Below are 115,343 nucleotides of genomic sequence, written 5' to 3' on the forward strand. Positions count from 1 at the left end.
CACTTTTCCCTTTAATATGTTGCTGGCGAGTTTGCAGCTGCCTGATCAGCCTTTACACAATCGATGGCGACAACGATAGCTATGAGAATCGTTTCCATTTCTTCTTTTAAGATTTGAATTTTGTAACTATCGCCCCAAGTAAACCATTCCTTACTAACTTTACCGACCACTTCTCACCGTGCCGCAACACTTCAAAATCCATATCCAGCCAATTCCCACGCACTTCAATTCCTGCCGCATCAATCGTATAGCGTGCCTTAAAGAAGGATAGCTCTTTCTTTATTGTTAACACTTCTCGTCCATTTACCTCGACAATAAACTTTGGAAGAAAGCTAAACGCCTTTTTCGTAATAAGCGCGACTTCTTCTCGTTTTGTATTCATAATCGAGAACGTCTTAGGGATTTGCAAAAAGCTGCCCTCAACATAATAAACATCTCGTTCCTGTTGATCCTTGACCGTAAATTTGCCGCTTAAACTAAAAACCTTCTGCTTCATATATAGCTGCTTCATACCCGTCCTCCTTTATTTTAAAGGAATTTTTTATGATTCTATTCTCTCACATTATACCGAATCCACCAATGGGTTGACATGGCTGTTTGTACTATAATAGAAAAATAATCTTGAATATAGAAGTTAAATTAAATGCTCGTTTGTTTAATAGTCTTTGGACACTATATAAAATGCACTAAACCTTGTTATTCTGTTTCCTAGCCCTGAAGTTACAAAGGCTCAAGACATTCCTTTTGCACAAAAAATAATTCGATAAGATATTGTAGGAAAAGTAATCGAAAGAGACATCGTAATTTAATATGAAAAAGACCCAGAAATCGAAAATGAAATCCGGGTCTGAATGGGAAATGTTTTATATTATTCTACATCCCAAACAGCAATTTTGTGACGACTTCCACATGGCTTGAGTTGATGGCATTGATGTCTTGAGCTGATTTTTGAACCTTACGTATGCGGAAACATATCAATGGGTTTTAGGCTGTTTTTCTGAAAACCGAGGTATGAGGGAACATATCAATAGGTTTGGGGCTGTTTTTTCGCAAAAGCTTGAGTTGAAATTAAAATTATCATCTGTCACCCATTATGTAGGCTCAAATTGTAGGCATCTAACTCTTTTTTTACTTTAATACACAATCTGTGTGACGAACTACCTTTAGGTAAATACCCAATAAACTCATTTACTAAAATCGTAACAAATTGAGCAAAGTTTGTACCACTCAAACCCATGTCTCTAATTATATCTAGAGTATACTGCCAAAATGATTCCTGCCCCAATACCTGTAACAATTCAGCTGCTTCGTCGAATAAATTAGTATCAGTTTTATCCTCATAATGCATTATATAATGCTCAAGGATATCTTTGTACTTATCTCTGTTTTTCATTATCCTAAATACACCGAAATCCCCGTCTTCTTTTCGCATCATAAAAAAGCTATAAAGTTCAATAAATATTTTATCAATGTATTTATTAGTTAAAGAAGGTATTTGCTTATATATTTTTAGCTGCCAAATTAGACTCTTTAAATTATTAAAGGGTAGCCAGTCTTGCTGCATTAACTTGATAACCGTATACATATCAAGCAAGATATCAATGGCAATATGTTCAGCTTCCTGTGAAACGATGGTTCCATTATGGGCTACTTCATTTCTATAAATAGGTACATCATATGCAAAATATGGATAATATATCAAGGCTTGTGCTCGATTATTCTTAAAAACTTTATCAACTTTATTTACTAATGTGCCTTCTTCCTGTTTTCTTACCCCTCCATTAATCGCCGAGCAAAAGTCATAGAATAGCCCTTCAACCTGAATTGCGCCTAAGCTTACAAATGTCTGATATGCACCATGCTTAAATAAGTTATATAGAATATTAAACACTTCTTCCTTATCAGTTAGAAGGTAATGCTCCTTAACTTTTAAATAAATATAATCTAACACCTTGTTCTCATTAATGAATTTCTTTGCATATGCATAATAGGCTTCAGGGTCCGTGTTCTTTTTATCGCTTAATTTAAATACTTCTTCCTTATTAGACTTTATAACATCAAAGAATTTTGTGAACACCCCGAAATCCAAGGATATATCATATAAATAATTAAACATGGTATATTCATCAAGTTTACTTAAACTATCAACATCCTTATCGCCATTGTGAAATTGACCCATCCTATTTTTAACCTTTTCCCGCAATTCTCCAAACAGCAAAGCTTCCTTGCAATTTTTTGCTTCATAGTTGATTTTTAAGAAATACTGCTGTTTTTTATATAAATAGCTTTCCTTATCAGTTGCTATCATATTTTTAATTTTTGTAATGTTTTTATTGATAGTGGCCAAATCTGAGAGAATATCATTTATAACCGTCACATAATTGTTTATCAATCTATTGGTCTGAATATCTATATCTTTCCCACGAGCAAAATTATAGTTTGATATAAAATAGTCTTCGATTGCATCATCTTCCAAAATAATGCCATCAACTCGTTTGGCAAAGTTCTTTAGAACATCCTTGCTAGTTACATTATCATGATTGTTCTGTGCACCAGGGAACCTCATAGATTTTAATTCCGATAAATCAATGTTTGTTTTATAATCCATCTTGTCGCTCCTACCTATTGGTATCCAGTCTATTAAAATCAATAATATCCGGAAGATATCTTTTTAATAATATCAAGTGCGCTATCTGTAATAGTTGCTCCCTCATATGTCACAATGAGTTTTCCATTGTAATAATTGTCATATATCTCCTGCTTTTCAAGCCATCGCTTGTCGTAGCTTTCTACCCCCAGCATTCCTAAGTGCTCCCAATACAATTCTCTTCCTTCCGGCAGTATAATTGTAAAATCAGGTTCAATCCATTTACCGTTCTCGTACTCAAGCTTTTTTTCATACTCATAAGTAATGTCGTTTTCGGCAAGAAGGTTAGCAATAATAACCTCTGACTTACTCCTAACACGATCACCTTTCACAGTGGAATATATTCTGTTGAGCATGTGCTTTTCAACGCCAAGATATCTGCCTATTTCTTGATGAAGCTCGTTTGAAGATGTGTTGTCGGCTATTAAAAATACCAGATAATCAAGTAACCCATGTTTATATTCACGTTTTTCATCTATAGCACTTTGTATGTCATGCATTTTTGCTTCAGAAATCTCTTGTTCTATGACATCTACAATCAGCCGTCTATCTAATGGCTTAGTTGTAGTAGCCAGCCCCTTTACAACACTTTTATAAACTTTATTAACAATCGTCTTAACATCGACCTTTGATTTTTTGACAGTGGTAATCAGGTTTTTTGTTTTTGTAATATTTATAATATCTATAAGAGCTTTATCTTTTACATTTGTAATGCTCTTTAAATCAGAAAACCCTTTACACTCTATTTTTAATACCCCGCTGTTTAAATAATACGGTAAACACTGCTTTACCTCTTCATCTTCAAAATAAGGCAATGTGTGCAGCCCTTCACCCTGCTTCGCAATTTTCTTGTATGTATTTACGAGCTTTTCAGCTGATGGGAACGAACCATCAATAAAATACTTACGCTTTACATCTATATTTTTATTTGTAAACAGTAAATAGGCATTAGCAACATTTCCATCGCGTGCAGCTCTTCCGACTTCCTGATAATACTGTTCCACAGATTCTGGTATCATAAAGTGAATAACAACCCTAATATCCGGGATGTCTATCCCCATGCCAAATGCATTGGTAGCAAATATTACATTGATTTCATTGTTCTTATACCTATCAATAATTTCTTTTCTTTCCTTGGCTGTCATCTCGCCATGGAAGCAAACAGATTTGTATCCTTTTTCATTAGCTTTGTCCGCAAGCTTTTCTACACCACGTTCACTGCCAATTCTATAAACGTAAATCAATATCTTCTCATTCTTATGTATTTTGATAATATCCCAAAGCTTATCTTCTTTTTCGTTCTCATTATTAAATTGAAGCACTTTTAATGATATTTCCGAACGCATGAGAAGGTTGTCTCGAATAATATTGGACTTATCAATTTTAAACTCCCTGCAAATATCTACAACTTCCTTGGGATTTAAAGTCGCTGTTAATGCAAGGATTCTAGGTTGTTTATCTCCAGCCTCATTGTATATACAATCCAAGAAGTCTGGTATACGCTTATAAAAAGGTCTGAAGCTGGTACCCCACTGGCTAACACAGTGCACCTCATCAATCGCAAGCATAGTTATTTCATTTTTACGTTCTCTAATGCAAAATTCAAATAGTCCATCAGTTGCAATCTTTTCCGGACTTACAAAGATAAATTTAGGGTTAATCACCTTATTTGCAAAATCCTTTAAAACTTTTGCTTGCTTTGCTGAATCCATGCCGCCATGAATTGTAAGCACTTCAAAGCCTTGTTCCGCAATTTTTTCAGATTGCTCATCAATTAGTGCAATTAGTGGAGAAATTACAATTGTTATTCCACCGGAAAGTATACCCGACATCCAATATATTAAGGACTTTCCCCCACCTGTTGGCATAATGCAAAGTGTATTATCTTTTTCAACAACGTTAGATATAACGCTTTTTTGAAAATCTTTCAGAGAGAATTTACTTGCCAGGTTAGGAAAATTCCTGCTAAAAGCTTCATCTATATTAAGCATATCCAAGTCCTCCGTCTCTTATCTGCTGTTTTAAGAAGGATATTTCCTCATCATGTTGCTCTGCCACAAAAGTAAGAAAAGCATCTACGATTATGTAGCGGTATTCCGGATCAAGGTAAACATTATTTCCATCTGCTTTTTGTTTTAACATCTGGTAAATCTGATGAGCATAAAATGTGAATAATTCATATGGATAAAAATAATTCTGCTGCGTAATGCTTTTATCCACATCAATCATTAGAAATTCCGAGTCTTGCTTACAGTCAAAAGTCTTCTTATCAGATAAATACCAAAGTGCCCATATAGCATCCCTGCTCCTGTTTGGAAATAAAGCAGGATAAACCTTATAAAGCATATGACTTTTTATGCCCCCGCCTATAACTCCATAAACTGTATAGTCTTCCGTATCCAAATCGCTCACTTTTAAATCCTCATAGCAGTTAATTTGGTCATAGGTATCTTCGTCATAAAAGTTACTGTAATATTCCTCAGCAAAATAGCACAGATTACTTACAACTGTAAGCAGCTCGTTTGAATCTGAAATATTAAAATCTCTTTTATATTTTTCTAACTCTTTAGCAGAGCTAAAGAGGGTATGATGTATAATCGGGCATTCCTTTTTCAGTACTGTAGACTTGAAATATTGAGGATCATCCTCATATTCTTCAAGAGCTTCCTGGTCAAAGATTGCAATATATTTTTCTCTATCTTTTTCAAAGTTCTCTATAGCTTCTACTATGATGTTCTTAAACTTTTTAGCAACGTCAACATTCTTTTTTGATTTAACCTTTTGCACTCCTAACTTTTCAGCAACTTTTTGTATATCTTGCTCTGACACACCATAGCCAGCTTCAAGCATTATAAAGTCTTTAAAGTATTCAGGAAACCTAGCCTTAATTACCTCAAGCACTTTTTCAATATGTTTGTGTTCATAACAAACGGCTTCTACTGACCGTTCTTCTTGATGCCTATACATACATTTTCTCCCCCTTTAATTATTAATCTCGTTTCTATCCATTAACTCCCAAAATCCATTACTTGTGCAATGCTAACCATTTCATTAAGTATGGCCGATCATTATTTGTTGGCACTTCAAACCATTCAGAGCAGAGGAAATATTCTTCTCCGTATATTTTAATTGGTGCAGAATAATATCTTGCAGGGCTTTTTCCTTGAGTTAAAGCTGCTTTCTGCAGAAGCGGATATTGAATATCAAAGGTTTCTTTAGAATATTCCTTGGTTTGCATTTTCTCAACTTCTTCTTTAGAAACCTTGCCCTCTTCAAGCATTTTTCTAAGAACAGTCCTAACAATAACTCCAATTTTCATTTCCTCTAGGCCGTCTATTCCTTGTGATTCAATCACATCTAGATTAGGTGTAACTTTCCTTGTAGTAATTGACCTTTGTGATGCAGCCTGCTTTGGTCTTTTCCCTGCAAATAAATTGTACATCTGTAAACTACGCATAAATAATTCTGATGTATCAGCCACATCCCCAATTACATTTAATACTGGTTCAAATATTTTCTCAGCGAAATCATCATTTCCTATAATGCGTATTTTATAGTTTAATCCTGTATCTCTTAATACAAGATTGATGTCACCAATGCAATTCATTAAATCTTGCTCTACCGAAGGATTGATTTTCGGCGATGTAAAAATAATCGTTCCGGTGCTGAAGCCAAAGTATCCATAAATGCACATTGCTGTTCTTAAGCATTTCTTTATAACCCTTGTCACTGTTTCATCCTTTGAGCCATAATTCAAACCAGCTTCATGAAATGCAACATCAATGGCATATATATGGCTTTGATTTTCCTCATAACTGATACCTATCACATCAATTTCAGCTTGGCCAATAAGCTGATCAAGCGACTTATTTCCTTTAAAAATGTCATATCCATATTTTTGAGAAAACAACTCGCTGGAGGTTTTCATCAATTGCTCTAAATCATCTTTATTTTTTAATTCCCATTTATACGATGCTTTCCAGTTTGTTTGAACAAGCTGACATTCTTTAATGTGTTTTAGCCATGATAAAAGTAAAGATTCGCCTATTTCAATTTTCATCCCTTACCCTCATTTCCTACTTCAACAACCAACTTAATTTTTTATAACTTCTTATATAGCTGCTGCTTTGAAGCGGTTTTATCAATAGGAACAATATTTTGATGGGAGAAACCGTTATTAGTTGCCATTATAAATCCCTCTAATAATTTAATAGGAATGAATCAATAACTCTTGGTGTTACCGTCATCCCAAACGGACTTTTCACATGTTCTTGGAATGTAAAAAGTCTAATAACAAGTTCTATGTATTCTTTATCTCCAAATGGAGCAAGTGAAGCTCTAAGCTGTTTATCCGGCATTACGTAGCTTTTTGCCCCTTGAATTGCTCTACTATCAAAAATATAAAACATATTCGGCACATGAAAATGTAGATATTTTGATGCCAGCGAACGGTTATTATGACCAGAAATATCCGAAAAGACATTGGTAAGAAATAAATGCGTGTCTATAATTTCTTTTAAATTATCTATAGTGATGGTATCGTATTTCTTGAGTTCATTGATACGCATATCTAATTCTTCGCCAGCTTTCAACATCTTGGGTGCAACTACGTTAAAATAGAAATCATCTCCAGAATCTGTTTCATTAACATTTTTCCGTCTTTCTATAGCCGCCGCGTAAGATCTCCCAATAAGCCATATTTTGCCTACAATAACATCAGCTTTATTGTGATCAGGGTTTTTACGGCACATTTCGTATAGTATTTCATTACCAAAGCTCCACCCATTCCCGCAATACATTTTTGGATATCTTGAATTGTGATTTCTTTCTTTATTAACAATTTTCCACCCTCTAACCATTACTAAATCTATCTATCAAAGCAAAAATATAAGCGGTATTTCTTGATTTTCTACTGACCTCATGTCTAACTCCCGTTTCCCCATTAACCCAGCGATCATAATATGAATGAACAAATAAGAAATCTTTCTTTGATATTGCCCTTTGCATCGAAAATTCGCTGGAAGGTGTGTTGTCAATAGCCCTACCAACGTACAACCTTCCATCACGGGATGATGCTGTAAACCAAAGACCGGTTGTAGTCTGTACTTCTTCTCCCGAAGATGAAAGTCCTGAGATAACGGTATTCCATAGTGCTTCACCTTTCATTACTCTACACCTTCCTTTAATTTGATATAGTTACCGGGAAGAGCCTCGAATAATTCCGGGTAATGCCCACATCTTGCCCTAATCTGAGTATACTGTGCTTTCTTCCCATTTTTCTGTAAATACAGCCTGCGGTCATATATTTCATCAGCAAGTTTAGATGCATGCATAGTGTAATTTTCGGCCTCTGACAAAACAATCTTCATGGCTTCCTGGAGTGTATAGCTGGCAGTTTCAGTTGAGATTGTATTTGTAACGGTAGGCTGGGAGGCATCATATTTCAAAATTATATAAACAGGTTTATTATCCTTAAGCAGAACTATCTTCCCATTTTTTTCAACAACCGAAAATACATTCTCCAAATCTGTCTGTAATGTATCAAATGGAATTAAGGCATCAATTTTTATATCCATTATTATCCACCTCGCTAAAATCAGTATATTACTATTTTTTATATTTGTCCATACATTTGTATAAATATTTGTATAACTCATCTGTATAAAAATAAGCCACCAGTAGGGTATTAATCCTCAGCTGGTGGCCATAATGTATTTACATTTAAAAGATCTATCTTAACGCTGGATTTAAACTCTATGGTCATCTTGTCGTCAAATACAGTAATTCTTTCAATAAGCCGCCTTACCAACTGCTCATCATATTCCTCAACTTTGCAATCTTGCTCGCTTAAGAAGTCTGTCATTTCAGCTATTCGCTGTCTTCTTCCTTCACGCTCTGCATTCTCAACCAGTGCATTTTGCTTTAGTTCTCGCAGGCGGTAGATCTCATCAGCCACATTGTTATAATCAGCCTTTGAGTTTGCCAGCCTGAGAAGCTCGTTTTGCAGCTCATCCAATTTCCTATAATATTATCCGTGGCTTTATCATTTTCCTCATTGAGAACGGTGGCTATATTTTCTTGCAGCGTAGAAAGGAAAGTATCTTTGTTACCTAGAACTTCATTGATGGCTTTTACAACCGCTGTTTGTAGCGTTTCCTCATTTATAGTCGGGGAAGTGCAGTCCGAACCTTTCTCCTCAAGTCGACTAACACATCTCCAGACAATGGACTTATATCCTCGGTTGTTCCAATGAACCCGCCTGTAAATTTCGCCGCAACCGCCGCAATAAACGATACTGGATAGGGCGTACTTGCTGCTGTAGACACGCTTTTTGCCGCCTTTTCCGGTACGTAAATTTGCCCGTCGAATCATTTCTTCCTGAACCTGCATAAAAATTTCACGTGGGATAATGGGTTCATGGCTGTTTTCTACATAATACTGAGGAACAATACCGTTATAAACCACCCGTTTCTTTGAAAGGAAATCAACTGTGTACAGTTCTGAAGAGTAAATTCATCAATTTTTAGATGTTTTATGATAAAATGACTTATCCACATTTAGAAAATTTTTCCATCTATTTTTTCTGCTTTCAAAGTCAAAAAGAGCCGAATTTGCAAATTTCTTTTTTAAAATTGTGGATAACTTCCAGCTCTGAGGAGTAAAAATTTTTCGTGATAATTTAACTATTCCCCCCAAAAATGCGGCTAAATATGTAATAATTTAAATAATTAGAGCTTGCTGGACGAATATTTTGGCATGGCTTAGTGACAAGTCGAATACAAGCTAAAATTTGATTCGTTCAGCAAGCCCTAATTAAACTTGGCTGTTTTGAGGGGTTTTTATTTTGGTTACTAGAAAAGAAAAAAGAAATCGTGAAAAAGAAGCAAATTATTTTTTCGAGTTCCTTAAAATTCAGAAGCATTTTTTCAAAGACCTGATGAATAACCTAAAAAAGGTAGCAGACCACCGACATCAAAGCTATATCACTTATGGTCCAGAGGTCCTTTTATTTACGATGATGTTGAAAAATATGACCATTATAAAATCCATGAGAAACATGAGTGAGAGTTTTAATAAAGAAGAATGTATTAAAAATGTAGGGAAGGTGTTAGGCTTAGATTCTCTTGAAGAACTTCCACATTATGATACAATTAACGACTTTTTATCTGGCTTAGATGTAAATGAATTAGAAAAAATTAGAACGTATATGATTAAAGAATTATTGAAAAAAGGTCTCTCGAGTCTTATCGAATTGAAGGAAAGTACTGGGGTGTCATCATTGATGGAACTGGATTACACACCTTTCATGAGAAACATTGTAAACACTGCCTGAGACGGGCATATACAAATAAAGAAACAGGAGAAACGAACGTACTTTATATGCACCATGTACTTGAAGCCAAGCTTGTCGTGGGGGATATGGTCTTCAGTATTGCCTCCGAATTTATCGAAAATGAATCAGAAAATGTTTCTAAGCAAGATTGTGAATTAAAAGCCTTCGACGGGCTGGCAAAGAAAATAAAAAAAATATTTAAAAGACTACCGATTTGTATCTTGGGAGATAGTCTCTATGCATGTGAAACGGTATTTAATCTGTGCAGGGCGCACAAATGGAAATATATATGCAGATTTAAGGAAGGGAGAATTAAAAGTATCTCGACGGAGTTTAAGGCAATAAAAGAGCTGGAACAAAGTAAGGATCAGAATTCATTAGTTTGGGTGAATGATATTGCCTACAAAGACAGAACGGTCAATCTGATGGAAATTACAATGAAAACAGAGGATGGGAAATCGAAAGAGTATGTATTTATAACGGATATTAAAATCACGAAAAAGAACGTGGAACGACTCATCGCTGCAGGAAGAAGCCGCTGGAAGATTGAAAATCAAGGATTTAACGAACAAAAAAATAATCGTTACAATATAGAACATGCCAATAGCCAAAACTACACAGCCATGAAAAATCATTATTTATTAGTTCAAATAACAGATATTATTAGACAGCTGTTTGAAAAAGGTTCGTCAATCTTAAAAGCACTCAAAAAAACGGCAAAAGAAAAATCCTCAAATCTGTTGGAATCGTTTCGGACACGTATTTTAACAGACGAGGATTTCACCCATTTAAGTAAGCCAATACAAGTAAGGTTTACTTAATGGTTATATTATAGCAAAGGATGTGATGTAAAAAAAGGTTTTTTTGAAGTTATCCACAATTTTAAAAAAGAAATTTGCAAATTCGGCTCTTTTTGACTTTGAAAGCAGAAAAAATAGATGGAAAAATTTTCTAAATGTGGATAAGTCATTTTATCATAAAACATCTAAAAATTGATGAATTTACTCTTCAGAACTGGTGAAAAAACTCAATATATTGACTTCCACCCTGTTGATGGTATATAGCAGAGACTGGAACTAACATCTTAATATTAATATAACAGATTAAACGCCTTTCTCGTTTATAAGATGGCTGTTCATAAATTTCTACATATTCATATTGAGATTCATCATCTGTTCGAAATACTGCTCGACCTTTTTCACGCATTGCAACATTAAATAAGTCACTTTCATATTTCAACTCAGGGAGATCAGTAAAATATGCGAAATGAATGTTCTTTAATTTTCTTGTACTCCCTTGAAGGTTATATGGCGAAAGTATATTTCTTTACTACTAGTAATCCCTCGCTCCCCATCTTTAGAAGTATGATGAAATAACCTTAAATAGTGATCTTTTGTAATTCTAATGTTTGGAACCTCTATTTTATAAATTGGTTCAGAAATTGAAATATTGCATTCAGCTATTTGTAATTCATCCTTTGTCAAATTAGAAGAACTTTTAAAACTTAAAAATGCTCCCGTAGAATAATCTAGATTACACTTAATATTCCAAAAGGTATAAGTATCCGATTTTATTTCAACGACATTATCCAGAGTTTTAGGTCTAAAAAAACGACCATTTATTTCCAAACCATAGAGATAAAAATTTCTAAAAATATTCCATTCTGGTTTTAAAGTTGACAAAATAGCAAAATAAACTTTTCCTGCGTATTTTTCACTATAACTATTATTCTTTATCCCACATTTCGCACGTCTTAAATATAGTTCATTCTAATTTTTGAATGAACTATATTTAAATGGCTTGGTGGGATGATATCTTCTTATTTTTGAGGAATTTTCGATAAAATTCTTTTCAATTCGACATTCTTTTCATGAATTCCTCCTATTGTGTGTTATTCTCCTTTGTTTTCGACATTTTTTGACACGTATATTGATACATCATACCCGCATAATTCAATGATTTTTTTGGCTTGTGAATCAATATTATCGGGTAAGAGCCTTATTTTTTGTTGATTTTGATTTATAAGGATCACGGTAATATCTTCTAATTGCTCTAACAATGCTTGTACCTGTGGGTTGATAGAGTTTCCTTTTTCCTTTCAAGATTAGAGATAGGTTCTTTTCTTTCAGTTCTTTTCTAACTCGATATTCTAAAATTCCATAGATTAATAAAGCCATCACATACACAATACCTAAAGTATCAACCCTTTCCGGGGTTTTTAAGTAAATGGCATCAATCATTTGTGAATCTTTGATTAATCGGAAACGGGTCTCAGCAGTAGGACTGTCCTTTATAAACCCTCAAAACTTCTTGATTGGATAGTGTCTCCTCATCTAATTTATTTGTGATTAAAACAAAAGTGCTGAGCATTTTTTTCTTATTTTCGATAAAATCATGATCTTTTTCAAACGATTCCAGTTGTATTTGATAGATTTGTTCTTGTTTTGTCTGTTCGTCCTTTTTAGGTCTTCCTCTCTTTTTTCGTTTGATAGGTTGATCACTCATCTGGACGTTTAGTTTATAACAGAAATATGAAGCCTTTTGTTTTTTCTTAAAAGATTGAATTGCTTCTAGTGCGTCCTCTTTACAATGAAAGATAACTTTACTCAGTTTTTCTATCTCTTTTTTTAATTGTATTTCTTCCTTTTCGATCGCCCGATTTAGGGTTTTCTCTTTTCGTTGATCTAAATTGTTTGAGTGGACAACAAGAAACCGGTAAGGAAGGTTTTGAATTTGTCTTTCAAAAGCTTGAATTTGGTAAATAGCTGCGTCTTTTTTATTGCTAAGTGAGCCTACCCTTTCCCAGTTGTTGAGCAACCATGCCTCTTTCTTTAGTTCTGTGCTTAAACCGAATGTATCAGGTAAACGGGAAATAAACGATAAATTTTGTTGTTGAATTTCCGCTAGATTTTCCGTTGTGATTAATGCAGAATCGGCTTGATAAATGAGATTTTTCCAATCTTCATGGGAAAGGATTTTTCTCATCTTTTGAATAAATTCCACATTCCAAGATTTATCCGAAGTATTCCCATTTTCTACTTTTGCAAGGATAGGAATTCGTTCAGGTGTGACCCCCATCCCCAGAACGATTTGTTTTAAGTCAGTATATAGGTACTTACTATACCCGTACGTAATTTGCAGTCCATCTTCCTTCGGTTGCTTATATTCGCCGTAAACAGAAATTGAGGTTGTATCGTTATGCAGTATACCAATAGGAAGATTCAATTTTTTTAGTGCTTTTAATGCAAGGGTGGAATAGACTTTCCATGCTTCGGCTTCATACAAGTAATCTAATGCTCTTCCTAATGCATCATCATTTAATTGATCGGGTGAAACCGATGTATCGAAAAGCATCTCAGAATCTAGGTTTTGATAGAATTCATGAACCTTATAAAGGGGCTTGCCACTGCATAAAATGTTTAAGACAAGGGCTTATCCTTGTTCCGGGTGAGATATGACAACGGACAGAATCCCATTTGACTAAATCATTAATGGTTTTTTCGAGTTCTATTTCATCACACAGTTTAGATAAAAGTTGAGACACCCCACATGTAAGGTTAAAATTTGATCTGACATAAAAATTTCCTCGTCTTCCCCTAGTTTAGATAATCATTCAATTCTACAAAGAAGGAGAAAATTCCTTTAAAAAAATCTTAAAATGGAAAAATTTACGTGCGGAATATGCGTTTTATGATATACTGGCTTTCGTTTATAGAAGGTTTAATTCTTTGAATAGAAGCAAGGTATGCCCCACAACAATCATAAGGATGTAAGCCACTTCCACAAATACATTCGACATGTGGATCTTTAAATAGTTCACTTATCGGCTTTATACTTCCATGACACTTTTTATACTTTTTTCCACTCCCACATGGGCATAAATCATTTCTATTAATTCTTGACACAAACTATTACTCCCTTTTATGTAGAATATATCTGTAATGTATCTTGTTAACTATTAATCCTTCCTTCATCAAGGTTATCTAACAAGAATTTAAAACATATTGATTTAGTGGTGTGTTAACCTAATTAAAATTTACAGATCACAATTTCAAATCCTATTAGTAACATTCTATGTGGTTAATAGGTTAATAGGTTTATAAAACACGAATGTTGTGTATTCTTGTTTAAAAAACAGTTAAAGAAAGAGCAAATCTCCAAATTTCTTACCATTCTATTAAGCAAAAATCCTTCAAAGAATCCAGTCTTGTAACCGTGGTGTAAATCGAAATCGTTTTCACATATGTATAGTTTCAATCCGTCTCCTCCTTATTCTTTCAATGTGGATTTCAATAATAACACTTTAATGATTGAGCCACAGTTTCCTGATAGATCCTGTTTAATGGTAAGCATTCGATTTAAAAGTTAAAGAATAATACCTGTAATTGGTTTTTAAACTAACTGCATATCAAATTCATCCGAATTCCATATGTATCAAGCAAATAAGATTGAGTAGAAACTAAAATTCTATCCATATCCCCAGTTATCTTTTTACTATCCACTCCCGGTTGAACAATATTTATTTCTAATTTAGAACCATACACTCTTAGTTTGTTCTCTATTTCTTTTAGTTTATCAAGATCCCCTAATTCAAATCGTGATACAGTACTTTTTTCCATCCTTTGAATTTCTCTTTTACGCATTCTTTTCACAATTTCTTTAGTATTTTGTTTCCAAATAACTGACTTTTCTGCTTGACCACAGACTTCATATAAATCACTAACTCTCGAACCGGGTGAATCTCCGTGAGAATACTTGCAATGATAAAATTCAAAAATAATATCGTTTTCACTTTCCTTTATAGCAATTATATCGGCAATCTCCCCCGCATCATCATCATCAAAAACAATACAGGAGTCACCAGTATCTAGTAATTTTTTTATGACATTATATTGTATGGAATCAGAAAATTTTTCGATTGTCTGTGATTCTTTTTTAATGTTTACCCCCATTGATTTCCAATCCCAAGAAAAAACTTGATTTGACGGAAAACTCTTGTCCTCATGGCTATCTTTTAATGTTACATATAAATTTCCTTCAAGAGTTGACTGGTCTACAAATTTAATTATTGGCGGATATTCTTGAAAGAAATCAGCAAGAAGAGTTTTTTCTTGCTCTTAACAATTCTTGTCTTATTTTTGGAAACTGATTTAATTCGGAAAGAATTATCCGATATTGATAATTCAAAGTTCTCTTTAAAACCTTCATTTCCAACATAGAATTGTAATACATCCTTTTTTGATTGTATTTCTGGCAATTTAATATCAACTTCGTATATAGGTATTTTAATTCCATCTCGTTCTAAAAATAAATTATCATCAGTAAAAAAATCTAACTCCAATGGCCAATCAATTCTATAGGGAATTTCATTTGGAAGTTCCTTGATGACTTTAGGAACTAATACTCCCTCTAGTATTTTTTGAGGATCAATAGTAGGATCTAAAACTTTGTCTATTATCTCATTGCACCAATTCATCCAATAATCTATACTTTCAACCCATTTCGCCCAAATAGTCCCTTTATGGGAACAACCAATGCTAACCTTTCCTTTGCCATTGTATCCGACTCCAAAAAGATTAGACTTATAACTATTACTTTTTGAGGCCTCAGATAAACCTTGTGCTATATCTACGCCAGCAAACATTTTGTATCTTATTGGGCCATTAATGGCAGAGTTTAAACCAACCGTCGCAAGCATAAGACGATTAATACCATATAGACATCTAAATATATTTTCTCCAGTTATTCTGTTACTCTCCCCGAAAATAGCTTCAACAAGCTTATTCGCTAAAGATTTATCTGTGGCATTAACAAAAGCAACATTTTTGTCTTGATTCCAGTAAATTACATATAATTCCCAACTAAGGTTTGAAATATTATGTTGAGTAGTCCATCCAACATTACTTTCTTTCGGTTCAATAATGACTAAAACTTTCTCTTCATCGTTAATATAGTACTTGCATATATTTTCATCGAGAACTGTAGTCCACTTTTCCCATGCCCATGATTTTGTTTTTACTATATATGCATACATACTAACTTTTGGAATAATTTGTTTTATACCAATTTTGTCGATACCGTTCCCTTTAAACCTTTCCTCTAAATCTTGTAAAGCTATTTCACGATTGATAAGCCCTTCTGATTTGATTGATAGTAATTGATTCCAATCTGAATCTCTATTATATAAATCTCTTATAGCTTCTTGCACTTCTTCATTTGCAATATTTGCTACAATTTTTGCATCTCCTAAACCTTTTTTTGTTCTGGCAAATCTCCCAATAAATTGAAGAGTTATAGGAAGGGATTTGTATTTATCATGGATTGCCGCTATTTTTAAGTTTGGTATATCAATGCCTTCTCCAAACATATTTACACAAACTACAATTCTAGATTCTAAGTTTTTCAAAGCTTGAATCCCTTTTCTCTTTTCACTATCACTAAGACCACTAATTAACAAAACTGGTTTAAACTTTTTATATTTCTTATTATATATAGAATCGTATAATTCCTTTGCACGATTTTTTGTACTAGCCCTAACCAATAATATATGATCGTATCCAGCATCAATGTCCTCTTCCAATAGCTTAACTGCTTCCCTCGCTATCATTTCATCACTTTTCTTATCATTAAATTCTTCTAATGGATAAAACATTATTGGTTGAAAATATCCTTGTTCTTGAGCCTTTGATAGAGGAAAATTATATATAATTTTTCCATCCATCTTTTTTTCGTCATTTCTGAAAGGAGTTGCCGTAAATTGAAGAATTCTATTATTAACAAAAAAACTTTTGAATTTACTCCATGTTTTTGCACTAATATGATGTGCTTCATCAACTATTAAAGTATCAAATTCTTGTGCAAGGTATTTCTTATATTCATCTGGGAATAAATTCGCTAATTGCATAGTTGTAACAATAATATTAGCTGGATCAACAAATTCCCTAAATTCCTCAAAATTATCAAATTGACTTGCTAACAGCGCAACATTGGGCGGCAGAACATATTTGTCATCAAGAATACCAATTTGGTAAAGAACCCCAAATGTTTTTGCTTTATCAAAAATTTGTTGCCTAAGTAGATTAGAAGGAACCACAATTAAAGTCTTTAAACACTTTTCGGCAACAATTGTAGCTAACATTGTTTCTGTTTTTCCAGTTCCAGTAGGCATAACAATAGTAGCTGCTTCTCTACTAACTGTCCAAAATGAGCGAATTGCACAAATTGCTCCAAATTGAGGTGGTCTCAGTCCTATTTGATTATTACCGTCAGCAAGAACTTCTTTAAAACTATTATTCCAAGTAGTGACCACATCTTGGGGTTTAAGAACTTTATTTTCATTATTAATATTACAGAAAAGAATATTATTTCCTTTTTTAATTGGTTTTGTTTTCATCTTATCCCTCCCACCTTATAGAACTACTCATAATATAGGGCTTGCTGAACGAATCAAATTTGGTCAGATACAAGCCAAATTCCGATTATCAAAATATAAAATAGTGTTGTGTAAAAATCTCAAAAAAAGAACCCTGAGCTTGCGCTCCAGATTCAGTATGAGGAATTGAAGGGCTACTACTGTTTCGCTGGTCTCCTGAAGGCGTGCTCGAATAAGGCCCAGCCCATACTTGCGCTTGCCTTCGCCAAATTTGCCTTCAACGGCATTACGTTCAGAGGCATCCTGCCTTGCGACGCGTTCCAAGGTTTTGTCTTCCGTTCTGGATGGGCGTCCTAACCTTGGCCCACTCAGACGAATGCCAAGAGATTTGCAGTATGCCAGATTATTACGGTTTCGGTAAATTTTATCTGCCAAGATCGCTTCCGGATAAAATCCGAACCGGTTGTAGTAGTTTTCAACAGATTCCTTGAGAGTGGTCCCTTCATTGTAATTTTCCCAGTCGAGGTGCTCAATCAAGGCATAACCATCTACGACACTGATGGCGACTTTTGAACCGAACTCCACGTTCGCTTTTGCCTTGCCGCGCACAATTGGACGGACATGTGGCTGGGAAATGCTTACAATCCGGTGGTCAACCCGGTGTGTTTTCTTTTTGTACATTTCTGCCTGTTGGCGGTAAAGTTCATGAATCACGAGAAGTTGCCTGTATTCATCTTTGCTTAAAAGAGACAGAGAGCTTTGGGAAACAAGATTTTTAATGATCTCCAGATCTCGTTTCACATATCCGAGCTGTTTGCCTACAGCTTTCCGGATTTTCCGGGCGCCAGCTTTACGTTGCTTAGCGACAGAAAGATAGTCCTTGCGGGCTCTTTTTCTGTAGGTCCGTGGCTTACGTAATTTCCCTTTGTGTGGTTCATGCAGGACATCAATGATATGTTCCAATTTCTCACGGGCTTCGTTCAACAACCCGAGGTCTGTAGGGTAAGCAATATCAGCCGGTGCACAGGTTGCGTCCAAAATGAGCTTTCCTCTGTTCTTCGTTTTGGGAGAAGCCGATTCAGTTGAATGCTTTTCTGAATCGGAACCGGAAGGCTGAAGATCGCCACGATCATGATCATGATCATTACGATCTTCATCATCATGATCGTCATCGTCGTGATCCTGATCATCATTGTTGTCGTTTTCCTTAGATGCTTCTTCCAATTGGCGTTTTTGTTCTTCCAGAACGATCCATTCATTCAGTTCGTTGATGATATTTGCGCCCAAACGTTTTCTAAAACGAGTCATCAGAGAATGGTCGAATGGGGCTTTTTCCTGGAATTCAGGCAAGCCGATAAAATACTGAAGATACGGGTTTTCTGTGATCTGTTCGACTGTTTCCCGGTCAGACAGCCCAAGCCGTTCTTTGATATAAAGAGCCCCAAGAGCGATTCTGACAGAATAAGCCTTTTCGCCTTTGAATTTCTTCTTGAAGGACTTGGCATACTTTTCTTCGGCCATCCACCAAGGAATCATTTCAGCAAGACGGACCCAGCGATTTTCTTTATTTCATTTCCCACCGAATGGTAGAAAAAAATCATCTACAAAAGTTAATTGATGTTCGGTCTTTTTGTACATCGTAACAGCCTCCAAGTGCAAGGTTTTTTACGTGTTTCCTTTGAAATCCTTACACTTTATATTCGACAAAAGTAGCCAAAATCCTTGTCAAATCTGGAATTTTTGCTTATTCAGCAAGCCCTATAATAATTCTGGTAAGTAATCTCTCCATCCTTTTCATAAAAATGTCTTTTACCAAAGTTGTTATTTTGTTGAGAATATAAGGCTTGTAGATTTTGAACTAACTGATTAAATCGTAAATCCGGTTGTTGTTCCCATATTTTGAACAACAGAGTTAATATCCTTGGAATCCTCTTCGGATCTCTCACTTTCATATCCCTCCAATACAAAAAAATATCTGCTTACTTTACCGAATAATTTATCTTATCACTGCTTACTTTACCGAGTAATTCACCGGTTAGCTTATTGAGTAAAATTCAAGAACTGGTTAAACCCTTTGATATCAAGGGATTCTTGATAATAACATTCGGTAAAGCAAGCATCGAAGGATACTTCGATGAGTACTTTACCGAAACACTAATTAACGAACTGCTTATTTTACCGAATTAGAGAGTGCTTTCATTTTCTTGAATATCTTGCTTCTAATCCGGCAATTGTCATATTTTCATTCACATCATTATGTGGTATTAATAAATAAACCCATTCTTTACCACCATTTTGCATTTCATGTTTGGTTGCATACTTACACCATTCAATCGCTGCATGTTTTTTTGCCTCTACTTCTTTATCGCTATCAATTTTATTAGCTGCTTTCAATTCTACCAGATATTTTTTATCTTCCGTTTCTACTATAAAATCTGGATTGTATGATTGTTTTTGATTATAATAAATTTTTAATTGATTTAAAGCTGGTTTAAACCAAACCTTCACCTTTGGATCCTGCTCACAAATAACGGCAAATCGGCGCTCATTTTCTGCATCAAATTTTTGAATTGAATATAGACAGCGACTAAACCCACCAAAGCTCATTCCCTTTATTGCTGAAGGATTTTTCACAGGTATTCGGAAATCTCTAACCTCTTCATCAATATCCACAGAGAAGGTATTTGTTTTAAGTACTTCGAAATCACTTCTCACATGAACATCATACTCGACTTTTGATTCCACATAATGCTCTAACATTTGTGAATGTATGCTATTTGCTAATAGTTGTTGATTATATAACAAAACATTTCTCACATCATTGTCATCTTTTAAGTACGATCTTAGATGATCAATTAACTGACCTACTAATTTATAAAGCAAATCAGCATGCTCTTCGTATGATATATCATCAAAATCAATTAATCTAGAAATAATATAGTTCTCTAATGGTTCATGTTCATTAATCTCCACTTTGAAATGCAGCGTATCTCTTTGCCTAGTTCTAAGTTCTTGCAATAGAATATCTTGCGTAACTGGTTGTAAATTAATATTTGCGACATCTAAATCAAAATCTTTAAAACCCCAAGTAATTTGGTTTTTCGGTTGAAGAATGATTTTTGGAATGTCTATTGTTTTCTCAACAATGTATTCAGTAACAGTGCCAACAATTTCTTCAACTATATTTGATTGATCTTCAAAAACAAATTCTATCTGACCTACAGGGTATGTAGATTTTACCTCTTTAATAATTTTTTGTTTTATTTCCGGTTTTGTTAAATGTGTATTAGATGGAATTTCAGTTAACTTTTGAATTGTCCTAAGTGTTGTTTCTGCAATATTTCTTTTTATTTCTACTCTTTTCTTAGCACTATCATCTTCTTTATTTAAGTCATCTCCGGCGATCTTTTGAATAATACTTTGTTTTACATTAGATTCAACAGAAACAACCTTCTTTTGTGATTTTGCAACATCTTTGCCAATGTAAACACCTTTGCGAATGATAGAATTCGGATTGTTGGCTTCATCAATAATTTCTTGGAATCGATCGTGAGCGATAATTGTCAATCTATCAACCGCTTTAACACCCGTTCGTTTTCCATATGGCAAACGAAGTCCACGGCCAATAGATTGTTCAACCAAAGTTTTTGAATTAGCAGCTCTTAATGGGATTATTGTATATAAGTTTGTAACATCCCAGCCCTCTTTTAATTTGTTAACATGGATTACAATTTCAGTATTTGAGTTCGGATCCTCTAATGCAAGCAGTTCTTGAATCGTTTCGTCTTTTTCTTCACCTGATTGTTTTGAGTGAACAGTAATTACTTTATCTTTATATTTTCCATCAAAGAAATCATCACTTTTAATGATATTCAATAATTTTTCAGCATGTTCTGTATCTTGAGCAACGATTAGAATGAATGGTTTTACAATGGGCTGATTATTCTCCCTTGCATATACTTCAAGTTCAACTTTTGTTTCTTCATGTACCAATATACCGTCATTAAGTTTAATGAGTTCTAATGAATCCTCATCAGAATAATTAGATGGATCAAAGTTTTCACGAGTAGCAACAGTTGGCTCTTTAACATAACCCTTTTCCATTGCCATATATAATGGAAAACTATAAATCACATTTTTAAATGGAATGGATCTCTGCCCTTTTTCAACTTGTGGTGTTGCCGTTAGTTCTAACCCTAAAACTGGATTCAATTCATTTAATACTCTAACTCCTGCTGAAGCCCGATAACGATGTGATTCATCCATTAATAAGACTAAATCAGGTAATGAAGATAAATATTCAAAATAACTTTCTCCAATATACTCACTTAGTCTTTTAATTCGAGGAGAATTTCCACCTCTTACCTCTGTATTAATTTTTGAGATGTTAAAAATATTAATCTTTACACTATCTGGGTCAAGCAGCCACATTGCACTTTCTTCATAGTTTTCACCTGTAATGATTAATGGTTCTTTTGTAGCAAATTGCGAAATCCCTTTGAAAACATATTTTTTAGTATTCGGTGTGAAATCCTGAATTAATTTTTCATATATTGTCAAGTTTGGTGCTAAAATAAAATAGTTTTTTATTCCTTTTGCCATATATAGATACGATAAAAACGCTCCCATAAGTCTAGTCTTTCCAACACCAGTAGCAAGGGCAAAACAAATCGATGGAAACTCCCTTTCAAAGTCCTCAACACTTGGAAAAAGATTTTTAATAATGTTAAGCTTCCGCTGAACTTGTTCAGTGGATGTATTTTTTTCTAGGGAGATGTTATCTACTACTTCCGCTAATATTTCCAAAGATTCCCTTTGTGGGTCTCGCAGGCTAAGACGACTTGAGATTTGCTTAACAAAACGATTCATTCTACATCCCCCTCATCAAATAATTCTATCTGCTCAGGCTCTTTTTCCATCATAGGTAGGTTTTCAACATTTAAGCTATAATCGTCTCTTCCAAACTCGCATTTTTCCAACACAGATTGAGGTATTTTTTTAAATGTGATATTCGGAAAATCATCTTGGTTTACATTAAATGCTTTACAGCAGACCAATAATGTTTCATCTTCCTTCATTTGGTCAGCAATATCATCCGCTAACTGTTGATTAACAAATTGTGTAGTAACAAAGATAAAATCATTTTCAGTTGATTGGCCATGTTTCCAATATAAATTTTTATCAGGATTATATTTAAATCCTTCAAGCTTACACATAGCTTCTGCTAACATTTCGGCATTATATTGTTTACTAATAACCCAATTACCATATTTATCTTTTTCCAGAAGACTTGGAGCCAATTTATAGAATCTAAATCCTCCGCCACCATGCCAATCAACTATTTTACTAATACCACTTTCATCAACACCATCAATAACTTTTTTCATTCTTGGTATTATATGTGTAAAGCAATGGTTTTTTAATTCAATCATTATCCATCTGCGCCCCATTTTATGTGCAACAGCACCTGTAGTTCCTGAACCAGCAAATGAATCTAATACCCAATCTCCTTTTTCTGTAACTAAACCAATTAAGGTCATAATTAATTTTTCTGGTTTTGGGTAATCAAAAGCCCTTTTACTACCAAAAATAGATTCCATTTCTTTTTTTGCATCATTATTAGTTCCATGTTCGTCTAAAATAGAACGTAATACCTTTCCTTCTTTAGGCATATAAACCTTGTGATGCGCAGTCCAACCATTCCTTCCCTTAACTACCCTTATATTACCTTCACGTAATTCTTTATAAAATGTTTCTTCGGATTTTTGAGAATAAATCTTTAATTCAGTTCCATCTTCACATTTATATTTAATAATTATTGGATTTTGTAACCCCGGTCTTGACAATGTGTCCCAATAATATCTTCCATTAGCATCAACTTCTTTATATCTTTTTAAATATTTTTCATCATAACTAATTCTCCATTTATTCACCTGTTTTTCTTTATCCTTTGCATAAACCAGTATATACTCATGATCTAAAGCAATATATCTGGAATCGTTCCCTCCTCCTTTCCTTTTTTTCCAAATTAAATCTCCTATAAAATTGCTTCTTCCGAAAATACTATCCATTAATATTTTCAAATAAGCATGCTCGTTTTCATCAATATTGACAAAAATAACACCATCATCTGATAGTAAACGGTAAAGGATTTCTAACCTTGCTTGCATTAACGAAAGCCAAATACTATGCTCTATTCCATCATCGTAATGTTCAAATGCATTACCCGTATTATATGGGGGGTCAATATAAATACATTTAATTTTATTTGTAAACTCCTCCTCTAGTGCCTTCAGTGCAAGGAGATTATCCCCATAAATTAATCTATTATCAAACAAATCTTCTTCAGTATATTTTTTATCTGCATGATAGGAATACTCGGAATCCTCAAGTAAAATTCTGGGTTCCAAGTTTATTTTTTTTTCTTTACCAATCCATGTTAATTCAAGTCGAGTTTTATTCAAACCCCACACCTCTTTCTAATAAATTCTCCATTTCAGCCCAAACAAATGTTTATTCGTAACTTTTTGCTGGAGTTTAGCTTCAATTCCTTCAAATAATAAATCTTTTTGTTCATCTATTTTATCCTGCTGATCATATAAATTTCTTCTCATATCATTTCGTTTCTTTTCAAGTTCTTTAATTTTTTTATTCATTCCTAGTTTTTCTTGTAAATTTCGAATTGATTTTGATTCCTTTTTTAGATAATCAATTTCTACAGAAAGTTCATCAATTTCCGCTTCAAGTTTTAATTTTAAATCTTTAGCCCATCTATCTAATTTTTCTAATTCTGAATCCATATATTCTGCAGTTCGTTCCATTATACTGTTTAATACCGCTTCTACCTGACATTCTTTAATATATTGAAGTGTATTATTTATAGAATTAGGTATTTCAATTTCTTCATGTTCAATCGCTGGTAATAAAAATAATTTCTCACAAATATCTTGGTCAATCTGGTTACCACTATTATCTACAGCTGAAAATATTAGATACTGTTCAGTTTCGACAGACTCTACATTAAGCAAATCTAAATAAAGCCAGCCGTCAGTGCCAACTAACGATTCAATAACACTAATCTTACCTTGATAATCACAGTATCTAAAGGTAACCTCTTTTGGTATTAACACCCTACCCTTGGCTTGTTTAACCCATTTTTCAGCTAAAGGGTGGGATAACCGATAGTGAACAACATTATTAGTACTTTCTTCCTTTTTTATTTGGGACATCAATTGATACTTTTTCTTATCTATAATAAAGGTTAATGAATTATCATCAAATACCGCTTCTCTTTGACCCTCAATTTTTGAAAGATTCCATAAAAATATCTCTAACTTATTCAACTGTATAGTTGTCTGTTCAAAATTATCTCTTAACTTTTCCCTTACTTCGTCATCAAAGTTTTCCATTAAACTTATACGTGTGTCTTGCATTTTAATTCGTATTTGTTCGTCCAATTCTTCTTGTAACCTGTTAAATGCATCATCAATCTCTTCTGCAGTTCTACAGTTCTGATAAATTTCTTGTATCCGTTTTTCAAAGTCAACTCCGGACTCCAACGAACCCAAAATTTCATCAGATGAACCAAATAATCCTTCGAACAGCTTGAACTTTTCTGAAAGTAAATCATAAACTCTTTGGTCTGCAGCATTCTTTTGATTCAAAAAATTTATCACAACTACATCATATTTTTGTCCATAACGATGACATCTTCCAATTCTTTGTTCTATCCTTTGAGGATTCCATGGTAAATCATAATTTACTACTAAACTACAAAATTGAAGGTTTATTCCTTCCGAAGCAGATTCAGTTGCAACCATGATATCAGCATGCTCACGAAAATATTCAACTAACGCTGCCCTCATATCAGCAGTTTTTGATCCCGTAATTTTACCATCATATTGGTGTTTCTCTATCCACCATTCATAGATTCTTTTTGCATCTGAATCTGAATTTTGACCGTTAAACATAACAACGTTATACCCTTTTTCTGTTAGCATCTCTTTTAAATATCTTTGTGTTCTTCGTGACTCTGTAAATATAACTGCTTTTTCATTAGCTCCTAATTCTCTCATTTTATTAAAGCCTTCATCTAATGCAAGGAGTAATGCGCCTCCTTTGGAATTTTTTGTAATAGACCTTGCTAATTCATAATAGGATTCTAACTCTCTTTTCTCTGATAATATTAAATTAATTATCTCTTCTTCCGTTAGTTCATCTATTTCAATTTCTTCTTCGTTCCATTCTTCAATGGTATCATCAAGTTCGTCAATATCTTGATAAATTATTTCTTCGTTATTTAATCGATTATCTTGTATTTTCCCAATTAAAAGTTCATCCAAACTTTTTATTAACGATTGAAGTGTATCAGTTAGTGCAAAAGTTGAAGAAGCCAAAATTTTCCGAATAACTAATGTCATTAAAGAACGCTGACTTTTTGGTAAAGCAAATAACAAATCTCTTTGTAAATATGATGATACTTTTTCATATAATTCCCATTCTTCATTTGTCGGCATAAACTTTTGTGTGATTGGAATACGTTGAGTGTATTTTACATATTCTGTAACCTGACGTCTTAAAGTTCGATGTGTAACGGGACTTATACGTTGCTTTAAATCAATAAAATCAGCTTGTGACAACTCTTTCGTTCCTCTGGAAAACTGTTTTCTAAAAGAGATCTCATCCCCAAAAATATGTGGATCAATAAAACTGATTAATCCGTAAAGTTCCATTAAGGAGTTTTGTAATGGAGTAGCTGTTAATAATAATTTTGGAAAACCTCCTGTTGCAGAACGTAATGCACGAGCAATTTTATTAGATTTTTTATAAACATTTCTTAAACGGTGTGCCTCATCAAAAATTATTAAATCCCAATTAACTCTTCTTAATTCAATTGCTTTATTTTTCGCAAAATATAAAGACGTTATAACTACCATATCTTGTTGATAAAAAGGATTCATTATTCCAGCAGCTTGCATCTCTTTAAAATTTTTATTTTCTAAAATAATAGATGGTATGTAAAATTTTTCCAATAATTCTTGACTCCATTGTTTACGTAAAGGAGGCGGTACTATAATTAAAATATTTCTTTTCCTTTCAGCCCACAATTGACTAACAATTAGTCCTGCCTCAATAGTTTTTCCTAATCCAACCTCATCTGCCAATAATGCGCCTCTTTCAAGTGGTGCGCGAAAAGCAAATAATGCTGCTTCAACTTGATGGGGATTTAAATCCACCGTTGCATTTATTAACGATTGGTTGAGTCGTCCAATTGAAGAAGAAGAGTTTTGTTTAGTTAATTCATATGCATAGTATTGGCTATGATAATATGTACTCATTTAACCTCCCCCATTTCAAATATCCTGTACAAATATACTTTCCGTTGATATCATTAGTTCTATTTTACCATATTACAAAGATGTCTATCTATTTCACCTAATAATTACGTATGTGTCAAGTTTTTCTCGATAAGAGCTTTTTGCGATGTTAACAATTTTTCTTTCAATGCAAATAGAACACCACCAGAAATATAATATTGTCAGATAAATATATGCCCATTTTCACTATAAAGTCAATTTTACACGCTTAAAAAATGTACTGTTATCAGATAATTGTTGAAAAAATATAGAAATGTATCTAAAAAAAGGCGCACGAATCCAATGATCCACAAGCGCTTTTTTTGAAATTGATTTCCTTTATGTGGATAAGTTAAGAAACGAGGCTTCTCATTTTTTCAGCCTGGTTCTCTTTGATCCGGCCTAAGGCCATGGCTAACATGACACAGAGTGCCAGTCCACAACGCAGCTTCATTTTAGCCATTCCCCGAATTGTATGAAGTTCAAAGCCGAAAGAAGTATCAAGCCGGCTGTTCACGCGCTCTACAGCTGTACGTCTGTTGTATTCTTTTTTCCACTTATAGCTCGATCGATCAATGGGTGTAAAAATACGCCTGTCTTCAGATAATGAGATACGGAGCCCTTGTGCCACGGGGCATTGAGCCTTGCCTTCACATGTCACTCCCATTTGTTTCGCCGGGCAAAGTTTTTTTAGTTTCTGGCGGTCTTTCTCAAATCCCCCGTTGCACATTTCCCGTTGTTTACCTGTTTCAGGGCATACGCAGGATACGGTTCCTTTGTAGTTATAAACGACGTTTTCCTTTCCCGGGAGTAATCGTGTTTTGTCGGGGTCTTTCCACATATTGCGAATATCAATGATGGGCTTAATCTTATACGTATCCCAGAGTTTCGTAATCAGCTTCGTGTCATCATAACCCCGGTCTCCCGCCATCGTTTCCGCTGTTTTCAGAAGCTTTGGCTGCTTTTCTTCCATTTGCTCTAAGAGTTTATGCCCTTCCGTAATGTCTGACTCAGACGCTTTTGTAACCTTGAATGTTACCGGTAACTCGTAGGTTGCATCCACCACCAGATGCAGTTTGTAGCCAAACCATTTCACAACTTTTTGCCATGGGTTGCCTTCTTTTGTCACACCACTGTAAACCTTCTGGCTATGATTTGCATCCAGATCCCGGCGACCATCCTCGGTTTCATGCTTGTTCGGATGTTTAGAAAACGATGAGATCGCCTTGCTGTCGATTGCCAAGCGTTTACCAAAATCCGGCAACCGTTCCAGGAGCTGTTCTACCAAAGTCTCAAACATTTTATCCATCATTTCTTCGTCACGGATTAGGGATTTTAGAAAGCGCGTATAGGCATATGAAGTTGGAACCTGCCCTTCAAAGCCACACATCTCCCTTAATTGGCCATTACGGGAGAGTTCACGGCGTAATTTCTCAATGCTTTCATGTTGAAATACAATGCCTGCCAAGATAGAATTCCACATGGCACGAACGGGGTAGTCATTACGGCCCTTCCCCCTTTTCTTTTCAAGGCTTTGCATGAACGCTTCATCAGGCATGTAGTCCAGTACAAGGCGAAGACGGTCTAAATCTCCAAGAATCTCAATTTCTTTCCATGTAAACAGACTCATTTGTGGTATAATAGCCATACAGGTGAACCTCCCAGTGTTAACTCCCAGTGTTAAGATGTTAGTCCTAAAACTATTTTAACCTACTGGGGAAACGGGTTCACCTGTTTTTGTTTCAGTGGGGTGGAATTTTTGTCCACTCCTTATTTTTTTATCATTTTTGCTTGTTTCCCCCTCTTTTTAGGGGGAAAATTTTTTTATCCTTTTTTCAAACCCTTGGGCTACAAGGAGTCTGTAACATCGCAATTACCTCGATAAGGTTTAAATATCGGGATTCCAAGACACTCTTTTTGTACACTTTCGTATAGATTGATAACGGGGGTGTTGATGCGCGCGAAATTCACTCGCTTTCCGCGGGCGGCCGGCGATCCTCCTCGCTCGTACCTCGCTGCGGGGTCTCTCCTGGCCCGCTTTTCCCGCAGGAGTCTCGTAAATTTCGCGTGCATCAACGATCAGTCCCCCACATACCAGGCTTAAAACGAAAGCTCTAATATTTTGCTTAAATGCCCCATTGCCGATGAACGGCTTGAATGCAGGGAAACTGATCCGTGCTTTACGCCGATTGACGGGCGTACAGGCTGCTTGAATCGTTGAGACATCCTGATGGATTGTTGCAAGCTCCGTTGCTTTCTCGCGCTTCTTGAACGGTGTTTCAGATAGGTTTCCTGCAATGTCCCGTTAAGCATGCCCTGTTTCACCTTTACCATGGCTTCGGCGCCAGCTTTACTCCAATGCATCCCCCTTTTCTTCATTCTGAATGAGATATGCCTTTGATTTGATTCCATTGCCCCCAGGCCTCTCGCACCTTCCGGTACGTTCTCTACCTTGTCCCTCCAGTCAAAAATGCGGTCCCAGTTTTTTAGGATGTACGAACGAAACTCCTTGACTTTCTTAAGGCTCTTTTCATCCGTCAATGTGCTTTCATGCGTATCCAAATACAATGTGAATTGGTCTAGGTCATGCGTTCTAATCGCTTTTCTAATTTGCTCTTTGATCTCGCTCTTTCCGCCCCCGAATGTCCTTACGATGGCTTGTGCAACATGGTAGGTATCCAGCTGGTTGAGCACCGGAAATTCCGACTGTGAGAATGCTGTTTGAAACCGTTCAGCTGTATACCCTGCACCTCCATCGCTGTTTGTAATGACATGCGCTTTTTCAAGAGAGTAGGTGTTGGCAGCTTTGGCTTGCACTTCATCCCAAAATGTCTGGATTGCTTCCGTCGTCATGATAACTGTTGGCTGACGCAGGGAGACCCTTTTGCCATTGGCTTCCCATCCCTCATAGAGAATGGCGTGGTGGACTTCCGTACTCTGTTTCTTTTTCAGTCCCCGGACAAATACACCATCTGCCTCGGAAAACAGATAGTCTACCTTCTTCCCACCAGGCAGTGAGGCAGCTACTTCCAGCTCTTCTACAAGTGCCCTGTCAGCTTCTGCCTGTGTTTTTCCTACGCGTTTCACCATTTTCCCTACAGTTGTGTGACTAAGGCTCACTGCTGTCCATTCTTTTAAAACATCAGCTACCTTCCGATAGGTGTTCTCGCTTGCCAGCTCTGCCACCTTCAATTCCACTAACGGGCTGTATCTCTGATGTGGTACCAGCCCCAAGCATTCATCCAGAGGGTAATGCGAACCCCCTCTCTTGTCATGCATGAATGAGCGTTTAAAATTCACACTTCCAAATAGAAACTGAACGCTCCTGTAATCACTCCGGCAGTACTGCCAGCCTTCCGCCTGTTTCTTCAGTCTAATCGTTTGATCTAACTTCTCAAATACGTCCCCAACCCATTGTGTAAAAACTTTTTGCATCAGAATTTTAACCTGTTCTTCAAATTCAATAAGACTCTTTGTATCCTTTAATAATCCAGCAATTATTGATATAATATCCATGGGAAGACCTCTCTCTAGATGTTCATTTCATGGTGTACATTTAGATGATAGAGTGTCTTCCTATTTTTTCCACTCATCTGCCCCTGCGAGTAAAATTTTACACATACTCATCTCCCACCTACTCATTGGTGCGATTCGCACCTTCACATTCCTTGAGGATGGGAGACTTCTTTCGGAAAGCCGTTAAATTGACCTTTTTCTTTTAAATATCGATAGGTATATTGCAGCTCGTCCCTTGGCATTATGCCTTCTTTTACTGCCGTTTCGTATTCTCGCAGCCAATAATCTTTCTGATCGTAATTTTCAAGCATATTGAGCAAGATAAATAATGAGACTTCTTTAAACCGTTGCTGGATATTACTTTTAAAATAACTGATGGCTGCCTCATATTCGCATAATGCTATCTTCAGCCTAAAAACAGTTTCAACAAGATCATTTATTTTTCGCTCGCGGCTATTTTCGTGATTATCCCATGTTTCCTTTGCAGGCGCTATCGTTCGCTGTTTCAGTCCTATTAGTAACTGATGACATTGTTCAATAGCTATTTCTTTCGCATCTGCGGTTCTCAGATTCGCAATGAATACATTGATTAGATCTGACCGCAGCGTGTCCATGTCCAGATAACAATTAATCACTTGTTTCATAGCAAAACTTATTGACTCTCTATTAATTCCGGTACTAAATTTTCTTTTTAGGAGAATATCGAATAATTCAACTTGCGCAATACCAACAGATCTAAAGGGATTTTCTGTGTTAAAGATCAAATAGCCACATCCATAACACAACATTTCATACAGTTCTTCCAGTAGATCTGTAGCTCGTTTTCCCTCCTTTCCTGCAACGGGTACCTGTTGCAAATGCTTTATGTATGATCTTACCTTGAATCGCCACTTGGAACGATACTTTTTGCTGACATAGTGATTAGGGATGACATAATTTTGCTTATAAGCATTTTGGAGCAACTGCTCAATTTCACGTTCCAAATCATTGACGTTAACATCCTTAACTTTTTTTCTTTTCATCTTTTCGGCTTCTTTGTACCGCTGAAAATCTTCCAACATCATGTCAACTGTTTTTTCATCACGCACTTTTTTCGGAATTGACTTATACAATTCGACAATAATCTTACTTAAATCGTCCTTACTGTATTTTTCAATAAGCTTTCTTAGTTCAGTGACACGCATTAACATCACTCCTTTGTTTAAGGCTTAGTTACCTTAATTTAGAATGAGTTGGGACACGCATTCGATATGGCTTGATTGGTAATCGCAGATATATTGATGTAGCAGTGTTTGCCTTATCGTACTAAATTTATATTATTAACTCTTCCATGTTTCTAATAACTTTTCGAAACTTAAATTTTTCCATTCCTCTTTCCATAATTCAAAATATTTTATGTCGTTAGATGAAGGCTCTAATTCACATGAATCAATTTTAACAATTGATGGCATTATAACAGAATCACCGATTAATATTGCTTCTCCAGATTTTAATGAAGGCAGTGAATCAGTAATACCTGACAAAGAATCTGGTAAAAGCCTTTTAACAAAGTTTTGATCATCAGGATTTGTTAAACGCATTGCTACAAAATTATTACATTGCGAAAAGATAGTTTCAGATATTTCTGATGGTCTTTGACTGATAACTGCCAGTGTTACACCGTATTTTCTTCCTTCTTTTGCTATTCTTTCTATCGATAAAGTTGAACTCCTATATTTAACTAAATTACTTCTAGGTGCATACTTATGAGCCTCTTCATAAACTAAGATTAAAGGAGTATCATTAGTACCCTTAACTTTTTTTATATAATATCCAAACTCAAAAAGTAATCTTGATATTAATGAAACAGTTATACTTAGAACCTCGAATGGTACACCACTCAAGTCTATAATTGTTACGTTGGAATTATTTTCCTTTTCATACCCAAGAAAAGCTCTAATTGTATCTTCAAAAGAAATCTCTTTAGACTTAATTCCGAATAAAAAGTCTAACCTTTTATCATTAATCTTGGCTTCAAATCTAGAAATAAATTTGTCTAATGATCCATCAGCATAATCACCGTTTTTAATGTTTTGAGCTTTGGAAGAATAAAACTCAAATTCCTTTTCGAAATATTTAACTAACTTTTCTTCATCGCTTAATTTTATACCAGAAGTCTCATTGGTTTTACCGTCTTTTAGTTCATATGTACCATCTCTAATCATATATCTATCAGAAACTTTAGCGTTTTTTGTTTCTTTACTCAAATTTTTCAAACAATATAAAACTTCATTTATATCAAATTTTAACGGACTATCGAAAAAGACCTTTTCTACTTCTGGATTATTTTTCTTTTTATTTGCCGTAATGATTCGTCTAAGAACTGAAGCTTGATTATAATTATTAAAGTCTCCTGATTCTAAAAATATTTCTTCTAGTTCATCACCATTTAATAGCCAATAAGGAATAACCAAATTATTAATATCAATAAAGTTCGCATCTGGAAAAGCTGCATGATATTCAGAATGTATATCAAATATTATAATATGCGAATTGTTTAGACCCGGAAATTCATTATTCTTTTCTTTGATTACATTTTGGAAAATTTTAGCGGTAGTATGAGATTTACCCGATCCACTTGAACCTACTATAGCTAAATGTTTATTAAAAAATTTGTTTCCATCTACTGGCACAGATATCTTATTATTATTGGCCAATTTTGCAAAAGTGAACTTTGATTGTTTATCTATACTGTTTTCAAAAATCATCGTTATATATTTCTCTTCAGCGGGCATTACAGATTTAGGAGGAATTGATAAAGTATCCCCTCCTCTAACAAATTTATTATCAATAAGTGTACCTAATGGGCTAGCTTCAATAATATATTTTCTGTCTAAATCATAATATAACATTCCATTGTCATCTGTCTTTTTCGTTTCTATTAAATCTATTGAAAAACTTTCTATAATTGCAATTAAAACCACATCATTATCATCGGAAATTTGCAAATACGAACCAACTTTCAACTCTTCTTCGGCAATTTTAAAGTCTTCAAGTTTTTCTACAGAAATCTTAACTTTATCAGGTTTTACAGAGATAACTTCTGCATTGATTTTCTCCATTAAAGTCACTCCTAGAATAAAAATTCGTATATATCAGAAAAGTCCTCTTGTTGAATATAGATAATATCTTCCCGAATATCAATTTCTTGTTTATTTTTCAAATAAAAATAATAAACCTTCTTTGTGACATTGTTTATTGAAGTTAATACTGGTGTCAGATATTTAAAATCATTAATAAATTTAATTTCAACATTATTTCGTAATGAAGATTTAGCAATTAAGCTTTGAAGAAAGAAAGCAGCATTTTCAAAATTAAAACCATCGCTAAATTTATAACCCTCCTTTTGTAATTTTAATTTTAACTCTCTTAAATCCTCTTTCTTAACGCCATCAAATAAAATATATGGAGCCGGTGATTTAACATACAAATAATTTTTATGTTCACTTGTTAGATAGAATTTTTTTCGCAATTTCAATACTATCTTTTTAAGTTGACTAACATTATATGTATCTGGTACTTGAATTATAAAAATCCTCTCATGGTAATTCCTGTTTATTTCTCTAAAATACTTTTTATTAATTAATCTGTAATACTTTTCTTTCCCCATAAATTCAATATAACTCGACTGAAAAATTATTTTTCTATTCTGCTTTATTAAACGAATAAGCTCATCTTTGGAACAAACTCTTTTAGCTTTTTGACTAGGTGGATTTTCTACAACTTTCTTTTCTATATACTTATACATCTGTGCATAATATATAAGTGCTTCATCTTCCTCGCATGAAAACTCAGTTTTTATCTTATCGATAACTTTTTCAAATTGATCTTGGTATTTTTGAGTAAAAATCAGTAAAAACTTGGATATAAACTCTAATTTTAATTCTTCTGAAAAATAATATTGCTTATTATTTATTCTGCAATCTCCTAGAATCTTGTTTAATTCCTCAAATGTTAATCTTTTTTCCTCTTCACCCTTATTTTTAAAGTATGAATATAGTACTGGTGTTCTTTTATCAGTTTTAAACATTTCCAAAAGTTGGCATACCGGCTTTTTTATCCTTGAATAACTGAAGTCTGTTTTTTCTTTATACTTTACCTGTACAATATAATTTTCATCGCTGTAATCTTCAAATTGTTCAATCTCAACTAGGTGACTAATGTTAGACTGTTCTAAAATTCTTAGTAAAGTATAATCATACTGAAAATTAAAACCCTTTATTGCATAATATCCTCCATCAAGTATTACCCCCATAGAATCCCCCTAATTTTTTGATGTTTTTAAATACGACAAATTTCCCATAATTAAATTATACCAAAAAAAAAGACAAATAGGGACATTTTTCGGTAAAAAATGGCTCTTCGCTAATTTGTATGGGTTCAAGAGAGTGCTATACCCACCCCTGCCCAAGAATGATAGGGTAAGCTCCTTCTCAACTTTGGATAGAGTTCCATTCTGTAGGGAGTCTGTCAAGGAGAGCACTTGACAGACTCCCTACAGAATGAAGAGCTGTCAGTTAAGTTGAGAAGGAGCTACCCTTGCTTACGGTCCCACCTGAATAATGAGCTTGTTCACCGTGGCATAGATCATGGCAATAAAGTTTTTGGTTGTCCTGTAACCTCTGGCCTTGCGTTTTGCTGCTTGAACTAAACTGTTGATACCTTCAAGAAGCCCATTTGTCATCTTTGAAACGAACCACCTTAAAATGCCTTTTTCATGTTTCTTAAGTGTTTGGGCTGTCTTTTTCATCGGCTCTAATTGAGAGCGGACTGCCCAATGATACCATTCCTGAAAATAGATTGGGGCCAGCTCTGAGGAGTAAAAATTTTTCGTGATAATTTAAATATACCTCCCAAAAAAGCGGCCAAATATGTAATAATTTAAATAATTAGAGCTTGCTGGACGAATATTTTGGCATGGCTTAGTGACAAGTCGAATACAAGCTAAAATTTGATTCGTTCAGCAAGCCCTAATTAAACTTGGCTGTTTTGAGGGGGTTTTTATTTTGGTTACTAGAAAAGAAAAAAGAAATCGTGAGAGCCCTTGCCAAAATGCTATATCCCCTGAAACTGTAAGCAGTCAGACAATTAAAGGTCGTTGATTTATTCCACTAAAGAAAAAAGACGTTTGTAGGAACATTATGACAAATGTAAAAAGAAATTGTGAGTTTTTGATTTTAATGGGGTAAATTTATTTATTATAAGTGTCTAAATTTTTCCACTTTGGTCGGTTTTGGGCGGGTTTCAATAGATTAAGCTACTCATTCCCGTGGTAAATATTGTAAAACGGAAAAGGATGATTTTTTTTGAAAAAAAAAGAGCCATGAAAGCCACTCCTTTGTTAAGATATAAGTACGACCAAATATCCAGGGAGTGATTTCATGACTATTTCTATTCTAACACAAACCAGAGACTTTTCAATACAACAAAATTTGATTCCCCACAATTGGCAAGACTATGCCGATATACCATTTGTCATTCCAGCCATGTGTTTCCCATGGGAGATTTTTAAGCCGATTGAACGAGAATACTACACCCTTTTATATTTGCACCTAAAAAATGAAAGAGCACATGATCCTTCTAATGAAATACAACCGGCACTATTTTCAATAACGGAGGAAGAAGACAAGTCTGCGTCTTCATTATTTCATCTCCCTTCCACTGGGAGAAAACCGCATCCTTTCATGCCCTTTTTTCGTGCTTTTGAACTGGCCTCTTTACAGTATATTGAAGTGATGGTGGAGAGTGTCTATTTGCAAGTGAAATCAAACCCGCTATTTGCCACCATGTGTGGATTTACGGAGAAAATTCCGAGCTACCGTTCCTTTGCTCGTTTTGATCAAATCATGACAACAAATGGTCTTTGGGAAAAAGCCCGGCTATTGGTTGTTGAATATAATAAAGGGGAAGGCGTGGTTGAAACGAATGAGGAAGCAGCCGCCGTGGATACATCGCATATAGAGGCAGAAGCAACCTTGAATAAAACAAGGAAGACGTGTTCTTGTGAGGGTGATTGCGATTGCCCCAAAGTCCTTACGGACGACAATGTAGGGGTAATGTGTAAAAGTAATGCAGTTTCCTATATTGCGCATAAATTATCAATGGTATGCGGGGTGAGATCCGGTTTGCCTTTGACGCGGGAAGTATTTAAAGGAAATACACCCGATGGGAAAACATTAGAACCGACATTGGAGACGTTTAAGGCAGAGCACCCCGAGATGGCTGAGCAGTTGAGCTTTATCCTGGCAGATGGAATCTACCAAACGCCGGAAAATCAAAAAGTGACAAAGGATGTATTACAGGCGAAATTGGTGGCACCGATCAATCCACGGAACCGTAAAGATAAACCAACTACCGCCCGAGGGATTGAAAAAATCAACCGGTACGGCACTCCCATCTGTATCAGTGGACATAAAATGGAACTTAGAGGATCTGATCGGGAAAAGGGGCAATATATTTACACTTGTCCTGTATTTCATCCAAATGCCAAGCAAGAAGGTCTCACCTGCCCGCTAGCGAATCACGCGGAATGTTGTAATGGGGCAGCACAAGGAAGAGTATTTAGGATGGACTTTGATCAAACGCCTCAAGTAGATGTCGAGTTGCCTCAACATGGTCGCACATTTGAAGTGTTATATAGTGCCAGGACGATCATCGAAAGAATCTTTGGCATTTTAAAAGACGGATACAGTCTCCGTCGTGTTCACAAGCGTGGGAAACAGGCAGTTGAAGCTCATGTAGATCGATGCATGATATCTATGCACATCATGGCAAATATGGCGTACCATCAGACAGGAAAGGCCAATTGTGGATGGACACGCAATCGGCTGCAAAGAGCAAATTAAGTTATTCACAGGTGGATATGTGAATAAGTAAAATGAGCGTTTCCTTTCCACAAAGGGTAGTGAAAAAAACCCATTTTGTGAAGGCGGGATACGTATGCCCTTTTTTTGAAGGAAAATGACCGTTTTACTTCTATTGAATTGAAAATCTGGATGAAAAGGCAAAAAAATCGGGATAATTAATTTTCCAGAGCCTCGCTCAAGGGTATATTTTTATTTTGGCAGAGGCTCTAAAGAAAGACAATGCCAAATTTCCTCTAAGTAAAATATTTGTATATCTGATTGCGGGCTGGATGGCAGATTGCTCCCGTATGTTTCATTTTCAATCACTCCAGAATGACCCTTTGATTCGTGCTTTCTTAGGAGGAAAATGCCCGCATTATACGCTTTTAAGCAAGGATCTATTAAGGTTGGAGAAAATCGAAGATGCTGCCATAGAATTCAAAGAACGGGTGATGGACATCATCGAACCATGGCTGGATTCCGATCTCATTCTTGACTTTGATTCAAGTGTCGAAACGGTTTATGGAAACCAGGAGGGAGCGAAAATCGGGGTGAACCCCCATAAGCCGGGCAGAAAAAGCTACCACCCCCTTCTCGTTTTTGAAGGAAAATCCCATCTTTGCTTAAACGGTGTGCTAAGACCGGGAAACGTCCATTCAGCTGACAACGGAATTGAATTTGCCGAGGAAACCTATCGATTGCTTTCCGCTCAGTACCTTATCCGGTACGCCCGTTTTGACAAGGGATTTGGCGGAGAAAAGTTTTACAGTTATTGGGAGCAGCAGAAGATTAACTACGCCGGCAAACTGAAATGGACATCAAGATTGAAAAAGTATGTTGAAAACGACAATTCTCCGTGGATCCGGTATGTTGATGATGAGCTGATTGTTATAGAGGGAAAAACAGTCTACTACCAAGCAACTTCCTGGGAAAAGCCAAGAAGAGTTGCGGTCATCCGAAAAGCTGACAAGTATGAGGAAGACCAGCTTCAATTGTTTGATTTTCTCTGGGATTATGAAGCCATTGTGACAACGATGGACTGGGAACCTATGGATATTTGGAGATTTTACAATCAGAGAGCCTGTCTGGAAAACTATATCAAAGAGTCTAAATATGGTTTTTCGATGGACAAGATTCCAACAGATTCTTTCGGGGCAAATCATATGGATCTTCTGATTAAATTACTGGCGTACAATTTATTCGAGATCTTTAAAAAGGACCATTGCCCGGCTGCGTTCAAGTCCTATACCATCAGGCGGTTTCGAAGAGAGTTTATTTATTCGGCCGGCGTGCTGACGTCTCACAGCCGGAGGGTCTCATTGAACATTTGTGAGACATATGCCCACAAATGGGCATTCCGGAAAATGATTCAAAGTGTGCGCATGATTGATTGAGAGACAGGAACTGAATACTGGAAATTAAAAAGCCCGCAAAGGTGGGGAGGGGGAAAGTATACCTTCAACCACCTGAAATTATAGATTTGGATTCCATATTTTACATTTACTTCCACGTGTGTGGATTTTAGCTATCAAATTAGAGCAGAGAAGAAAATATATTACGGCACCCAAGATACATCTTTTTACTAATGTCCTCTTTTGTGCCGATTGTGGTACAGGTATGTGGTTCCGAAGCAATCGAGACGGATACATTTGTGGGGCTTATGCGCGTCATGGAAAAAAAGCTTGTACCGCCCACAAAATAAAAGAGGATTTTTTAAAAGAAACAATTCTAAATGACATAAAATCCTTAATTCATCAAATTGACAAAGAGCAATATATAAAGAAGATGGAGAGAAAATCGAAAAGTACAAAATCGGATTCTCAAAAGAAAATCAATAAGATTAACAAACAGATGGATGTTTTAAAAAATCGAAAAAGGAAATTCATCAACCTGTTAGCTGACGGAATCATTACCAATGAAGAATATCAAGAGAGTATTGAAGCAACGAACAAGGATTTAACTGAATTAATGGAACAGAAAAATGAACTTCTTTCATTGATGGAAAGCGAGGATGTAATCGAAACGATTGAAAAGCTTAAAAAGGAATTACTTCAATTCCTAAATTTCGATGAATTAACCGAGGATATTCTCCATCGACTGATTAATCGAATCGAGGTAAAAGAGGACGGTACACCAATAATTCATTACCGGTTTACCACACCAAAAATTGAATAGAGGCAAGAGAGAAACCTTATCTTGCCTCATTTTTTCATTTTAAAACTATCTGCGAAACGCACTCAACGTGCGTCGTATGCGGAAACATGTCAACAGGCTGTACGTCCACCGTACGGTATCCTCCGTCTTCCAGGATCCGCAAGTCTCTTGCCAGTGTTGCCGGGTTGCAGGAGACATAGACGACCTTTTTCGGCTTCATCTCTAGAATCGTCTGCAGCAGGGCTTCATCACAGCCTTTGCGCGGCGGGTCGACCACTAAGACATCTGCCTTGTTGCCTGCCTCGTACCATTTTGAGATGACCGTTTCCGCTGTGCCCGCTTCAAACTCCACATTCGTGATGACGTTGAGCGCCGCATTGCGTTTTGCATCTTCAATCGCTTCCGGAACGACTTCGACTCCGAACACTTTGCGGGCTTTTTGCGCCAAAAACAATGAGATCGTGCCGATACCGCAATAGGCGTCAATCACCGACTCGTTGCCGTTCAAACCCGCGTATTCAAGGGCTTTATCATAAAGCACCTTTGTCTGGACGGGATTGACTTGGTAAAAAGAAAGCGCGGAGATGGCGAATTTCACATCCCCGATTTTATCGTAAATGGCCTCATTTCCCCACAGTACTTTGGTTCTCTCCCCCAAAATCACGTTTGTGCGCCTCGGGTTGACGTTGTGCACGATTGACTTCACCTGTTTCAGGCGCGACACAATCGCATCCACGAGTTTTTTCTGGTGCGGCAGTTCCGCTGTTCTCGTGATCAGCACGACCATCAGCTCGCCGGTCTCCCTCCCGTAACGCGCCATGATGTGGCGGAGGACGCCGCTGTGATGTTCTTCGTCGTAAGCCGGGATGCGAAGTTCCCGGCAGATTTCTTTTACTGCCCGGACAGCTTCGTTTACCGCCGGAAGCTGGATTACGCTCTCATCGGCATCGAGTATTTCATGGGTTCTCGGTTTGAAAAAGCCGGCTACGAGTTTTCCGTCTTTTTCGCCGACCGGCACCTGGGCTTTGTTCCGGTAATGCCACGGGTTGTCCATGCCGATAATCGGGTGGATGTGGGCGCCTTCAATTTTCCCAATCCGGGCAAGTGCCTGGCGCACCTGATTTTCCTTGTACTTGAGCTGGCCGGTATAGCTTATATGCGCAAGCTGGCAGCCGCCGTATTTCGGCGCCTCTTCTTTCGGGATATCGACACGGTACGGGCTCTTTTCGTACAGCTCAAGGAGGCGGCCGATCCCGTAGTTCTTGTTGGCTTTGATGACTTTAATACGAGCTTTCTCCCCCGGCAGGCCGTTTTTAATAAACAGCGGGTAGCCGTCCACCTTCGCTACCCCTGCGCCGTCATGCGTCAAATCTTCAAAAACAACCTCTATTTCTTCGTTCTTTTGGACCGGTAATGTTTTTTTCATGGCTGTCTTCCTTTTCGTCTTAATGGCTACGGAAATTTTAACATATAGCGGCCTTGAATGCGAAAAACAATCCGTTGCCGCAGACTGTTTTCTTGAATATTCGGCCGGTTTTAAAAATACACCTTTATTAAACAGATATTATGATGATAAAATGTTGTTGAAAGGACCAAAAACAAAGGGGGAAACGCTTCTTGAGTGATCAAACATTAAAAATGATTTCCATCGCCATTTATATGGTGCTGATGCTCTGGATCGGATGGGTGGCTTACCGGCGGACGAGCAACCTCGATGATTATATGCTCGGCGGTCGTTCGCTCGGCCCTGCTGTTGCCGCTTTAAGCGCAGGCGCTGCTGATATGAGCGGCTGGCTGTTGATGGGATTGCCGGGGGGCATTTATCTGACCGGGCTTGCCGATGCATGGATTGCGATCGGGTTGACGATCGGGGCATATTTAAACTGGCGGCTTGTGGCACCGCGTCTCCGCTCCTATACAAAGGTGGCCGGTGATTCCATAACGATCCCTTCTTATCTTGAAAACCGTTTTAAAGACCCGACCAAAATGCTGCGGCTTGTTTCCGCACTTGTCATTTTAATTTTCTTCACGCTTTATGTTTCTTCTGGGATGGTATCCGGAGCCGTCTTTTTTGAAAACTCATTCCATACGTCCTATTATGTAGGGTTGGTCATCGTGGCGGGCGTGGTTGTACTGTACACGCTTTTCGGCGGATTTCTCGCTGTTTCATGGACTGATTTTGTCCAGGGGCTGATCATGGTCATCGCACTCGTGCTCGTGCCGATTGTCGCTTTTACCAAAACGGGCGGGCCAGTTGAAACCTTCCATACCGTGAAATCGATCAATCCGGATTTGCTTGACTTTTTTAAAGGGACAACGGCATTGGGGATCATTTCCGCGCTCGCGTGGGGGCTCGGCTATGTCGGCCAGCCGCATATTATTGTCCGTTTCATGGCAATTAAATCGGTAAAAGAAACAAAAAGCGCGCGCAGAATCGGGATCAGCTGGATGATTTTATCGCTGATCGGCACATCCCTTACTGCGCTGATCGGGATCGCTTATTTCCATCAGCCCGGCCATAAATTGGATAATCCGGAAACGGTTTTTATCCAGCTTGGGCAGATTTTATTCCATCCGCTCATTGCCGGATTTGTGCTGGCAGCAGTGCTTGCGGCGATTATGAGCACCGTCTCGTCCCAGCTGCTTGTCACTTCAAGTGCGCTGACAGAAGATCTGTATAAGCTCTTCTTCCGCCGCAATGCTTCGGATAAAGAGTTGGTATTTTTCGGCAGGCTCGCGGTGCTTGTCGTTTCTGTTGCCGCCGCGCTGCTTGCTTTAAACCGCGATTCCACCATTTTGCAGCTCGTCAGCTATGCATGGGCCGGGTTTGGCGCATCATTCGGGCCGGTGATCTTTTTGAGCCTGTTCTGGCGCAAGATGAACCACTGGGGTGCCCTTTTCGGTATGATTGTAGGTGCCGTGACAGTGATAGTCTGGACCGTGTCCGGCCTGGATGCCAAATTATACTCCATGGTACCGGGATTTGCCTTTAACCTGATTATCAGCATGATTGTCAGCATCGCAACCTACAAACACCATGCGGGCATCGAAGAAGAATTTAACGACAGCCTTTCCGCATTGAAAAAAGAAAGTTGATTGTAAAACGCCGGGAGCTTTTTATACTGCTTCCGGCGTTTTTGCCAGGGCAGTGGTTGCCATTTGGGGCACAAAATGCCGGATTGGATACTGATTTAAAAAGCGCTGGAGCCGGCAGTCTGCATGCCCCGCTTCCTGCTCTTTTGTCAGTCAACCCTGTCTTGCGGGCGGATTTTGTCAAGCGGCGCAAAGACTTCGAGATGGCGGTACAGGTTTTCAAAAACGGCAGGGGCTTCTCCGCCGAGTTCGCCGTCCAGATTTAATAAAATTTTATCCGGCGAATGAACTTTTACGCGGCTGGCAGAGGTATAAATGACGTTCGGGTCATTCAGATGTTCGCCGCGCAGCGCAAGGGTAACAGCCCGAATGAACTCGGCCAGGTTCGTTTTTTTCAAAATCATTAATGTAAACAGGCCGTCATTGATCGAAGAGTCCGGAGCAAGTTTTTCAAAACCGCCGATGGAATTCGTCAGGCCAATTAAAAACATCATCGCTTCGCCTTCAAACAGCTTCCCGTCATATTCAATCGTCATCTGGGTCGCGCGGATCGAAGGCAGCATTTCAATTCCTTTTAAATAATAAGCGAGCTGGCCGAGCATCGTCTTCAGCCGGCTTGGCACATCATATGTCAGTTCCGTGAGCCGCCCGCCGCCGCCGATATTGATAAAATATTTCTCATTCATTTTCCCGATATCAACCGGAAGGGTATCGCCTTTTACGATAATTTCCGTTGCCGCCTGCACATCACGCGGGATTTGCAGTGCGCGCGCAAAATCATTTGTCGTACCCATTGGGATGACGCCGAGTTTCGGCCGGTAATCCTGTTCGGCAATGCCGTTGACGACTTCGTTGATCGTGCCGTCCCCGCCGGCTGCCACGACAATATCATACTTGCGTTCAACCGCTTTCCTTGCCGCTTTGATGGCATCGCCGGCGCCGGTTGTGGCATGGCAGGATGTTTCATATCCGGCCAGCTCTAATTTTTGCAGCACATCCGGGAGATGGCGCTTAAACGCTTCACGGCCGGAAGTCGGGTTATATATGATTCTTGCTCGTTTCATTCGCATCATCCTTATTTATGTTGATGTACATGCGTATTATGTAATCCCGTTTCGTGCAGGCAAAGGACAGTTTCCCCAAAACAGATCCGGATAGGGAAACTGATCGATATGTTGTCCGTTCTTTCTGCATGGGGCAAATCCTTCATGCATCCACTGAATTATCATACAACTTTTTTGGAAAAAAATCCACTAACAGCGCGGTGCGGTGTGCGCCTTGGCTGCAAAAAGGCGCCTTTTCGGCTGCCGTGTTCGTGGGGGCTGCCTTATGTGGTTCAAGAAAAGGGAACGTGCAGGCACGGATGATTTGTGCGTGCACCCTAAAACTCTCCATACTTGCGCATCATCACCGGCTGAACAACCGGATGCCGCGCTCATCCAGAAATTGAATCGTTTCCAGCAAAGCATCTTCGCCGATCTGGTACACTTCCCCGATGGTATCTTTCCAGCGGCCGAAGTCCCGCATGTGCAACTCGCGGATATTGCGGTAGTTCATAATCTTTAATGAGCGGTCGCGCAAATAGTAGCATTCCCGCCCGTTGAAGCGCACGGCGGTCACCCTGCGCATCGTCTGGTTGGCGTTGTCGTCAAGGTAAGATGCACGGATATCTTCTTTCAAATCGTCTTCCGTAAGCGGCAGCCACTCAATCGTTTTTTTCACAAAAGATTTCCCGTTGGAACGGCGGTCGATTTCGTAACGGCCGGGCTCAAGCTGCGTAAAAATGATGTCTTCGCCAAAACCGTGGAGCACGTGGCGCCGTTTTGATTCAAGTTCAACCGGCTTCATGATCGGGGAGCCGTAGCCGACATCCACATACAGTTTTTTTCCGTTCAATAAAACCATCAGCGCAACATGGCCGGGCACCACACGCACAAAGGAGCATTGAAAACCGAGGCTGCGCAACAGCCGCGCAAAATTGATGTTTAATGTAAAACAGGTGCCGCCCCATCCTTTTTCCCATAAATGCTCCACAAAAGTCTCAAACGGAGGTATGTAAATCCCCTCACGGAAGTAATGAAACTTGCTGAACGTTTCATAGGGAACATAGGAAAGATGGTGCTGGATAAGCCGCTGCAAAAAATTCAGCCCCGGCTCTTCATGTTCAAGCTTTAAGTAATTCAAATAAGCCTCCACCTGTTCTTCCATTTTCCTTTCCCCTTTCAAGTGCTTTATCCGTTCTTTTCGCTGCCCGGCATGAAAAAACCTTTTTTTCGCAACAATAGGGATGAAAAAAGTGACCAGCAGGCCCGACATGCACCTCTATTCCATTATAAACGTTTCAGCAGTAGACGCGCAGCTTACAGGCTCTTATTTCCTTATTGGAGCCTTTAAAAGGACAATTTGCTCCCGGTCCGGGTCTATTTTGTCTTTTTGAGACCTCCAAAAGGACAGGTCTGGCTTTCTTTTGTCTTTTTGAAATCTTCAAAAGGACAATTTGACACTGGTCCGGCTCTCTTTTGTCTTTTTGAACTCTCTAAAAAGACAGTTTTCTCCTGGTCCGGGGCTATTTTGTCTTTTTGAGACCTCCAAAAGGACAATTCACTCAGATTACAGCTCTCTTTTGTCTTTTTGAAGCCTCCAAAAGGACAATTCGACCGGATTCCAGCTCTCTTTTGTCTTTTTGAACCCCCCAAAAGGACAATTCGCTCGGATTTCGACTCTCTTTTTGGTCTTTTTTTTGAAGCCTTCAAAAATCAATTTGCCCACCCCGGTTTCCACCCCTCCAAAACGGCCTCCCAAAGGATGCATGTCCGTTTTTGCAACGTTTTCCGGCCGGGCGCTGCTTAAAGATGATTCCATTTTTGTCTATTATTTTTTGGTTGAAGTTTATTCCTGCTGGACGATGGTATATATGTTACTGTAAGCGATATTCACAATCACCGAACAAAGGAGAGATTTTGAATGGCAGACAAAGATAAAAAAATGACAGTAGAAGAAGCAGGTCGCAAAGGCGGAGAAGCTACTGCTGACAGCCACGATAAAGAATTCTATCAGGAAATCGGCAAAAAAGGCGGAGAAACCACTGCCGAAAAACATGGCAAGGAATTCTATCAAGATATCGGCAAAAAGGGCGGGGAAGCTACTGCTGACAGCCACGACAAAGAATTCTATCAGGAAATCGGCAAAAAAGGCGGAGAATCTACAGCGGAAAATCATGATAAAGAATTCTATCAGGAAATTGGCAAAAAAGGCGGAGAAGCCACTGCTGACAGCCATGACAAAGAATTCTATCAGGAAATCGGAGAAAAAGGCGGTAACGCAAGAGCGAAAAACAACGGTGAAGATTAAGAGGAATGATTTCACCCAAACCGGTTCAGCCCGCACGCTGAACCGGTTTTTTGCCGTTGTTCGCACTCTCTTTCTTTTTCTCCAATTGTCATCATTATTATAGCACAGCCCGCCGGATTTGGCAGTACATTTTGAAAAGATATTCATTTTGGATGCGCTTACATAAAAAGAGCCGGCATCCATTTTGCCCGCTCTTTTTATGCATTCAACCTTCTATTCAACTGGCAACTGTATCGCAGGTATTTTAAGCTTCTACCGGATTTGCCTGTTTTTCAACGGTTTCTTCGATCAAATTCCGGATTTTCACTTTTAAAAAATGTTCTTTGCAATAATAACCGAGCAGTTTGTTTGTTTTCCAGTCATACACCGGATAAACAGCATCAATTTCTTTGCCGGCTTTTCTCAAACAATATGCACACGTGGTTGTCAGTTCAAATAGGCGATCACACATTGTTTGCAGCCTCCTATCGTCAATTTCACCCTTTCGTTATATACCCGATCTCCGCATTTTAAAACAAAAAAGCGGTGGGGCGCACCGCTTTTTTGAAAAATTACCGTTTATTCATTTCCTGGATCAGCAGTTTATTGACAATCGGCGGGTTGGCCTGCCCTTTTGTCGCTTTCATGACCTGCCCGACCAAAAAGCCGAGCGCCCGGTCTTTACCGTTTTTATAGTCAATAATGGATTGTTCATTTTTATCCAGTACTTCTGTCACAATCTTTAAAAGCTCGCCTTCATCAGAAATTTGCACAAGCCCTTTTTCCTTGACGATTTTTTCCGGGTCGCCGCCTTTTTCGACCAGTTCGCGGAAAACCTTCTTCGCCAATTTTGAAGAGAGCGTGCCGTTTTCGATCAATTTGATCATGCCGGCAAGGCTTTCCGGTGTAAGCGCAATATCATGCAGTTCTTTCTGGGCTGAATTCAAGTAAGCGGACACTTCGCCCATCAGCCAGTTCGATGCCTGTTTTGCATCGGCGCCGGCTGCGATCGTCGCTTCAAAAAAATCGGACATTTCTTTCGTCAGTGTGAGCACCATGGCATCATAAGCCGGGAGCCCGAGTTCTTCCGTGTAACGCTTTTTCCGTTCGTCCGGCAGTTCCGGGATTTCGGCGCGCACCCGTTCTTTCCAGGCGTCATCAATATACAGATCCACAAGGTCCGGTTCCGGGAAATAACGGTAATCGTCCGAGCCTTCTTTCACCCGCATCAGAATCGTTTTGCCGGTTGCTTCGTCAAAACGGCGTGTTTCCTGTTGGATCACACCGCCTGCAAGCAGCACTTGTTTCTGGCGTTCCTGCTCATACTGCAGGCCTTTGCGCACATAGTTGAACGAGTTCAGGTTTTTCAGTTCGGTTTTCGTGCCGAATGTTTCCTGCCCGATTGGACGGATGGAAATATTGGCATCGCAGCGGAGTGACCCTTCTTCCATTTTGCAGTCGGAAACGCCGGTATATTGAATGATGGATTTTAATTTTTCAAGATACGCATACGCTTCTTCCGGCGTACGGATATCCGGTTCCGAGACAATTTCAATAAGTGGCGTGCCCTGGCGGTTCAAATCGACGAGAGAATACCCTTCATTTGCCGCGTGGAACAGTTTCCCGGCGTCTTCTTCCATATGAATGCGGGTAATGCCGATCTTTTTCTTTACGCCGTCCACTTCGATTTCAATCCAGCCGTTTTTCCCGATCGGTTTATCAAATTGGGAAATCTGATAAGCTTTCGGGTTGTCCGGGTAAAAATAGTTTTTCCGGTCGAATTTCGTTTCGGTTGCAATTTCGCAGTTCAGCGCCATTGCGGCCTTCATTGCGTAGTCAACCACTTTTTTATTCAGTACCGGAAGCACGCCCGGATAGCCGAGATCGATGACATTGGTGTTCGTATTCGGTTCTGCCCCGAAATGCGCAGGCGCCGGCGAGAAAATTTTTGTATTGGTTTTTAATTCAACGTGCACTTCAAGCCCGATCACTGTTTCAAAATTCATCTTTTTCACCCCTTACAATTGCGGTTTTTGGTTATGGAAGTCCGTTGCCTGTTCAAATGCATGGGCAACGCGGTACACAGTGCTTTCGTCAAAATGCTTCCCGATGATTTGCAGCCCTAATGGCAGACCGCCTGCAAACCCGCATGGAAGAGAGATCCCCGGGACGCCTGCCAGGTTGACCGGAATGGTTAAAATATCATTCGCATACATTGTTAACGGGTCTTCAATTTTTTCCCCGATTTTAAAGGCCGCAGTCGGCGTGGTCGGCCCGATGATGACATCATATTTTTCGAACACATCATCAAAGTCTTTTTTGATCAGGGTGCGGACCTGTTGTGCTTTTTTGTAGTACGCATCGTAATAACCCGCGCTTAGCGCAAAAGTCCCGAGCATAATGCGGCGTTTTACTTCGTCCCCGAAACCTTCCGAACGGGTCTTTTTATATAATTCTTCGAGGCTGGTTGCATTTTTCGAACGGTAGCCGTAGCGGACGCCGTCAAAACGGGCCAGGTTGGAAGACGCTTCGGATGAAGCAAGCAGATAATAGGCGGCCACGCCGTATTTCGAATGCGGCAGCGACACTTCTTCCCATGTGGCGCCGAGCTTTTCCAGCACTTTCAAGGCATCGAGAACAGCCTGGCGCGCTTCTTCGCTGACGCCTTCGCCTAAGTATTCTTTCGGCACGGCAATTTTCAAGCCTTTTACATCGCCTTTGAGCGCCTCCACATAATCCGGCACTTCCACATCGGCGGAAGTGGAGTCATGCCGGTCAAGCCCGGAAATTGCCTGTAACAGATAGGCATTGTCTTCCACGGTCCGGGTAATCGGCCCGATCTGGTCAAGAGAAGAGGCGAATGCGACAAGGCCAAAACGGGAAACACGCCCGTAAGTTGGCTTCATTCCGACAACCCCGCAAAATGCGGCCGGCTGGCGGATCGAACCGCCTGTATCAGATCCAAGCGCAAACGGCACTTCCCCCGCTGCCACCGCTGCAGCCGAACCGCCGGAAGAACCGCCCGGCACCGTATCCAGGTTCCAAGGGTTGCGGGTGATTTGGAATGCGGAATTTTCCGTCGACGAACCCATCGCAAACTCATCCATATTCAATTTGCCGATTGTGATCGTATTTTCCTTATGTAATTTCTCCATGACCGTGGCATCATAAATGGGATCGAAGTTTTCAAGGATTTTGCTAGCACAGGTTGTCCGCAAATCTTTCGTGACAATATTATCCTTGATTCCGATCGGCATGCCGAACAGCATATTTTCAGCTTCCGGCGAGCCGATTTTGCCGTCCAGTTCCGCTGCGGTTTTGCGGGCCCGTTCTTCATCCAATGTTAAAAAAGCTTTCACTTTGCCGTCTGTTTCTGAAATCTTTTGATACGCTTCATCAACAAGTTCTGAAACTTTAACTTCCTTATTATGTAAAAACTCGTGAAGTTCCGAGATTTTATGGTCAAATAAAGACATGCTTTCCCCTCCTTATTCTACGATTGTCGGCACACGGATCATTCCGTCCTGGGTATCCGGCGCATTTTTCAACACAAGCTCGCGCGGCAGTCCTTTTTCCACCGTATCTTCGCGCATGACATTGCGGATTTCAAGCACGTGCGTGGTCGGCAGAACCCCTGTTGTGTCAAGTTCATTTAATGATTCCGCAAAATGGATAATATCCCCCAGCTGTTTCGCAAATTTCTCCGTTTCCGTCTCATTCATTTCAAGGCGTGCTAGGTCGGCAACGTGTTGGACTTGTTCTTTTGAAATATCAGGCATAGCCTTTCACCTCCGTTATAAAAGTCGCATCAATTGTACGTGGAACCCAATCGGGCGTGCAGTTCATTGCCCCGCAGCACGGCCCGGAAAGCGGGGCCTGACTGTCCGTTCATATGGGGCGAATCGAACCCTGCAATACTATTGATCATAGCAGAAAAGCCCGCCCTTAAGCAAGGGGGGCGCCGGGGGTTGCAAAAAAGAAAACGGAGAAGCTGCTTCAGCCTCTCCGTTTTACGGGTCCCCATTAATGGGTGAATTGTTCTTGCTCGGTCGATCCTGTAAGTGCGGTAGTAGAAGAAGTGCCGCCTGAGATGACCATCGATACTTCATCGAAATAGCCGGTGCCGACTTCGCGCTGATGGCGTGTTGCCGTGTAACCATATTGTTCGTTCGCAAATTCTGCCTGCTGCAGTTCGGAATAGGCCGCCATGCCGCGGTCGCGGTAGTTGCGGGCCAGTTCAAACATGCTGTGGTTCAAGGCATGGAAGCCGGCAAGCGTGACGAACTGGAATTTATAGCCCATGCGCGCAATTTCTTTCTGGAAGTTCGCGATCGTTTTGTCATCAAGTTTCTTCTTCCAGTTGAAAGACGGCGAGCAGTTGTAAGCCAAAAGTTTGCCCGGGAATTTTTCATGGATCGCTTCTGCAAACCGGCGTGCTTCATCCAGATTCGGCTCGCTCGTTTCGCACCAGATCATATCGGCATATGGCGCATAAGCAAGTCCGCGGGCAATCGCCTGGTCTATGCCTGCCTGCGTGCGGTAAAAGCCTTCCGCTGTCCGTTCCCCGGTGATAAATGGCGCATCATACGGGTCAACATCGCTTGTGATCAGATTTGCCGCATTTGCATCCGTACGGGCAATAATAACGGTCGGCACGCCCATGACATCAGCAGCAAGGCGGGCTGCAATCAAGTGGCGGATGGCTGTTTGTGTCGGCTGCAACACTTTGCCGCCCAAATGGCCGCATTTCTTCTCGGAAGAAAGCTGATCTTCAAGATGGACAGACGCGGCGCCCGCTTCGATCATCGCTTTTGTCAGTTCGAATACGTTTAACGGGCCGCCAAATCCGGCTTCTGCATCGGCAACGATCGGTGCAAACCAATCAATCCGTTCGTCCCCTTCTGCATGGTGGATCTGGTCGGCGCGCTGCAAGGCCTGGTTGATCCGTTTGACGACATTCGGCACGCTGTTCGCCGGATACAGGCTTTGGTCCGGATACATTTGCCCGGCCAGGTTCGCATCAGCTGCAACCTGCCAGCCGCTTAAATAAATGGCTTTCAATCCGGCCTTTACCTGCTGGACAGCCTGATTTCCCGTGAGTGCGCCCAATGCATGGATATACTCTTCCGTATGCAGCAGGTTCCAGAATTTTTCCGCCCCCCTGCGCGCCAAAGTATATTCAATTTGAACAGAACCCCTCAGTTTGAGCACGTCTTCCGGAGAATACGGGCGGACAATCCCCTGCCACCTTTCATCTTTCTCCCAGCTTCGTTTCAGTTCAAGCGCTTTTTCGTTTACCATCAAAAATTCCTCCCATTTTTTCAATATAATGTAAAGCCGCAGGCAAAATAAGGCTTCCTCGGGGTTCAAACGATTCCCCTTTGTTACAGCTGCGGCGAAAGCAGCTAACATATAGAGCGATTTGTGATATTCACACGATTCCTCTCTATATGGCTCAAGAGCCTTTCATTGCACGTCTCCCCTTGTTGCGTTCATTCATTGTCAAATTGCCATTCTATCAGCCCAGCAGTTCATACGCCGGCAAGGTTAAAAATTCAATAAATTCATCTTCTTTGACAAGCCGGTCAAACAAGGCCACTGCTTCTTCAAAACGGCCGGCCCGGTAATATTCCTCCCCGATTTCCCGGCGGATGCGTTCCAGTTCTTCCGCTTTGATTTGTTCATATAGCTCAATCGTCACTTTTCTGCCGTCTGCAAGCACGCCTTTCGGATGGCGAATCCAGTGCCAAAGCTGGGTGCGTGAAATTTCAGCCGTCGCCGCATCTTCCATTAAGTTCGAGATCGGCACAGCGCCCCTCCCCCGGAGCCAGGATTCGATGTACTGGATGCCGGCATAAATGTTTTCGCGGATGCCTTTTTCCGTAATTTCCCCTTGCGGCACAGCGAGCAGATCATCTGCCGTTGCCGTAAAATCCATCTGCTTGCCGGAATGGATTTGGTTCGGCTCGGGCATTTCTTTGTTAAATGCTTCCATGGCAACCGGCACAAGCCCCGGATGCGCGACCCAGGTGCCGTCATGCCCGTCTCTTGCTTCCCGCTCTTTATCGGCGCGCACCTTTTGGAAGGCTTCTTCATTTTTTGCCGGGTCGTCTTTTACTGGGATCTGCGCAGCCATTCCCCCGATTGCCGGCGCATTCCGGCGGTGGCACGTCTTAATGGTCAAAAGCGAATAAGCGCGCATAAACGGTACCGTCATGGTGACGAGAGACCTGTCCGGCGTAATAAACTGCGGATTGGTGCGCAGTTTTTTAATATAGCTGAAAATATAATCCCAGCGCCCGCAGTTGAGGCCTGCCGAATGCTCTTTCAGTTCATACAGGATTTCGTCCATTTCAAATGCAGCCATGATCGTTTCAATCAGGACAGTTGCTTTAATGGTGCCTTTCGGGATGCCGATATACTTTTGCGCAAAGATAAAAACATCATTCCAAAGGCGCGCCTCCAGATGGCTTTCCATTTTTGGCAGGTAAAAGTACGGGCCTGTGCCGTTTTCAAGGAGCCTGCGGGCATTATGGAAGAAATAGAGCCCAAAATCTGTTAAACTGCCGGATACGGGTTTGCCGTCTACTAAAATATGTTTCTCTTCCAAATGCCATCCGCGCGGCCTGACAATTAAGACAGCGGGATGATCGGCCAGCTTGTATTCTTTTCCGTTCGGGCCGGTAAACGTAATCGTCCGGTTGACCGCATCACGGAGATGGATCTGGCCTTCAATGATATTCTCCCACGTCGGGGAAGTGGCATCTTCAAAGCAGGCCATAAATATTTTTGCGCCTGAATTCAAAGCATTGATCACCATTTTCCGGTCAACCGGCCCGGTAATCTCCACACGCCTGTCCTGCAAATCTTCGGGAAGCGGGGCAATGGTCCAGTCGGATTCGCGGATGGAGGCCGTTTCTTCGAGAAAATGCGGAAGCTTGCCCGACTTGATTTCTTCATCGCGTTTTTTTCTGTAGGCCAGCAGTTCGCGCCGCCTTTCGCCGAAATGCCGCTCCAGCTGTTCCAAAAACTGCAGCGCTTCCGGGGTCAATATTTCGTCATACCCGTCCTGGATGGATCCCGTTACGGTAATGCCTGGTGCTTTGGTCTCCATATCTGCACTCCCTTTCTTGTTATAATACAGTGTGTTTTGCATGTTTTTATTATATAACAGAACTTTCAAAAATGGTAGCCTTTTTTTGAAAAAAATTTAAAAAATGTTTTCCTTTTTTGAAATGTGACATACTAAAAAGAGCAGATACATTTTTCATGTATCTGCTCTTTTTTCAGTTATAAATATGGACGGTTGGGTCTTTTGCTTTTGAATTCCTTACAATGAGCGCTTTTGCTTCATTGTTGGCCGTGATGCTCACCTGTAGATTGACGTAATCTGGGAATGTTTTGACCACCAGGCCGGCGACATATTGCGTAAAAGCAATGACTTCCGCCTGCCCGTAAAACTGGATCGGAATGTCGATGCTTAAATCAGCAAGCTGCCCGTCACTGTATCTTGCCCTGCCAATGCATCCGGTATAATTCGGGAAAAAGTCTTCAATGTCCGTTTTAAAATTCTCAAATGTTTTCTCATCGTCACGATGAGCTTTTTCCGCATCGTCGGACGGGAACAAATAATATTTTTCATTGATGTTTTTCCAATCGTCTGCAGAGGTGCTGTTTGCCGGAACGGTAGCGTAAGCAAAATAGTTTCCGGGAATCACGGAATCCTTGCTCTGCTGTTTGTACAGCCCGACCGTAATCGGGACATTTTTCAATGCATTTATATTGCGCAGGCGCCGGACGACTTCCGATGCAATCTGCTTCCCTTTTTCGTCTAACGTTTTTTGGGGAATATTGACGTCATACGTGGAACCGTACTTTTCCGTCTGATAGTAATAAACTGAGTTCAGGGCAAGCCCGATGGCAACGCCGGACAGTTTGACGTTCCCTTTGCTGTCTTTTGTTAAATAATCCTGTTCGAGAATTTGCGCCAAATAAATCGGGTTTTTCTCGTTTTGCTGCTTTGCCGATCCTTTTCCATCATTCACCGGATTCAAGCCGACATTGTCCTGTTCTTTCAGGCCTTTCTTTTTCAACTGGTTTGCCGTATATTTCCGGTTCAGCCATTTTGTAATGGTGTCGGAAGTCAAATACTGGCCTTCCTGAAAAAGATAGTCATCCGGCGGGTAATTTCTCTGCGCAACCCGCATCAAGCCGGTTTCAAATTCCTCGATATCATACGAAGTGTTTAAGTTGCTGACAACAAGCCCCCGCGATTTGCTCGTTTTATACGGGTAAATATTTTTATAATACTGGTCGGAAATCTGGTAACTCGAAACAACGGACGTTTCTTTTTTATTGTTGCTTTTCTGGACCACTTTGTTATCCGAGCCGAAACCCGGTGTACAGCCAGCCAGTAAAACCATCGATATGATGAGGGGGTACCATTTTTTCATACTGCCTTTCCACCTTTTTGATTTCTCGCTTTCCCTTGCATTTATGAATTGAGCCGTTCCAAAAACGCTGCTTCATCCCATACTTCAATGCCGAGCTGTTCCGCTTTGGCCAGCTTTGTGCCCGCATCTTCCCCAGCGATGACAAGGTCGGTATTTTTGCTTACGCTGCCGGTCACATTTGCCCCGAGCGCCTCCAGTTTTTCTTTTGCTTCGTTGCGGGTCAAGTTCACCAGTTTCCCGGTTAAAACGACCGTCTTTCCGGCAAAAGGCGAATCTGCATTGCGCTTTTCCGCACGTTTGGGGCCTTTATAAACCATGTTGACCCCGAGCACAGCCAATTCCCGGACCAGGCCGAGCGCTTCTTCATTTTCAAAATACGCAACAATGGAATCCGCCATCTTTTCGCCAATATCGGGTATGGCTTCCAGTTCTTCACGCGTTGCTTCAGACAGCCGTTCCATTGTTTCGAAATGCTCTGCTAAAATTTTCGCAGCTTTGGCGCCGACATGGCGGATGCCGAGGCCGAATAGCAATTTTTCCAGCGAATTCTTTTTTGAGGCTTCAATTGCGGCAAGCAAATTGGAAACCGATTTTTCCCCCATTCTTTCCAATTGCAGCAGTTCTTCTTTTTTCAGCCGGTAAATATCCGCGACATTGTGGATCAATTCATGCGCGAACAGCTGGCTGATGACCTTTTCCCCCAGCCCTTCAATATTCATCGCATTCCTTGATACGAAATGGATCAGCCCTTCGCGGATCTGCGCCGGGCAGTTCGGGTTAATGCAGCGGAGCGCCACTTCATCTTCGAGCCGGACAAGCTCGCTGCCGCAGTCCGGGCAGTGGGACGGCATGGAAAATGCCCGCTCCTCGCCGGTTCTCCGTTCGGGAATCGGGCGGACCACTTCGGGAATGATGTCGCCCGCTTTTTTTACTATGACATAGTCCCCAATCCGGATATCTTTTTCGCGGATCAGATCTTCATTGTGGAGCGTGGCCCGCTGGACGGTTGTTCCGGCCACTCTTACCGGATCCAGTATCGCAGTCGGCGTGACGACCCCGGTGCGGCCGACTTTTACTTCAATGCCGGTCAGTTTTGTGACTACTTCTTCGGCAGGAAATTTGTAAGCAATGGCCCAGCGCGGGCTTTTCACCGTTGTGCCAAGGGCGGCTTCCTGGGCATAGTCATTTACCTTAATAACAATGCCGTCAATTTCATACGGGAGGGCCGGCCGTTTTTCCGTCCATTCCGCGATAAATTCGAGCACTTCCCCGATATCCCGGCATATCCTTGTTTCTTTATTGACCTTAAAGCCGAGCTTTTCCAAATACGCAAGCCCTTCGCTATGGGCGGCAATATTGAGCCCGGTTGTATCACCGATCGCATACATAAATGTATCAAGGTTCCGGGATGCCGCAATTTTCGGATCGAGCTGGCGGAGCGAGCCGGCTGCCGCATTGCGCGGATTGGCAAACGGTTCTTCCCCGTTTTCTTCTTTGATACGGTTCAATGCCTCAAAAGACTTTTTCGGCATAAAACATTCCCCGCGCGCCTCGATGGTGACCGGTTCATTCAGCCTGAGCGGTATCGAGCGGACGGTTCTGAGGTTGGCCGTAATGTCTTCACCGATCGTCCCGTCCCCTCTTGTGGACCCTTGGACGAATAAACCATTCTCATATTTAAGCGAAATCGCCAGCCCGTCGATTTTCAGTTCGCACACGTATTCATATGGATCGCCGGCCGTCTCCCGGACTCTGCGGTCGAAATCACGAAGGTCGGCTTCGTTAAAGGCATTTGCCAGACTGAGCATCGGTGTATCATGGACCACTTTGGCAAATCCGGATAAAGGTTCTCCTCCGACCCTTTGCGTTGGCGAATCCGGCGTGATCAACTCCGGATGCGCATTTTCGATCTCCTGCAGTTCACGCAAAAGCCTGTCGTATTCCGCATCCGGGACGCTCGGGCGGTCGAGCACATAATATTCATAACTGTACTGGTTCAGCAGTTTGCGCAGTTCGGCTGCCCGGGCGGCTGCCGCGTGATTATCCATGTGCAACAATCCTTTCCATCAGGGCAAAAGAGGCATTTGCCGCCTGTGTCCCTTTCGTTGTCCAGACTTATTCTATTCTACTTTTGTAATCGGCGCAAACTCGGCTAAAAGCCGTTTGATGCCGACAGGGCTCGGGAATGCAATGTCAAGTTCGGCTGATTTGCCTTCTCCCTTGACACTGACAACCGTGCCGATCCCCCATTTTTTATGTTCGGCTTTATCGCCCACTTGCCAGGAAAGATTGCCGGCCCCGTTTTGTTGCCAGGCAGGAACAACAGGCGGCCGTTTCTCTTTTCTTTCCGTTTTGCCGCGCGAAACCTGGCGGAAATCGAGCCGGTCTTTTTCCTCCTTGCGAATATCCTCGATCAATTCTTCCGGAATTTCATTGATAAACCGTGAAACCGGATTGATATTCATGCGCCCGTAAAGCGTCCGCACTTCGGCATTGGTCAGGTACAGCTCCTCCTGTGCCCGCGTGACGCCGACATACATGAGCCGCCTTTCCTCTTCCATTTCCGCTTCGTCCATAAGGGAACGGCTGTGCGGGAAAATGCCCTCTTCCATGCCGATCAGGAAGACAACCGGAAATTCAAGCCCTTTGGCAGCGTGCAATGTCATTAATACAACAGCATCTTTTTGTGCATTATCTTCTTCAAGCCGGTCAATATCGGCGACAAGCGCCAAATCCGTCAAAAAGGCGACAAGGCTTTTGTCATCGTTCTCTTTCTCAAATTCCTGGGCAACCGAAAGAAATTCATCGATATTTTCGAGCCGGCTTTCGGCTTCAAGCGATTTTTCCAGTTTCAGCGCATCCCTGTAGCCGGACTTGTCCAGCAATTCTTCCACCAGTTCGGTAACGGATAAATATTCCTGCATCCGGGTAAAATTGCTGATAAGCTCATAAAATTCCCGGCAGGCTTTGGTAATTTTCGGGCTGAGGCCGATAAAATCAATTTCCTGAAGGACAGTAAATAAGGAAACCTCCTGGTCCGCCGCATATCGCACGATTTTATCCAATGAAGTCTGGCCGATACCGCGTTTCGGCACATTGATAATCCGGGCCAGGCTGAGGTCGTCATCCGGATTGGCGATGACCCGCAAATACGCAAGAATATCTTTAATTTCTTTCCGGTCGTAGAAACGGGTGCCGCCAACGATATTGTAGGCAATGTTCGATTTCATTAATACTTCTTCAATGACACGGGACTGGGCGTTCGTGCGGTATAGAATCGCAATATCGGAGTGCCGGCGTTTGCCCGATGCAGTGAGTTCCTTAATTTTTCCGGCAACAAACTGCGCTTCCCCCTGTTCGCTATCCGCCCGGTAATAGACGAGATTTTGCCCCTCATCGTTTTCCGTCCATAAATTTTTCTTTTTCCGGTTTGCGTTGTTTTCGATGACTTTATTGGCCGCCTGTAAAATTTTCTTCGTCGAGCGGTAGTTTTGCTCAAGCAAAATGACTTTCGCGTTCGGATAATCTTTTTCGAACGACAGGATATTGGCAATATCCGCACCGCGCCAACGGTAAATCGACTGGTCATTATCCCCGACAACACACAAATTCTGAAATCTTGAAGCCAACAATTTCACAAGTGTATACTGAGATTTATTGGATATGGATAGGTAAGCCTTTGAAGTCATCTCCAGCTTTCCCCCCCATTCACACCGTACGTGAGAGTTTCCCCTCATACGGCGTTCCATCAATTTGTTATCGCGTTATAATACCTACTATTTTATCGTTTCCAACCAAAACACGAAGTTTGTTGATTTTATCTAGGGCATTCTCGTCTAAGTTCAGCTTTTGGAGATATTTCTGGATGGTCACTTTTTCTGTTGAGTGAATCAACTTGTGAACATCCTTCCTTATGAATATAAGGTTTCTATACTCATCACTTCCACCTTGATTTCTTGGTATCTTGTGATGAACTTCCATATCTCCAAGTTCTAATGGTACATTTGTTACTGCACATTGTCCAAGTTGTCCTACGTAAAGGGATATGCGATTATCATTATATTCCATGCTTTGATCAGGTAAAGGATTATACATAAGATGATGAATGATTGCCTGATTACATCCCTTAAGTTGATCATGTATCTTCTGTCTTCCCAAATCTGTATAAGGGCAAACATCCTGACTAAAATTAGTTGGATATTTAGTTCTTATATGATCAATTGGAAAAACATTTACTCCATGGATAAAAATCACTTTCCCATTAAATTTCGGATACAATTTTTTAAATGTGTTTGACTTTGTACCTTTCTGACTTAGAATAGCTTTCGTTCGGTTGTACAGGATCTTTCTGACCGAGAAGCCAATTTTACTTAAATCAACAGTGATATGAGTCGCATACCGGTAATAATTTTGGATTCCTACAATCGTTGCATTTAGCTTAGATACCTCTCGCGGGCTGTTCTCAACCTTTTTGATTTGGCCACGTAATTTTGCAATGGCCTTCTTTTTCGCTTTATCACTCATATTTGTTTTAGCTACAAATTTGTCTTTTTTCGGGATAGCTTTCATTTTAAACCCAAGGAACGTAGAATGCTTTTTCCGCAAATTAATTACCCCAGATTTTTCAGGACTGGTTTCTAGTCCCAACCTTTCTTTCAGCCATTTCTTCACGGCTTCAAAAATAGCGAATGCATCTTTATGATTACGGCAAAAGATTTTAAAATCATCGGCATATCGGACAATAAACATTTCCTTCAGTCCAGTTTTTCTCAATGCTCGATATTTTGCACTTTGATCTAATACCAGCCTTTTGCCAATCATTCGTTCCCGATTGTAATTCTTTTTCGTTTTGAAAGTTTCCCATTGGCTGCTGATCCACCAGTCCAGCTCGTTTAAAACGATGTTGGATAGTAGTGGTGAAAGAATTCCGCCTTGTGGCGTTCCTTTTCCTGGTATACCAACACCCTTGATTTCCGCTTTAAGCATTTTGGATAAAATACTAATGACCTTCTTATCCTGAATGCCCAGTGACCATATCTGCTTCAGTAGCTTGCCATGGTTAACATTGTCAAAGAATCCCTTAATATCAATGTCCACGGCATAATGGAGTTTGTTTTTGTTTACCAAGGTTACTGCCCTTGATAATGCATGATGTGCACTCCGGTTTGGACGAAAACCATAACTGTGTGGATGAAACTTTGCTTCACAGATAGGTTCAAGAACTTGTTTCACACATTGTTGAATCAAGCGGTCTTCAATAGTTGGTATACCTAAAGGCCTCATGGTCCCATCCAGTTTAGGGATCTCTATCCTTCGGACAGGATGTGGTTTAAAATTAGACATCCTTGCTCTTACATACTTTATAAGAGACGAAGGATCCTTTTCCCCAATATCAAGAATGGTTTTACCATTCGTCCCACTCGTTTTGCTTCCGCGATTCTTTTTGATATTTCGGAAGGCCAACTTAATATTTCTTTCATCAATGATAAGATCATACAGCTCTCGGAATTTGTAGCCATTTTTACTTTGAGCGTAAAGTGTATCTAACGCTGCTTGCATATTGTAGTATTCATTATTACGCAATTTTTGTTTCTTCTTTAGCTTTTGGTTGTTATCAGTCAACTAATCACCACCCGGTTACTGGCAGCTTTCGTTTCTCTTAGTCATACTCGAACCTGATAGACGATAAATGTAGTTGCTTTAACAAATTGACTAGTGGCTATCCCTCCATGATGTTTCCATCACCTCAACGGTACTGTGCCACCACTTTCACTGACATAAAGATAAGTTATAGCCTTCGCTTTTCCTTATCACCGCTTCATTGGCCGGTAAGTCCTCCGCGTTGTCAGCTTCCCACGTTCCGATGATTCTATCTGTACATACACTTTTAGGTGAATCCTCTAGTCCTGCTAGCTTGGACGTGCCTGTAACACGTCAAGGTGTTTCATAAAGACAATTCTTACTCCACCTCACTAGCGCCACGTACCGTGACAATGCCATTTCTAGCATCTATACCTCTAGAACCGTACATTCGGATTTTCGTCAGTTAGTTGTTGTTCACTAACATTCTCACCATGAGTGTTTTATAGACCCCCGGCTTATTTGCTGCACCTTCCACCTCTGGAAAGCTTTCGTCAACTTGACTTGTTACGGCAGCATTCAGCCGACTTCACCGAGCTTATAACCTCAAGATCCTTACCTATCTTGACGCTATTCGGAGGATCAGGGAGAGCCTTTCCGGGCGTTACTCCTTCATTCGACTCTTCGAATCATCAGTTCTCCCAGCTTTCGCTGGTGGCTAATCTTTTCAATTAGCAACGTGTCGCACTATCCTGATATTCATCAACGTGGATGTATTGGAATTTTCTTTGGTAATATTCGAGGACTTCCGGGACGCGCTTGAACAATTGGATTGTCATCATGATCAGATCGTCAAAGTCAAGCGACTGGTTTTTCCTCAGGCGTTGCTGGTAAGCTTCGTATACATCACTGACAATTTGGTCAAAAAAATCGCCCGCTTGTTTGGCGTACTGTTCAAAATCAATCAGTTCATTTTTCGCGCTGCTGATTTTCCCTAAAATCGCCCGCGGGTCAAATTTTTTCGGATCCAGATTTTTTTCTTTTAAAAGGTTTTTAATGACCGATAGCTGGTCGGTCGCGTCAAGGATGGAAAAATTGCGGTTAAAGCCGATCCTGTCGATATCCCTCCGCAAAATGCGCACGCACATCGAATGGAAAGTGGATATCCACACTTCCTCAGCGGCACCGCCCATGATCCCGGCAATCCTGTCCTTCATTTCGCGGGCGGCCTTATTGGTAAACGTAATCGCTAAAATATTATACGGATTCACGCCTTTTTCCACCATTAAATAGGCAACGCGGCGGGTCAGCACCCGTGTTTTACCGCTTCCCGCCCCGGCAAGAATCAAAAGCGGCCCTTCCGTTGTTTTGACCGCTTCTTTCTGTTCGGGATTTAGCCCGCTCAGAATACGGTCGGTTAAAAATTGCATGATTTCACCACCACATGAGAATGTTTGTTCTATTTTATCACAAACCTGTTTGCTTTACAACCCGGACCGTTTTCACAGCCTCGTGTATATCTTCATAAACCACATTGCCGACGACCACTACATCTGCAGCCCGTGCCATCTCCGCAGCCTGTGCCGCAGTGCGGATGCCGCCGCCGTAAAACAAAACGGTATCTTCCAGTACTGTTTTCACTTTTTCGACAAGCTTCGGATCTCCGTAAGTGCCGCTGTATTCCAAATAAAAAACCGGAAACTTGAACATATGCTCCGCCATGCTTGCATAAGCGAGAACGTCGTCGTCATCGAGGCCGGTTTCCGCTTCTGCAAGCTGTGCGGCTTTACAGTCCGGATTTAAAATACAGTAGCCTTCCATGACGATCTCATTCCAATTCATCCATTCCCCATATGCTTTCACTGCTTTATGGTGGGCACCGGTGATCCAAGTTGTATTTTTGCTGTTTAAAACCGCCGGAATCAAGTAAAGGTCATAAGCGGGTGCGATTGCGTCCGCATCCGATACTTCGAGGCAGCACGGCACGGCGTATCTTCTTACCCTTGACATTAACTGCAACGTGTTATCAAGGGTGACACCGTCCGTTCCGCCAATCATCACTGCATCTGTGCCGGACTCGCAAATTTTTTCCAAATCTTTTTCCGAAATATCTTTATTCGGATCCAATTTGAAGGCATGCCGCCATTCACGCACATCATACATCAACCGGAAATCCTCCATTCTTCATCCATCATAGCCCATTATAGCATTTGAAGGTACAGGCAAAAAAGCTTTTCATCAGAACGGGAAAATATAACAGCCATGCCCGGAAACACCGCGCTTTCCCGCCGGCAAAGCCGGAAAATCTTTCCTGAAAAGCCGCACCGGCAAAAAGAAAAGTGAAAGCGCAACCTTCCAGCAAGCGTGATTCTATCACGGGAAGCGGTTGTTCTGCGCAAAAAAGCCCCTCTTTTAAAAGAAGAGCTTTTTTCTTTTTATTCTGATGGGGCTTCTTCTGCACGGTTTTCCTGCCTGTGTTTTTTTTCGATCCGGTCGAGGACCATCTGGTAAGAATCGTTGCCGTAATTCAGGCAGCGTTTGACGCGGGAGATAGTGGCCGTGCTCGCGCCGGTTTCCGTCTCAATCGCATGGTACGTCTTATCATTGCGCAACATTCTCGCCACTTCCAGGCGCTGCGTCATCGCCTGGATTTCGTTGACGGTGCATAAATCGTCAAAAAAACGGTAGCACTCTTCAATCGTTTCAAGCGACAAGATCGCTTCAAACAGCTGATCCAGCGCTTTTCCGCGTAATTTATCTATTTGCATAAACGTTTTTCTTCTCCTTTGCTCTATTGCTTTCCGGCACGGCTCTGCCGGACTGCCCGAACCCCTTCCTAGTCTGTAACGGTAACACTGCTTAAAGTGGGTACAATATTGACCCACGTTTTGCCCGGCACCAATTTGACCGGTTCCCCGTTTTGATACGGAAGAATCCTGCCGCTGTCATTTTCCCATTCGACTTCCCGGAGCTTTCCCTTTTGGATAAGATACGCTTTGCCTCCGGATGTTAAATCAATATCCTTGCGCCCGTGGCTGTCAATCAGCTTATGTTTGGCAGCAACAATGAACAAATTGTCGATGAGAACCGGCTGGCCGTTGTTTGCATCCACCGTCTCCGCCCCGCCAGCGTAACGGGCATACTTTCCTTTTTCTGCGTTATACCGGTACACGGCATTTAAATTGTCCCGGCTTGAATAACGGATACTGACTTTCCCCGTGGAAATGCCCGAAATGTTTTTCACTTCTTTTGCAGAGGCAAAAGAAAGGGGAGACGGGGGCTGGTTCATCACATAGCCTTTTTTCCGTGCACCTTTTAAAATGTTCTGATAAGTGATATAGGAATTATGGGGCGCTTTTCTGGCTGCCGACCGTTTGAACAAAGTGCCGTCATACTGCATGCCGTTCAGTTCATCGACATAGCCCGAATCAAGCAGCTTTTTCGCGCCCAGGCTGTAGCCATGGGCAATGTATAAAGCATCGTATCCTTTTGCCAGCTTGATGAAATACGGCCTGGCGCTCCGGACCGGCCCGAATTTGGCCGGCATATGGCTTTCAAAAATTGCGACAAACCGGGTGATTTCCCCTTCCGCCAGGGCTTCATAGACAACATCGGCTGAACTAAGCCCCGATTGCGGGCGTGCAAGCGGGTGATTGTTGATCATGACGGCAACCGCCCGTTTTGCCGGCCTGTTTGTTGTCCGGAGCCCTGTCAGCGGTGCTGTCCACTGGTGTGCCGCAGATTTTCCGGTTCCCTGCCGATTTCCGCCTGTACCATGCTGGCGGCCGCATGCCGATAGCACCAGCAGAAGGAACATCAGGCCAATCAGTCGTTTCTTTCCCATTTTTGCAACTCCAATCACGTTTTCTTAAATGCGTCGAACGGCAAATCGCAACCTGCCGTATAGAAAGAGGTTTTTCAGAAACGAACCATCTCCCTTTTTTTCACTCCGTTTTCAAATTTCCGGTACTTTATTATTTTAACGCATTATTGTTGGAAAGAGTATCGTTTTCTTCATGACATCGTACATTCCTTTGGAAGTAATCCGGATATAGGGCAAATGGGTCGCGCATAAAAAGAGCAAAGAATACATCGGGTCATCATATGCATAGCCGCGGTCCCTTAAAATGCCGGCAAATTTTTTCATATCCCCGATCAGTTCATCCATGCTTTTATCCGACATGATCCCGCCGACCGGGAGCGGAATTTCCTGGATGATTTTCCCATTTTCCGCAATCACGATGCCGCCGCCCATTTCTTTCATCCGTTTAAACGCAAGCAGCATATCGCTTTTTGATTTTCCAATGCAAAGAATGTCCCCTGTCGATGAATAAGAAGAGGCAAGGCCCATCAGATTTTTGGCAAATCCTTTCACCAGTGTGTTGATCCGCCATTTTCCTTTTTTATCAATTAACATAAGAAAATTGTCCTCATAGGCGTCCGGCAGCACCTCATACGATACGTCATACGAAATGGAGTACGGTTTTGTAATGACGCTGTTGGACATCTCCAGCCCGAACGGCATGGAAAATTGCAGGTCGTCGTACCCGAGATCCCAATCAAGTTCAAGCGGGCCTTGGCCGTATAATGCCCAATCAACCGGCTCTTCCGGTTCGGTTCCTTTGCCGTCTTTTTTCAGCCATACCCCTTTTGACAGGACCGAAACAGGCACCGGGTTTGTTTCGCTTTCCAAAAAATTGATGCTTGCCACCCGGCCTGTTGCAATGATGCCGTGCAAATGCTGGATATTGTAGTAACGCGCCACATTGTAGCTTGCCATTAAGTATGCGTCCACCGGCGGCACCCCGTGTTCCATCGCGATTTGAATCATCCTGTCGATCACGCCTTCTTCGTAAAAAGCAGGCGAGCTGCCGTCGGTTGTAAAAAACATTTGATCATACTGGTCAATGCCGAGCGCTTTCATTTCATCCAGCAACACAGGCAGGTCTGGGCGGATGGATGAATGGCGCAAAGACACCGTGTATCCCTGCATCAGCCGGTTCAGCACTTCCTTGCCCGTCATCGCTTCATGGTCACAGTCTGCCCCAAACAGCATCATTTTTGCCAATGTTTTCTCGGATGCACCCGGGAAATGGCCTTCAATTTTTTTCCGCATCCGCTTGGCTTCCTGAATCCAATGGAGCATTAAGTCGTCGCCGTCCGCCAGTTTCGGCCAGCCGGTCAATTCCCCTCCCTGCAGGACAGCATCATGCTCGAGCCACGACTTTACACACTCGTGAGAAAAAACCATTTCTTCATCCACAAGCTCCGTCTGCCCGTCGAACCGTGCCCACCAATACATCGTAACCGGCGAATGGCGGAGCTTTTGCATCATGGAAAACGCTTTCTTTTTGTCTGATAATAAAACGAGCATGAGGTTATCGTTGATCAATGTTGTTGTTCCTTTTTGCGCTGCATAATGGGCAAAGGTTTGGGGATTATAAAGTTGAAAAGGATGGACATGCGGTTCAATATACCCGGGCACAAGCCACTGCCCCGAGCAATCGGTGATTTCGCATCCGGATGTCTTTTCAGGCAGCTTTTCCCCGGTGTATACAATCCGGTCCTGATAAATCCAAATATTGCCCGTCACCCATTTTCTTAATGTCGAATGAAGAAACCGGGCATTTGTTAAAACCATGTCTGGCGGCAGCTTGCCGTCCAGCACAGCCACATGTTCCCTGATTTGTTTGTTTTTCCATCGGTAACGTTGGTCAAGCATTGTCTCATTCCTCCCTAGGGAGACCCTAATATATTCATATATTACCATATTTTATCCATTAAAACAGTAAAGAAGTTTGAAAACATGGGAAAGGAGATGTTCATCATGAAAATCACACCCAATATTGGAATTTTGAATGCCTTGCTCCGGATTACGTGCGGGCTTACTTCGCTTGCATGGGCCACAGCCAAATTATCGAAAAAACCGTGGCGCAGCAGCTATTTATGTGTGGCGCTCATGGGTGCCATGAAAGTGGGAGAAGGGATTGTCCGCTACTGCCCTGTGACGGATCTCATTCAAAACAGGCAAATGAATGGTGGCCAGGAAGAAGTGTAGACCAGAAGGCAACATGCATGTGGGAAACATTACCACCTGTGCAAAAAGCTACCGGGCAAAAGGCCGGAGATTTTCCGGCCTTTTGCCTCAAGGACTAAGCCTGGTTTCTTTTGCCGATATCCTTCCGGTAGAAAAAACCATCCAAACGGAGCCTTTCCAATTCGTGATACAGTGCTTTTCCCGCTTCTTCCAGCGTACGGGCTTTCCTTCCGACAAAAAGTACCCTGCCGCCGTTTGATACAAGCCTTTCCCCCTCCACGCGTGTGCCGGCATGGAAAACAAAAGACTGCAATTTTGAAAGCGGCGGAATTGGAATCCCTTTTTCGTACGCACCCGGATAGCCGTTTGCCGCAATCACAACTCCCAATACAGCTTCCTTGCGCCACTTGATGCAAGGGCTTTTTCCGTCCAACAGATCCAGAAAAATTTCCGCAAGGTCCGATTCAAGCCTTTCGAGCACAACCTCCGTTTCCGGGTCGCCGAAACGGGCGTTGAATTCAATCACTTTCACACCGTTTTCCGTCAGCATCAAGCCGGCATACAAAACCCCGGTAAACGGGCAGCCTTCCTCTTTCAACGCTCTGGCTGCCGGGCGCAAAATATGTTCTACTGCCTTTTTCACTTCTTCATCCGGGATTTGCGGAACCGGGGAGTAGGCGCCCATTCCGCCTGTATTCGGCCCGCTGTCGCCATCATATGCACGCTTATGGTCGCGCGCAATCACCATGGGATACACTTCCTCTCCCCGGACAAACGCCATCAGGGAAAATTCTTCCCCTTCCAAAAATTCTTCTACAACCACCTGGTTTGAGGCTTCCCCGAATTTCTTCCCGATCAGAGCGGCACGGAGCGCTTCCTTTGCTTCTCCCGGTGTCATCGCAACAGTCACGCCTTTTCCGGCTGCGAGGCCGTCTGCTTTAATGACGATCGGGGCGCCTTTTTCCACGATATATTTTTCCGCCTCCGCATAGTCGGAAAAAACGCGGTAATCCGCAGTCGGAATGCCGTATTTTTGCATCAGTTCTTTTGCGAATGCTTTGCTGCTTTCAATCCGCGCCGCCTGCTTTGACGGCCCGAATATTTTCAGGCCGGCATTCTGAAATTCGTCGACAATCCCCGCGCTTAAAGGGGCTTCCGGGCCGACAACCGTCAGTTCAATGCCTTTGTCTTTTGCAAAAGCGAGCAGAGAAGCCGTGTCCGTTTCGCGGATCGGAACGGTTTCAGCGATTTGGGCGATGCCACCGTTTCCCGGTGCGCAATAAATTTTGCCAACGCGGGGGCTTTCCGATAATTTTTTGCAGATGGCATGCTCGCGGCCACCGCTCCCAATTACAAGTACTTTCATTTTAACGTGGCCTCCTCTCTTTGTCCATCATTTTGTAAGGTCTTCCGACTAATTTTATGATCGGATACAATAGAACCCGGGGACTGCCGGGCAGGACAGTCGCCTCCGCTTTTCTGTTTGTCCGGCTCTGCTTCCCGGGCTTGCATACTTCTGCACCTTTTCCCTGCGGTAAGCAGCATCGGTCCTCCAACGAATAAGAAGCCCGTATGCCGCGCTTTTCTGTTAGTGCTTAAAGTGGCGGATGCCGGTGAAGACCATCGTGATGCCGTATTCATCGGCTTTTTTGATGGAGTCTTCGTCGCGGATGGACCCACCCGGCTGGATGATGGCAGTAATGCCGGCTTTGGCAGCTGCTTCGACGGTGTCGTCCATCGGGAAGAATGCATCGGATGCCATCGCGGCTCCTTTTGCTTTTTCACCGGCCTGGGCCAACGCAATTTCCGCCGAGCCGACGCGGTTCATCTGCCCGGCGCCGATCCCGAGCGTTTTTTCAGCATCCGTCACCACAATCGCATTCGATTTCACATGTTTTACCACTTTCCAGGCCAGTTTTAAAGCCTTCCATTCTTGTTCTGTCGGCTCACGTTTTGTGACAGTTTTCACTTGGGCTTCATCTAAAGTATAGGTGTCCTGATCCTGGATCAGCAGCCCGCCTTCTACGGAAGTAATGATTTTTTCCGGTTTGTGCGCTTCCGTAAAAGGCACAGTCAAAAGGCGGATATTTTTCTTGCTTGCCAAAATGTCAAACGCTTCGTCCGCAAACGACGGGGCAATTACAATTTCGAGAAAAATTTCATGTAGCAGCTTGGCCGTTTCCGGGTCAACAGGCCGGTTGAATGCGACGATGCCGCCGAAAATCGATTTCGAATCTGCCTCGTACGCTTTTTTATACGCTTCAAGCGCCGAATCTCCGACCCCGATGCCGCACGGATTCATATGCTTTACGGCAACCGCTGCCGGTTCCTTGAAATCTTTTACGATCTGCAGGGCGGCATCTGCATCGCGGATATTATTGTACGATAATGCTTTGCCGTGCAGCTGCCTTGCATGCGCAATCGAAAACGGCGAACCAAGCGGGTTAATATAAAAGCTTGCTTTTTGGTGCGGGTTTTCCCCGTAACGGAGCGTTTGCTTGAGCTCATATGTAAAAGTGACATTCTCCGGGGCCTCTTCGCCAACAAGCGTTGTCATATAATCGGCAATCATGGCGTCATACGCTGCTGTATGGCGGAAAACTTTTGCAGCCAGCGCTTTTTTCGTATCTTTCGTCACATCGCCGTGCGTTTTAATTTCGTCAATCACTTTGCCGTAGTCCCCCGCGTCCGTAACAACGGTGACATATTCAAAATTTTTCGCGGCCGCACGCAGCATGGACGGCCCGCCGATATCAATATTTTCGATGGCCTCTTCTTCCGTGGCATCCGCCTTTGCAATCGTCTGCCGGAACGGATAAAGGTTGACACAGACGAGGTCAATCGGTTTGATCCCTTGCGCTGCAATTTGCTGTTCATGTTCCGGCGTCCGTTTTGCCAAAAGCCCGCCGTGGATGTTGGGATGGAGCGTTTTTACCCTGCCTTCCAAAATTTCCGGAAAACCTGTTACCTCTTCCACCCCCGTAACAGGCACGCCGGCTTCTTCCAGCGCTTTTTTCGTGCCGCCGGTTGAGAGAATTTCAAAGCCGAGCCCGCTTAAACTTTGTGCAAATGCCGTTACCCCTGTCTTGTCCGATACACTGATTAAAGCTCTTTTCATTCCGGTAAAACCTCCATGTTGGTTTGATTTTCCACCAGCTTCTTGAGCACATCCGGATACAGCACATGCTCTGTCTGATGCATTCTTGCCGCTAATGTTTCATATGTGTCCCCGTCAAGCACAGGGACAGCCGCCTGCGCAATAATCGGCCCGGTATCCATGCCTTCATCGACATAATGAATGGTCACGCCCGTTATTTTCACGCCTGCCGCAAGCGCCTGCCCGATCGCGTCTTTGCCCGGAAAAGCCGGCAGCAACGACGGATGGATATTGATGATTTTCCGTGGATACTGATTCAGGAGCACCGGCCCGATCAGCCGCATATAGCCGGCCAGAATGATCCATTCAATCTGTTTCTCCTGTAACTGCGCCAAAATTTCCTGCTCATACGCCCGCTTATCTGGGTACGTTTTCGGATTGAACACAAACGCCGGGATGTTTTCTTGTGCTGCCCGGCGGATGACATACGCATCTTCACGGTCACATACCAACAGTTCAATCGCGGCATCAAGTTCCCCTTTTTTGGCTGCATCACATATCGCCTGGAAGTTTGTGCCGCTGCCCGATGCAAAAACAGCCATTTTATGCATTGCCTCTGCTCCCTGCTGCAAAACGGACACCCGCCGTATTTGTAACATGGCCGATGATGAAAGCTTGTTCCCCGGACTGGTTGAAAAAGGAAACAGCGGCCTGTGCCTCTTCCGCCTTCACCGCGAGGACAAACCCGATGCCCATGTTAAAAACGTGAAACATCTCATCGCGGCTGACGTTTCCGTAAGATGCCACAGCGGAAAAAACGGGTGGGACCGGCCATGAACCGAGGCTGATTTCAACACCGAGCCCGTCTCTGTGCATACGCGGAATATTTTCATAAAAACCGCCGCCTGTCACATGTGCCATTCCTTTAATCTCAAATTTTTTCAGCGCGGAAAGCACCGGTTTGACGTAAATTTTGGTCGGGGTTAACAGCACTTCCCCAAGCGGCCGGCCCAGTTCCGGCAAAATCGTATCAACGGTCATCGCATGGTCTTTGAAAAAAATTTTCCGGATCAGCGAATAGCCGTTACTGTGAATGCCACTTGAGGCAAGGCCGATTAAAACATCTCCGGGTGCGGTGTTACCCGTGACAAGCGCATCTTTTTCACATGCGCCAACCGCAAATCCCGCCAAATCGTATTCGCCTGCTTCATACATATCCGGCATTTCCGCCGTTTCTCCGCCGACGAGTGTGCACCCTGCCTGCACGCACCCTTCTGCCACGCCTTTTACAATTTGCTCAATCGTTTCCGGGTTCTGGCTGCCGCAACCGATATAATCGAGGAAAAAAAGCGGTTCCGCTCCCTGGACAATGATGTCATTGACGCACATGGCGACACAATCGATGCCGATCGTATCATGCTTGTTTGTTAAAAAGGCAAGTTTCAGTTTCGTGCCGACGCCGTCCGTTCCGGAAACAAGCACGGGCTTCTGGTAATGGAGCGCGGATAAGTCAAACATGCCGCCAAATCCGCCGAGTGCACCGATTGCCCCCGCCCGGTTTGTCCGCGCCACATGCTTTCCCATCCGTTTGACCGCTTCATAGCCTGCTTCGATGTCGACGCCAGCATCCCGGTATGTGTTTGCCATAGGAATCCTCCGTTAATTGCTATTTTTGAATCAGTTCTTTTTCATGTGGCAGTACCGTATCCGGATAGATTTCCGTCGGATACTTGCCGGTAAAACAGGCGAGGCACTGGCCGCATGTTTCATTGATCGCCGGCCTGCCAATTGCTTCGAGCATATTGTCCACCGTCAAAAAAGTGAGGGTGTCCGCGCCGATCATCTGGCGGATTTCCTCCACGCTGTGGCGGGCTGCGATCAGTTCTTCATGCGTCGATGTGTCAATGCCGTAAAAACACGGATGTTTCATCGGCGGCGAGCTGATGCATACATGCACTTCCGTTGCCCCGGCATCGCGGAGCATGGTGACGATCCGTTTGCTTGTCGTTCCGCGCACGATCGAATCATCGACCATGACCACCCGCTTTCCTTCGACGATAGCGCGCACCGGCGACAGTTTCATTTTCACGCCCTGTTCGCGCAGCGACTGCGACGGCTGGATGAACGTGCGCCCGACATAGCGGTTTTTGATCAGGCCCATTTCATAGGGGATGCCGGATTGTTCCGCGTAACCGATCGCCGCCGAAATGCTTGAATCGGGCACGCCGGTTACGACATCCGCGTCAATGCCCGCCTGGATCGCAAGCCTTCTCCCCATATTTTTGCGTGCGGCATGAACGTTGATGCCGTGGATATTGCTGTCCGGCCGGGAAAAATAGACATATTCCATTGTACAAATGGCCGGATTCGCAGCATACGCATACTGCTCCGACTCAATGCCGCGGCTGCTGATCGATACGAGTTCACCAGGACGGATATCGCGGATAAACTCAGCCCCGACAATATCAAGCGCGCATGTTTCCGACGCAACGCAATAAGCGTCGCCGATTTGTCCGAGTGAAAGTGGGCGCAAACCGTTTGGGTCAAGGGCGACGAGCAGCTCATCTTCAGTCATAACAGCAAATGCATACGCCCCCTTTAGCATCGTAAGCGCGCTTTTCATCTGTTCTTTCATGGTACGGTAGCCGCTTCTTTTCATTAAATGGGCGAGCACCTCTGTATCGGATGTCGTCTGGAAAATGCTGCCCTGCATTTCAAGCTGGTGCTTCAATGTATGCGCGTTGACGAGATTGCCATTATGCGCAAGCGCAAGGCTGCCGTTTTGCGAATGGAACAGAAGCGGCTGGACGTTTTCAATCCCGCCACCGCCCGCTGTTGCGTAGCGGACATGCCCGAGGGCCGCATCCCCGTCAAGCCCGGCAAAAGACTGGGCTGAAAATACTTCCGTCACAAGCCCTTCCCCTTTTTTGCCAATGAGGCGCCCGTTTTGTTTGACAACAATACCCGCACCTTCCTGCCCCCTGTGCTGCAGGCTGTGGAGCCCGTAATAGGCAAGCTGTGCCGCTTCTTTATGGCCCCATACCGCGAAAATCCCGCATTCCTCATTTAATCCCTTTATTTCAGCAAGCATTTTAAGGCTCCTTTCCAGGCCGTTTCGCATTCCTCTGTATCCGCCTGAATCCACGTCTCCCCGTTTTCCCCTTTGACAGCCATTTGCTTATCATCCGTGACGTTGCCAATCCAAACAGCCTCATCCACCAATTTTTGAAACGCCTGCTGGTGCTCTTTCTTCACTGACACAATAAATCGTGACTGGGTTTCGCTGAATAACGCCGTAACCGGGTTGCCTTTTAAAACCACATTGGCCCCCAAATTTTCCGTCCCAAACAGGCATTCAGCGAGTGCCGGTGCAAAACCGCCTTCCGAGACGTCATGGGCGCTTTGCACAAGGCCGGACTGGATCGCAGCAAGCAGTTGGTGCTGGCGCCGGGCTTCAGTTTCCAAATCGAGTGCCGGCGGTTTTCCGGAAATTTGGCCGTCTGTAAGCTTTTGCAGTTCGCTGCCACCGAATTCCGGTTTTGCTTCCCCGATCAGATAAATGAGGTCACCAGCCTGTTTAAATGTCTGCGTGGTCACATATTTGATGTCTTCGAGAAGTCCGACCATGCCAACAACCGGTGTCGGATATACAGCCTGTACGGACACTTCCCCGTTTTCTGTTTTTTGCAATGTTTCATTATACAGTGAGACATTGCCGCCAATGACCGGGGTTTCAAGCTCGCGGCATGCTTCGCTCATGCCATCTGCCGCTTTTTCGAGCTGCCAGAAAATTTCCGGCTTTTCCGGTGCGCCGAAGTTCAGGCAGTCTGTCACGCCAAGCGGCTGGGCCCCGGAACAGACAATGTTGCGCGCCGCTTCCGCCACTGCGATTTTCCCGCCCGTTTCCGGATCCAAATAGACGTAGCGGGCGTTGCAATCCGTTGTCATCGCGAGCGCTTTTTTTGTCCCGCGGATCCGGATGACGGCTGCATCCGATCCCGGCATGACCACCGTGTTCGTCCGCACCTGGTAGTCGTACTGTTCATACACCCATTCTTTGCTGGCAATGGTTGGCTGTTTGAGCAATTGGAAAAAAGTTTCCTGAAGATTTTCCACCGCCGGGATTTGCGGTTTCATCGCCTGATAGGCCGCAAAGTAAGCCGGCTCTTTGGATGGTTTATGGTAGACGGGCGCATCCTCTGCAAGCGCATCGGCCGGCACATCTGCGACAAGTTCGCCGTTGTGGTACAATTTGAGCATTTTATCGCCGGTTACCGTTCCGATAGCAACCGCATCAAGCCCGTATTTTTGAAAAAGGCGGATGATTTCCGGTTCCCGGCCTTTTTTTACGACAATCAGCATCCGTTCCTGCGATTCGGAGAGCATCATTTCATATGGCGTCATCCCAGTTTCGCGCTGCGGAATGCGGTCAAGATTCATTACAAGCCCGACGCCCGCCTTGCTGGCCATTTCGGAAGAGGAGCTGATGAGCCCGGCCGCCCCCATATCCTGGATGCCGACGAGCGCATCATGGCGGACAAGTTCGAGGCAGGCTTCAAGGAGCAGTTTTTCCATAAACGGATCGCCAACTTGGACTGCCGGGCGCTTTTCCTCCGAATCTTCGCTGAGCTGCCCGGAGGCAAAGGTGGCGCCGTGGATGCCGTCCCTTCCTGTTTTTGCGCCGACATACATGACCGTGTTCCCGATGCCGCGCGCCTGCCCTTTTTGAATGTCTTTATGTTCGATCAGGCCGACGCACATCGCGTTAACGAGCGGATTGCCGTCATAACACGGATCAAATGCCACTTCCCCGCCGACTGTCGGAATCCCGATGCAATTGCCGTAGCCCGCAATTCCGGCAACGACTTCTTTGAAAAGACGTTTCACCCGCGGGGAATCGAGTTCGCCGAAACGGAGCGAATTGAGAAGCGCAACCGGCCTTGCCCCCATCGAAAACACATCGCGGATAATCCCGCCGACGCCCGTTGCCGCGCCCTGGTACGGTTCAATCGCGGACGGGTGGTTATGGCTTTCAATTTTAAAAACAACCGCCAGCCCGTCGCCGATATCAATGATGCCGGCGCCTTCCCCGGGCCCCTGGAGAACGCGTTCGCCTTTTACCGGAAACTTTTTTAAGACCGGCTTAGAGTTTTTGTAACTGCAATGTTCCGACCACATGACGGCAAACAGCCCTGTTTCGGTATAGTTCGGCGTCCGGCCGAGAATCGTTTCGACCCGTGCGAATTCTTCGTCTGTCAGCCCGATTTCACGGTAAATCTTTTGGCTTTTGATTTCGGCCGGTCCTGGTTCAAGCAATAACGGCATGGGATTCCCTCCAGTTTTTTACAATGGATTTGAACAGCTTCAAACCGTCCGTGCTTCCGAGTAATGCTTCAACGGCCCGTTCCGGATGGGGCATCATCCCGAGCACATTGCCTTGTTCGTTCATAATTCCCGCAATATTGGCAATACTCCCGTTAGGATTTTCCCCGTACGTGAACACAATTTGCCTGTTTTCTTTCAGCATTTCGAGCGTTTCCGCATCGCAAGTATAGTTCCCCTCCCCGTGGGCAACCGGAATCCGGATCGTTTCCCCCTGCTCATACAGGGAAGTAAACATCGTTGCGGCATTTTCGACTACAAGCGGCACCGTTTTGCAGACGAATTTCAAGCCTGCGTTCCGGAGCATGGCCCCCGGCAAAAGGCCGGCTTCAAGCAAAATTTGAAATCCGTTGCAGACGCCAAGCACCGGTTTGCCCTCTTCAGCAGCTCTTGCAACAGCCTGCATGACCGGCGAAAAGCGTGCGATCGCGCCTGTCCGCAAATAGTCGCCGTACGAAAACCCGCCCGGCAGGAGGATCCCGTCAAAACCATCTAAGCTATCCGCATCATGGCGGACGTATGCCGCTTCTTCACCAAGTGCATCTTGAATCGCATGAAACATATCGGTGTCACAGTTCGATCCCGGAAAAACAAGACATGCAAACTTCACGGCGCAACACACTCCTCAATTTCATAGCGGTAGTCTTCGATGACAGGATTTGAGAGCACCCGCCCGCACACTTCCCGGATGACGGCATCCAGGTCCCGGTCCGCCTTTTCTACAAGCAGCTCCAAATATTTTCCGGCCCGCACATCCTGCACTTCACTGTAGCCGAGCTGGACAAGCGACTGGTTGATGGCAGCCCCCTGCGGATCAAGGATGCCCTCGCGCAAGGTGACATAGACTTTCACTTTATACATGCGAAATATCTCCTCTCAAGCGATTTAAGATTTCCTGGTAAACTTCCGTTAAACTGCCCAAATCCCGGCGGAACACATCTTTATCCAGCTTTTCATTCGTTGCCCGGTCCCAGAGCCTGCACGTATCCGGGGAAATTTCATCGGCCAAAAGGATCGCCCCGTCACGTCCGCGTCCGAACTCGAGTTTGAAATCCACAAGGCGGACGCCGATTTCCGCAAACAGCGCCGTTAGGCTCTCATTGACAACGAGCGCCTGTTTTCTTAAAAACTGCAAATCTTCCGAACTTGCAATCCCTAAAAGCCGTACATGGTCTTCTGTAATGAGCGGGTCGCCGAGTTCGTCCTTTTTATAATAAAATTCGACAACCGGCTGCCCGGCCGGCGTTCCTTCTTCAAGCCCGAGGCGCTTTGCAAGGCTGCCCGCCACGACATTGCGGACGACTACTTCAAGCGGGATGATCTCCACCCGGCGCACAAGCTGTTCGCGTTCCGATATTTTACGGATAAAATGGCTCTTGACCCCTTTGTCCGCAAGCCGCTTAAAGATCAGGCTTGAAATCTCATTGTTCAGCTTCCCTTTTCCTTCAATCTCCGCTTTTTTCACGCCATTAAACGCGGTGGCCGAGTCTTTGTACTCGACGCGCAATACATCCGGATCCTCTGTTTCATACAACCGTTTTGCTTTCCCCTCGTATACAAGCATGCGCCTGCCTCCTTAGCCTGCTGCGCAAATTTCGCAGCCGCTTTTTATTTTCCGGGACAGCCGGGCTGAATTCACCCGGCCGCCCCGGTTCAGTTCAGCCCGAGACGGTCAAAAATCGTATCGACATGTTTCAAATGATAATGGTAGTCAAAGCATTCCTCGAGTTCTGCTTCCGTGAGCCTGCTTTGGATGGCCGGGTCTTTTTTCAACAGTTCCTTAAACGGCACTTGTTTTTCCCACGACTCCATTGCTTTCGGCTGCACCGTATCGTATGCAGCTTCACGGGACATGCCTTTATCAATCAGGGCAAGCAAAACCCGCTGTGAATAAATGAGACCGAGCGTTTTGTCCATGTTCCGTTTCATATTTTCCGGGAAGACGGTCAGGTTTTTCACAATATTGCCGAACCGGTTCAGCATATAATTAATAGCAATCGTTGCATCCGGCAAAATAATCCGTTCCGCAGAAGAATGCGAGATGTCGCGCTCATGCCAAAGGGAGACATTTTCATACGCCGTTACCATATAGCCGCGCAGCACCCGCGCCATCCCGGTCATATTTTCCGAACCGATCGGATTGCGTTTATGCGGCATCGCGGACGATCCTTTTTGCCCTTTGCTGAAAAACTCTTCCACTTCACGGGTTTCGCTTTTTTGCAGCCCCCTGATTTCCGTAGCAAATTTTTCAATCGATGTCGCGATCAAAGACAAGGTCGCGATGTAATAAGCGTGGCGGTCGCGCTGCAGCGTTTGCGTGGAGATGGGCGCCGGCTTTAAGCCGAGTTTCCCGCAGACATACTGCTCAACGAACGGGTCGATGTTGGCATAGGTCCCGACAGCACCGCTTAATTTCCCGTAACGGATGCCGTCCGCCGCTTGCCTGAAGCGTTCGAGATTCCGTTTCATTTCTTCGTGCCAGAGCGCCATTTTCAGGCCAAAAGTGGTCGGTTCGGCATGGACGCCGTGGGTACGGCCCATCATGACGGTGTATTTATGTTCAATTGCTTTTTGCTTTAAAATTTCAATAAAACGTTCAAGGTCTTTTTCAATGATTTCATTTGCCTGTTTGATCAAATAAGAAAGCGCCGTATCGACCACATCCGTGGACGTCAGCCCGTAATGCACCCATTTTCTTTCTTCGCCGAGCGACTCCGAAACGGCCCTTGTAAAAGCGACAACATCGTGGCGCGTTTCCTGCTCAATTTCTAAAATTCTTTCAACATCAAATCTGGCATTTTCACGGATTTTTTGCACATCTGCTTTCGGGATTTCCCCAAGCTCCGCCCATGCTTCACAGGCAAGGATTTCCACTTCAAGCCATGCTTTGTATTTATTTTCGTCTGTCCAGATGGCGCCCATTTCAGGCCTTGTATAGCGTTCAATCATTCACTGCTGCCTCCGATCGTTTCTGTACATCCTGCCATACACCGGATTGTTCAAGGGAAAGCAAAGTCTCTTCGATTTCCTCTGTCAGCACTGTAATATGGCCCATCTTTCGCTGGAATTTCGCTTCTTTTTTGCCGTAAAGATGGACCGACCATTCCGGCTGGTAAGGAATTTGCGTAAGCGCCCTTTCGACGTGCTGGCCGAGCAGATTATTCATAACAGCCGGCTTCAAAAGTTCCACTTTGCGGAGCGGCCAGTTGCAGATCGCGCGGATATGCTGGCCAAATTGCGAAATCGAACAGGCTTCAATCGAGTAATGCCCGGAATTATGCGGGCGCGGCGCCAGTTCATTGACATAAAGCGTGCCGTCCGCTTCTAAAAACATTTCGACTGCAAGCGTGCCGGTTAAATGAAGCTGCTCTGCCACCTTTAGGGCGAGTTGCTCCGCCTCTTTTTTCACCGTATTTTCCACCCGTGCCGGCGCGATTGTTTGATGCAAAATATGGTTGTGATGAATATTTTCAACTACCGGAAAAAGGCTCGTTTCCCCTGTTTCATTCCGGGTGATGATGACAGAAAGTTCTTTTGTAAATGGAATCATTTTTTCAAGGACACATGCGCCGTGGGCAAGAAGCGGATCCGTTTCCTTAAAATCCCCTTCATGCCGGAGCGTGATCTGCCCTTTTCCATCATAACCGCCGCGCGCCGTTTTTAAAATACATGGATAGCCAATTTCCCCAACAGCTTCTTTCAAATCCGCCGCGTTTTCAACGATGCGGTACGGCGCAACCCGGACACCTGCTTTTGCAACTGCTTCTTTTTCAAAAATACGGTTCTGCGTGATCCGGATCAGTTCCGCTCCTTGTGGCACATGGGCAAATCCGGTGGCCTTTTTCAATGTTTCATAATCGATATTTTCAAATTCATAGGTGAGCACATCGCATCGTTCCCCGAGCTCCCGCAATGCCGCTTCATCATTATATGGCGCCGTGATCTGCCCGTCCGCCACCTGCGCACACGGGCAATCCGGCACAGGATCAAGGACAATGATCTTAAAACCCGCCTCTTTTGCGGCAAGGGCCATCATTCTCCCGAGCTGGCCGCCGCCGATGATGCCGATTGTACTCCCCGGTTTAATTATTTTCCTGTTCAAGTTGATCACTGCTTTCATATACGGTTTTCGAAAGTCTTTCCCGTCTTTGTTCAAGCCTTTTGACAATATGTTCGTTTGTTGTGGATAAAATTTGGGCGGCAAGCAGTCCGGCATTTGTTGCGCCCGCTTTTCCGATCGCGACCGTTGCAACCGGGACACCGCCCGGCATCTGCACGATTGAAAGCAAAGAGTCAAGGCCGTTCAGCGCTTTTGACCGGACCGGCACGCCGATGACTGGCAACGTCGTTTTTGCTGCGACCATCCCCGGCAAATGAGCCGCGCCGCCTGCTCCCGCAATGATGACTTTTACGCCCCTGCTTCTTGCCTGTTCTGCATATTGAAACATCAGATCCGGCGTCCGGTGTGCAGAGACGACTTTTTTCTCGTAAGGCACGTTCAATTCATCCAGCACGCCGCATGCATGTTTCATCGTTTCCCAGTCCGAAATGCTGCCCATAATGACGCCAACTTCAACTGCCACCTGCATCCCTCCCCTGTTTATGTACAAAAAAACCCGGACGGATCTGCCCGCTCTATTTTAGAGAGAAAGCAGTCCATCCGGGTGCAGCACAAATAAGCATGGAAAACCTTGTGATTCCCAACTTCCGCTTTCCCTCATAGTCCGGTTATTTACGGTAACCGGGTAGAGACGTATGGGCCGTATTCCCATTATATATGAGGGTCCTATTCACTTTGTATTTTTATCTTAACAGGGAAGCTTGTTGCTGTCAACGAATAATTCATGTTTTACAGGCCGGGAATGTTCGGGTCTGAACTTGATTTTCTTCCTTCAAAAACAATTTTTCTGGTGACCGGCTCATACTCTTTCCTGCCGTTTTTCTTGACTTCCCGGAACACCGGCTTTTCGATTCTTCTGACCGGTTGGAAGCCTTCTTTTTCCATTCTTGCCAGACAGTCTGCAATGGTCTCATTTTCCAGCACTTCAAACTGTTTTTTCATTTGTTCAATTTTCCTTTCTTCACCGCTTTTACCCAAAAACCGCCGTAAATGGTTTTCGGCTCGTATGCAATGATAAAGGCCTTTGGATCAATCGTCTGAATCGCTTGGTATAATTTCAGCTCATATTTCCTCGGCGTCAAAACCTGGAGGGCAATCCGGTCGCCTTCAAGCCCGTGCGCATCCCATGTAGTAACGCCGTAGCCACTTTCCCGCAATTTTTTTGCCAAATCCAAATTTGCCCCTGTTGTAATGACATTGACCGTAATATAGCCGAGCGCCAGTTTTTCTTCAATTTTCATCCCCACCATGACGCCGATTCCATAACCAGCCGCATACGCAATAATGTTTTGAATCTTATTCAGATTATCAAGAACAAGCCCGAGACCGATGATATACACGATAATTTCAACCATGCTGACAAAAGCGGCAATATACCGGTATCCTTTTAACGTTAGAATCATCCTCGTTGTCGAAAAGGATACATAGATAATATTGACAACAAAAATAATCAGCACCATGACAATACTATTGTGGAGCAATGATGTTCCCCCTCCTCATCACACATTCATTTTGCTTCTTTTCCATCATATCACGGCCGGAGCAAAGTAAACGTGTCCATAAGCATGATTTTTTATGATAAAACTTTTTTATGATACGATAGGGGGTAATCGAAGAAATGGGGTGTTCATATGAAAATTGAAGTGTGGTCTGACTTTGTCTGCCCATTTTGCTATATTGGAAAACGGCGTTTGGAAATGGCGCTGGCACAATTTCCGCACCGGAGCCAGGTGGAAGTTGAATTTAAAGCGTTTGAACTTGACCCTGCTGCCGAAAAAGGCATCGGCAAAAATATCCACGAAGCGATTGCTGAGAAATACGGCATCAGCATGGAAGAAGCAAAAAAGGCAAACCGCGGGATCGGTGAACAGGCGGCAAGCGTGGGGCTTCGTTATGATTTTGACAACATGAAGCCGACAAACACGCTGGATGCACACCGCCTTGAAAAATTTGCCGCGACTGAAGGCAAAGGGGCGGAACTCGCCGAAAAACTGTTCCACGCCTATTTTACAGAAGGAGCGTATATCGGTGACCACGAAACACTTGCCGCAATCGTCGAATCTGCAGGCCTCAGCCGGGAAAAAGCTTTGGAAGTGCTTCGTGACCCGAATGCCTATCTAAATGACGTACGCGTGGATGAAGCCATCGCACAGCAATACGGCATCACCGGCGTCCCGTTTTTTATTCTTAACCAAAAATACGCCATCTCCGGCGCCCAGCCGCTCGAAACCTTTACAAGCGCCCTTCAGAAAGTATGGCAGGAAGAAGCCGCAGCGCCGGTGCTGCAAGACCTGTCCACCGAACAAGACGTTGCCTGTGCAGATGGAAGCTGCATTGTACCCGGGAAGGAAGAAAAGTAACCATGTTAGGAAGGCAGGGATATTCCCTGCCTTTTCAAAATATGCATTGGCACTCTTTCTGTGCCCGCTTTTAAGGGGTAGAAGAATTTGTTCACGAATTTAAGTTATCGTTTCCATTGCTACATTCCTGGGCAGGCTGATCCTGGCCCTCTATTTTAATTCAACTTTTCCGATCTCATGCCCCGCACTCACTTTGCCATTTGCTGAAATCGTAAAATCCAAAATACTGTTGGAATTTGTAAAGATAACCATTACACTGTTATCCTTTTCAGCTGCTTTCAGTGCGGTTAAGTCCATATCGGCAATTTTATCACCAGCCTGGACCGTATCATTTTCATTTACATATACCTGAAAAGGCGCCCCCTTAAGTTCTACCGTATCAATCCCCAGATGCACCAATACTTCAAGCCCATTATCTGTCTGAATACTAATAGCATGTTTTGTGTCAAAAACGCTCAAAATTTTTCCGGATACCGGGCTTCGGACTTCTCCGGCCGCTGGTATTACGGCAAATCCATCTCCCATCATCTTTGTGGAAAAAACCGGATCATTTACTTCCGTTATTGGAACTAAATGGCCGATTGCAGGCGCAACCAAGCCTACTGTTTGGCTCTTTTTCTTTTTTAAAAAGTTGAGCATATCGGTTCCCTACTTTCTAAATCATTAATTTAAGCAAAACAAAATCACAAAACATATACATTACAAGAAAAGCTCCAAGCATTGATAAATACCTGGCATCATTTCTTAAATTAGATAACTTAATTTTTTTATTTGGAGAAGATAAAATCAATAGTACAATAAAAAAAGCAATTAAAAGATTCCCTAACAAAAGCTGGAGCAACGCCGATAAGTAAATAGACAGCATAAAAAGGTCATAATGATTTAAATGGACTTTAAGATGATACAGATAATACCCCATCAGCAGATCAAGGCAGGAAGCGATCAGCATGACAGCAGCAAAAGGGCTGTTTGAAAACAGTTCTTTAAAAGATGTTGGATATATGGCAACAATCACACATAAATAAATCATATAAAAAACAGGGACGAGAAAAAACAATGCAATCATTATATTAAATATTTTCGTTTCATTTCCAACAAGCCTTCTTATTTTATCCATTTTGCAAGCCCCCGTTTTCCAATTGCTCAGTAAACAGCTTGTAATGCAGGGAAAAAAGTTCAACCAGAATGTATAAGCTGACAATGCTTCTGTGCCGTGGTTTATGAAACTCGGATGCATAGTAGTAAAGATTATATGTTGAAATGCCGGCCAATTTGTTTGTCCCAAATTGTGTGATGCTGACCATTTTTATATTTCTTCTTCTAAAATCTTTTGCTATATTGACAATCCGTTCATTATTGCCGCTCAATGAAATTAAAAATACGATGTCTTTTTCATTTAACGCTTTTTCTGCTACCGATAATTCTTCCAGCGCCGGGAAGTTCGTCACAAATTTTCCTGAGTATATAAAATTTCTTGTAATCTTTTCCGCAGCCATTTTTTGCTCCCAACCTGTGCCATAAGAAAAGATACGGCTGGCTTCCATAATAGAACGAAACATTTCCGTGTGATTGACAGTATTAAAATATTTGATGGTTTTATCAATGTCTTCATGCAATTGGCAATTAATATTTTCTGGCTGGCCGGTCATTTCTTTCAACGTGTTTTCTTCCTTTTTGATTTCATACTTTAATTCAGAAAAACCCGAGTACCCGACCTTCTTGATGGTTCTAAACAAGAAAGAAGCGGAAACATGGCAAAGCTTGCTAATTTCATTTAAAGTTGAATTGCTAACAATATCTTTATGTTCAATAATAAAATTCAGGCATTGTATTTCATCTGAATTTAATTGTTGGAAGCTTTGGTTTACTTTTTGTTCCAAATCCATAAAGAGTCAACACCCTTTCTTGTGTCCTTACATCCAATTTTATCACTAAATAAGATGCTGACTCTATCCAAAAAGTTTTATTGTTTCAACAGTTCTTCAAATTTTTCCCTGACTTGGGGGACATCCAACCCTACGATGACTTGGAATGCTCTTCCTGCTCTCACAACACCCGCAGCTTTTCCCGCTTTAAATGCGCTATCCGGTTTCACTTTCTTTGGATCTACTACTGTCACTCTTAACCTGGTAGCACAATTGGTCACATCACTGATATTTTCTTTTCCGCCCAACGCATCCAGGTAAATTGCCGCTCTTTCCGAATAAGGATCTGTGTAGGATGCTGCAGCTGTTTCTTGCACCCCTTGCGCTAATTTTTTATTTTTATAATCCTGTTTTGTCTTTAATGTAATTTCTTCTTCCTCATCTGCTTCCCTGCCTGGCGTTGCAAAGTTGAATTTTAAAATGAAAAACCTAAAGACAAAGAAGTAAATAGCCGTGAATATCAGCCCAACTACAAATTGCGTTAAATATGTTGCCCAGTGATTTTGAAAAAGCGGAATCCAGTTTTTCCCGGCCATATCAATAATGCCTCCGCTCAAATCACCTACTACACCAAATAAATACAATGTCGTATCTAATGTTGCTGCCAAAAGGGAATGAATCACCCATAAAAGCGGCGCTACGAACAAAAATGTAAATTCAATTGGTTCGGTAATACCAGCAAGTACAGATGTAATGACTGCCGGTACCAGCAGGGCCAATACTTTTTTCCTGTTTTCTTTCTTTGCCGTAAAGTAAAATGCCAAAGCAATTCCTGGTATACCAAAAACCTTTTCATTGCCAAACATCGAGAATCCCATTTGTGGTGCCATTGATTTCAGTGATTCCTTACTATTAGCAAATGTCTCCAAGTGCATAAGCCACCATTTCGTTAGGCCTTCCGGAACTGCGGCTGGCCCAAATTGGAAAGGGATATAAATAAAATGGTGAAGACCTGTTGGAATTAAAACACGTTCAAGGAAACAGTAAATCCAAACCCCAACAGGACCTGCATGAGCCATGAACGATTGTAATGATCCGATGCCGAATGAAATTTTCGGCCAAATTAAACAGGTAATGAATGCCAAGGGTAAAGCGGCAAAAAAGCCAAGAATGACGACGAAAGCAGAGCCCTGGAAGGTGCCCAAAAAGTCAGGTAATTTATAGTCAAAAAATCTGTTATGCAAATAGACAACGATTCCCGCTATAATTAAGGCACCAATGATGCTTGTATTAAAAGTTTTAATTCCGGCAATCATTTTTAAGCCTTCGTTTGTGCTATTTTCAGCTAAAGCCCTTCCGTAATGCATAATTCCAAAAAATTTTCCCCAGTGGGTAAGGATGGCCGCTATAAAATAATTCCATGTAAGATACGTAACCAAAGCTTCCATTGCAGCTCTTCCGGAAGCTTTTTTTGCCAGTCCGATAGGTAGGCCGACGACAAATAATAATTCTATTTGATTAAATACTGTCCATGCACCTTGTTGTACAGTATCCCATATGCCGTACCATAAGGTTCCTTCACTTGCAAGGCTTCCAAAAACAGACGGATTGCAAAATAATATGCTGATGGCCAGCATAATGCCAGCAAATGAGAAAAGTAAAACAGGTGTAAACATTGCACCGCCAAATCTTTGTATACTTTTCATTGTTTATCCTCCAGACCGGAAACCGCTTTCCTTTTTTAGAAATATGATGAGAAGCGATAAGATCTTTTTCTTTTTAAAAAAGATTTACCGCTCCTCATTTTTGGTTTCACTTAGTAATGATGTAAAGGAGCATGTTTAAATAATCCCTTTAGTTGATTACCTTGTATGATCAGCTTAAAACCGGTTCAGGACGCCCGATTTTTAATTCCGGCCAGTAACCCTTATTTGCTTCAACCAGTTCATCCAAAATAACTTTGGCCAGTCCTGCATCTGGTACAATCTTACTTAAGCTTAATGCTTGCCATAATTTTGTATACGAACCCTCTATCCAGGCATCGACAACCAGGTTTTCAACACTGTTTTGTTCCTCAATCAACCCTTTTTGGAAGCGCGGGATTTTACCCTGCGCGAGTGGTTCAGGCCCATTTGCACCAATCAAGCAAGGAATTTCCACCATCGTATCAGAATCCAGGTTTTCTACTGCCCCTTTATTTGGTGTAATGACAAGCATGCGTTCTTTTGTGTTATAAGCAATCGCACGGCATAAATCAATAATATAGGAAGCATGTTCATCTGATTTAAAGGCGCTGTTTGTTGCTGTTCCGGATTCCGTAATTTTGGCACACTCTTCAAAAACAAATTTTTCGCGGCCCGATCTAATTTCATCCGTCCTTGTATGATTCGGATCAGAATGTTTCACAACTTCCTGCGGATATAGATAGTATTTCAGATAAGTGTTCGGCAATGTTTCCGGATCGAGTGCATAGACATCTTTAGCCATTTCAAAAGTCTCTCTCCAGCTTTTTTCTGTCCCGCTTTCATCAGGCAATATATATCCGTGTTCCCTGACATAGGCCTGAAGCTGTGGCATTAAATTATTGCCTTTCTTATCTCTTACAGCCGTCCACCATCCAAAGTGGTTCAAACCATAATAGTCGAAATCCAGTTCTTTATAAGAATTTAATTTTAATATTTTTGCCATCCGATCCATTATTCCAATTGGCATGTCACAAATATTGATAATTTTAGATTTCGGTCTTAAGCGATTTGTAGCTACAGCCACGATTGCAGCCGGGTTTGAGTAATTCAACATCCAGGCATTTGGAGAATATTTTTCCATATAGTCAATAAGCTCTAAAACGCCTCCGATGGACCTTAAACCGTAAGCAATTCCTCCAGGCCCTGTTGTTTCTTGACCCACAACCCCGTGTTTCAATGGAATTTTTTCATCTTTTTCGCGCATTTCATATTTTCCAACCCTGATTTGTGCCATTACAAAATCGACATCTGTAAACCCTTCTGCAGGATCGGTTGTTGCCAAAAATTCTATTTCTGGGGCCCTTTCTTTAATCATGATGGCGCAAGCATCCGCAATTTTTTGCTGCCGCTCTCCGTCATTATCATAAAACTTTAAACTTCTAATTGGAAATTTGTCTAAATTATCAAGCAACGTTAAAGCAATTCCCGGGGTATAAGTGCTGCCCCCGCCGGCGATCACTACTGAAAACTTTTTATCTGGCATAGTAAATCTCTCCTTAAAGAAAACGTTATCTTTATTACATGATCATTATCTCACAAAGAAAAAATTATTCAATAAGATGCAACTGTTTAAAAAATAAATTTGCAAACAAAAAAGAATTTCATTTTGTGGAAAATATTTCATTGAGGTATACCGCCTTCCATATCCTTCCTCCAGCAATGATTTTGAGTAAAACGGGCTGCATTCCGGTGAAAGCAGTAAACAGTGTTTTTTATACAGGTACGAAAAAACCGCAGACGATTTGTCTGCGGTTCTCTTTTGGCCCGGCAACGTCCTACTCTCGCAGGGGGAAACCCCCAACTACCATCGGCGCTGGAAAGCTTAACTTCCGTGTTCGGGATGGGAACGGGTGTGACCTTTCCGCCATCGTCACCGGACCTCAATGACAAAAATCATTATAACAAAGTTTCCATTGCTTATCAACAGGAATTATGTGATTCCCTGAAAACCGGATGGGAGAAAAAACTGTAAACGGAGAATAGCTTTGGTTTCTAACTTTGAAAATTGTCTAGCTCCAGCGCCTATCGGCTAGCGTATTTCTGCGCTTTCTCCCTACGATAAGCGGGCATCGACTCGCCTTTAGGGGCTCGCCGTGTTTCCTTTATCTCAGTCGAAAGCTCCGAAATCCGTACGCCGATGACCAAGGCGCTTCCGCTTTTCTATTGTCTAGCTCCGGTGCCTAGCCCCTCGAGGTCGAATAACCTGCCCGCCACGGAGCCAAAAGACGGCTCCATGCCGGTCAGAACATTCGCTTGTCGGGGCTAAACAAGGCACCTTCGCTTTTCTATTGTCCAGTTCCGGGCGCTATCGGCTAGTGAACTTCCCGTCCCCCCTTTCATACGATAAGCGGGCATCGACTCGCCTTTAGGGCTCGTCGTGTTTCCTTTATCTCAGGCGGGGGCCTTGAAGTTCATACGCCGATGAGCGAGCACCCTTCACTTTTCTATTTGGTTAAGTCCTCGATCGATTAGTATCCGTCAGCTGCACGCGTCGCCGCGCTTCCACCCCGGACCTATCAACCTGATCATCTTTCAGGGATCTTACCAGTTAAACTGTGGGAAATCTCATCTTGAGGGGGGCTTCATGCTTAGATGCTTTCAGCACTTATCCCTTCCGCACATAGCTACCCAGCGATGCCTTTGGCAAGACAACTGGTACACCAGCGGTGCGTCCATCCCGGTCCTCTCGTACTAAGGACAGCTCCTCTCAAATTTCCTGCGCCCGCGACGGATAGGGACCGAACTGTCTCACGACGTTCTGAACCCAGCTCGCGTACCGCTTTAATGGGCGAACAGCCCAACCCTTGGGACCGACTACAGCCCCAGGATGCGATGAGCCGACATCGAGGTGCCAAACCTCCCCGTCGATGTGGACTCTTGGGGGAGATCAGCCTGTTATCCCCAGGGTAGCTTTTATCCGTTGAGCGATGGCCCTTCCATGCGGAACCACCGGATCACTAAGCCCGACTTTCGTCCCTGCCCGACTTGTAAGTCTCGCAGTCAAGCTCCCTTATGCCTTTACACTCTGCGAATGATTTCCAACCATTCTGAGGGAACCTTTGGGCGCCTCCGTTACCTTTTAGGAGGCGACCGCCCCAGTCAAACTGCCTGCCTGACACTGTCTCCCACCCCGGTAAGGGGTGCGGGTTAGAATTTCAATACAGCCAGGGTAGTATCCCACCGATGCCTCCGCCGAAGCTGGCGCTCCGGTTTCCAAGGCTCCTACCTATCCTGTACAAGCTGTACCAAAATTCAATATCAGGCTGCAGTAAAGCTCCATGGGGTCTTTCCGTCCTGTCGCGGGTAACCTGCATCTTCACAGGTACTATAATTTCACCGAGTCTCTCGTTGAGACAGTGCCCAGATCGTTACACCTTTCGTGCGGGTCAGAACTTACCTGACAAGGAATTTCGCTACCTTAGGACCGTTATAGTTACGGCCGCCGTTTACTGGGGCTTCAGTTCAGAGCTTCGCCTTGCGGCTAACCCCTCTCCTTAACCTTCCAGCACCGGGCAGGTGTCAGCCCCTATACTTCGCCTTGCGGCTTCGCAGAGACCTGTGTTTTTGCTAAACAGTCGCCTGGGCCTATTCACTGCGGCTTCCCGGGGCATACACCCCAAAAAGCACCCCTTCTCCCGAAGTTACGGGGTCATTTTGCCGAGTTCCTTAACGAGAGTTCTCTCGCTCACCTTAGGATTCTCTCCTCGCCTACCTGTGTCGGTTTGCGGTACGGGCGCCTTTCACCTCACTAGAGGCTTTTCTTGGCAGTGTGGAATCAGGAACTTCGGTACTTTAATTTCCCTCGCCATCACAGCTCCGCCTTGGCGCGAAGGATTTGCCTCCGCACCGGCCTAACTGCTTGGACGCGATCAACCAGTGTCGCGCTTGCCCTATCCTCCTGCGTCCCCCCATCGTTCAAACGGTGAAGAGGCGGTACAGGAATATCAACCTGTTGTCCATCGCCTACGCCTTTCGGCCTCGGCTTAGGCCCCGACTAACCCTGAGCGGACGAGCCTTCCTCAGGAAACCTTAGGCATTCGGTGGAAGGGATTCTCACCCTTCTTTCGCTACTCATACCGGCATTCTCACTTCTAAGCGCTCCACCGGTCCTTCCGGTCCGGCTTCAACGCCCTTAGAACGCTCTCCTACCACGGACACCAAACGGTGTCCATCCGCAGCTTCGGTGATACGTTTAGCCCCGGTACATTTTCGGCGCAGCGTCACTCGACCAGTGAGCTATTACGCACTCTTTGAATGATGGCTGCTTCTAAGCCAACATCCTGGTTGTCTAAGCAACGCCACATCCTTTTCCACTTAACGTATACTTTGGGACCTTAGCTGGCGGTCTGGGCTGTTTCCCTTTCGACCATGGATCTTATCACTCACAGTCTGACTCCCAAGCATAAGTTTTTGGCATTCGGAGTTTGTCTGAATTCGGTAACCCGATGAGGGCCCCTCGTCCAAACAGTGCTCTACCTCCAAAACTCTCCGCTTGAGGCTAGCCCTAAAGCTATTTCGGAGAGAACCAGCTATCTCCAAGTTCGATTGGAATTTCTCCGCTACCCACACCTCATCCCCGCACTTTTCAACGTGCGTGGGTTCGGGCCTCCAGCAAGTGTTACCTTGCCTTCACCCTGGACATGGGTAGATCACCTGGTTTCGGGTCTGCGGCCTCATACTCTTTCGCCCTGTTCAGACTCGCTTTCGCTGCGGCTCCGCTTCTTCAGCTTAACCTTGCATGAGACCGTAACTCGCCGGTTCATTCTACAAAAGGCACGCCATCACCCGTTAACGGGCTCTGACTACTTGTAGGCACACGGTTTCAGGATCTCTTTCACTCCCCTCCCGGGGTGCTTTTCACCTTTCCCTCACGGTACTGGTTCACTATCGGTCACTAGGGAGTATTTAGCCTTGGGAGATGGTCCTCCCGGATTCCGGCGGGATTCCTCGTGTCCCGCCGTACTCAGGATCCACTCGGGAGAGAACGAAGTTTCAGTTACAGGGCTTTTACCTTCTCCGGCAGGCCTTTCCAGGCCGCTTCACTTACCCCGTTCTTTTGTAACTCCCATATGAGTGTCCTACAACCCCGGAAGGCAAGCCTTCCGGTTTGGGCTGTTTCCTGTTCGCTCGCCGCTACTTGGGAAATCGCAATTGCTTTCTCTTCCTCCGGGTACTGAGATGTTTCAGTTCCCCGGGTGTGCCCTTCCTGCCCTATGGATTCAGGCAGGAATCCTGTCCGATTAAAGACAGGGGGTTTCCCCATTCGGAAATCTCCGGATCAAAGCTTACGTACAGCTCCCCGGAGCATATCGGTGTTTGTACCGTCCTTCATCGGCTCCTAGTGCCAAGGCATCCGCCGTGCGCCCTTTCTAACTTAACCATAAAAGGTTTAAATCCAAAAATAAGCGATTCTCGGTTTACTTGGTTTATTTCTCCTATCCGGTTTTCAAAGAACACATACTGAAGGATTGGACCTTCAAAACTGAACAAAACGAAAACGCCAAACTTAATTTCGGAAAACCGAAGGTTTTCCTTTTATGTCTAGCTCCGGGCGCTATCGGCTAGCGTATTTCTACGTCTTCTCCCTACGATAAGCGGGCATCGATTCGCCTTTAAGGCTCATCGTGTTTCCTTTATCTCAGTCGAAGACTTCGAAATCCGTACGCCGATGAACGAGCGCCCTACGCTTTTCCCCTTAGAAAGGAGGTGATCCAGCCGCACCTTCCGATACGGCTACCTTGTTACGACTTCACCCCAATCATCTGTCCCACCTTCGGCGGCTGGCTCCGTAAAGGTTACCTCACCGACTTCGGGTGTTACAAACTCTCGTGGTGTGACGGGCGGTGTGTACAAGGCCCGGGAACGTATTCACCGCGGCATGCTGATCCGCGATTACTAGCGATTCCGGCTTCATGCAGGCGGGTTGCAGCCTGCAATCCGAACTGGGAATGGTTTTCTGGGATTGGCTTAACCTCGCGGTCTCGCAGCCCTTTGTACCATCCATTGTAGCACGTGTGTAGCCCAGGTCATAAGGGGCATGATGATTTGACGTCATCCCCACCTTCCTCCGGTTTGTCACCGGCAGTCACCTTAGAGTGCCCAACTCAATGCTGGCAACTAAGGTCAAGGGTTGCGCTCGTTGCGGGACTTAACCCAACATCTCACGACACGAGCTGACGACAACCATGCACCACCTGTCACTCTGTCCCCCGAAGGGGAAGGCCCTGTCTCCAGGGAGGTCAGAGGATGTCAAGACCTGGTAAGGTTCTTCGCGTTGCTTCGAATTAAACCACATGCTCCACCGCTTGTGCGGGCCCCCGTCAATTCCTTTGAGTTTCAGCCTTGCGGCCGTACTCCCCAGGCGGAGTGCTTAATGCGTTAGCTGCAGCACTAAAGGGCGGAAACCCTCTAACACTTAGCACTCATCGTTTACGGCGTGGACTACCAGGGTATCTAATCCTGTTTGCTCCCCACGCTTTCGCGCCTCAGCGTCAGTTACAGACCAGAGAGCCGCCTTCGCCACTGGTGTTCCTCCACATCTCTACGCATTTCACCGCTACACGTGGAATTCCACTCTCCTCTTCTGCACTCAAGCCTCCCAGTTTCCAATGACCGCTTGCGGTTGAGCCGCAAGATTTCACATCAGACTTAAGAAGCCGCCTGCGCGCGCTTTACGCCCAATAATTCCGGACAACGCTTGCCACCTACGTATTACCGCGGCTGCTGGCACGTAGTTAGCCGTGGCTTTCTGGCCGGGTACCGTCAAGGCGCCGCCCTGTTCGAACGGCACTTGTTCTTCCCCGGCAACAGAGTTTTACGACCCGAAGGCCTTCTTCACTCACGCGGCGTTGCTCCGTCAGACTTTCGTCCATTGCGGAAGATTCCCTACTGCTGCCTCCCGTAGGAGTTTGGGCCGTGTCTCAGTCCCAATGTGGCCGATCACCCTCTCAGGTCGGCTACGCATCGTTGCCTTGGTGGGCCGTTACCCCGCCAACTAGCTAATGCGCCGCGGGCCCATCTGTAAGTGGCAGCCGAAGCCGCCTTTCCTTTTTCCTCCATGCGGAGGAAAAAACTATCCGGTATTAGCCCCGGTTTCCCGGCGTTATCCCGGTCTTACAGGCAGGTTGCCCACGTGTTACTCACCCGTCCGCCGCTAATCTTGTTAAAAGCAAGCTTTTAACAAGATTCGCACGACTTGCATGTATTAGGCACGCCGCCAGCGTTCGTCCTGAGCCAGGATCAAACTCTCAGTAAAGATGTTTGATAAAAGCTCAAAAAGAATTTGACGTTTCGTTTTGTCCAGTTTTCAAGGAACAATCTTTACTGTCCTTTAACAGCGACTTAATTATTATATCAAAATATCAATTCGCTGTCAACATCTTTTTCCACCAGACTCAATATTTTTTCATTTGCTATCGAGTCAGCTTTATTATCATACCATCCGTGTTATCCTAAGTCAATATATAATGACATGAAGCAGTTCTGAAGAGTAAATTCATCAATTTTTAGATGTTTTATGATAAAATGACTTATCCACATTTAGAAAATTTTTCCATCTATTTTTTCTGCTTTCAAAGTCAAAAAGAGCCGAATTTGCAAATTTCTTTTTTAAAATTGTGGATAACTTCAAAAAAACCTTTTTTTACATCACATCCTTTGCTATAATATAACCATTAAGTAAACCTTACTTGTATTGGCTTACTTAAATGGGTGAAATCCTCGTCTGTTAAAATACGTGTCCGAAACGATTCCAACAGATTTGAGGATTTTTCTTTTGCCGTTTTTTTGAGTGCTTTTAAGATTGACGAACCTTTTTCAAACAGCTGTCTAATAATATCTGTTATTTGAACTAATAAATAATGATTTTTCATGGCTGTGTAGTTTTGGCTATTGGCATGTTCTATATTGTAACGATTATTTTTTTGTTCGTTAAATCCTTGATTTTCAATCTTCCAGCGGCTTCTTCCTGCAGCGATGAGTCGTTCCACGTTCTTTTTCGTGATTTTAATATCCGTTATAAATACATACTCTTTCGATTTCCCATCCTCTGTTTTCATTGTGGCCTCCATCAGATTGACCGTTCTGTCTTTGTAGGCAATATCATTCACCCAAACTAATGAATTCTGATCCTTACTTTGTTCCAGCTCTTTTATTGCCTTAAACTCCGTCGAGATACTTTTAATTCTCCCTTCCTTAAATCTGCATATATATTTCCATTTGTGCGCCCTGCACAGATTAAATACCGTTTCACATGCATAGAGACTATCTCCCAAGATACAAATCGGTAGTCTTTTAAATATTTTTTTTATTTTCTTTGCCAGCCTGTCGAAGGCTTTTAATTCACAATCTTGCTTAGAAACATTTTCTGATTCATTTTCGATAAATTCGGAGGCAATACTGAAGACCATATCCCCCACGACAAGCTTGGCTTCAAGTACATGGTGCATATAAAGTACGTTCGTTTCTCCTGTTTCTTTATTTGTATATGCCCGTCTCAGGCAGTGTTTACAATGTTTCTCATGAAAGGTGTGTAATCCAGTTCCATCAATGATGACACCCCAGTACTTTCCTTCAATTCGATAAGACTCGAGAGACCTTTTTTTCAATAATTCTTTAATCATATACGTTCTAATTTTTTCTAATTCATTTACATCTAAGCCAGATAAAAAGTCGTTAATTGTATCATAATGTGGAAGTTCTTCAAGAGAATCTAAGCCTAACACCTTCCCTACATTTTTAATACATTCTTCTTTATTAAAACTCTCACTCATGTTTCTCATGGATTTTAGGCCGGTCATATTTTTCAACATCATCGTAAATAAAAGGACCTCTGGACCATAAGTGATATAGCTTTGATGTCGGTGGTCTGCTACCTTTTTTAGGTTATTCATCAGGTCTTTGAAAAAATGCTTCTGAATTTTAAGGAACTCGAAAAAATAATTTGCTTCTTTTTCACGATTTCTTTTTTCTTTTCTAGTAACCAAAATAAAAACCCCCTCAAAACAGCCAAGTTTAATTAGGGCTTGCTGAACGAATCAAATTTTAGCTTGTATTCGACTTGTCACTAAGCCATGCCAAAATATTCGTCCAGCAAGCTCTAATTATTTAAATTATTACATATTTAGCCGCATTTTTGGGGGGGAATAGTTAAATTATCACGAAAAATTTTTACTCCTCAGAGCTGGACATGAAGTATGTGTCAAGTTTTTCTCGACAAGGTTTAAATATCGGGTATTCCAAGACACTCTTTTTGTACACTTTCGGCTACCGTGCTTTACTTGCTCGGTGTAATTTTCGGAAAAGATGTAATATTTCCGTATAAAGATGGATAACGGGGATGTTGAGGCGCGCGAAATTCACTCGCTTTCCGCGGGCGGCCGGCGAGCCTCCTCGCTCGTACCTCGCTGCGGGGTCTCTCCTGGCTCGCTTTTCCCGCAGGAGTCTCGTAAATTTCGCGCGCCTCAACGATCAGTCCCCACTGAGCCAAGCTTAAAACGAAAGCTCTAATATTTTGCTTAAATGTCCCATTGCCGATGAACTGCTTGAATGCAGGGCAACTGATCCGTGCTTTACGCCCACTGACGGGCGTACAGGCTGCTTGAGTAGTTGAGACATCCTGATTAATTGTTTCAAGTTCCGTTGCTTTCTCTCGCTTCTTGAACGGTGTTTCAGATAGACTTCTCTCAATGTCCCATTGAGTATGCCTTGTTTGATTTTCACCATGGCTTCTGCGCCAAGTTCACTCCAATGCATGCCCCTTTTTTTCATCCTGAAGGAGATATGCCTTTGATTCGATTCCATCGCTCCTAGGCCTCTCGCACCTTCCGGCACGTTTTTCACCCTGTCTCTCCAGTCAAAAATGCGGTCCCAGTTTTTCAAGATATACGAACGGAATTCCTTGATTTTCTTGAGAGCCTTTTTATCCGTCAAGGTGCTTTCGTGCGTATCCAAATATAACGTGAATTGGTCCAGGTCATGCGTTCTAATCGCTTTTCTAATTTGCTCCTTGATCTCGCTCTTTCCGCCCCCAAATGTCCTTATGATGGCTTGTGCAACGTGGTAGGTATCCAGCTGGTTGAGCACCGGAAATTCCGACTGTGAGAAAGCTGTTTGAAACCGTTCAGCTGTGTATCCCGCACCTCCATCACTGTTTGTAATGACATGCGTTTTTTCGAGGGAGTAGGTGTTGGCAGCTGTGGCTTGGACTTCATCCCAAAATGTCTGGATGGATTTCGTCGTCATGATAACAACGGGATGGTGTAGAGAGACTCTTTTGCCATTGGTTTCCCATCCTTCATAGAGAATGGCGTGGTGGACTTCCAAACCCTGTTTCTTTTCTAGTCCCCGGACGAATATACCATCAGCTTCGGAAAACAGGTAATCTACCTTCTTTCCCTCAGGCAGGGAAACAGCTATTTCTAGCTCTTCTACAAGTGCCTTATCGGCTTCCGCCTGAGTTTTCCCTACGTGTTTTACCATGTTCCCTACAGTTGTGTGACTAAGACTCACTGCTGTCCACTCTTTTAAAATATCAGCTACTTCCCGATAGGTGTTCTCACTTGCCAACTCTGCCACCTTTAATTCCACTAACGGGCTGTATCGTTGGTGTGGTACCAGCCCTAACCATTCATCCAGAGGATAATGGGAATTTCCTCTCTTGTCATGCATTAATGAGCGTTTAAAGGTCACACTTCCAAATAGAAACTGAATGTTTCTGTTATCACTCCGGCAGTACACCCAGCCCTCCTCTAACTTCTTCTGTTTAATTGTTTTATCTAACTCTTCAAATATTTCCCCAACCCATTGTGTAAAAGCCTTCTGCATCAAAAGTTTAAGCTGTTCTTCAAATTCCATAAGACTTTTTGTATCCTTTAATAATCCAGCAATTATTGATATAATATCCATGGGAAGACCTCTCTCTCTAGATGTTCATCTTGAAGTGTACAATTAGATGATAGAGCGTCTTCCCATTTTTTTCCACTCATCTGCCCCTTCGAGTAAAATTTTACACATACTGACATGAAATTTTTTTCAAACGCAATCTATCAAATTACCAACAAACAGACCGACACGCAGGGATCTTTTGGGCAAAAATCAAATTGACTTCTTTTTATGATCATCGGAAAATAAAACATGTGGGAACAATGCATTTTCCGTTTAAGGAGAGGTTGAATTTGAAAACATTTTTTCGCAATTACAAATCCACTGCCATATTGCTGGCTGCCATCATCATTGGCGGCATTGCAGGCGTGGTTGCAGGCTCAAAAGCAGAGGTTGTAAAACCATTCGGGGATTTATTTTTAAATTTAATGTTTACGGTTATTATTCCGCTTGTGTTTTTCAGCATTTCTTCTGCCATCGCAAATATGGCCGGCCTTGGCCGTTTGGGCAAAATTTTAGGGAGCATCATTCTTGTGTTCCTTGGCACTTCCCTCTTGGCAGCCATCATTGGTTTTGGCGGCACTTTCATCATCAAGCCGCTTGCGCATACAGATACAACCGCCATAGAACAGATGATGGCAAAAGCAGACGGAAGCCGGCAAAGCGGCACCAATCCGTCTTTTCTCGAACAGCTTGTTCAAACATTCACAGTGCCTGATTTTCCAAATTTATTTACCAAAACGAATATGCTTCAGCTGATTGTTTTTTCCGTTCTGTTCGGCCTGGCTACCACATTGGCCGGGGAGAAAGGAAAGCCGGTTGCTGCTTTTTTGGCATCGGGAACAGCCGTCATGATGAAATTTGTTAAAATCATCATGTATTATGCGCCAATCGGGCTCGGGTGTTACTTCGCTTCCATCATCGGCACACTCGGCCCGCAAATTTTGGAAGGATATGCGCGTTCGTTTGGTTTATACCTGATCTTAACGGTCATTTACTTTTTCGGCTTTTTTACCTTATATGCCTTTATGGCCGGGGGGGCAGAGGGGATCAAAGTTTTTTGGAAAAATGCGGTCCCCCCTTCTGTTACGGCTATTGCTACCTGTTCAAGTGCTGCCTGCATTCCGGTTAATTTGGAAACTGTTCAAAAAATGCATGTGCCTTCCGACATCGCGGAAACGGTGATTCCTTTAGGCGCGAACACGCATAAGGACGGCTCGGTGTTTGGTGGCGTGCTGAAAATCGTTTTTTTGTTCACCTTGTTCGGGAAAGATTTGACAAGCCTGCCCCATATGCTGGCTGTCATTGCCGTTGCATTTCTTGTCGGCGCGGTAATGGGGGCGATCCCAAGCGGCGGCATGATCGGGGAGATGCTGATTTTAAGCGTTTTTGGATTCCCGCCGGAGTCGCTTCCGATTATTGCAGTAATTAGTACGATTATTGATGTTCCGGCCACGCTTTTAAATTCGACCGGAAACACGGTAAGCGCCATGCTCGTTTCCCGGCTTGTTGAAGGAAAACATTGGCTCAGCCGCACGCAGTAAAAGAAAGAACCAGGCAGCCCGTTTCTCAGGCGGAAGCCGTGGAGTGCCGGAGAAGGAGCCGGATTTCCGCCGGTTTCTTAAAAGAACCGCTGTTTCAGAAAAAACATTATGGAAATGGAAAAACCGCCAGGGAAAATGATTTTCCCGGCGGTTTTTTGTTCAGGGTTGCCCGCAAAATTAGTTTTTCACAGCTGTTTCCTGTTTTTTGTACAGATTCAGCAAAGCTTCGCCCGCATATGTTTCGTCAACTGCGGCTTGTTCAACTGCATCATATGCCATCGTGTTGGTTACGATCACCATCGTTGTCGTGTCATAGCCGGCTTCTTTGATTTTTTCCGGGTCAAAGGTGCCGAGTACGTCACCCTTCCTGATGCGGTCCCCGGTTTTTACATTGGAATGGAAGTGTTCCCCGTTTAAGTTGACGGTATCGATGCCGACGTGGATCAATACTTCCGCTCCGCGGTCGGATTGCAGGCCGTATGCGTGGCCGGTCGGAAAAGCAACGGATACTTGCCCGTCAAACGGGGCTGCCACTTTTCCTTCTTCCGGCACAACGCCAACCCCTTTCCCCATCGCTTCCGAGCTGAAAACAGGGTCATTCACAGAGGTTAACGGAACAACGCGGCCCTTTACCGGATTATAGACAATTTCGTTCAGTTCCATGCCGGCCGTATCCACTTTCGGCAGTTCTTTTTGTCCCGATTCCATCTTGCTTTCCACAGCTGCCGTTTTCTTTTCCGTCAGGCTTTTCTTGCCCATTTGGACATTTGCGAGCATTTTTTCATTGTTTTCTTCATTAAAACCGAAAATCAATACAAGTACGAATGCAATCGCCCATGCGGCAATACCCGCAACGGCTTCCATGGCAACGCTTGAACCTTTGCCGATAAACAGCGGAAGTTCAAAGAAATTCATAATCGGCGTGTACTGGAAAGCTTTTACACCGGCAAAACCGGCAATGGCGCCGCCGATCGCACTGCCGGCCAAACCGAAAATAAAACCTTTTTTGTATTTCAAATTGATGCCGTATATCGCCGGCTCCGTAATGCCAAAGAAGTTACTGATTGCAGCGGAAACGGCGATTTCCCTGTTTTTCGATTTTTTTGCTTTAAAAATCGCGCCTGTCACCGCACCGAACTGTCCGAAGACGGCAACAAACATCATCGCCAGCAGCGTATCATAACCGTAGTTTTGAATGTTAATCAGTGAGATCGGCAAAATTCCCCAGTGCAGCCCGAAGACGACAAACACCTGGAACAGCCCGGCCAGAATAAATCCGGCAACAGCAGGGCTCAAGCTGTACAAGTATTGATAGCCGTAAGCAAGGCCCATGCCGATCGCATTGCCTAATGGGCCGATCACGATAAAAGTGAGGGCGCCGGCAACAAGCAATGTGAAAAACGGCACAAATACAAGCTGGGCAACAGCCGGTAAATGTTTCTTAAACCATCTTTCAATATAACTCATCATCCAAATGGCCAAAATGGTCGGGATTACCGCACCGCCGTACTGTTTAAAATTGATGGCGTACCCAGCAATGTGGCCGATTTTCGGAATGCTGCTGTCTGTCAGCGGGTAAATCATCGCGGCAGCAAGCGCAACAGAGATAAACCGGTTTGTATTAAACTTATCCGCCGCCGTAATTGCAATAAAAATCGGCAGCAATGTAAACACGCCGGTTGCGAGCGCGTCCAAGATGCTGTACCAAGCGGATGATTCAGACACGATATGGGTATTTGCCAAAAGGATGGCAACGCCTTTTAAAACACCGGCACCGGCCAGGACGGAGATAAACGGTGTGAAAATACCGGAAAGCACTGCCACAAAGCGGTCGAAAACATTGCCTTTTTCTTCGCTTTCTTCCGCCGCCGCATCGTTTTCAACCCCCGCATCGGAAGCCGTAAAATGATATTCATCCATAATGGCGTTATAAACTGGAACGACCTCATCCCCGATCACGACCTGGTACTGTCCGCCTGCATTCACCGCCGTAAGGACATTTGGCAAGCTTTCCAGCGTTTCTTTGTTTGCCTTGCCTGTATCTTTTAACCGGAAGCGCAAACGGGTGGCACAGTGCACAAGCGACTTTACATTATCAGGCCCTCCGACATTTGCCACAATATCGCGAGCAAGCTGCGCGTAATCTTTCTTTGCCATGCAAAATCCTCCTCAAATCATGATGGTTTCCGGAAACAGACGTGCAGCAATTCCCCGGGAAAATAAAAAGGCATGAGGAAAAAGCGGGAAGGCCATGGCGGCTGCCACTCCCGGCATCTTTTTCACTCATGCCTGATCGAATCAGTAACACGTTATGATAACATTTGATTAATTTTTAATGTGGAACCCGTTTCAGACGCATGCTACCGGATAAAGGCTGCTGCATCGTACACCGGTTTTTCCTGTTTGCTGCATCATTCACAATTTCCATGACAAATTATAGCACCGCAGGCATCCCAGTTGCAAGAAAAAATTAAAAAAGCATTTGGCATCCCGACATGAACAATGACGGCGTTTTGGCATTATTCAGCCTTTCATCACGCATGCCATGTATAATCAGGAGGCCTTTTATGATTCTATTTTGGATTGGATCCGCTGCAGGTGCATCGTCAGGTAAACGGCTTCTGCATCGTACACCGGTTTCTGTAATGCTTGCTGCATGATTTTGATCAATTTCCACGACAGGTTATAACACCGCGGGTATTCCTGTTGCAGGAAATGATTCAATTTCTCGGGCTCCTCCACTTTTTCCCCCGTCAGCACGCGGTCAATTGTATAGCGCAAATGGCGGACAAGGCGCATATAATGAATGCTGTCTTTGTCAAAAGTCATTTTAAATTCATACTCAACGGTGGAAATGAGCTGCCCGATCAGATGGGAATGCCGGCTTAATTCGGAAAGCTGCTTATCCGTAACAGCACTGTGGATGTGCAACGCAATAAATCCGGCTTCCCCCTCCGGCAAATAGACGTCCGTTGCTTCATTGATATAGTCCACCACTTCGCAGGCAATTTCGTATTCGCGCGGATAGAGAATTTTCGTTTCGGCAACGAACGGATTTTTGACAGCCAGCCCTTTCCGGATCCGGTTGATCGCAAAAGCAATATGGTCTGTCAAGGCAACATGGATATGTTCATTTAAAGGAGAATCAGCCCGGCTGCGGATCATCTCAATGGCCGAAATGACCACTTCAAGGGTTTGATTATCAATAGAAGGAATCAGCTTCATATACTGTTCCTGTTCTGTTTCGTTCTTCAGCACAAACATTTTTTCAGCCGATGCCTGCGGGATGGCCTCCCCTTTTTTCCGGTTAAAACCAATCCCCTTTCCGATCAACACCGTTTCTTCATAGCGGGGGTGGGAGGCAACAAGTACATTATTGTTTAAAACCTTTTTGACGATAAAAGCTTCCATTTCAATCCCCCTCGGCTATAGTGCAATACGATTAGTTTAAATGAAATGCGCCGGTTTTTCAATTTCTGCTGCCGAAAAAAACTTGCAGAGCGCGCTCTGCAAGTTTTTTTCGGTACTATTTTAAGAAAATAAAATACAGTAAGAAGACGACAAAGAAGAAATACATGACCGGATGGATTTCTTTGATTCTTCCTTTTACAATCATCGTAATCGGATAAAAGATGAAACCAATGGCAATCCCGGTTGCGATGCTGTAAGTGAGCGGCATGGTAATCAATGTAAGGAAAGCCGGGACGGCAATTTCGAATTTATCCCATTCAATATGCCGCAAGTTCGATACCATCAGCACACCGACAATGATCAGCGCCGGTGCTGTGACGTTTGAAGTAATGACCGACAAAAGCGGGAAGAAAAAGATTGATAGAATAAAGAAACAGGCCGTGACAAGAGAAGCAAATCCGGTTCTTGCCCCTGCGGCAACCCCTGACGAAGATTCAACAAAGGATGTTGTCGTCGAAGTCCCGAGCACAGACCCGATGATGGTCGCAATGGAATCTGACAAAAGCGCCCGGCCTGCATTAGGCAGTTTGTTGTCTTTCATGAGCCCTGCCTGGTTTGCAACCGCCACAAGCGTTCCGGCATTATCAAAAAAGTCAACAAAGAAGAATGTTAAAATGGCGCCAATCATTTGCGCTGTCCAGAATGATGAATCCCCGAATGAACTGAACAACGCGCCGAACGTCGGGCTTAAACTCGGAACCGGACTGACGACTTGATGTGGCACCTTCAGCAATCCAAAAATCATGCCAACAATACTTGTAAGGATAATGCCGTAAAAAACGGAACCTTTTATCCCTCTTGTCATCAGGATAACAGTCACAACAATCCCGAAAATGGAGAGCAGAACAGGGCCTTTTGACAAATCCCCCAAAGTGACAAACGTTGCATTATCACCGACAATAATACCGGCATCTTTCAGCCCGATAAACGTAATGAACAGGCCGATGCCTGCGCCGATCGCGTGTTTTAACTGAACCGGAATGGCGTTAATCAATTTTTCGCGAATGCCCGTCAGTGTGAGCAGAAAGAAGAAAACGCCGGAAATAAAGACAGCGGCGAGTGCGTGCTGCCAGGGAATTTTGTAGCTCAGGACAACCGTATAAGCAAAAAAGGCATTCAGTCCCATGCCGGGAGCAAGCGCGAGCGGATATTTCCCGAAAAGCCCCATCACAATCGAACCGATCGCGGAAGCAATTGCGGTGGCCACAAATACAGCCCCCTGGTCCATATGCATAGAATCCGGAAGCCCCTTTACGCTGGCAAGCGACAATGTCAGCGGGTTTACGGCTAAAATATAGGCCATTGCCAAAAAGGTTGTCAGTCCCCCGATAAATTCCTGGCGGTAGCTTGTCCCCAGTTTTTCAAACTCAAAATAGTTCTTCATTTTGCCTTATCCCTCCTGTGGAATTTCCAAAATCGCCATAACAGAAAAACGTTCCGAACGTAAACGCCCGAAACGCCAGACTTAAGGAATGAGGAGGGGCAAAGGTTGCTATTTTTATACGATTGCCCTCTGACTCTATCTCATTACCTCGTAGTCAAGCTATTTACGGCAGCTTGGTAGAAACGTTCAGGCCATATCCCTGAATATATACGATGGTATTGCATATTAAATTGACAAGATTGATTTTAACGGGAAAATGAAAAGAAGTCAATAGAAAACACGAACATTTTCTTCTTGTTTCGGGTTAACATTCGTTCATTTGCGGGCCGCTTTTTTGTTGAAAATAAAATTTTTGGGCTGGCAGGGAACCGGTTTTTCAGTTATCCGCCCCCGATTCACGCAATAGCAGGCCCTATTTTTTGCTTTTCGCCAGTTGCAGGACAGGGCATCATCCCTTAGAATAAGCATATATTCGACAAAGGAGGCGGAAAAATGGCGGAAGTCACAAACGAAATGCTGCTTACGGCCATCAAAGAACTGTCCGGCGAAGTCCTTTCAATGAAGGCAGAGATGAAAGAAATGAAAACGGACATCGCCGGGCTGAAACAGGATGTTGCAGGGCTAAAAGAAGATGTTGCAGGGCTAAAAGAAGATGTTGCAGGGCTGAAACAGGATGTTGCAGGGCTGAAACAGGATGTCGCTTCCCTGAAAAGCGAGATGGCGGAAGTAAAACAGGATATCGCAGACATGAAAAAAGATATAAGCAGCCTTGACAGCAATTATGGCAGGCTGGATGATAAAATGGATGTCTTATTCGAAGATATCTTTAATGTCAAAGCGGATATCCGCCGCTTGAAAAAAGCCTGATAAGAAGCCCCATTTTTGCGCAGCGGATCGCCTGCGTTTTTTCTTTTTTCAAAAGCCCCGCCATTTCACACAGAAGGAACCATGCCGGCAGTCGGGACACCTCCTTTTTCCTTTAAAAACCCCGTGCCCAAAGGCGGGCCGGATCTACTGCTGGTACTGGGCCTCGTGCAGTTTTGCAAAAATCCCCCCGCGGGTAAGGAGCTCATCATGGCGCCCTTGTTCGGCAATCCCGTCCCTGGTGACAACAACAATCCGGTCAGCATTGCGAATGGTCGCCAGCCGGTGCGCAATGACAAGCGTTGTCCGGTCTTTTGCCAGTTCATCCAATGCCGCCTGGATTTGCCTTTCGGTTTCCGTATCAAGGGCAGATGTAGCCTCATCCAGGATTAAGATGGGCGGGTTTTTCAAAAACATGCGCGCAATCGCCAGCCGCTGCTTTTGCCCGCCGGAAAGCTTAAGGCCGCGTTCGCCGATTTGCGTATCAAACCCGCCAGGAAGCGCACGGATGACCTCTTCCAAATGGGCGCGCCGGGCTGCTTCTTCAATTTCTTCATCTGTAGCATCCAATTTTCCATACGCAATGTTTTCGCGGATGGTGCCGGCAAAAAGGAAGACATCCTGCTGGACAATGCCAATCTGCGAGCGGAGCGATTTTTTCGTCATATTGCGGATATCCATGCCGTCAATGGCAATGCTGCCGCTGTCCACATCGTAAAAGCGCGGGATCAGGGAGCAGATGGTCGTTTTCCCTGCACCCGAAGGCCCGACAAATGCAACCGTCTCCCCGGCGCGAATTTTGAGATTCAGCCCCTTTAACACAGGCTGGCCGCCCGGATAAGCGAAGCTGACATTGTTGAACGCGATGTTGCCGTTTAACGCCGGAACTTCGACCGCACTTTCCCTGTCCCGGACGTCCGGCGTGCGGTCCAGTAATTCCGTAAACCGTTTAAACCCGGCCATCCCTTTCGGATACAGCTCCATGATCGCACTGATTTTATCAATCGGCTTGAACAGCACATTCACATACAGCACAAAGCCGACCAGCTCGCCGTATTTCAATTCCCCGCTGTATACCAGCCATGCCCCGTATACAAGGACGGCAAGGACGATCAGCCGGCTCATCATATACGTGCTGGAATTGGTCAGCGCCATCGTTTTATACGCAAGCAATTTCGCTTTCCGGAACCGTTTGTTATTTTTCTGGAACTGCGTGATTTCATAATTTTCATTCGTAAATGACTGGACGACGCGGACCCCTGCCACACTGTCCTCGACACGCGCATTCACTTCGGCAATCTCGCCGTACATTTTGCCCCATGCCTCGTTCATTTTCATATTGCAATACGTGATGATCCAGACCAAAAACGGCACAATAATTAGGGTGACAAAAGCCAGTTTGGCATTGACCGTAAACATAATGCAAAACGCGCCGAGAAACGTCATGACGGCAATAAAAGCATCTTCCGGACCGTGGTGGGCAAGTTCGCCGATGTCAAAAAGATCGTTTGTGATCCTGCTCATGACGTGGCCGGTTTTCACATTATCAAAAAATGAAAAAGACTGCCGCTGCACGTGTACAAACAATTCTTTGCGCATATCCGTTTCAATATTGATGCCGAGCTGATGCCCCCAGTAGGTGACGACGTACTGCAAATATGTGCTGATCAAATAGAGGCAAAGCAGCGCGATGCTGACGCTCGTAATCGTTGCCCATTTTCCGCTCGGCAGCAGGCTGTCAATAAACCACTGGACACAAAGCGGAAAGGCCAGTTCAAAAACAGCGACAATCACCGCGCTCGTAAAATCCAGAATAAACAGCTTTTTATGCGGCAAATAATAGGAAAAAAAGCGGCGTAACATATGTCCCCTCCTGTCAAAAAATTAGTTGGAAGCATGCCGTGTAGAAACAAGCCATTTTCTCTTTGCAATCACGGCCAGCCGGACTGAAAACACAATGGCCAGCACCGTCAGCGCAGCGATCATCAGCACAACCCCGTTCCATCCGAGCCGGCTGTAGAACACGCCCCCGACTGTCCCGCCGATGCTCGAGCCGATATAATAAAAGAATAAGTACAATCCGGAAGCCTGCGCTTTATCATGGGAGGAAAGGCGGCCAACCCAGCCGCTTGCGATCGAATGGCCGGCAAAAAAGCCGAATGTGAACACGGCAATGCCAAAAATTTTCAGCCATAAAGATGGAACAAGCGTAATCGAGGCCCCCAGGAGCACAATAAGGAGCGAAAGCTGCAAAATTTTCCGCCTGCCGTGCCGGTCCGCAAGCATCCCCATCCATGCCGAGCTGAATGTACCGACAAGGTAGACGATAAAAATGAAGCCGACGACCGTCTGGCTCAGCGAATACGGCGGCGCAATTAGCTGGAATCCGATGTAATTATACAGCGAAACAAAGCTCCCCATTAATAAAAATCCAATCAAAAACAAATAAATCAGGCCCGGTTCCGCAAGCTGGCGGACAAGGCTTCCCGCCAGTTTCCCGATTTCAAACTTCCGGGCAGTAAAGTGGGAAGACGGCGGCAGCACGGCCCAGAACAGGATGCTTGCGAGCAGGCTGATCACCCCGATCGACGCCAGCGCCACATGCCAATTGAAAAAGTCGGTCAAAGTTCCGCAGATGATCCGCCCTGCCATGCCCCCGATCGAATTCCCGCTGATATATAACCCCATCGCAAGTCCGAGGCTTGACGGCAAAATCTCTTCCCCCAGGTATGCCATGGCAACAGCCGGCAGCCCGGCAAGCACAAGGCCCTGCAGCACCCGGCAGACAATCAGCAAATGATAAGTCGGGGCAAAAGCAGTCAGGATGCAGAGGGCAGACGAAGCAATCAGTGAAAAAGACATCACGGATTTTCGCCCGAACACTTCCGACAACGATCCGGCAATCAGCATGCTCACCGAGAGCGTCACGGTGGTAGAAGACAGGCTCAAACTCGACATTGTCGGCGATAAGTGAAACTGCTTTGCAATATCCGGCAAAAGCGGCTGCATCCCCCAGAGAATCGCAAACGTATTGAATCCCCCGGCAAATAGCGCAAGATTTGCCAGGCGGAATTTTCTTGTCCCTTGCTCGATGTATTTCATGTCTGCACAAACCCCTTTGCTGCAAATTCCAAAAATTCCGTACCATACTATCTATCATAACCTTTTTTTCTTTCTGTTCCAATCATTCAATCCCACACGCCCATGCCGCAAAGAATGCGCCCGCAAAATAGAAAGAACAAAATGGAAAGATAAAAAACAGAATGTATGCCGGGTGCAATTCAGCTATAATGGAAAGAAGAAGAGGCGGGGCCGGAGGGAAAAGGATGGATAAAATTAAAATTGTGATTGCCGATGACAATTCCTTTATACGCGAAGGGTTAAAAATCATTTTATCGTCATACGAAGAGTTCGAAGTCATGGCAACAGTCGGAAACGGCAAGGAAGCGGCAGCATATTGCCTTAACCAACCGGTTGACATCGCCCTTTTGGATGTGCGGATGCCGGAGATGAACGGCGTCGAAGCTGCGAAAATCATTGCAGCCCAAACATCTGCCAAACCGATGATCCTGACCACCTTTGACGATGACGAATATATTGTCGATGCATTAAAAAACGGGGCAAGAGGCTACTTGCTGAAAAATAATGATCCTGAAAAAATCCGGGATGCCATCAAAAGTGTCTATAACGGCAACAGCATTTTCCAGGATACGGTTCTCGATAAAATTAAATCCAATTTAAGCAGCAGAGAACCGGAACCGAAAATAGACATGAAAAAGTTCACGGAAAGAGAACGTGAAATCATGTCCCTGATTGCAAAAGGCTTTTCCAATAAAGAAATTGCCAAAACCTTGTACATTTCAGAAGGAACGGTCGCAAATTACATTACCTCCATTTTTGGCAAAACAGGGCTTGAGCACCGCACACAGATTGCCGTTTATTATCTTACAGGGAAAGGGAACAAAACATGGAATCCCGGCTGATTGCGGCAAAGCTGGCACTTATTGGCTGGGCCGCTTTCATGGCTGTTCAGGAAGATTTGCCTCTGGCTCCCGCTGTATTCCTGCTTCTACTCTATTTTATAGCAAATATCGCGATGTACATTTGGAACAGGAAGGCGTTTCCCGCTTTTTTTGCGGCCTGCTCCATCGGTATTGCCGGTTTCGGCGCTTTATATGTGAATCCCCTGTTTGTCATCTTCGCGCCGCTATCGGTTTTGGAGCTCGCCGAAAGGTGGCCCGTTCCAAGATCGATACAGGCGCTCATCCTGCTTGTACCCGTTTTTTATTTAAAAACTGGGACAGCCGGCCAGTATGTTTTCTCGGCAGCCTTCAGCTGGATCATTTGGGATACGGCCATTACGTACGCAGACCGGCTGGAAAAGAAAGAACAGCAGCTTGACCGGCTGCGCACTTCAGTCCAGAGGCTCGCGCGCCGCCTGAATGAAAACGAGGAATTCATCCGCCAATCTGAATACACCTACCGGCTGGAAGAACGGAACCGGATTTCGCAGGAAATTCACGACAATGTCGGCCACGCGATGACCGGCGCACTCATCCAGATGGAAGCGGCAAAAAGCCTTCTGGAAAAAGATCCCGCACAGGCACGGGCGTTACTGCAAAACGCCATCACCATTACAAAAGAAGGAATTGAAAGCATCCGGCTGACGCTGAAACAAATGAAACCGCCTGTTGAACAAGTCGGCATTCACCGGCTGCAGCTTGCTTTAGATGCGTTTTCCGCAAGATATGAACTTGAAACAGTGCTCACTTACAGCGGCAATCTCGACTGCATTACCCATGTACAGTGGAAAATCATTCAAGAAAATGTGAAAGAAGCGCTGACCAATGCGCGCAAATATGCCGATGCATCACAGATTGCCATCAACATTCAAATCCTTAATAAAATCATCAAAGCAGAAGTAAAAGACAATGGCAAAGGTGCCGCCAAAATCAAAAAAGGGATTGGCATTACCGGCATGGAGGAACGAGCAGCCTCACTTGGAGGCCATGTCATCACCGACGGTTCGCACGGTTTTTCCGTGACCACCCTGCTTCCCATTGAGCCGTGAACAGCCTCACCTTCAAAACATGAATTTTTTCATATGAAAGTCATGAACGATCCCACTTACCGGGTATCGTTCCTTTTTTTTATACTAAAGTCATAAAGGAAGTAAGGGGGAAAGAAACCATGAACGTATTGGAAATCCGGAATTTGACGAAAAAATTCGGCGACTTTATTGCGGTCGACCGGATCTCACTGCAAGTAAAGGAGGGGGAAATTTTCGGTTTTCTCGGGGCAAACGGCGCCGGCAAAAGTACGACGATCAACATGATTGCCGGCCTGTTAAGAAGCAATGGCGGGACCATTGAAATCCTCGGGAAAAACATCATGAAAAATAAACGGTTTGCGAAAATGAATCTCGGCATTGTCCCGCAGGATCTCGCCATTTACGAAGATTTAACCGCTTTTGAAAATGTCCGTTTTTTCGCCGGGCTCTATGGCCTGCGCGGCAGTGAACTGGATGCGAAAACAAGGGAAGCACTCGCTTTTGTCGGCCTTGGGGACCACCATAAAAGCACACCGGACAAATTTTCCGGCGGGATGAAGAGGCGCCTCAATATTGCCTGTGCGATCGCCCATCAGCCGAAACTGATCATCATGGATGAACCGACAGTCGGGATTGACCCGCAGTCCCGCAATTATATTTTAAACTCCGTACGTAAACTGAATGAAATGGGCTGCACCATTATTTATACGAGCCATTACATGGAAGAAGTGGAAGAAATCTGCACAAACATCGCGATTATTGACCATGGGAAAATTATTGCAGAAGGCACAAAGGAGCAGCTGAAGTCGATCATCACAGACAAAAAAGAAGTCCAGATTGAAGTGAAAACAGATGCGGCCGATGCCGCGGAAATCAGGAAGATTAAAGGCGTTGAAACGGTATCCGTCCATGAAAGCACGATCCGGATCCAGTCGGATGCAAGCATTAACAATTTAAATCTGATTCTTGAATTTTTGATCAGCCGGCATATTGAAATTAAGGCCCTGCAGGAAAAAGAACCGAACCTTGAAACGGTATTTTTAACCTTAACCGGCCGGAATTTAAGGGATTAGGGAGGAGAAAAGTGATGTCAAGCATCCTGCACATCTTAAAAAAAGAAGTAATAACCGCATTTCGCAACAAACGCACCATTATTTTCATGCTTGCATTCCCGCTCGTTTTAATGCTTGTGCTCGGTTCCGCCCTTTCGAATGCATTTGACAAGACGGTTTCGGTCGGCGAGATTCACGTGTTGTACAAAAGCAGCCTGGATAAAAATGCCGCACCCTATTTCCATACATTCCAACAGTATGCGGAAAAATCAGATATCCATTTTGAAAAGGCCGGCAAAAACACGGACGGATTGAAAGAAGTAAAACTTGGCAACGCGGATGGTTACGCCGTTGTAAACGGCCGGGGCATCCGACTGTATACGAACGGAAGAAACAGCATAAAAGGCAGTATTTTAGAAGGGGTATTTTCGGCTTTTACCGACCAGTACAATCTTGCTGCCGAAGTGATGAAAACCGCGCCCGAAAAAGCCGGGGCTGCCTTCAGGAAGGTCAAAAACAATTACATTCAAACAGAATCGCTGCTGCCGAAAAAGCAGCCCGGTTCAATGGATTATTATGCGATCGTGATCACCACAATGATATGTCTGTATGCGTCTTTAGGATCGAGCACTTTAATTGCAGGGGAGCGCATCCGAAAAACAGCTGACAGGCTTATCGCCGCCCCTGTCAGGAAAAGCAGTATTTTTATCGGAAAGCTTTTCGCGGATGTTTTCGTTTATGCCCTTTGCATCGCACTCCTTATCGTAGTGAGCAAGGTCGTTTACAAAGCGAATTGGGGAGACCATCTACCGCTTGTCTGTCTCCTGCTTTTGACAGAAATCATTTTTTCCGTCAGTATTGGCATCGGCGTCAGTATGTTCAGCAAATCTGCAGGTGCCAGAGCCATCCTGAACATTTTTATCCAACTTGCCTCGTTTTTTGGCGGCGCCTATTTCAAAATTGAGCATGCTGGCAAATTGCAGGCCCTTTTAAACCTTTCGCCGCTGACATGGATCAACCAGGCGATTACGAAAATCATTTACAACAATGATTTATCTGCTGCCATCCCGGTCGCGGCAGCTAATCTTTGCATTGCCCTATTGATTCTTTTGATTTCTGTAACCGCACTGCAAAAAAGGGAGGGTTTGTAATGAAAGACGTTTTATGGCTGGCCCGCAACACATTAAGCAAAACCTTTCGAAAGAAAAGAAATGTTCTCCTGTATATCGGGTTGCCTTTTATCAGCATCTTTATCGCTTTCCTTGTATACGGCGGGAGCGGTGTAAAGGCCCTCCACGTCGGCATCGTGGATAAAGATCACAGCCAAATTGCCGCTGATACGGTCCATTTCCTGAGCGGGCTGAACAATGTCAAAACAGCCGAAATTTCGCAATCCGAAATGAAAAGCCAATTGGCGGACGGAAAGCTCGACTGTGCCATCATTTTTGAAAAGGGGTTTGCCGAAAGTGTCCGGAGCGGAAATCCTGCCCATATCCGGATGGCTTCAATTAAGGGAGCAGAAGTAACAAAGTTTATTCAATCCTATTTATATCAATACATCGGTCATATCGTATCCATCAGCAAAGTATCATCAGGAAACGAACAGGCTTTTCAAACGATGTATGATGAGTTCCAAAAAGCTTCCTATAAAGTGAAAACCATTCGTTTGCAGGATCTTTCCCAATCCAATGATTTGACCTACCAGACGATGGGCGTGCTTATCCTGTTTATGCTCATGTCTGCTTTCAATTTGTCTGAACTGATTCTTGCCGAAAGAGAAAACCGCACGTATTTCAGGCTGTTGTCTTCGCCGGTCAGCGCTGGCAAGTATGTATTGTCCAATGTACTTTGCAATCTGATCGTGATGGCGGTCCAAATTGTATTGATCACAGCAGCCATGAAGGATGTTTTCCATATGACGATGAATCTTTCCATCTGGCAAATGTCAGCTGTCATGTTCCTGTTTGCCTGGATTTCAACCGGCATTTCTTTAATGATGGTATCATTGTCAAACAGCCGGAATGCTTTTAACTCGCTGCAAACATTAATCGTCGTACCGACGTGCATGCTTGCCGGCTGCTTCTGGCCGGTGGAAATCATGCCGAAAGCCCTGCAGAAAGTATCCGATTTCCTGCCCCAGCGCTGGACATTGGAAACCCTGGACAAATTGCAAACCGGCCATCCGCTCAGCAGTCTGTATTTAAACATTTTGATCCTGATTGCCTTTGCGCTTTGTTTCTTCCTGTTCGCCATTTACCAGTTCAGCAGAAACCGCAATACCCGCAACTTTGTATAGTTCCTGCAAAAAGAGAGGCAGATCCGCCTCTCTTTTTGGCATGTTGCGGGCTAAGATTACATAGGTTGCTTTGCTCCGCTGCAGCCAATCGATCCGCAGGCCGCAAAGGACCAGGAACACCCCATTCACCTGCTTTTCAATTCCGCAAGTTCCCGTTTGGATCCCCGTTCCCGCTTGCCAGCTCTGCCACCTTCAATTCCACTAACGGGCTGTATCTCTGATGTGGTACCAGCCCCAAGCATTCATCCAGAGGGTAATGCGAACCCCCTCTCTTGTCATGCATGAATGAGCGTTTAAAATTCACACTTCCAAATAGAAACTGAACGCTCCTGTAATCACTCCGGCAGTACTGCCAGCCTTCCGCCTGTTTCTTCAGTCTAATCGTTTGATCTAACTTCTCAAATACGTCCCCAACCCATTGTGTAAAAACTTTTTGCATCAGAATTTTAACCTGTTCTTCAAATTCAATAAGACTCTTTGTATCCTTTAATAATCCAGCAATTATTGATATAATATCCATGGGAAGACCTCTCTCTAGATGTTCATTTCATGGTGTACATTTAGATGATAGAGTGTCTTCCTATTTTTTCCACTCATCTGCCCCTGCGAGTAAAATTTTACACATACCGGGCCGGGCTGGTTTTCTTCCCTGTTTCTTTTAATCTTCCCCCTGTAAATGGTCCCATAAATATTCGTCTCCTTTTATATCCACCTGAGTGCTTAGAAATTTCCTATTTTATGCACCCTGCTGAAATCTACGGAACCGCTTGCAAAAATACACCAATTTTTAACATTTTCTCTCCTGCCACTTTGCTATAATTCATATAGGGTAAATATTTGGAAGAATTCACAAGGGAGTGATCAAAATGAATGGCGCCAACCAGCAAACGAAGAAAACCAAATGGCAATGGGTTTGGATCGCTACTGCTTTTGCCGCTCTGATTGCGATTACGCTTCTCCCGCATACGAAAGGCCTGCCGGTAGCCGGCCAACGTGCACTCGCCATCCTTGCCTTCGCCCTGATTTTATGGGTGACGGAAGCCGTTTCCTATCAGGTCAGCGCCGCCATGATTGTCGGGTTAATTGCACTCTTGATCGGGCTTGCGCCAAGTATCCAGGATCCTGCACAAATGACGGGAACAGGCAATGCCCTGGCCATGGCTCTCAGCGGATTCAGCAGCTCTGCCGTTGCTCTTGTGGCCGCTGCCTTATTTCTGGCTGCTGCCATGCAGGTAACCAATCTTCATAAACGGCTTGCCCTCTGGATCTTGTCCCGTGTCGGCACGAAAACGAGCAACCTCGTCTTTGGCGCGATCCTTGTTTCCATCGTATTGGCATTTTTTGTCCCGAGCGCCACTGCCCGTGCCGGTGCCGTGGTCCCGATTTTACTCGGAATGGTGGCTGCATTCGGGCTGCCGAACAACAGCAAACTCGGCGCATTGCTGGTGATTACTTCCGTACAGGCAGTTTCCATTTGGAACATCGGCATCAAAACGGCGGCCGCCCAAAATATGGTCGCACTCGGGTTTATTCAAAAAGAATTTGAAACAGACATTACATGGAGTTCCTGGTTTTTATATGCCGCTCCGTGGGCAATCATCATGTCCATCCTTTTGTTTTTCGTGATGACCCACTTAATCAAGCCGGAAACAAAAGCCCTTGAGGCAGGAAAAGATTTAATCGAAAACCAATTAAAAGAACTCGGCCATTTAAAAGCTTCTGAGATCCGTTTAATCGTGATTTCCCTGCTTTTATTGCTTTTCTGGACGACGGAAGGAAAACTTCATCCTTTTGATACGACCACTGTAACAATTGTTGCGATTGGGATTTTACTGGCACCAAAGATCGGGGTTTTTGATTGGAAAACAGTTGAGCATCTCATTCCGTGGGGAACCGTGATCGTGTTTGCAGTCGGCATTTCGCTCGGTACGGTTTTGTTGGATACCCGCGGGGCACAGTGGCTGTCTAACAAAATATTCGGCTCGCTCGGTCTGGAAACGATGCCGCTCATCGCTACGATTGCCCTTGTAGCTTTGTTCACTATCCTGATTCATCTCGGCTTTGCAAGTGCGACCAGCCTGTCTTCAGCACTGATTCCGATCTTTATTGCACTCACCTCCACGATCCATCTGGGTGACAACCGGATCGGATTTGTCCTGATCCAGCAATTTGTCATCAGCATCGGTTTCCTGCTCCCGGTCAACTCGCCGCAAGCCATGCTTGCATACGGGACAGGCGCTTTTACGGCAAAAGATTTTCTGAAATCAGGCCTGCCGTTGACTATTATCGGTTATCTATTAGTCTTATTGTTCAGCATGACATACTGGAAATGGGTCGGATTGCTGTAAACAGGCTCTTTGATATAAAGGCAAATGGGGATGGTTTAATGGACAGCAACCGGGATATCATTTTGGAAAAAATCAGGAATAACCAGGCATGGTATGAATACGGCACTGCCCGGTTCAGAAAGATTTTGTCGGAGAATAAAGGAAAGATGCAGGCGGATGGCACACATTATTATGATGAAAAAACAGACCGGCTTGAGCAACAGCGTTATTACCGGAAAGCCCGAAAGCACCCTGCATCCGGCCCGGCGTTATTTGCACTTTACCATGATCTCGTGCAAAAAACGCACAAAAACCGGCTGCCGTACCATGTCAGCAAAAACCAATATTTGTACACGTGGGTGGATTTGCATCCGGATGGCTCCGTGCGGAATATTTACTCCGGGGAGGCCCGCGATCCGCTTGCCATTATCCAGGAAGACCACCAAATCGGGAAAAAACGCGGCGACCATTACCATTCCCTTTTACAGGAGAGCGAGATTTCAGCGCACCAGATTAGGGCAGTGGATACTTTTTTCAAGTACAATACCGAACATATTGTACCCCAGTCCTGGTTCCATGCCGCTGATCCGATGAAGGGCGATCTGCACCATCTGTTTGTCTGCCATCCGTCTTGTAATGCAAAGCGTTCCAATCTGCCCTACGGCGATTTTGATTTTTACCATCCGGAATCCGCCGATGAGCCGGTGCGAAACCATTGCGGGATAGCCGCTGAGGATAAGTTTGAGCCGGAATCCGGGAAGGGAACCATCGCCCGGGCTTTTGCGTATTTTTTGCTGCGCTATCCAAAAGCGGTCTCAAAGAGCAAGCTAAACCGGGTTGATCTTCCGCTTTTGGTGCAGTGGCACGAAGTTTTCCCGGCCGGCCTATATGAGCGCCACCGCAACCAGGCCATCTGCCGCATTCAGGGCAACCGCAATCCCTTTATTGACGACGCCGGGTTGATGAAGCAGCTGGAGGGCTGCCTGGTTAAGATCTGAGCACGCCGGGTGCAACGGGCGTGGCTTGTTTTACTCTGCCCGTATTTCATTTGAACGGCTGCGCGACTCGTTTTTCCTTTCATCAGAACCTTCATCCGGGCCATGAACGGCCGCGCGGCTCATTTTACGCCTAAAAAGAACAGGGGTTTCCCGGCCCCTGTTCTGCTTTTACTTTCCAATCCCCTTTATCTCCATTGCCTTCACCGGTAAAAAGGTTTCGCCGGTACTGAGGTAAGTCACCTTCACCTGGTCTCCTTCTTTCAAATAAATGGCCATTGGGACGGTATCCGAGCTGACGGTAAAGTTTTGTCCGCTAGCAAGCAGGAAGGAGACATTGGTATAATCGCCCGTTTTCTCTTTATAAACACGGAGCACCTTGCCGGAAACGGTTTTCGTTTCCGAACCCGATGAGCCGTCAACACTGCTGCCGCCGTGCCGGAGGGCAATTTTATACAACTTAAGCGCAGCATCGGGTGTCGAAGCATTCACCGAGATTTCCGGATTGGCCGCGGAAACGATAAAATACGTCTGCAGAAAACCGTTGGAATCGAGCACAGGCGTCAGCCAGCTGGCTTCGCCGTAAAAATTGTACAAAATCGGCATCGAGCCTTTCCATTTCTTCTCGATAAATTTTTTCTCGACAATTTGCAAATTGCCTTGCGAATCCATATACGATTCCTGCAAATTGCCTGTATAATATGTGGCCTTCCCGGTCCGCGCATTTGTGAGCGAATAGCCGAGCATCGAGTCCACATCTTTTTTCGGGCTCGTAAAATCGGTAAAATAATACATCGTCCCTTTATCATCAAAAATCGGGCTGACATTTGCTTCTGTTCCTTCATCCGTTGGGAGTTTCACATCCCGCTTGCCGAACAGCGTGTTCCAGTAACCGTGGACAAATTTGCCGAAATAACTGTTCTGCAGGCTGACGGCTTCCGGAGAAACAGCACCGTCAATAAAAGCAGGCGCCTGTTTTAAAGAATAGGACTTCATGTCCCCTGATTCCGGATCCACAAGTACAATGCCTTCCGCCTTAAATCCGTTCCTTGCCGATATAAAATGGCCGTAAGTCCGAATGTAATACGCTTTGCCGTGATCATCCACTTCCACTTGCGGCTCGCCGTAAAAAATTTTTTTCGGATAATGGAGGCG

Annotated in this window: 82 protein-coding genes, 3 rRNA genes, 8 pseudogenes and 2 riboswitches (1 of these 95 cut by a window edge); of the genes and pseudogenes, 18 read left to right on the top strand and 75 right to left on the bottom strand. The window is 43.6% G+C overall.

Annotated features, from left to right (window positions below):
- Nucleotides 1–11 precede the first annotated feature (11 nt).
- The 10 genes and pseudogenes from NSU00_RS13750 to NSU00_RS13795 form a co-directional block, all read right to left on the bottom strand.
- A pseudogene (locus tag NSU00_RS13750) lies at nt 12–511 on the bottom strand (LURP-one-related/scramblase family protein).
- A gap of 573 nt (nt 512–1,084) precedes the next feature.
- Nucleotides 1,085–2,608: a hypothetical protein gene (locus tag NSU00_RS13755; protein WP_340703030.1), complete on the bottom strand. Its 1,524-nt coding sequence runs from the start codon at nt 2,606–2,608 to the stop codon at nt 1,085–1,087.
- Between the two features lie 38 nt (nt 2,609–2,646).
- On the bottom strand, nt 2,647–4,638 hold the full coding sequence (locus tag NSU00_RS13760) for a RecQ family ATP-dependent DNA helicase (RefSeq protein WP_340703031.1): 1,992 nt from the start codon (nt 4,636–4,638) through the stop codon (nt 2,647–2,649).
- Nucleotides 4,631–5,614: a hypothetical protein gene (locus NSU00_RS13765; protein WP_340703032.1), complete on the bottom strand. Its 984-nt coding sequence runs from the start codon at nt 5,612–5,614 to the stop codon at nt 4,631–4,633. Before NSU00_RS13765 ends, NSU00_RS13760 begins: the two co-directional genes overlap by 8 nt.
- Before the next feature lie 58 nt (nt 5,615–5,672).
- Nucleotides 5,673–6,707, bottom strand: coding sequence for a hypothetical protein (locus NSU00_RS13770; RefSeq protein WP_340703033.1), 1,035 nt, complete (start codon nt 6,705–6,707; stop codon nt 5,673–5,675).
- 139 nt (nt 6,708–6,846) lie between these two features.
- Nucleotides 6,847–7,506: a hypothetical protein gene (locus NSU00_RS13775; RefSeq protein ID WP_340703034.1), complete on the bottom strand. Its 660-nt coding sequence runs from the start codon at nt 7,504–7,506 to the stop codon at nt 6,847–6,849.
- Complete coding sequence (locus NSU00_RS13780; RefSeq protein WP_340703035.1) at nt 7,499–7,813, bottom strand: hypothetical protein; 315 nt, start codon at nt 7,811–7,813, stop codon at nt 7,499–7,501. Before NSU00_RS13780 ends, NSU00_RS13775 begins: the two co-directional genes overlap by 8 nt.
- Complete coding sequence (locus NSU00_RS13785) at nt 7,813–8,223, bottom strand: hypothetical protein (RefSeq protein ID WP_340703036.1); 411 nt, start codon at nt 8,221–8,223, stop codon at nt 7,813–7,815. The genes NSU00_RS13780 and NSU00_RS13785 overlap by 1 nt, the downstream gene beginning before the upstream one ends.
- A gap of 110 nt (nt 8,224–8,333) precedes the next feature.
- Nucleotides 8,334–8,663, bottom strand: coding sequence for a resolvase (locus NSU00_RS13790; RefSeq protein ID WP_340703037.1), 330 nt, complete (start codon nt 8,661–8,663; stop codon nt 8,334–8,336).
- The gene (locus NSU00_RS13795) at nt 8,570–9,037 is read right to left on the bottom strand and encodes a zinc ribbon domain-containing protein (protein ID WP_340703190.1); all 468 of its coding nucleotides are present in this window, start codon (nt 9,035–9,037) and stop codon (nt 8,570–8,572) included. Before NSU00_RS13795 ends, NSU00_RS13790 begins: the two co-directional genes overlap by 94 nt.
- 454 nt (nt 9,038–9,491) lie before the next feature.
- On the opposite strand from NSU00_RS13795, the gene NSU00_RS13800 reads away from it, so the two are divergent.
- Both NSU00_RS13800 and NSU00_RS13805 read left to right on the top strand, forming a co-directional pair.
- Nucleotides 9,492–9,980: a transposase family protein gene (locus NSU00_RS13800; RefSeq protein WP_340703827.1), complete on the top strand. Its 489-nt coding sequence runs from the start codon at nt 9,492–9,494 to the stop codon at nt 9,978–9,980.
- A complete protein-coding gene (locus NSU00_RS13805; RefSeq protein WP_340703927.1) occupies nt 9,926–10,801 on the top strand; it encodes a hypothetical protein in 876 nt (291 codons plus the stop codon). Before NSU00_RS13800 ends, NSU00_RS13805 begins: the two co-directional genes overlap by 55 nt.
- 456 nt (nt 10,802–11,257) lie before the next feature.
- On the opposite strand, the gene NSU00_RS13810 is transcribed toward NSU00_RS13805, so the two are convergent.
- From NSU00_RS13810 to NSU00_RS13880, 15 genes and pseudogenes are all read right to left on the bottom strand, one after another.
- Nucleotides 11,258–11,662 carry a hypothetical protein gene (locus tag NSU00_RS13810; RefSeq protein ID WP_340703828.1) on the bottom strand — a complete coding sequence of 135 codons (405 nt, stop codon included), beginning with the start codon at nt 11,660–11,662 and terminating at the stop codon, nt 11,258–11,260.
- A gap of 209 nt (nt 11,663–11,871) precedes the next feature.
- A pseudogene (locus NSU00_RS13820) lies at nt 11,872–13,556 on the bottom strand (IS1634 family transposase).
- A 92-nt stretch (nt 13,557–13,648) separates the two neighbouring features.
- Nucleotides 13,649–13,885: an SEC-C metal-binding domain-containing protein gene (locus NSU00_RS16100; RefSeq protein WP_445684493.1), complete on the bottom strand. Its 237-nt coding sequence runs from the start codon at nt 13,883–13,885 to the stop codon at nt 13,649–13,651.
- A 492-nt stretch (nt 13,886–14,377) separates the two neighbouring features.
- The gene (locus NSU00_RS13825) at nt 14,378–14,932 is read right to left on the bottom strand and encodes a hypothetical protein (RefSeq protein WP_340703039.1); all 555 of its coding nucleotides are present in this window, start codon (nt 14,930–14,932) and stop codon (nt 14,378–14,380) included.
- A 113-nt stretch (nt 14,933–15,045) separates the two neighbouring features.
- Entirely contained in the window at nt 15,046–17,373 is a 2,328-nt protein-coding gene (locus NSU00_RS13830; RefSeq protein ID WP_340703040.1) for a DEAD/DEAH box helicase, read from the bottom strand.
- Nucleotides 17,374–17,436: 63 nt separating this feature from the next.
- Nucleotides 17,437–18,990 (bottom strand): annotated as a pseudogene (locus tag NSU00_RS13835) (IS5 family transposase).
- 558 nt (nt 18,991–19,548) lie between these two features.
- Entirely contained in the window at nt 19,549–22,221 is a 2,673-nt protein-coding gene (locus NSU00_RS13840) for a DEAD/DEAH box helicase family protein (protein ID WP_340703041.1), read from the bottom strand.
- Entirely contained in the window at nt 22,218–23,816 is a 1,599-nt protein-coding gene (locus tag NSU00_RS13845) for a site-specific DNA-methyltransferase (protein ID WP_340703042.1), read from the bottom strand. Before NSU00_RS13845 ends, NSU00_RS13840 begins: the two co-directional genes overlap by 4 nt.
- A 15-nt stretch (nt 23,817–23,831) precedes the next feature.
- A complete protein-coding gene (locus tag NSU00_RS13850) occupies nt 23,832–26,690 on the bottom strand; it encodes an SNF2-related protein (RefSeq protein ID WP_340703043.1) in 2,859 nt (952 codons plus the stop codon).
- Between the two features lie 370 nt (nt 26,691–27,060).
- Entirely contained in the window at nt 27,061–28,356 is a 1,296-nt protein-coding gene (locus NSU00_RS13855; protein WP_014097075.1) for a transposase, read from the bottom strand.
- Nucleotides 28,357–28,808: 452 nt separating this feature from the next.
- Complete coding sequence (locus NSU00_RS13860) at nt 28,809–30,224, bottom strand: ISLre2 family transposase (RefSeq protein WP_340703044.1); 1,416 nt, start codon at nt 30,222–30,224, stop codon at nt 28,809–28,811.
- A 143-nt stretch (nt 30,225–30,367) separates the two neighbouring features.
- Nucleotides 30,368–31,408 (bottom strand): hypothetical protein, encoded by a 1,041-nt coding sequence (locus tag NSU00_RS13865; protein WP_340703045.1) that lies wholly within the window; start codon nt 31,406–31,408, stop codon nt 30,368–30,370.
- A 135-nt stretch (nt 31,409–31,543) separates the two neighbouring features.
- Nucleotides 31,544–33,325 carry an anti-phage-associated helicase HerA gene (gene herA / locus NSU00_RS13870; protein WP_340703046.1) on the bottom strand — a complete coding sequence of 594 codons (1,782 nt, stop codon included), beginning with the start codon at nt 33,323–33,325 and terminating at the stop codon, nt 31,544–31,546.
- Between the two features lie 11 nt (nt 33,326–33,336).
- Nucleotides 33,337–34,518 carry a hypothetical protein gene (locus NSU00_RS13875; RefSeq protein WP_340703047.1) on the bottom strand — a complete coding sequence of 394 codons (1,182 nt, stop codon included), beginning with the start codon at nt 34,516–34,518 and terminating at the stop codon, nt 33,337–33,339.
- A 288-nt stretch (nt 34,519–34,806) separates the two neighbouring features.
- Nucleotides 34,807–35,082: pseudogene (locus NSU00_RS13880) on the bottom strand (transposase); the annotation flags it as partial.
- 562 nt (nt 35,083–35,644) lie between these two features.
- Here NSU00_RS13880 and NSU00_RS13885 point away from each other — a divergent pair.
- The 3 genes and pseudogenes from NSU00_RS13885 to NSU00_RS13895 all read left to right on the top strand — a co-directional run bounded on the left by NSU00_RS13885 (nt 35,645) and on the right by NSU00_RS13895 (nt 39,283).
- Nucleotides 35,645–37,108 (top strand): transposase, encoded by a 1,464-nt coding sequence (locus NSU00_RS13885; RefSeq protein WP_340703048.1) that lies wholly within the window; start codon nt 35,645–35,647, stop codon nt 37,106–37,108.
- Nucleotides 37,109–37,329: 221 nt separating this feature from the next.
- Nucleotides 37,330–38,502 (top strand): annotated as a pseudogene (locus tag NSU00_RS13890) (IS1380-like element ISBco2 family transposase); the annotation flags it as partial.
- 118 nt (nt 38,503–38,620) lie between these two features.
- On the top strand, nt 38,621–39,283 hold the full coding sequence (locus NSU00_RS13895) for a recombinase zinc beta ribbon domain-containing protein (RefSeq protein WP_340703049.1): 663 nt from the start codon (nt 38,621–38,623) through the stop codon (nt 39,281–39,283).
- Between the two features lie 34 nt (nt 39,284–39,317).
- On the opposite strand, the gene rlmD is transcribed toward NSU00_RS13895, so the two are convergent.
- Complete coding sequence (gene rlmD / locus NSU00_RS13900) at nt 39,318–40,688, bottom strand: 23S rRNA (uracil(1939)-C(5))-methyltransferase RlmD (protein WP_340703050.1); 1,371 nt, start codon at nt 40,686–40,688, stop codon at nt 39,318–39,320.
- A gap of 191 nt (nt 40,689–40,879) precedes the next feature.
- Between rlmD and putP the strand changes: the two genes are divergently transcribed.
- Complete coding sequence (gene putP, locus NSU00_RS13905) at nt 40,880–42,358, top strand: sodium/proline symporter PutP (protein WP_133537645.1); 1,479 nt, start codon at nt 40,880–40,882, stop codon at nt 42,356–42,358.
- 146 nt (nt 42,359–42,504) lie between these two features.
- Here putP and NSU00_RS13910 read toward each other — a convergent pair whose 3' ends face one another.
- From NSU00_RS13910 to NSU00_RS13920, 3 genes are all read right to left on the bottom strand, one after another.
- Complete coding sequence (locus NSU00_RS13910) at nt 42,505–43,419, bottom strand: diacylglycerol kinase (RefSeq protein WP_061575004.1); 915 nt, start codon at nt 43,417–43,419, stop codon at nt 42,505–42,507.
- Nucleotides 43,420–43,762: 343 nt separating this feature from the next.
- Entirely contained in the window at nt 43,763–44,563 is an 801-nt protein-coding gene (locus NSU00_RS13915) for an arylamine N-acetyltransferase (RefSeq protein ID WP_340703051.1), read from the bottom strand.
- A 402-nt stretch (nt 44,564–44,965) separates the two neighbouring features.
- Nucleotides 44,966–45,217: a hypothetical protein gene (locus NSU00_RS13920; RefSeq protein WP_258432861.1), complete on the bottom strand. Its 252-nt coding sequence runs from the start codon at nt 45,215–45,217 to the stop codon at nt 44,966–44,968.
- A gap of 102 nt (nt 45,218–45,319) precedes the next feature.
- Between NSU00_RS13920 and NSU00_RS13925 the strand changes: the two genes are divergently transcribed.
- Nucleotides 45,320–45,706, top strand: a complete 387-nt coding sequence (locus NSU00_RS13925; protein ID WP_029142030.1) for a KGG domain-containing protein — start codon at nt 45,320–45,322, stop codon at nt 45,704–45,706.
- A 244-nt stretch (nt 45,707–45,950) separates the two neighbouring features.
- Here the strand turns inward: NSU00_RS13925 and NSU00_RS13930 are convergent, their stop codons facing one another.
- The 15 genes and pseudogenes from NSU00_RS13930 to NSU00_RS14000 all read right to left on the bottom strand — a co-directional run bounded on the left by NSU00_RS13930 (nt 45,951) and on the right by NSU00_RS14000 (nt 65,440).
- Complete coding sequence (locus tag NSU00_RS13930; RefSeq protein ID WP_061575007.1) at nt 45,951–46,157, bottom strand: hypothetical protein; 207 nt, start codon at nt 46,155–46,157, stop codon at nt 45,951–45,953.
- A gap of 100 nt (nt 46,158–46,257) precedes the next feature.
- Nucleotides 46,258–47,691 carry an Asp-tRNA(Asn)/Glu-tRNA(Gln) amidotransferase subunit GatB gene (gene gatB / locus NSU00_RS13935; RefSeq protein WP_013860578.1) on the bottom strand — a complete coding sequence of 478 codons (1,434 nt, stop codon included), beginning with the start codon at nt 47,689–47,691 and terminating at the stop codon, nt 46,258–46,260.
- A gap of 12 nt (nt 47,692–47,703) precedes the next feature.
- On the bottom strand, nt 47,704–49,161 hold the full coding sequence (gene gatA, locus NSU00_RS13940; RefSeq protein ID WP_327076338.1) for an Asp-tRNA(Asn)/Glu-tRNA(Gln) amidotransferase subunit GatA: 1,458 nt from the start codon (nt 49,159–49,161) through the stop codon (nt 47,704–47,706).
- A 12-nt stretch (nt 49,162–49,173) separates the two neighbouring features.
- The gene (gene gatC / locus NSU00_RS13945; RefSeq protein WP_013860580.1) at nt 49,174–49,464 is read right to left on the bottom strand and encodes an Asp-tRNA(Asn)/Glu-tRNA(Gln) amidotransferase subunit GatC; all 291 of its coding nucleotides are present in this window, start codon (nt 49,462–49,464) and stop codon (nt 49,174–49,176) included.
- Between the two features lie 244 nt (nt 49,465–49,708).
- On the bottom strand, nt 49,709–50,986 hold the full coding sequence (gene aceA / locus NSU00_RS13950) for an isocitrate lyase (RefSeq protein WP_237348622.1): 1,278 nt from the start codon (nt 50,984–50,986) through the stop codon (nt 49,709–49,711).
- A 217-nt stretch (nt 50,987–51,203) separates the two neighbouring features.
- Entirely contained in the window at nt 51,204–52,799 is a 1,596-nt protein-coding gene (gene aceB / locus NSU00_RS13955; RefSeq protein ID WP_029142033.1) for a malate synthase A, read from the bottom strand.
- A gap of 172 nt (nt 52,800–52,971) precedes the next feature.
- On the bottom strand, nt 52,972–54,138 hold the full coding sequence (locus NSU00_RS13960) for a CamS family sex pheromone protein (protein WP_029142034.1): 1,167 nt from the start codon (nt 54,136–54,138) through the stop codon (nt 52,972–52,974).
- A gap of 41 nt (nt 54,139–54,179) precedes the next feature.
- Entirely contained in the window at nt 54,180–56,186 is a 2,007-nt protein-coding gene (ligA, locus tag NSU00_RS13965) for an NAD-dependent DNA ligase LigA (protein WP_071452146.1), read from the bottom strand.
- 72 nt (nt 56,187–56,258) lie between these two features.
- A pseudogene (locus NSU00_RS13970) lies at nt 56,259–57,800 on the bottom strand (3'-5' exonuclease); the annotation flags it as partial.
- 94 nt (nt 57,801–57,894) lie between these two features.
- Entirely contained in the window at nt 57,895–59,760 is a 1,866-nt protein-coding gene (ltrA, locus tag NSU00_RS13975; RefSeq protein ID WP_340703831.1) for a group II intron reverse transcriptase/maturase, read from the bottom strand.
- Between the two features lie 704 nt (nt 59,761–60,464).
- Nucleotides 60,465–61,148: pseudogene (locus NSU00_RS13980) on the bottom strand (UvrD-helicase domain-containing protein); the annotation flags it as partial.
- Nucleotides 61,149–61,185: 37 nt separating this feature from the next.
- The gene (locus NSU00_RS13985) at nt 61,186–61,881 is read right to left on the bottom strand and encodes a heptaprenylglyceryl phosphate synthase (protein WP_029141347.1); all 696 of its coding nucleotides are present in this window, start codon (nt 61,879–61,881) and stop codon (nt 61,186–61,188) included.
- Nucleotides 61,882–62,153: 272 nt separating this feature from the next.
- The gene (locus tag NSU00_RS13990) at nt 62,154–62,486 is read right to left on the bottom strand and encodes a YerC/YecD family TrpR-related protein (RefSeq protein ID WP_265114704.1); all 333 of its coding nucleotides are present in this window, start codon (nt 62,484–62,486) and stop codon (nt 62,154–62,156) included.
- A 68-nt stretch (nt 62,487–62,554) separates the two neighbouring features.
- The gene (locus NSU00_RS13995) at nt 62,555–63,562 is read right to left on the bottom strand and encodes a DUF3048 domain-containing protein (protein WP_340703832.1); all 1,008 of its coding nucleotides are present in this window, start codon (nt 63,560–63,562) and stop codon (nt 62,555–62,557) included.
- A gap of 135 nt (nt 63,563–63,697) precedes the next feature.
- Nucleotides 63,698–65,440, bottom strand: a complete 1,743-nt coding sequence (locus NSU00_RS14000; RefSeq protein ID WP_340703833.1) for an adenine deaminase C-terminal domain-containing protein — start codon at nt 65,438–65,440, stop codon at nt 63,698–63,700.
- 105 nt (nt 65,441–65,545) lie between these two features.
- Between NSU00_RS14000 and NSU00_RS14005 the strand changes: the two genes are divergently transcribed.
- The gene (locus tag NSU00_RS14005) at nt 65,546–65,776 is read left to right on the top strand and encodes a YgaP family membrane protein (RefSeq protein ID WP_013860593.1); all 231 of its coding nucleotides are present in this window, start codon (nt 65,546–65,548) and stop codon (nt 65,774–65,776) included.
- Nucleotides 65,777–65,870: 94 nt separating this feature from the next.
- Here NSU00_RS14005 and purD read toward each other — a convergent pair whose 3' ends face one another.
- The 14 genes from purD to NSU00_RS14075 all read right to left on the bottom strand — a co-directional run bounded on the left by purD (nt 65,871) and on the right by NSU00_RS14075 (nt 79,835).
- Complete coding sequence (gene purD / locus NSU00_RS14010) at nt 65,871–67,121, bottom strand: phosphoribosylamine--glycine ligase (RefSeq protein WP_061575013.1); 1,251 nt, start codon at nt 67,119–67,121, stop codon at nt 65,871–65,873.
- 222 nt (nt 67,122–67,343) lie between these two features.
- Nucleotides 67,344–68,873, bottom strand: a complete 1,530-nt coding sequence (gene purH / locus NSU00_RS14015) for a bifunctional phosphoribosylaminoimidazolecarboxamide formyltransferase/IMP cyclohydrolase (RefSeq protein ID WP_340703834.1) — start codon at nt 68,871–68,873, stop codon at nt 67,344–67,346.
- On the bottom strand, nt 68,870–69,463 hold the full coding sequence (purN, locus tag NSU00_RS14020) for a phosphoribosylglycinamide formyltransferase (protein WP_340703835.1): 594 nt from the start codon (nt 69,461–69,463) through the stop codon (nt 68,870–68,872). Before purN ends, purH begins: the two co-directional genes overlap by 4 nt.
- Complete coding sequence (purM, locus tag NSU00_RS14025; RefSeq protein WP_017550746.1) at nt 69,456–70,499, bottom strand: phosphoribosylformylglycinamidine cyclo-ligase; 1,044 nt, start codon at nt 70,497–70,499, stop codon at nt 69,456–69,458. Before purM ends, purN begins: the two co-directional genes overlap by 8 nt.
- A 19-nt stretch (nt 70,500–70,518) precedes the next feature.
- On the bottom strand, nt 70,519–71,943 hold the full coding sequence (purF, locus tag NSU00_RS14030) for an amidophosphoribosyltransferase (RefSeq protein WP_340703836.1): 1,425 nt from the start codon (nt 71,941–71,943) through the stop codon (nt 70,519–70,521).
- Nucleotides 71,928–74,177, bottom strand: coding sequence for a phosphoribosylformylglycinamidine synthase subunit PurL (gene purL / locus NSU00_RS14035; RefSeq protein ID WP_340703055.1), 2,250 nt, complete (start codon nt 74,175–74,177; stop codon nt 71,928–71,930). Before purL ends, purF begins: the two co-directional genes overlap by 16 nt.
- Nucleotides 74,161–74,844: a phosphoribosylformylglycinamidine synthase subunit PurQ gene (purQ, locus tag NSU00_RS14040; protein ID WP_340703056.1), complete on the bottom strand. Its 684-nt coding sequence runs from the start codon at nt 74,842–74,844 to the stop codon at nt 74,161–74,163. The genes purL and purQ overlap by 17 nt, the downstream gene beginning before the upstream one ends.
- The gene (gene purS, locus NSU00_RS14045; RefSeq protein WP_017552972.1) at nt 74,841–75,095 is read right to left on the bottom strand and encodes a phosphoribosylformylglycinamidine synthase subunit PurS; all 255 of its coding nucleotides are present in this window, start codon (nt 75,093–75,095) and stop codon (nt 74,841–74,843) included. The genes purQ and purS overlap by 4 nt, the downstream gene beginning before the upstream one ends.
- A complete protein-coding gene (purC, locus tag NSU00_RS14050; protein ID WP_029142044.1) occupies nt 75,088–75,798 on the bottom strand; it encodes a phosphoribosylaminoimidazolesuccinocarboxamide synthase in 711 nt (236 codons plus the stop codon). Before purC ends, purS begins: the two co-directional genes overlap by 8 nt.
- Before the next feature lie 89 nt (nt 75,799–75,887).
- Entirely contained in the window at nt 75,888–77,183 is a 1,296-nt protein-coding gene (gene purB / locus NSU00_RS14055; RefSeq protein WP_017552970.1) for an adenylosuccinate lyase, read from the bottom strand.
- The gene (purK, locus tag NSU00_RS14060) at nt 77,176–78,336 is read right to left on the bottom strand and encodes a 5-(carboxyamino)imidazole ribonucleotide synthase (RefSeq protein ID WP_328005183.1); all 1,161 of its coding nucleotides are present in this window, start codon (nt 78,334–78,336) and stop codon (nt 77,176–77,178) included. The genes purB and purK overlap by 8 nt, the downstream gene beginning before the upstream one ends.
- Entirely contained in the window at nt 78,317–78,793 is a 477-nt protein-coding gene (purE, locus tag NSU00_RS14065; RefSeq protein WP_445684504.1) for a 5-(carboxyamino)imidazole ribonucleotide mutase, read from the bottom strand. Before purE ends, purK begins: the two co-directional genes overlap by 20 nt.
- 141 nt (nt 78,794–78,934) lie before the next feature.
- Nucleotides 78,935–79,035, bottom strand: a riboswitch (purine riboswitch).
- Between the two features lie 48 nt (nt 79,036–79,083).
- Complete coding sequence (locus tag NSU00_RS14070; protein ID WP_061577495.1) at nt 79,084–79,296, bottom strand: NETI motif-containing protein; 213 nt, start codon at nt 79,294–79,296, stop codon at nt 79,084–79,086.
- Nucleotides 79,293–79,835 (bottom strand): DUF2179 domain-containing protein, encoded by a 543-nt coding sequence (locus NSU00_RS14075; protein ID WP_061566986.1) that lies wholly within the window; start codon nt 79,833–79,835, stop codon nt 79,293–79,295. The genes NSU00_RS14070 and NSU00_RS14075 overlap by 4 nt, the downstream gene beginning before the upstream one ends.
- 150 nt (nt 79,836–79,985) lie before the next feature.
- Between NSU00_RS14075 and NSU00_RS14080 the strand changes: the two genes are divergently transcribed.
- The gene (locus NSU00_RS14080; protein WP_340703838.1) at nt 79,986–80,714 is read left to right on the top strand and encodes a DsbA family oxidoreductase; all 729 of its coding nucleotides are present in this window, start codon (nt 79,986–79,988) and stop codon (nt 80,712–80,714) included.
- Nucleotides 80,715–80,864: 150 nt separating this feature from the next.
- On the opposite strand, the gene NSU00_RS14085 is transcribed toward NSU00_RS14080, so the two are convergent.
- From NSU00_RS14085 to NSU00_RS14130, 10 genes are all read right to left on the bottom strand, one after another.
- Nucleotides 80,865–81,353, bottom strand: a complete 489-nt coding sequence (locus tag NSU00_RS14085; RefSeq protein ID WP_340703839.1) for a PTS sugar transporter subunit IIA — start codon at nt 81,351–81,353, stop codon at nt 80,865–80,867.
- A 16-nt stretch (nt 81,354–81,369) separates the two neighbouring features.
- Complete coding sequence (locus NSU00_RS14090) at nt 81,370–81,831, bottom strand: hypothetical protein (protein WP_118498871.1); 462 nt, start codon at nt 81,829–81,831, stop codon at nt 81,370–81,372.
- A complete protein-coding gene (locus NSU00_RS14095) occupies nt 81,824–82,600 on the bottom strand; it encodes a MurR/RpiR family transcriptional regulator (protein WP_118498869.1) in 777 nt (258 codons plus the stop codon). Before NSU00_RS14095 ends, NSU00_RS14090 begins: the two co-directional genes overlap by 8 nt.
- Nucleotides 82,601–82,677: 77 nt before the next feature.
- On the bottom strand, nt 82,678–84,285 hold the full coding sequence (locus NSU00_RS14100; protein ID WP_237348633.1) for an alpha-glucoside-specific PTS transporter subunit IIBC: 1,608 nt from the start codon (nt 84,283–84,285) through the stop codon (nt 82,678–82,680).
- A gap of 169 nt (nt 84,286–84,454) precedes the next feature.
- Nucleotides 84,455–85,807, bottom strand: a complete 1,353-nt coding sequence (locus NSU00_RS14105) for a 6-phospho-alpha-glucosidase (RefSeq protein WP_340703840.1) — start codon at nt 85,805–85,807, stop codon at nt 84,455–84,457.
- Between the two features lie 279 nt (nt 85,808–86,086).
- A 5S ribosomal RNA gene (gene rrf / locus NSU00_RS14110) occupies nt 86,087–86,202 on the bottom strand.
- A gap of 570 nt (nt 86,203–86,772) precedes the next feature.
- Nucleotides 86,773–89,704: ribosomal RNA gene (locus tag NSU00_RS14115) — 23S ribosomal RNA — on the bottom strand.
- A gap of 319 nt (nt 89,705–90,023) precedes the next feature.
- Nucleotides 90,024–91,579: ribosomal RNA gene (locus NSU00_RS14120) — 16S ribosomal RNA — on the bottom strand.
- Together the 16S, 23S and 5S rRNA genes form the textbook arrangement of a ribosomal RNA operon.
- A 418-nt stretch (nt 91,580–91,997) precedes the next feature.
- The gene (locus tag NSU00_RS14125) at nt 91,998–93,308 is read right to left on the bottom strand and encodes a transposase family protein (protein WP_013858128.1); all 1,311 of its coding nucleotides are present in this window, start codon (nt 93,306–93,308) and stop codon (nt 91,998–92,000) included.
- Nucleotides 93,309–93,813: 505 nt separating this feature from the next.
- Complete coding sequence (locus tag NSU00_RS14130) at nt 93,814–95,229, bottom strand: ISLre2 family transposase (protein ID WP_340703841.1); 1,416 nt, start codon at nt 95,227–95,229, stop codon at nt 93,814–93,816.
- 269 nt (nt 95,230–95,498) lie between these two features.
- Here NSU00_RS14130 and NSU00_RS14135 point away from each other — a divergent pair, with 269 nt between their 5' ends.
- Entirely contained in the window at nt 95,499–96,749 is a 1,251-nt protein-coding gene (locus NSU00_RS14135; protein WP_017551439.1) for a dicarboxylate/amino acid:cation symporter, read from the top strand.
- A 177-nt stretch (nt 96,750–96,926) separates the two neighbouring features.
- On the opposite strand, the gene NSU00_RS14140 is transcribed toward NSU00_RS14135, so the two are convergent.
- The 3 genes from NSU00_RS14140 to NSU00_RS14150 all read right to left on the bottom strand — a co-directional run bounded on the left by NSU00_RS14140 (nt 96,927) and on the right by NSU00_RS14150 (nt 101,604).
- Complete coding sequence (locus NSU00_RS14140) at nt 96,927–98,906, bottom strand: beta-glucoside-specific PTS transporter subunit IIABC (protein WP_340703061.1); 1,980 nt, start codon at nt 98,904–98,906, stop codon at nt 96,927–96,929.
- A 408-nt stretch (nt 98,907–99,314) separates the two neighbouring features.
- Nucleotides 99,315–100,160: a glucose PTS transporter transcription antiterminator GlcT gene (gene glcT / locus NSU00_RS14145; RefSeq protein WP_061565633.1), complete on the bottom strand. Its 846-nt coding sequence runs from the start codon at nt 100,158–100,160 to the stop codon at nt 99,315–99,317.
- A 115-nt stretch (nt 100,161–100,275) separates the two neighbouring features.
- On the bottom strand, nt 100,276–101,604 hold the full coding sequence (locus tag NSU00_RS14150; protein WP_013860613.1) for an NCS2 family permease: 1,329 nt from the start codon (nt 101,602–101,604) through the stop codon (nt 100,276–100,278).
- A gap of 131 nt (nt 101,605–101,735) precedes the next feature.
- Nucleotides 101,736–101,837, bottom strand: a riboswitch (purine riboswitch).
- 259 nt (nt 101,838–102,096) lie between these two features.
- Between NSU00_RS14150 and NSU00_RS14155 the strand changes: the two genes are divergently transcribed.
- A complete protein-coding gene (locus tag NSU00_RS14155; protein WP_340703842.1) occupies nt 102,097–102,471 on the top strand; it encodes a hypothetical protein in 375 nt (124 codons plus the stop codon).
- 144 nt (nt 102,472–102,615) lie between these two features.
- Here the strand turns inward: NSU00_RS14155 and NSU00_RS14160 are convergent, their stop codons facing one another.
- Nucleotides 102,616–104,331: an ABC transporter ATP-binding protein gene (locus tag NSU00_RS14160; protein WP_340703843.1), complete on the bottom strand. Its 1,716-nt coding sequence runs from the start codon at nt 104,329–104,331 to the stop codon at nt 102,616–102,618.
- 21 nt (nt 104,332–104,352) lie between these two features.
- On the bottom strand, nt 104,353–105,570 hold the full coding sequence (locus tag NSU00_RS14165; RefSeq protein ID WP_328014135.1) for an MFS transporter: 1,218 nt from the start codon (nt 105,568–105,570) through the stop codon (nt 104,353–104,355).
- Between the two features lie 224 nt (nt 105,571–105,794).
- On the opposite strand from NSU00_RS14165, the gene NSU00_RS14170 reads away from it, so the two are divergent.
- From NSU00_RS14170 to NSU00_RS14190, 5 genes are all read left to right on the top strand, one after another.
- The gene (locus tag NSU00_RS14170; protein ID WP_340703844.1) at nt 105,795–106,451 is read left to right on the top strand and encodes a response regulator transcription factor; all 657 of its coding nucleotides are present in this window, start codon (nt 105,795–105,797) and stop codon (nt 106,449–106,451) included.
- Nucleotides 106,436–107,539 carry a sensor histidine kinase gene (locus NSU00_RS14175; RefSeq protein ID WP_340703845.1) on the top strand — a complete coding sequence of 368 codons (1,104 nt, stop codon included), beginning with the start codon at nt 106,436–106,438 and terminating at the stop codon, nt 107,537–107,539. Before NSU00_RS14170 ends, NSU00_RS14175 begins: the two co-directional genes overlap by 16 nt.
- 119 nt (nt 107,540–107,658) lie before the next feature.
- On the top strand, nt 107,659–108,591 hold the full coding sequence (locus tag NSU00_RS14180; RefSeq protein ID WP_340703846.1) for an ABC transporter ATP-binding protein: 933 nt from the start codon (nt 107,659–107,661) through the stop codon (nt 108,589–108,591).
- Between the two features lie 14 nt (nt 108,592–108,605).
- Nucleotides 108,606–109,721: an ABC transporter permease gene (locus NSU00_RS14185; RefSeq protein ID WP_340703929.1), complete on the top strand. Its 1,116-nt coding sequence runs from the start codon at nt 108,606–108,608 to the stop codon at nt 109,719–109,721.
- Entirely contained in the window at nt 109,721–110,866 is a 1,146-nt protein-coding gene (locus NSU00_RS14190) for an ABC transporter permease (protein WP_340703847.1), read from the top strand. The genes NSU00_RS14185 and NSU00_RS14190 overlap by 1 nt, the downstream gene beginning before the upstream one ends.
- 166 nt (nt 110,867–111,032) lie before the next feature.
- Here NSU00_RS14190 and NSU00_RS14195 read toward each other — a convergent pair.
- A pseudogene (locus tag NSU00_RS14195) lies at nt 111,033–111,386 on the bottom strand (UPF0236 family transposase-like protein); the annotation flags it as partial.
- A 346-nt stretch (nt 111,387–111,732) separates the two neighbouring features.
- On the opposite strand from NSU00_RS14195, the gene NSU00_RS14200 reads away from it, so the two are divergent.
- The gene (locus NSU00_RS14200) at nt 111,733–113,214 is read left to right on the top strand and encodes a DASS family sodium-coupled anion symporter (RefSeq protein WP_013860620.1); all 1,482 of its coding nucleotides are present in this window, start codon (nt 111,733–111,735) and stop codon (nt 113,212–113,214) included.
- 38 nt (nt 113,215–113,252) lie between these two features.
- Nucleotides 113,253–114,191, top strand: coding sequence for an endonuclease I family protein (locus NSU00_RS14205; RefSeq protein WP_340703848.1), 939 nt, complete (start codon nt 113,253–113,255; stop codon nt 114,189–114,191).
- A 168-nt stretch (nt 114,192–114,359) separates the two neighbouring features.
- Here the strand turns inward: NSU00_RS14205 and NSU00_RS14210 are convergent, their stop codons facing one another.
- Nucleotides 114,360–115,343, bottom strand: the 3' portion of a protein-coding gene (locus NSU00_RS14210; RefSeq protein WP_340703849.1) for a hypothetical protein. 705 nt of this gene lie beyond the right edge of the window; only the last 984 of its 1,689 coding nucleotides appear in the window; its start codon lies off the right edge, out of view; its stop codon occupies nt 114,360–114,362.

Origin of the sequence: Weizmannia sp. FSL W8-0401 (assembly GCF_038009125.1) — a bacterium.
In the GTDB taxonomy this organism is placed as follows: Bacteria; Bacillota; Bacilli; order Bacillales; family Bacillaceae_C; genus Weizmannia; species Weizmannia coagulans.

Bases quoted from the DNA above. Each gene is read 5' to 3' on its own strand.
- NSU00_RS13930 (WP_061575007.1), bottom strand. From the start codon at position 46,157: ATGTGTGATCGCCTATTTGAACTGACAACCACGTGTGCATATTGTTTG.
- NSU00_RS13850 (WP_340703043.1), bottom strand. From the start codon at position 26,690: ATGAGTACATATTATCATAGCCAATACTATGCATATGAATTAACTAAA.
- NSU00_RS13840 (WP_340703041.1), bottom strand. From the start codon at position 22,221: ATGAATCGTTTTGTTAAGCAAATCTCAAGTCGTCTTAGCCTGCGAGAC.
- purF (WP_340703836.1), bottom strand. From the start codon at position 71,943: ATGCTTGCTGAAATAAAGGGATTAAATGAGGAATGCGGGATTTTCGCG.
- NSU00_RS13855 (WP_014097075.1), bottom strand. From the start codon at position 28,356: ATGGCTATTATACCACAAATGAGTCTGTTTACATGGAAAGAAATTGAG.
- NSU00_RS14155 (WP_340703842.1), top strand. From the start codon at position 102,097: ATGGCGGAAGTCACAAACGAAATGCTGCTTACGGCCATCAAAGAACTG.
- NSU00_RS13780 (WP_340703035.1), bottom strand. From the start codon at position 7,813: ATGAAAGGTGAAGCACTATGGAATACCGTTATCTCAGGACTTTCATCT.
- NSU00_RS14130 (WP_340703841.1), bottom strand. From the start codon at position 95,229: ATGGATATTATATCAATAATTGCTGGATTATTAAAGGATACAAAAAGT.
- NSU00_RS13795 (WP_340703190.1), bottom strand. From the start codon at position 9,037: ATGCAGGTTCAGGAAGAAATGATTCGACGGGCAAATTTACGTACCGGA.
- NSU00_RS13860 (WP_340703044.1), bottom strand. From the start codon at position 30,224: ATGGATATTATATCAATAATTGCTGGATTATTAAAGGATACAAAGAGT.
- gatA (WP_327076338.1), bottom strand. From the start codon at position 49,161: ATGTCTTTATTTGACCATAAAATCTCGGAACTTCACGAGTTTTTACAT.
- NSU00_RS13770 (WP_340703033.1), bottom strand. From the start codon at position 6,707: ATGAAAATTGAAATAGGCGAATCTTTACTTTTATCATGGCTAAAACAC.
- purB (WP_017552970.1), bottom strand. From the start codon at position 77,183: ATGATTGAACGCTATACAAGGCCTGAAATGGGCGCCATCTGGACAGAC.
- NSU00_RS13775 (WP_340703034.1), bottom strand. From the start codon at position 7,506: ATGGTTAGAGGGTGGAAAATTGTTAATAAAGAAAGAAATCACAATTCA.
- NSU00_RS14085 (WP_340703839.1), bottom strand. From the start codon at position 81,353: ATGCTCAACTTTTTAAAAAAGAAAAAGAGCCAAACAGTAGGCTTGGTT.
- NSU00_RS14180 (WP_340703846.1), top strand. From the start codon at position 107,659: ATGAACGTATTGGAAATCCGGAATTTGACGAAAAAATTCGGCGACTTT.
- glcT (WP_061565633.1), bottom strand. From the start codon at position 100,160: ATGGAAGCTTTTATCGTCAAAAAGGTTTTAAACAATAATGTACTTGTT.
- NSU00_RS14165 (WP_328014135.1), bottom strand. From the start codon at position 105,570: ATGAAATACATCGAGCAAGGGACAAGAAAATTCCGCCTGGCAAATCTT.
- purL (WP_340703055.1), bottom strand. From the start codon at position 74,177: ATGCCGTTATTGCTTGAACCAGGACCGGCCGAAATCAAAAGCCAAAAG.
- purD (WP_061575013.1), bottom strand. From the start codon at position 67,121: ATGAAAGTACTTGTAATTGGGAGCGGTGGCCGCGAGCATGCCATCTGC.
- NSU00_RS13920 (WP_258432861.1), bottom strand. From the start codon at position 45,217: ATGGAATCATCTTTAAGCAGCGCCCGGCCGGAAAACGTTGCAAAAACG.
- NSU00_RS13755 (WP_340703030.1), bottom strand. From the start codon at position 2,608: ATGGATTATAAAACAAACATTGATTTATCGGAATTAAAATCTATGAGG.
- purE (WP_445684504.1), bottom strand. From the start codon at position 78,793: ATGGGCAGCATTTCGGACTGGGAAACGATGAAACATGCATGCGGCGTG.
- NSU00_RS13915 (WP_340703051.1), bottom strand. From the start codon at position 44,563: ATGGAAGAACAGGTGGAGGCTTATTTGAATTACTTAAAGCTTGAACAT.
- NSU00_RS14160 (WP_340703843.1), bottom strand. From the start codon at position 104,331: ATGTTACGCCGCTTTTTTTCCTATTATTTGCCGCATAAAAAGCTGTTT.
- NSU00_RS14170 (WP_340703844.1), top strand. From the start codon at position 105,795: ATGGATAAAATTAAAATTGTGATTGCCGATGACAATTCCTTTATACGC.
- NSU00_RS13995 (WP_340703832.1), bottom strand. From the start codon at position 63,562: ATGGGAAAGAAACGACTGATTGGCCTGATGTTCCTTCTGCTGGTGCTA.
- NSU00_RS14070 (WP_061577495.1), bottom strand. From the start codon at position 79,296: ATGAAAAAACAGTTTGAAGTGCTGGAAAATGAGACCATTGCAGACTGT.
- aceA (WP_237348622.1), bottom strand. From the start codon at position 50,986: ATGGTAAACGAAAAAGCGCTTGAACTGAAACGAAGCTGGGAGAAAGAT.
- NSU00_RS13910 (WP_061575004.1), bottom strand. From the start codon at position 43,419: ATGAAACGAGCAAGAATCATATATAACCCGACTTCCGGCCGTGAAGCG.
- NSU00_RS14095 (WP_118498869.1), bottom strand. From the start codon at position 82,600: ATGGATTTGGAACAAAAAGTAAACCAAAGCTTCCAACAATTAAATTCA.
- NSU00_RS13830 (WP_340703040.1), bottom strand. From the start codon at position 17,373: ATGAAAACAAAACCAATTAAAAAAGGAAATAATATTCTTTTCTGTAAT.
- NSU00_RS13985 (WP_029141347.1), bottom strand. From the start codon at position 61,881: ATGTATGATGTGCGTGAATGGCGGCATGCCTTCAAATTGGATCCGAAT.
- gatB (WP_013860578.1), bottom strand. From the start codon at position 47,691: ATGAATTTTGAAACAGTGATCGGGCTTGAAGTGCACGTTGAATTAAAA.
- purM (WP_017550746.1), bottom strand. From the start codon at position 70,499: ATGGCAAACACATACCGGGATGCTGGCGTCGACATCGAAGCAGGCTAT.
- purN (WP_340703835.1), bottom strand. From the start codon at position 69,463: ATGCATAAAATGGCTGTTTTTGCATCGGGCAGCGGCACAAACTTCCAG.
- NSU00_RS14005 (WP_013860593.1), top strand. From the start codon at position 65,546: ATGAAAATCACACCCAATATTGGAATTTTGAATGCCTTGCTCCGGATT.
- purC (WP_029142044.1), bottom strand. From the start codon at position 75,798: ATGCTTGTATACGAGGGGAAAGCAAAACGGTTGTATGAAACAGAGGAT.
- NSU00_RS13765 (WP_340703032.1), bottom strand. From the start codon at position 5,614: ATGTATAGGCATCAAGAAGAACGGTCAGTAGAAGCCGTTTGTTATGAA.
- NSU00_RS14140 (WP_340703061.1), bottom strand. From the start codon at position 98,906: ATGGCAAAGAAAGATTACGCGCAGCTTGCTCGCGATATTGTGGCAAAT.
- NSU00_RS14000 (WP_340703833.1), bottom strand. From the start codon at position 65,440: ATGCTTGACCAACGTTACCGATGGAAAAACAAACAAATCAGGGAACAT.
- NSU00_RS14150 (WP_013860613.1), bottom strand. From the start codon at position 101,604: ATGAAGAACTATTTTGAGTTTGAAAAACTGGGGACAAGCTACCGCCAG.
- NSU00_RS14175 (WP_340703845.1), top strand. From the start codon at position 106,436: ATGGAATCCCGGCTGATTGCGGCAAAGCTGGCACTTATTGGCTGGGCC.
- purH (WP_340703834.1), bottom strand. From the start codon at position 68,873: ATGAAAAGAGCTTTAATCAGTGTATCGGACAAGACAGGGGTAACGGCA.
- herA (WP_340703046.1), bottom strand. From the start codon at position 33,325: ATGGAGAAAATCAATGCAGAAGTTATCTCTGTAAAACCTGATAAAGTT.
- NSU00_RS14200 (WP_013860620.1), top strand. From the start codon at position 111,733: ATGAATGGCGCCAACCAGCAAACGAAGAAAACCAAATGGCAATGGGTT.
- NSU00_RS14185 (WP_340703929.1), top strand. From the start codon at position 108,606: ATGTCAAGCATCCTGCACATCTTAAAAAAAGAAGTAATAACCGCATTT.
- NSU00_RS13825 (WP_340703039.1), bottom strand. From the start codon at position 14,932: ATGGGGGTAAACATTAAAAAAGAATCACAGACAATCGAAAAATTTTCT.
- ligA (WP_071452146.1), bottom strand. From the start codon at position 56,186: ATGGATAATCACGCGGCAGCCGCCCGGGCAGCCGAACTGCGCAAACTG.
- purS (WP_017552972.1), bottom strand. From the start codon at position 75,095: ATGTATAAAGTGAAAGTCTATGTCACCTTGCGCGAGGGCATCCTTGAT.
- gatC (WP_013860580.1), bottom strand. From the start codon at position 49,464: ATGCCTGATATTTCAAAAGAACAAGTCCAACACGTTGCCGACCTAGCA.
- rlmD (WP_340703050.1), bottom strand. From the start codon at position 40,688: ATGAAAAAAACATTACCGGTCCAAAAGAACGAAGAAATAGAGGTTGTT.
- NSU00_RS14105 (WP_340703840.1), bottom strand. From the start codon at position 85,807: ATGCCAGATAAAAAGTTTTCAGTAGTGATCGCCGGCGGGGGCAGCACT.
- NSU00_RS13865 (WP_340703045.1), bottom strand. From the start codon at position 31,408: ATGCGTGTCACTGAACTAAGAAAGCTTATTGAAAAATACAGTAAGGAC.
- NSU00_RS13875 (WP_340703047.1), bottom strand. From the start codon at position 34,518: ATGGGGGTAATACTTGATGGAGGATATTATGCAATAAAGGGTTTTAAT.
- NSU00_RS14205 (WP_340703848.1), top strand. From the start codon at position 113,253: ATGGACAGCAACCGGGATATCATTTTGGAAAAAATCAGGAATAACCAG.
- NSU00_RS14090 (WP_118498871.1), bottom strand. From the start codon at position 81,831: ATGGATAAAATAAGAAGGCTTGTTGGAAATGAAACGAAAATATTTAAT.
- NSU00_RS13925 (WP_029142030.1), top strand. From the start codon at position 45,320: ATGGCAGACAAAGATAAAAAAATGACAGTAGAAGAAGCAGGTCGCAAA.
- NSU00_RS13785 (WP_340703036.1), bottom strand. From the start codon at position 8,223: ATGGATATAAAAATTGATGCCTTAATTCCATTTGATACATTACAGACA.
- NSU00_RS14190 (WP_340703847.1), top strand. From the start codon at position 109,721: ATGAAAGACGTTTTATGGCTGGCCCGCAACACATTAAGCAAAACCTTT.
- NSU00_RS13960 (WP_029142034.1), bottom strand. From the start codon at position 54,138: ATGAAAAAATGGTACCCCCTCATCATATCGATGGTTTTACTGGCTGGC.
- NSU00_RS13760 (WP_340703031.1), bottom strand. From the start codon at position 4,638: ATGCTTAATATAGATGAAGCTTTTAGCAGGAATTTTCCTAACCTGGCA.
- NSU00_RS14080 (WP_340703838.1), top strand. From the start codon at position 79,986: ATGAAAATTGAAGTGTGGTCTGACTTTGTCTGCCCATTTTGCTATATT.
- NSU00_RS13885 (WP_340703048.1), top strand. From the start codon at position 35,645: ATGACTATTTCTATTCTAACACAAACCAGAGACTTTTCAATACAACAA.
- NSU00_RS14100 (WP_237348633.1), bottom strand. From the start codon at position 84,285: ATGAAAAGTATACAAAGATTTGGCGGTGCAATGTTTACACCTGTTTTA.
- aceB (WP_029142033.1), bottom strand. From the start codon at position 52,799: ATGGAGACCAAAGCACCAGGCATTACCGTAACGGGATCCATCCAGGAC.
- NSU00_RS13990 (WP_265114704.1), bottom strand. From the start codon at position 62,486: ATGCAAATAGATAAATTACGCGGAAAAGCGCTGGATCAGCTGTTTGAA.